General features: G+C 60.9%; 100 protein-coding genes, 2 tRNA genes, 1 pseudogene and 1 riboswitch (2 of these 104 running past the window's edge). Of the genes and pseudogenes, 47 read left to right on the top strand and 56 right to left on the bottom strand.

The features are described 5' to 3' along the window. The 5 genes from yegD to HMPREF3096_RS17565 form a co-directional block, all read left to right on the top strand. On the top strand, positions 1-1,007 hold the 3' portion of the coding sequence (gene yegD / locus HMPREF3096_RS17550; protein ID WP_016531337.1) for a molecular chaperone. 346 nt of this gene lie to the left of the window's left edge; 1,007 of the gene's 1,353 nt are visible here — the last part of the coding sequence; the start codon falls outside the window, past its left edge; the stop codon is at positions 1,005-1,007. Between the two features lie 289 nt (positions 1,008-1,296). Then, positions 1,297-3,153 (top strand): sensor histidine kinase, encoded by a 1,857-nt coding sequence (locus tag HMPREF3096_RS17555; protein ID WP_038422736.1) that lies wholly within the window; start codon positions 1,297-1,299, stop codon positions 3,151-3,153. A gap of 14 nt (positions 3,154-3,167) precedes the next feature. Continuing rightward, a complete protein-coding gene (locus HMPREF3096_RS17560; protein ID WP_064142788.1) occupies positions 3,168-3,869 on the top strand; it encodes a response regulator transcription factor in 702 nt (233 codons plus the stop codon). A gap of 237 nt (positions 3,870-4,106) precedes the next feature. After that, the gene (locus HMPREF3096_RS30530; protein ID WP_046621842.1) at positions 4,107-4,247 is read left to right on the top strand and encodes a small membrane protein; all 141 of its coding nucleotides are present in this window, start codon (positions 4,107-4,109) and stop codon (positions 4,245-4,247) included. 115 nt (positions 4,248-4,362) lie between these two features. Then, positions 4,363-4,974 carry a helix-turn-helix transcriptional regulator gene (locus tag HMPREF3096_RS17565; protein WP_008804083.1) on the top strand — a complete coding sequence of 204 codons (612 nt, stop codon included), beginning with the start codon at positions 4,363-4,365 and terminating at the stop codon, positions 4,972-4,974. A gap of 274 nt (positions 4,975-5,248) precedes the next feature. Here the strand turns inward: HMPREF3096_RS17565 and HMPREF3096_RS17570 are convergent, their stop codons facing one another. After that, positions 5,249-6,523: a dicarboxylate/amino acid:cation symporter gene (locus HMPREF3096_RS17570; RefSeq protein ID WP_008804082.1), complete on the bottom strand. Its 1,275-nt coding sequence runs from the start codon at positions 6,521-6,523 to the stop codon at positions 5,249-5,251. 300 nt (positions 6,524-6,823) lie between these two features. Here HMPREF3096_RS17570 and HMPREF3096_RS17575 point away from each other — a divergent pair, with 300 nt between their 5' ends. The 8 genes from HMPREF3096_RS17575 (at position 6,824) to yegS (ending at position 20,714) form a co-directional block, all read left to right on the top strand. Then, the gene (locus HMPREF3096_RS17575) at positions 6,824-8,062 is read left to right on the top strand and encodes an MdtA/MuxA family multidrug efflux RND transporter periplasmic adaptor subunit (RefSeq protein ID WP_044649927.1); all 1,239 of its coding nucleotides are present in this window, start codon (positions 6,824-6,826) and stop codon (positions 8,060-8,062) included. After that, positions 8,062-11,184 carry an MdtB/MuxB family multidrug efflux RND transporter permease subunit gene (locus HMPREF3096_RS17580; RefSeq protein ID WP_012541066.1) on the top strand — a complete coding sequence of 1,041 codons (3,123 nt, stop codon included), beginning with the start codon at positions 8,062-8,064 and terminating at the stop codon, positions 11,182-11,184. Before HMPREF3096_RS17575 ends, HMPREF3096_RS17580 begins: the two co-directional genes overlap by 1 nt. Further along, complete coding sequence (gene mdtC, locus HMPREF3096_RS17585) at positions 11,185-14,262, top strand: multidrug efflux RND transporter permease subunit MdtC (RefSeq protein ID WP_012541065.1); 3,078 nt, start codon at positions 11,185-11,187, stop codon at positions 14,260-14,262. A gap of 1 nt (position 14,263) precedes the next feature. Continuing rightward, the gene (locus tag HMPREF3096_RS17590; protein WP_064144557.1) at positions 14,264-15,679 is read left to right on the top strand and encodes an MFS transporter; all 1,416 of its coding nucleotides are present in this window, start codon (positions 14,264-14,266) and stop codon (positions 15,677-15,679) included. Continuing rightward, entirely contained in the window at positions 15,676-17,178 is a 1,503-nt protein-coding gene (baeS, locus tag HMPREF3096_RS17595; protein ID WP_012541063.1) for an envelope stress sensor histidine kinase BaeS, read from the top strand. Before HMPREF3096_RS17590 ends, baeS begins: the two co-directional genes overlap by 4 nt. Then, on the top strand, positions 17,175-17,897 hold the full coding sequence (gene baeR / locus HMPREF3096_RS17600; protein WP_004201558.1) for an envelope stress response regulator BaeR: 723 nt from the start codon (positions 17,175-17,177) through the stop codon (positions 17,895-17,897). Before baeS ends, baeR begins: the two co-directional genes overlap by 4 nt. A 316-nt stretch (positions 17,898-18,213) precedes the next feature. Next, complete coding sequence (yegQ, locus tag HMPREF3096_RS17605; protein ID WP_008804076.1) at positions 18,214-19,575, top strand: prephenate-dependent tRNA uridine(34) hydroxylase TrhP; 1,362 nt, start codon at positions 18,214-18,216, stop codon at positions 19,573-19,575. Between the two features lie 242 nt (positions 19,576-19,817). Beyond that, complete coding sequence (yegS, locus tag HMPREF3096_RS17610; protein WP_008804075.1) at positions 19,818-20,714, top strand: lipid kinase YegS; 897 nt, start codon at positions 19,818-19,820, stop codon at positions 20,712-20,714. 239 nt (positions 20,715-20,953) lie between these two features. Here the strand turns inward: yegS and HMPREF3096_RS17615 are convergent, their stop codons facing one another. The 10 genes from HMPREF3096_RS17615 to dalD all read right to left on the bottom strand — a co-directional run bounded on the left by HMPREF3096_RS17615 (position 20,954) and on the right by dalD (position 32,602). After that, entirely contained in the window at positions 20,954-21,670 is a 717-nt protein-coding gene (locus tag HMPREF3096_RS17615) for an ABC transporter ATP-binding protein (RefSeq protein WP_227538829.1), read from the bottom strand. Positions 21,671-21,737: 67 nt separating this feature from the next. After that, positions 21,738-22,601 carry an ABC transporter ATP-binding protein gene (locus HMPREF3096_RS17620; protein ID WP_064144572.1) on the bottom strand — a complete coding sequence of 288 codons (864 nt, stop codon included), beginning with the start codon at positions 22,599-22,601 and terminating at the stop codon, positions 21,738-21,740. Beyond that, positions 22,573-23,478: an ABC transporter permease gene (locus HMPREF3096_RS17625; protein WP_064144558.1), complete on the bottom strand. Its 906-nt coding sequence runs from the start codon at positions 23,476-23,478 to the stop codon at positions 22,573-22,575. The genes HMPREF3096_RS17620 and HMPREF3096_RS17625 overlap by 29 nt, the downstream gene beginning before the upstream one ends. Continuing rightward, positions 23,475-24,512, bottom strand: a complete 1,038-nt coding sequence (locus HMPREF3096_RS17630) for an ABC transporter permease (RefSeq protein WP_004149062.1) — start codon at positions 24,510-24,512, stop codon at positions 23,475-23,477. The genes HMPREF3096_RS17625 and HMPREF3096_RS17630 overlap by 4 nt, the downstream gene beginning before the upstream one ends. Continuing rightward, positions 24,509-26,131, bottom strand: a complete 1,623-nt coding sequence (locus HMPREF3096_RS17635; RefSeq protein WP_048330991.1) for an ABC transporter substrate-binding protein — start codon at positions 26,129-26,131, stop codon at positions 24,509-24,511. The genes HMPREF3096_RS17630 and HMPREF3096_RS17635 overlap by 4 nt, the downstream gene beginning before the upstream one ends. A gap of 119 nt (positions 26,132-26,250) precedes the next feature. Next, positions 26,251-27,405, bottom strand: a complete 1,155-nt coding sequence (locus HMPREF3096_RS17640) for a mandelate racemase family protein (protein ID WP_008804070.1) — start codon at positions 27,403-27,405, stop codon at positions 26,251-26,253. Positions 27,406-27,702: 297 nt separating this feature from the next. Beyond that, positions 27,703-28,365, bottom strand: coding sequence for an HAD family hydrolase (locus HMPREF3096_RS17645; protein ID WP_064144559.1), 663 nt, complete (start codon positions 28,363-28,365; stop codon positions 27,703-27,705). Between the two features lie 48 nt (positions 28,366-28,413). Continuing rightward, positions 28,414-29,691, bottom strand: a complete 1,278-nt coding sequence (gene dalT / locus HMPREF3096_RS17650) for a D-arabinitol transporter (RefSeq protein WP_008804068.1) — start codon at positions 29,689-29,691, stop codon at positions 28,414-28,416. 70 nt (positions 29,692-29,761) lie between these two features. Continuing rightward, positions 29,762-31,225: a xylulokinase gene (xylB, locus tag HMPREF3096_RS17655; RefSeq protein ID WP_022065384.1), complete on the bottom strand. Its 1,464-nt coding sequence runs from the start codon at positions 31,223-31,225 to the stop codon at positions 29,762-29,764. 9 nt (positions 31,226-31,234) lie between these two features. Then, positions 31,235-32,602: a D-arabinitol 4-dehydrogenase gene (dalD, locus tag HMPREF3096_RS17660; RefSeq protein WP_008804066.1), complete on the bottom strand. Its 1,368-nt coding sequence runs from the start codon at positions 32,600-32,602 to the stop codon at positions 31,235-31,237. A 206-nt stretch (positions 32,603-32,808) separates the two neighbouring features. On the opposite strand from dalD, the gene HMPREF3096_RS17665 reads away from it, so the two are divergent. Further along, positions 32,809-33,750, top strand: coding sequence for a sugar-binding transcriptional regulator (locus tag HMPREF3096_RS17665; RefSeq protein WP_008804065.1), 942 nt, complete (start codon positions 32,809-32,811; stop codon positions 33,748-33,750). Between the two features lie 81 nt (positions 33,751-33,831). On the opposite strand, the gene fbaB is transcribed toward HMPREF3096_RS17665, so the two are convergent. From fbaB to thiM, 3 genes are all read right to left on the bottom strand, one after another. Next, positions 33,832-34,884 carry a class I fructose-bisphosphate aldolase gene (gene fbaB, locus HMPREF3096_RS17670; protein WP_004201578.1) on the bottom strand — a complete coding sequence of 351 codons (1,053 nt, stop codon included), beginning with the start codon at positions 34,882-34,884 and terminating at the stop codon, positions 33,832-33,834. Positions 34,885-35,031: 147 nt separating this feature from the next. Next, on the bottom strand, positions 35,032-35,832 hold the full coding sequence (gene thiD / locus HMPREF3096_RS17675; RefSeq protein WP_008804064.1) for a bifunctional hydroxymethylpyrimidine kinase/phosphomethylpyrimidine kinase: 801 nt from the start codon (positions 35,830-35,832) through the stop codon (positions 35,032-35,034). Further along, positions 35,829-36,602, bottom strand: coding sequence for a hydroxyethylthiazole kinase (gene thiM, locus HMPREF3096_RS17680; RefSeq protein ID WP_064144560.1), 774 nt, complete (start codon positions 36,600-36,602; stop codon positions 35,829-35,831). The genes thiD and thiM overlap by 4 nt, the downstream gene beginning before the upstream one ends. A gap of 34 nt (positions 36,603-36,636) precedes the next feature. Further along, a riboswitch (TPP riboswitch) is annotated at positions 36,637-36,734 on the bottom strand. Positions 36,735-36,918: 184 nt separating this feature from the next. On the opposite strand from thiM, the gene HMPREF3096_RS17685 reads away from it, so the two are divergent. Beyond that, entirely contained in the window at positions 36,919-37,341 is a 423-nt protein-coding gene (locus HMPREF3096_RS17685) for a universal stress protein (protein ID WP_070544535.1), read from the top strand. Here HMPREF3096_RS17685 and HMPREF3096_RS17690 read toward each other — a convergent pair. Continuing rightward, positions 37,338-38,252: a LysR family transcriptional regulator gene (locus HMPREF3096_RS17690; RefSeq protein ID WP_074195595.1), complete on the bottom strand. Its 915-nt coding sequence runs from the start codon at positions 38,250-38,252 to the stop codon at positions 37,338-37,340. The genes HMPREF3096_RS17685 and HMPREF3096_RS17690 overlap by 4 nt on opposite strands. A gap of 120 nt (positions 38,253-38,372) precedes the next feature. Between HMPREF3096_RS17690 and HMPREF3096_RS17695 the strand changes: the two genes are divergently transcribed. Beyond that, positions 38,373-40,184 (top strand): adenine deaminase, encoded by a 1,812-nt coding sequence (locus HMPREF3096_RS17695; RefSeq protein ID WP_070544536.1) that lies wholly within the window; start codon positions 38,373-38,375, stop codon positions 40,182-40,184. A gap of 2 nt (positions 40,185-40,186) precedes the next feature. Beyond that, complete coding sequence (locus HMPREF3096_RS17700) at positions 40,187-41,530, top strand: NCS2 family permease (protein WP_060876443.1); 1,344 nt, start codon at positions 40,187-40,189, stop codon at positions 41,528-41,530. Here HMPREF3096_RS17700 and HMPREF3096_RS17705 read toward each other — a convergent pair. Then, positions 41,520-42,419, bottom strand: coding sequence for a LysR family transcriptional regulator (locus tag HMPREF3096_RS17705; RefSeq protein WP_008804056.1), 900 nt, complete (start codon positions 42,417-42,419; stop codon positions 41,520-41,522). The genes HMPREF3096_RS17700 and HMPREF3096_RS17705 overlap by 11 nt on opposite strands. A gap of 183 nt (positions 42,420-42,602) precedes the next feature. Here HMPREF3096_RS17705 and HMPREF3096_RS17710 point away from each other — a divergent pair, with 183 nt between their 5' ends. Together HMPREF3096_RS17710 and HMPREF3096_RS17715 are read left to right on the top strand one after the other, a co-directional pair. Further along, on the top strand, positions 42,603-42,920 hold the full coding sequence (locus HMPREF3096_RS17710) for an RcnB family protein (RefSeq protein ID WP_064144561.1): 318 nt from the start codon (positions 42,603-42,605) through the stop codon (positions 42,918-42,920). Then, positions 42,895-43,356, top strand: coding sequence for a GNAT family N-acetyltransferase (locus HMPREF3096_RS17715; protein WP_022064805.1), 462 nt, complete (start codon positions 42,895-42,897; stop codon positions 43,354-43,356). The genes HMPREF3096_RS17710 and HMPREF3096_RS17715 overlap by 26 nt, the downstream gene beginning before the upstream one ends. On the opposite strand, the gene apbC is transcribed toward HMPREF3096_RS17715, so the two are convergent. Beyond that, positions 43,353-44,462, bottom strand: coding sequence for an iron-sulfur cluster carrier protein ApbC (apbC, locus tag HMPREF3096_RS17720; RefSeq protein WP_008804054.1), 1,110 nt, complete (start codon positions 44,460-44,462; stop codon positions 43,353-43,355). The two genes, HMPREF3096_RS17715 and apbC, sit on opposite strands and share 4 nt — an antisense overlap. 153 nt (positions 44,463-44,615) lie before the next feature. Between apbC and metG the strand changes: the two genes are divergently transcribed. After that, positions 44,616-46,649: a methionine--tRNA ligase gene (gene metG, locus HMPREF3096_RS17725; protein ID WP_002912753.1), complete on the top strand. Its 2,034-nt coding sequence runs from the start codon at positions 44,616-44,618 to the stop codon at positions 46,647-46,649. A gap of 110 nt (positions 46,650-46,759) precedes the next feature. Here the strand turns inward: metG and HMPREF3096_RS17730 are convergent, their stop codons facing one another. The 3 genes from HMPREF3096_RS17730 to HMPREF3096_RS17740 are packed head-to-tail and all read right to left on the bottom strand — an operon-like array spanning position 46,760 to position 49,679. Next, on the bottom strand, positions 46,760-47,230 hold the full coding sequence (locus HMPREF3096_RS17730; protein WP_008804053.1) for a YehS family protein: 471 nt from the start codon (positions 47,228-47,230) through the stop codon (positions 46,760-46,762). Positions 47,231-47,277: 47 nt separating this feature from the next. After that, complete coding sequence (gene btsR, locus HMPREF3096_RS17735; RefSeq protein ID WP_008804052.1) at positions 47,278-47,997, bottom strand: two-component system response regulator BtsR; 720 nt, start codon at positions 47,995-47,997, stop codon at positions 47,278-47,280. After that, the gene (locus tag HMPREF3096_RS17740; protein WP_002912760.1) at positions 47,991-49,679 is read right to left on the bottom strand and encodes a sensor histidine kinase; all 1,689 of its coding nucleotides are present in this window, start codon (positions 49,677-49,679) and stop codon (positions 47,991-47,993) included. The genes btsR and HMPREF3096_RS17740 overlap by 7 nt, the downstream gene beginning before the upstream one ends. 229 nt (positions 49,680-49,908) lie before the next feature. On the opposite strand from HMPREF3096_RS17740, the gene HMPREF3096_RS29540 reads away from it, so the two are divergent. Then, the gene (locus HMPREF3096_RS29540; protein ID WP_002912762.1) at positions 49,909-50,022 is read left to right on the top strand and encodes a protein YohO; all 114 of its coding nucleotides are present in this window, start codon (positions 49,909-49,911) and stop codon (positions 50,020-50,022) included. Here the strand turns inward: HMPREF3096_RS29540 and HMPREF3096_RS17745 are convergent. From HMPREF3096_RS17745 to bglX, 5 genes are all read right to left on the bottom strand, one after another. Next, the gene (locus tag HMPREF3096_RS17745; protein ID WP_023323023.1) at positions 49,997-50,734 is read right to left on the bottom strand and encodes an ABC transporter permease; all 738 of its coding nucleotides are present in this window, start codon (positions 50,732-50,734) and stop codon (positions 49,997-49,999) included. The two genes, HMPREF3096_RS29540 and HMPREF3096_RS17745, sit on opposite strands and share 26 nt — an antisense overlap. Beyond that, complete coding sequence (locus HMPREF3096_RS17750; RefSeq protein WP_023323024.1) at positions 50,718-51,665, bottom strand: ABC transporter ATP-binding protein; 948 nt, start codon at positions 51,663-51,665, stop codon at positions 50,718-50,720. Before HMPREF3096_RS17750 ends, HMPREF3096_RS17745 begins: the two co-directional genes overlap by 17 nt. After that, complete coding sequence (locus HMPREF3096_RS17755) at positions 51,658-52,815, bottom strand: ABC transporter permease (protein WP_023323025.1); 1,158 nt, start codon at positions 52,813-52,815, stop codon at positions 51,658-51,660. The genes HMPREF3096_RS17750 and HMPREF3096_RS17755 overlap by 8 nt, the downstream gene beginning before the upstream one ends. A gap of 7 nt (positions 52,816-52,822) precedes the next feature. After that, entirely contained in the window at positions 52,823-53,740 is a 918-nt protein-coding gene (locus HMPREF3096_RS17760; protein WP_008804048.1) for a glycine betaine ABC transporter substrate-binding protein OsmF, read from the bottom strand. Positions 53,741-53,876: 136 nt separating this feature from the next. Next, positions 53,877-56,174, bottom strand: a complete 2,298-nt coding sequence (bglX, locus tag HMPREF3096_RS17765; protein ID WP_023340540.1) for a beta-glucosidase BglX — start codon at positions 56,172-56,174, stop codon at positions 53,877-53,879. 194 nt (positions 56,175-56,368) lie between these two features. Between bglX and dld the strand changes: the two genes are divergently transcribed. Next, on the top strand, positions 56,369-58,114 hold the full coding sequence (gene dld / locus HMPREF3096_RS17770) for a D-lactate dehydrogenase (protein ID WP_008804046.1): 1,746 nt from the start codon (positions 56,369-56,371) through the stop codon (positions 58,112-58,114). 85 nt (positions 58,115-58,199) lie between these two features. Beyond that, positions 58,200-58,754, top strand: coding sequence for a GNAT family N-acetyltransferase (locus HMPREF3096_RS17775; protein ID WP_023323028.1), 555 nt, complete (start codon positions 58,200-58,202; stop codon positions 58,752-58,754). 401 nt (positions 58,755-59,155) lie between these two features. Here HMPREF3096_RS17775 and HMPREF3096_RS17780 read toward each other — a convergent pair whose 3' ends face one another. From HMPREF3096_RS17780 to nifL, 4 genes are all read right to left on the bottom strand, one after another. Then, positions 59,156-59,671: a nitrogen fixation protein NifQ gene (locus HMPREF3096_RS17780; protein ID WP_047666777.1), complete on the bottom strand. Its 516-nt coding sequence runs from the start codon at positions 59,669-59,671 to the stop codon at positions 59,156-59,158. After that, positions 59,671-61,077: a nitrogenase cofactor biosynthesis protein NifB gene (nifB, locus tag HMPREF3096_RS17785; protein WP_032730775.1), complete on the bottom strand. Its 1,407-nt coding sequence runs from the start codon at positions 61,075-61,077 to the stop codon at positions 59,671-59,673. The genes HMPREF3096_RS17780 and nifB overlap by 1 nt, the downstream gene beginning before the upstream one ends. A 164-nt stretch (positions 61,078-61,241) precedes the next feature. Next, entirely contained in the window at positions 61,242-62,816 is a 1,575-nt protein-coding gene (gene nifA, locus HMPREF3096_RS17790) for a nif-specific transcriptional activator NifA (protein WP_008804120.1), read from the bottom strand. Continuing rightward, positions 62,813-64,297, bottom strand: a complete 1,485-nt coding sequence (nifL, locus tag HMPREF3096_RS17795) for a nitrogen fixation negative regulator NifL (protein WP_039104111.1) — start codon at positions 64,295-64,297, stop codon at positions 62,813-62,815. Before nifL ends, nifA begins: the two co-directional genes overlap by 4 nt. A gap of 319 nt (positions 64,298-64,616) precedes the next feature. Here nifL and HMPREF3096_RS17800 point away from each other — a divergent pair, with 319 nt between their 5' ends. After that, on the top strand, positions 64,617-65,147 hold the full coding sequence (locus tag HMPREF3096_RS17800) for a flavodoxin (RefSeq protein WP_008804122.1): 531 nt from the start codon (positions 64,617-64,619) through the stop codon (positions 65,145-65,147). A gap of 22 nt (positions 65,148-65,169) precedes the next feature. Here the strand turns inward: HMPREF3096_RS17800 and nifM are convergent, their stop codons facing one another. The 14 genes from nifM to nifH form a co-directional block, all read right to left on the bottom strand. Beyond that, positions 65,170-65,970, bottom strand: a complete 801-nt coding sequence (gene nifM, locus HMPREF3096_RS17805) for a nitrogen fixation protein NifM (protein ID WP_039104108.1) — start codon at positions 65,968-65,970, stop codon at positions 65,170-65,172. Continuing rightward, positions 65,970-66,413, bottom strand: coding sequence for a nitrogen fixation protein NifZ (locus tag HMPREF3096_RS17810; RefSeq protein ID WP_012541106.1), 444 nt, complete (start codon positions 66,411-66,413; stop codon positions 65,970-65,972). The genes nifM and HMPREF3096_RS17810 overlap by 1 nt, the downstream gene beginning before the upstream one ends. Continuing rightward, complete coding sequence (locus tag HMPREF3096_RS17815; RefSeq protein WP_008804125.1) at positions 66,410-66,667, bottom strand: nitrogenase-stabilizing/protective protein NifW; 258 nt, start codon at positions 66,665-66,667, stop codon at positions 66,410-66,412. Before HMPREF3096_RS17815 ends, HMPREF3096_RS17810 begins: the two co-directional genes overlap by 4 nt. Positions 66,668-66,669: 2 nt before the next feature. Beyond that, the gene (gene nifV / locus HMPREF3096_RS17820) at positions 66,670-67,812 is read right to left on the bottom strand and encodes a homocitrate synthase (protein WP_032733504.1); all 1,143 of its coding nucleotides are present in this window, start codon (positions 67,810-67,812) and stop codon (positions 66,670-66,672) included. A 15-nt stretch (positions 67,813-67,827) separates the two neighbouring features. Continuing rightward, positions 67,828-69,030, bottom strand: a complete 1,203-nt coding sequence (gene nifS, locus HMPREF3096_RS17825) for a cysteine desulfurase NifS (RefSeq protein ID WP_012967611.1) — start codon at positions 69,028-69,030, stop codon at positions 67,828-67,830. A gap of 15 nt (positions 69,031-69,045) precedes the next feature. Continuing rightward, positions 69,046-69,885, bottom strand: coding sequence for a Fe-S cluster assembly protein NifU (gene nifU / locus HMPREF3096_RS17830; protein ID WP_023340488.1), 840 nt, complete (start codon positions 69,883-69,885; stop codon positions 69,046-69,048). A gap of 194 nt (positions 69,886-70,079) precedes the next feature. Next, on the bottom strand, positions 70,080-70,550 hold the full coding sequence (locus tag HMPREF3096_RS17835; RefSeq protein WP_008804129.1) for a NifB/NifX family molybdenum-iron cluster-binding protein: 471 nt from the start codon (positions 70,548-70,550) through the stop codon (positions 70,080-70,082). Continuing rightward, positions 70,537-71,922: a nitrogenase iron-molybdenum cofactor biosynthesis protein NifN gene (gene nifN, locus HMPREF3096_RS17840; RefSeq protein ID WP_032735991.1), complete on the bottom strand. Its 1,386-nt coding sequence runs from the start codon at positions 71,920-71,922 to the stop codon at positions 70,537-70,539. Before nifN ends, HMPREF3096_RS17835 begins: the two co-directional genes overlap by 14 nt. 9 nt (positions 71,923-71,931) lie before the next feature. Next, a complete protein-coding gene (gene nifE, locus HMPREF3096_RS17845; RefSeq protein WP_012541110.1) occupies positions 71,932-73,305 on the bottom strand; it encodes a nitrogenase iron-molybdenum cofactor biosynthesis protein NifE in 1,374 nt (457 codons plus the stop codon). 582 nt (positions 73,306-73,887) lie between these two features. Beyond that, the gene (locus HMPREF3096_RS17850; protein ID WP_012967614.1) at positions 73,888-74,550 is read right to left on the bottom strand and encodes a NifB/NifX family molybdenum-iron cluster-binding protein; all 663 of its coding nucleotides are present in this window, start codon (positions 74,548-74,550) and stop codon (positions 73,888-73,890) included. A gap of 10 nt (positions 74,551-74,560) precedes the next feature. Beyond that, a complete protein-coding gene (gene nifT, locus HMPREF3096_RS17855) occupies positions 74,561-74,779 on the bottom strand; it encodes a putative nitrogen fixation protein NifT (RefSeq protein ID WP_004203557.1) in 219 nt (72 codons plus the stop codon). Positions 74,780-74,818: 39 nt separating this feature from the next. Then, positions 74,819-76,381: a nitrogenase molybdenum-iron protein subunit beta gene (gene nifK / locus HMPREF3096_RS17860; RefSeq protein ID WP_008804133.1), complete on the bottom strand. Its 1,563-nt coding sequence runs from the start codon at positions 76,379-76,381 to the stop codon at positions 74,819-74,821. A gap of 55 nt (positions 76,382-76,436) precedes the next feature. Continuing rightward, positions 76,437-77,885, bottom strand: a complete 1,449-nt coding sequence (nifD, locus tag HMPREF3096_RS17865) for a nitrogenase molybdenum-iron protein alpha chain (protein ID WP_012541112.1) — start codon at positions 77,883-77,885, stop codon at positions 76,437-76,439. 16 nt (positions 77,886-77,901) lie between these two features. Next, complete coding sequence (gene nifH, locus HMPREF3096_RS17870; RefSeq protein ID WP_004203553.1) at positions 77,902-78,783, bottom strand: nitrogenase iron protein; 882 nt, start codon at positions 78,781-78,783, stop codon at positions 77,902-77,904. A 403-nt stretch (positions 78,784-79,186) separates the two neighbouring features. Between nifH and nifJ the strand changes: the two genes are divergently transcribed. Continuing rightward, positions 79,187-82,702 carry a pyruvate:ferredoxin (flavodoxin) oxidoreductase gene (gene nifJ / locus HMPREF3096_RS17875; protein WP_064144061.1) on the top strand — a complete coding sequence of 1,172 codons (3,516 nt, stop codon included), beginning with the start codon at positions 79,187-79,189 and terminating at the stop codon, positions 82,700-82,702. Between the two features lie 16 nt (positions 82,703-82,718). Here the strand turns inward: nifJ and HMPREF3096_RS17880 are convergent, their stop codons facing one another. Next, on the bottom strand, positions 82,719-83,027 hold the full coding sequence (locus tag HMPREF3096_RS17880) for an ArsR/SmtB family transcription factor (RefSeq protein WP_008804136.1): 309 nt from the start codon (positions 83,025-83,027) through the stop codon (positions 82,719-82,721). Between the two features lie 240 nt (positions 83,028-83,267). Between HMPREF3096_RS17880 and fusA the strand changes: the two genes are divergently transcribed. Further along, complete coding sequence (gene fusA, locus HMPREF3096_RS17885) at positions 83,268-85,370, top strand: elongation factor G (RefSeq protein WP_023297933.1); 2,103 nt, start codon at positions 83,268-83,270, stop codon at positions 85,368-85,370. 105 nt (positions 85,371-85,475) lie between these two features. Here fusA and sbcB read toward each other — a convergent pair whose 3' ends face one another. Beyond that, a complete protein-coding gene (gene sbcB / locus HMPREF3096_RS17890; protein ID WP_064144062.1) occupies positions 85,476-86,900 on the bottom strand; it encodes an exodeoxyribonuclease I in 1,425 nt (474 codons plus the stop codon). A 180-nt stretch (positions 86,901-87,080) separates the two neighbouring features. Between sbcB and dacD the strand changes: the two genes are divergently transcribed. The 6 genes from dacD to cobT all read left to right on the top strand — a co-directional run bounded on the left by dacD (position 87,081) and on the right by cobT (position 92,689). Then, complete coding sequence (gene dacD / locus HMPREF3096_RS17895) at positions 87,081-88,244, top strand: serine-type D-Ala-D-Ala carboxypeptidase DacD (RefSeq protein ID WP_064144110.1); 1,164 nt, start codon at positions 87,081-87,083, stop codon at positions 88,242-88,244. Positions 88,245-88,419: 175 nt separating this feature from the next. After that, a complete protein-coding gene (sbmC, locus tag HMPREF3096_RS17900; RefSeq protein ID WP_012967620.1) occupies positions 88,420-88,893 on the top strand; it encodes a DNA gyrase inhibitor SbmC in 474 nt (157 codons plus the stop codon). A gap of 98 nt (positions 88,894-88,991) precedes the next feature. Next, positions 88,992-90,050 carry an FUSC family protein gene (locus tag HMPREF3096_RS17905; RefSeq protein WP_004203544.1) on the top strand — a complete coding sequence of 353 codons (1,059 nt, stop codon included), beginning with the start codon at positions 88,992-88,994 and terminating at the stop codon, positions 90,048-90,050. A 167-nt stretch (positions 90,051-90,217) separates the two neighbouring features. Further along, positions 90,218-90,541, top strand: coding sequence for a DUF496 family protein (locus HMPREF3096_RS17910; protein ID WP_002911883.1), 324 nt, complete (start codon positions 90,218-90,220; stop codon positions 90,539-90,541). Between the two features lie 312 nt (positions 90,542-90,853). Beyond that, on the top strand, positions 90,854-91,594 hold the full coding sequence (gene cobS / locus HMPREF3096_RS17915; protein ID WP_008804142.1) for an adenosylcobinamide-GDP ribazoletransferase: 741 nt from the start codon (positions 90,854-90,856) through the stop codon (positions 91,592-91,594). 27 nt (positions 91,595-91,621) lie between these two features. Further along, a complete protein-coding gene (gene cobT / locus HMPREF3096_RS17920) occupies positions 91,622-92,689 on the top strand; it encodes a nicotinate-nucleotide--dimethylbenzimidazole phosphoribosyltransferase (protein ID WP_038421493.1) in 1,068 nt (355 codons plus the stop codon). A 60-nt stretch (positions 92,690-92,749) separates the two neighbouring features. Here cobT and HMPREF3096_RS17925 read toward each other — a convergent pair whose 3' ends face one another. Further along, entirely contained in the window at positions 92,750-93,844 is a 1,095-nt protein-coding gene (locus HMPREF3096_RS17925; protein ID WP_070544537.1) for an adenosylhomocysteinase, read from the bottom strand. 200 nt (positions 93,845-94,044) lie between these two features. Between HMPREF3096_RS17925 and HMPREF3096_RS17930 the strand changes: the two genes are divergently transcribed. Beyond that, positions 94,045-94,776, top strand: a complete 732-nt coding sequence (locus tag HMPREF3096_RS17930) for an HPP family protein (protein WP_023297929.1) — start codon at positions 94,045-94,047, stop codon at positions 94,774-94,776. Positions 94,777-94,797: 21 nt separating this feature from the next. Here HMPREF3096_RS17930 and HMPREF3096_RS17935 read toward each other — a convergent pair whose 3' ends face one another. Continuing rightward, positions 94,798-95,187 carry a tautomerase family protein gene (locus tag HMPREF3096_RS17935; protein WP_064144063.1) on the bottom strand — a complete coding sequence of 130 codons (390 nt, stop codon included), beginning with the start codon at positions 95,185-95,187 and terminating at the stop codon, positions 94,798-94,800. Between the two features lie 115 nt (positions 95,188-95,302). On the opposite strand from HMPREF3096_RS17935, the gene HMPREF3096_RS17940 reads away from it, so the two are divergent. Further along, the gene (locus HMPREF3096_RS17940; RefSeq protein ID WP_064144064.1) at positions 95,303-96,259 is read left to right on the top strand and encodes a LysR family transcriptional regulator; all 957 of its coding nucleotides are present in this window, start codon (positions 95,303-95,305) and stop codon (positions 96,257-96,259) included. On the opposite strand, the gene HMPREF3096_RS17945 is transcribed toward HMPREF3096_RS17940, so the two are convergent. Next, positions 96,219-96,959, bottom strand: a complete 741-nt coding sequence (locus HMPREF3096_RS17945) for a lipoyl protein ligase domain-containing protein (protein ID WP_032733310.1) — start codon at positions 96,957-96,959, stop codon at positions 96,219-96,221. The genes HMPREF3096_RS17940 and HMPREF3096_RS17945 overlap by 41 nt on opposite strands. Before the next feature lie 46 nt (positions 96,960-97,005). Then, positions 97,006-98,325, bottom strand: a complete 1,320-nt coding sequence (shiA, locus tag HMPREF3096_RS17950) for a shikimate transporter (protein ID WP_008804149.1) — start codon at positions 98,323-98,325, stop codon at positions 97,006-97,008. Between the two features lie 306 nt (positions 98,326-98,631). Between shiA and HMPREF3096_RS17955 the strand changes: the two genes are divergently transcribed. Next, on the top strand, positions 98,632-99,129 hold the full coding sequence (locus HMPREF3096_RS17955; protein ID WP_012541125.1) for a putative pterin-binding protein: 498 nt from the start codon (positions 98,632-98,634) through the stop codon (positions 99,127-99,129). A gap of 10 nt (positions 99,130-99,139) precedes the next feature. Next, positions 99,140-101,050 (top strand): putative bifunctional diguanylate cyclase/phosphodiesterase, encoded by a 1,911-nt coding sequence (locus HMPREF3096_RS17960; protein WP_023322938.1) that lies wholly within the window; start codon positions 99,140-99,142, stop codon positions 101,048-101,050. On the opposite strand, the pseudogene HMPREF3096_RS31215 reads toward HMPREF3096_RS17960, so the two are convergent. Further along, a pseudogene (locus HMPREF3096_RS31215) lies at positions 101,047-101,174 on the bottom strand (hypothetical protein). The gene HMPREF3096_RS17960 and the pseudogene HMPREF3096_RS31215 overlap by 4 nt on opposite strands. A gap of 97 nt (positions 101,175-101,271) precedes the next feature. On the opposite strand from HMPREF3096_RS31215, the gene HMPREF3096_RS17965 reads away from it, so the two are divergent. Together HMPREF3096_RS17965 and HMPREF3096_RS17970 are read left to right on the top strand one after the other, a co-directional pair. After that, positions 101,272-101,604, top strand: coding sequence for a TehB family protein (locus HMPREF3096_RS17965; RefSeq protein WP_008804152.1), 333 nt, complete (start codon positions 101,272-101,274; stop codon positions 101,602-101,604). 6 nt (positions 101,605-101,610) lie between these two features. Then, positions 101,611-101,946: a DUF1869 domain-containing protein gene (locus HMPREF3096_RS17970; RefSeq protein WP_016161436.1), complete on the top strand. Its 336-nt coding sequence runs from the start codon at positions 101,611-101,613 to the stop codon at positions 101,944-101,946. A gap of 5 nt (positions 101,947-101,951) precedes the next feature. Here the strand turns inward: HMPREF3096_RS17970 and HMPREF3096_RS17975 are convergent, their stop codons facing one another. Beyond that, positions 101,952-102,866, bottom strand: a complete 915-nt coding sequence (locus tag HMPREF3096_RS17975; protein ID WP_032735983.1) for a LysR substrate-binding domain-containing protein — start codon at positions 102,864-102,866, stop codon at positions 101,952-101,954. Positions 102,867-102,997: 131 nt separating this feature from the next. On the opposite strand from HMPREF3096_RS17975, the gene HMPREF3096_RS17980 reads away from it, so the two are divergent. The 3 genes from HMPREF3096_RS17980 (at position 102,998) to HMPREF3096_RS17990 (ending at position 105,764) form a co-directional block, all read left to right on the top strand. Beyond that, a complete protein-coding gene (locus HMPREF3096_RS17980; protein WP_012541129.1) occupies positions 102,998-103,573 on the top strand; it encodes a hypothetical protein in 576 nt (191 codons plus the stop codon). 176 nt (positions 103,574-103,749) lie between these two features. Next, positions 103,750-104,586 (top strand): alpha/beta fold hydrolase, encoded by an 837-nt coding sequence (locus HMPREF3096_RS17985; protein ID WP_008804155.1) that lies wholly within the window; start codon positions 103,750-103,752, stop codon positions 104,584-104,586. A gap of 206 nt (positions 104,587-104,792) precedes the next feature. Then, positions 104,793-105,764: a sensor domain-containing diguanylate cyclase gene (locus HMPREF3096_RS17990; RefSeq protein WP_048293502.1), complete on the top strand. Its 972-nt coding sequence runs from the start codon at positions 104,793-104,795 to the stop codon at positions 105,762-105,764. Here HMPREF3096_RS17990 and HMPREF3096_RS17995 read toward each other — a convergent pair. After that, entirely contained in the window at positions 105,761-106,861 is a 1,101-nt protein-coding gene (locus HMPREF3096_RS17995; protein WP_022065756.1) for an AarF/UbiB family protein, read from the bottom strand. The two genes, HMPREF3096_RS17990 and HMPREF3096_RS17995, sit on opposite strands and share 4 nt — an antisense overlap. A 528-nt stretch (positions 106,862-107,389) precedes the next feature. On the opposite strand from HMPREF3096_RS17995, the gene HMPREF3096_RS18000 reads away from it, so the two are divergent. Together HMPREF3096_RS18000 and HMPREF3096_RS18005 are read left to right on the top strand one after the other, a co-directional pair. Beyond that, positions 107,390-107,647, top strand: a complete 258-nt coding sequence (locus HMPREF3096_RS18000; protein ID WP_012541132.1) for an AbrB/MazE/SpoVT family DNA-binding domain-containing protein — start codon at positions 107,390-107,392, stop codon at positions 107,645-107,647. Beyond that, positions 107,648-107,980 carry a type II toxin-antitoxin system PemK/MazF family toxin gene (locus HMPREF3096_RS18005; protein WP_070544538.1) on the top strand — a complete coding sequence of 111 codons (333 nt, stop codon included), beginning with the start codon at positions 107,648-107,650 and terminating at the stop codon, positions 107,978-107,980. Positions 107,981-108,033: 53 nt separating this feature from the next. Here HMPREF3096_RS18005 and HMPREF3096_RS18010 read toward each other — a convergent pair. Beyond that, positions 108,034-108,109: transfer RNA gene (locus HMPREF3096_RS18010), tRNA-Asn, on the bottom strand. 5 nt (positions 108,110-108,114) lie between these two features. Here HMPREF3096_RS18010 and HMPREF3096_RS31920 point away from each other — a divergent pair. From HMPREF3096_RS31920 to HMPREF3096_RS18020, 3 genes are all read left to right on the top strand, one after another. Next, positions 108,115-108,294, top strand: a complete 180-nt coding sequence (locus HMPREF3096_RS31920) for a DUF5951 family protein (protein WP_219995231.1) — start codon at positions 108,115-108,117, stop codon at positions 108,292-108,294. Positions 108,295-108,302: 8 nt separating this feature from the next. Continuing rightward, positions 108,303-109,739: an EmmdR/YeeO family multidrug/toxin efflux MATE transporter gene (locus HMPREF3096_RS18015; protein WP_016161429.1), complete on the top strand. Its 1,437-nt coding sequence runs from the start codon at positions 108,303-108,305 to the stop codon at positions 109,737-109,739. Positions 109,740-109,867: 128 nt separating this feature from the next. After that, a tRNA-Asn gene (locus HMPREF3096_RS18020) sits at positions 109,868-109,943 on the top strand. A gap of 170 nt (positions 109,944-110,113) precedes the next feature. Here the strand turns inward: HMPREF3096_RS18020 and HMPREF3096_RS18025 are convergent. Continuing rightward, positions 110,114-111,568: an AMP nucleosidase gene (locus HMPREF3096_RS18025; protein WP_008804170.1), complete on the bottom strand. Its 1,455-nt coding sequence runs from the start codon at positions 111,566-111,568 to the stop codon at positions 110,114-110,116. Between the two features lie 130 nt (positions 111,569-111,698). After that, positions 111,699-111,944, bottom strand: a complete 246-nt coding sequence (gene pmrD, locus HMPREF3096_RS18030) for a signal transduction protein PmrD (protein ID WP_008804171.1) — start codon at positions 111,942-111,944, stop codon at positions 111,699-111,701. Positions 111,945-112,214: 270 nt separating this feature from the next. On the opposite strand from pmrD, the gene HMPREF3096_RS18035 reads away from it, so the two are divergent. Next, positions 112,215-113,837, top strand: a complete 1,623-nt coding sequence (locus HMPREF3096_RS18035) for an alpha/beta hydrolase (RefSeq protein WP_064144065.1) — start codon at positions 112,215-112,217, stop codon at positions 113,835-113,837. On the opposite strand, the gene HMPREF3096_RS18040 is transcribed toward HMPREF3096_RS18035, so the two are convergent. Next, positions 113,748-113,838: the end of a nucleoside recognition domain-containing protein gene (locus tag HMPREF3096_RS18040; protein WP_064144066.1), read on the bottom strand. 842 nt of this gene lie beyond the right edge of the window; 91 of the gene's 933 nt are visible here — the last part of the coding sequence; its start codon lies beyond the right edge, outside the window; its stop codon occupies positions 113,748-113,750. The two genes, HMPREF3096_RS18035 and HMPREF3096_RS18040, sit on opposite strands and share 90 nt — an antisense overlap.

Raw genomic sequence — 113,838 nt, forward strand, 5'->3', positions numbered from 1 at the left:
GCGGGCTGAAGCCGCAGCAGGTGGCCCTGTTTGAAGACCTGGTCTGCGCCATGATGCTGCACATCAAACTGCAGGCCGAAAGCCAGCTGCCCGAGCAGATCGACCAGGCGGTGATTGGCCGACCGATTAACTTCCAGGGCCTCGGCGGCGACGACGCGAACGCCCAGGCGCAGGGGATCCTTGAGCGGGCGGCTCTCCGCGCCGGTTTCCGCGATGTGGTCTTCCAGTTTGAACCGGTTGCCGCCGGGCTCGATTTCGAAGCCACCCTCAATGAAGAAAAACGGGTGCTGGTCGTCGATATCGGCGGTGGGACCACCGACTGTTCCTTGCTATTGATGGGCCCGCAGTGGCGGGAGCGCGCCGACCGCCAGCAGAGCCTGCTCGGCCACAGCGGCTGCCGCATCGGCGGCAACGACCTCGACATTGCCCTGGCCTTCAAATGCCTGATGCCCCTTCTCGGTATGGGCGGCGAAACGGAGAAAGGCACCGCGCTGCCGATCCTCCCGTGGTGGAACGCGGTGGCCATCAACGACGTGCCGGCGCAGAGTGATTTCTACAGCACCGCCAACGGCCGTCTGCTTAACGATCTGCTGCGCAGCGCCCGGGATGCCGACAAGGTGGCTCTGCTGCTGAAGGTCTGGCGCCAGCGTCTCAGCTATCGTCTGGTGCGCAGCGCCGAAGAGAGCAAAATCGCCCTCTCCAGCGCCGCCAGCGTCGAAACCGCGCTGCCGTTTATTCAGGACGAGCTGGCCACCGCCATCGCCCAGCAGGGTCTGGAAGCGGCGCTGGATCAACCGTTGACCCGCATTATGGAACAGGTGCAGCTCGCGCTCGACAGCAGCCAGACCACCCCGGATGTGATCTATCTTACCGGCGGCAGCGCCCGCTCGCCGCTGATCAAAAAGGCGCTGACCGCCCAGCTGCCGGGTATTCCGCTGGCCGGTGGCGATGATTTTGGCTCGGTAACCGCCGGGCTGGCCCGCTGGGCGCAGGTGGTTTTCCGCTAACCCCAGCCCGCCGCCGCCGCGCAGCAGGTCTGTCCTGATCCTGCCGATGCAGATTACGCTGGAATATTCCTGGTCTCCCACGCAAAATGGCCTGTTCGTCCGGACAGGCCTGTCCACTCTTCCCCACTTCCGGGGGCGTATTATCCATACCGTAGCCAGATGTCTGCGGTCTGTATCGTTGGCATGCCGCAAGGGGGCGTGATTGAAAAGGGTGTCTGCGATCTTCGCAGCGGTCCGGCGTTGCCGGCCGCAGTTCCTGGCAGGCTGGCTGCTCAGCTATGGATTACTCTTGCTGCTGGTCGCCCCGCAGGCGCAGGCGGCGACGCGCCAGGTGGGCATTGATATTCCGGTCCAGTGGTACGCGGACGCCAGCGGCCAGATGACGGTCGATCGCTTCGCCGCCCTGCCCACGGACCAGCTCGCCACCACCCGGCAGATCCCCTCCTTTGGTTATTCGCGAAAAACCTGGTGGCTGCACAGCGAGCTGCCGGGAACGTGGTTTGCCGGGGAGCCGCGCTGGCTGCAGCTGGGCCCCTCTTTTGTCGACCATCTGACCATTTACTACCGGCCTCTGGGCAGCGATGCCCCCTGGGAACAGCGCACCTTTGGCGACCGCGACGTCGCCCGCGAGAGCGACCTGCACTACCGGGAAAGCGTGCTGATTATCCCCCCGCCGCCAACCGCCGCCGGCTATGAGGTGGTCTTTCGCCTGCACAGCACCAGCACCCTGATCCTGCTGGCCTCGCTCTCTTCGCCGCAGGAATTTGTACAACGGGCGACCGCCGACACCGCTTTCTGGAGCTTCTATTTCGGCCTGGCCGCCGTCGCCAGCGGCGTGGCGCTGTGGCTGGCGCTGGCCCTGCGCCGGCGTCTGCTGTGGGGCATCTGTCTTTTCTCGCTCAATTATCCGCTGGTGGCCGCCCTGCACGGCTTCCCGGAGTGGTTTTTCGGCCACGCGGCGCTGCCGTTCCAGGACTTCATGATCAGCAGCCTCTCCCTGTTCAGCTATGCTACCGCCCTCTGGCTGCACAGCGAGATTTTTGATTTGAAGAAGAATATGCCGCGGCTTCATCAGCTGCTGATCGCCGCGGTGGTCCTCAACCTGGTGCTGCAGGTCAGTATTCCGCTCGGGTTTTACGGCTTCGCGATGCAGATTGAAGGGGTGATCTTCATCATTATCACCCCGGTGCTGCTGTTCACCTCCTGGTGGCTGTGGCGCAAAAAAGCCATCGACCGTAACACTCTGCTGCTGGGTCTGCTGCCGCCGTTCTACGTCGCCGCCGCGGTGCTGGTGCAGTTGTCTATCCACGGGATAATCCCGTTCCATATGGCGATCTATTCCCTCTGGCAGTATGCGCTGATCGTCCACATCATTACGGTGCTGATCATTGCCATCCTGCGGGTGCGCGCTGAAAACCGCCAGCTGGAGCAGAAGCAGCGCCTGGCGCGTGAGCTGCAGATTGAGCGTGAAGCCAGCTTCCATCAGCGACAGTTTATGGGCATGGTAGCGCACGAATTCCGCACGCCGCTGGCGGTGATCCAGGCAGCGCTGGAAAATCTCCGCCTCTCGGCCGCCTCGGCCAGCCAGGAGGCGCGCTTCGATCGCATCGGGCGCGCCGCCACCCGTCTGGTGCAGCTCACCGATAACTGCCTTGCCGACGCCCGGCTCGCCTCACACGACCTGCACGTCGATCGCCAGCAGACCGCCCTGCTGTCGGTGATCAACATGGCCGCCTCGGTGGTGGCCATCTCCCACGACCATTACCTGAACATCCGCCATCACGGCGCGGTGGAAAGCCCGCAACTGCAGGCCGATGCCGGCCTGCTGTGCATCGCCATCGCCAATCTGCTGGATAACGCGGTGAAGTATTCGCCCCCCGGTGAAATCGCCATCGATATCCGCTCCGAAGCCGGGCATACCGAGCTGCGCATTCGCGACCACGGCCCGGGCCTGCCCGACGGGCAAGCGGAACTGATCTTTGAGCGCTATCGTCGCGGCGAGCACACGTCGCCGGTGCCGGGCGGCACCGGTCTCGGACTGTATGTTGCGCGTCAGATCGTGCAGGCTCATGATGGCAAACTGTGGCTGGCCGAGCATGGCCCGGACGGCTGCACCTTTATTCTCACCCTCCCGACAGTTGCTTAAGAGGAGAACGACGTATGGCTTTACGGCTGGCGATAATTGAAGATAACGCCGATCTGCTGGATGAACTGCTGGCCTGGCTGGGCTATCGCGGCTTCGAGGTGTGGGGCTCGCGCAGCGCCGAAGCCTTCTGGCGACAACTGCATAGCCATCCGGTGGACATCGTGCTGATTGATATCGGCCTTCCCGGGGAAGATGGCTTCAGCGTGCTGAGCTACCTGCATGAGCTGGGGCATTACGGTCTGGTGGTGGTCAGCGCCCGCGGCCAGCAGCAGGATAAACTGCAGGCGCTCAGCCTTGGGGCCGATGCTTACCTGATTAAGCCGGTTAATTTCGCCCACCTTGCGGAGACCCTCACCGCCCTTGGCGCCCGCCTGCAGCAGGATCGACCCGCCCCCCTTCCGTCGGAGGCGCCCGGCACCGCGTCATCCGCCGCCACCGGACTGTGGCGTCTGCATGAGGATAAACTGATTTCTCCCGATGCCCGGACGCTGGAGTTAACCCAGCAGGAGTACCGTCTGGTGGAGCTGTTAATGCGCAATCGCAACGAGGTGTGCAGCAAGCTGGACCTCCATGCCTGCCTGTTTTCCCACGACAGCGAGCCTGACCTGCACCGCATCGACGTGGTGATTAGCCGCCTGCGCCATAAGGCGCGCCAGCAAGGGATCCACCTGCCCGTACGAGCGATCTTTGGCAAAGGACTGGCGTTTATTTCCTGATCGAAAGCGCGATCTGGCCGCTGCGCGGGGTGTGAATAACTCGCAAGTGTTAATTTTTCTCATTTTCTGAGAGAAATGAGAGGAATGAGACTGACGACGCGCTTAAGAACTTTCTTATAGTGCTAGCACATCAGGATGATGTCGTATGATTTTCAGTGGACAGGAAAACATATAACAAAACGTAATAGCCGTTCGCGGTAAATTCTGACACCATGCAGCACAAATAAGGTAAAAACGATGGCCATGCAAACGTGGTTAATATTATTGCTATGCATATTTTTCTTCAGCATCTCTGTATACAGTTTTATTTCCTATCTAAAAGACAGGAGACGGCAGAAGTTTACGTTTAACGATAAGCGTTCGACGCGTCGTAAATAATTCACTTTATAATAATTAAAAACGATTACAGGTACGTTTATAAAATCAACACACCGCATACGCCCGGAGGATTTGTCACAGCATGGCGTTATGTTTTGCATAAGGAAATAACGCCATGAGAAACATTAATGTCACCATCAATACCCGCAACACCTTTGTACGTGAATCGCTGGTCGCCATGGTTAATGATCTCTCCCGGGACGATATGCGGGCCCGTTTCTCCTGGCGCAATAACGACCTGTCAGACGAAGATATTATTATATGCGAAGTGATCCCTGGTGAAATCTATCTGTGCAATACCCTGATTAAAAACAGAAAAAAAGGCAGCTCCCTGATTATCCTCCACAGCTACGACCAGCTGCCGGAAGACGATTTCATGATTAATTGCCTGAAAGGAGTCATTTTTGTCTCGCTGAAAACGGCCAGTATTCCACAGCTGCTGGCGATCATTAAAAGCGAACTACAGCATTGTATGGACCCGTCGGCCACTGACGCCACGAGCCGGGAACTGAGCTGCGCCAGCTGCCCGCATCGTGTCCTGTCGCGGTCGCAGACCGCTGTGGTGCACGGTATTCTTGAAGGGCTGGACATGAGTAAAATCGCCGCCCTGCAGCGGGTCAGTCCCCGCACCGCCGCTTACCATAAGAATAAGATTATGGAAAAATACAGCCTGAATAATAATCACGACTTTTTCCAGTTTATGAATCTGTTACGTGAGCGCTGGTAGGCAAATAGCGAACAGAAGAGAATAAGATATTCCCGTAGTTATATTGTCTGGAATCCGAAAATAGCCGTAGGATGCTAAAAAAGCGCCAGCGCTGCCGAACATAACGTTAAACTCTGACGCTTCCTCGGTATAAAGACGTTACCGCGCGTTTTTATATAAGAAAAAAGACTAGTTACGAGGAAAACTGATACTTCGTCACATTACCCCTGACGTGCCTGTCAGGGGTCTTTTTTTCCGTGCGGAATGGCGCCCTTTGTGAAAGGGCGCGGCAGGATCAGGCTTCCGCTTTCTCGGCTTCCCAGTCCGGCTGTGCTTCCTCGTCGGTCAGCAGACCTTCGTTTTTCGACAGCATGGCGGTGGCAATGCCGTTACCCAACACGTTGATGGCGGAGCGCCCCATGTCGAGGAAATGGTCGATACCCATCAGCAGCAGGATCCCGGCAACCGGAATATTGAAGCTGGGGATCGTGGCCGCCAGCACCACCAGCGCCGAGCGCGGCACCCCGGCGATGCCTTTCGAGGCCAGCATCAGGGTCAGCATCATGACCGTAATCTCGCTAAAGCTCAGCGGTACGTTATAGGCCTGAGCGATAAACATCGCGGCGAAGGAGCAGTAGACCATCGAGCCCACGAGGTTGAACGAGTAGCCAATGGGCAGGACGAACGAGACGATATTGCGCGAGCAGCCAAACTTCACCAGCCGCTCAAGGGTCTTCGGATAGGCCGCTTCGGAGCTGCTGGTGGTAAACGCCACCAGCACCGGGTCCTTCAGCATGTTCAGCAGACGGAAGACCTCTTTTTTCAGCACCATATAGCCAACGGCGATCAGTACCGCGCTGGTCAACAGCACCGCCAGGTAGTAACCGCCGATGAACGAAGCATAGTTGAGCAGGATCCCCAGCCCCTGGGAGGCAATCACCGACGAAATGGCGGCGAAGATAGCCAGCGGCGCAACGTACATCACGTAGCCCGTCACCTTCAGCATAATGTGCGACACCACATTGAGGGCCGCCACCAGCGGGGCATTAAACTTCTCGCCCAGCGACGCGCCGGCGATGCCAAAGAACATCGAGAACACCACAATCTGCAGGATCTCGTTGTTGGCCATCGCCTCGGTGATGCTGGTGGGGATGGTATGCGACAGGAATCCTTTCAGGCTCATGCCGCTGACCGCCAGGCCGGTATCCACCGCCTCTTTCGGCACCGCCAGGTTTAACCCGGCGCCCGGGTGCTGGAAGGTGACGATCACCAGCCCGACGAGAATGGATAATACCGAGGAGGTGATGAACCACACCATCGCCTTCCCGCCTACCCGGCCAATGGTCGCCGTCTCGCCGAGACGCATAATGCCGACCGTCAGGGTGCTGAATACCAACGGCGCGATGACCATTTTGATCAACCGCAGAAACAGATCGGTCAGCAGCGTAATGTTGTCCGCCCAGGCGGAGATGGTGGTCGGCGTCGCGTAGGCATGGATAGCCGCGCCGGAGAGGATCCCCATCAGCATAAAAATGACGATAAAGAGCGTGAGTTTGTTTGCGTTTGCCACAGCAATGACCCCTGATTATTTAACACGTTGATTTTTAAGTGCATATGTTATTATTATGAAAATGCACTGATTTATTCACCGCATAAATCTAATTAAAGCCCTCCCGGATACAACTATTTTTTACTTTTTTAAACTAAAAGTTGATATCACCCCGGAAATCTCCAACGAGACCGCCCGGCGTCGCGGCGGTTATCCAGACATTTCTCAACCTTCTTTTCATAATTCCTCCATTTTTACGGCCCCTTCCCTCACTAAACTAGTATCATTCAGCGAAACGCTTCAGGATGAGACCGTAAACTAATGAAAGGCAGTAACATACGTCGTTGGGGCGCCGCGCTGGCGGTAGTGATTATCGCCGGAGCCGCCTACTGGTTCTGGCACGATCGTGGCACGAGCGGCAGCAGCGCTCCCGCAGCAGGACAAGGCCCGCAGGGGGCGGGCGGCGCGCGTCATGGCCGTTTCGGCGGCGCGCTGGCGCCGGTGCAGGCGGCGACCGCGACCGAACAAGCGGTGCCACGCTATCTCACCGGGCTGGGTACCGTGACGGCGGCCAATACCGTGACCGTGCGCAGCCGGGTCGACGGCCAGCTACTGAGCCTTCACTTCCAGGAGGGACAGCAGGTCAAAGCCGGCGACCTGCTGGCGCAGATCGACCCCAGCCAGTTTAAAGTCGCCCTCGCCCAGGCGCAGGGTCAGCTGGCGAAAGATAACGCCACCCTGGCGAACGCCCGCCGCGATCTCGCCCGTTACCAGCAACTGGTGAAAACCAACCTCGTCTCCCGCCAGGAGCTCGACACCCAGCAGTCGCTGGTGGTGGAATCCGCTGGCACCGTAAAGGCCGATGAAGCCGCCGTCGCCAGCGCCCAGCTGCAGCTCGACTGGACCCGCATCACCGCGCCGATTGACGGCCGCGTCGGCTTAAAGCAGGTGGATATTGGCAACCAGATCTCCAGCGGGGACACCACCGGGATTGTGGTTCTCACCCAGACGCACCCGATTGATGTGGTCTTCACCCTGCCGGAAAACAGCATCGCCACGGTGGTGCAGGCGCAGAAAGCGGGCAAAGCGCTCAGCGTCGAAGCCTGGGATCGCACCAATAAGCAGAAAATCAGCGTCGGCGAGCTGCTGAGTCTCGACAACCAGATCGATGCCACCACCGGGACCATTAAGCTGAAGGCGCGCTTCAGCAATCTGGATGACGCGCTGTTCCCCAACCAGTTCGTTAACGCCCGCCTGCTGGTGGATACCGAAGAGAACGCGGTGGTGATCCCCGCCGCCGCCCTGCAGATGGGCAACGAAGGGCATTTTGTGTGGGTGCTGAACGACGAGAACAAGGTCAGCAAACACAGCGTGACGCCCGGCATCCAGGACAGCCAGAAAGTGGTCATCAGCGCCGGGCTTTCCGCCGGGGATCGCGTAGTCACCGACGGGATTGACCGTCTGACCGAGGGGGCGAAGGTGGAAGTTGTCACCGCCAGCGGCAGCGAGCAGGCGCAGCCCGCTCCGCGCCAGAGCGGTAAACACGGAGCGCGTTCCTGATGCAGGTGTTACCCCCAGGCCGCACCGGCGGCCCGTCCCGGCTGTTTATTATGCGTCCGGTCGCCACCACTTTGCTGATGGTGGCGATCCTGTTAGCCGGGATCATCGGCTACCGCTTCCTGCCGGTCTCCGCTCTGCCGGAAGTCGATTACCCGACCATTCAGGTGGTTACCCTCTATCCGGGCGCCAGCCCGGATGTGGTGACCTCCGCTATCACCGCCCCGCTGGAGCGCCAGTTCGGCCAGATGTCCGGCCTTAAGCAGATGTCGTCGCAAAGCTCTGGCGGCGCCTCGGTAGTCACGCTGCAGTTCCAGCTGACCCTGCCGCTGGACGTCGCCGAGCAGGAAGTGCAGGCGGCCATTAACGCCGCCACCAACCTGCTGCCGAGCGATCTGCCCAACCCGCCGGTGTACAGCAAGGTGAACCCGGCGGATCCGCCGATCATGACCCTCGCCGTCACCTCCTCCGCGATCCCGATGACCCAGGTAGAGGACATGGTGGAGACCCGGGTGGCGCAGAAGATCTCCCAGGTTTCCGGCGTCGGTCTGGTGACCCTCGCCGGCGGCCAGCGCCCGGCGGTGCGGGTGAAGCTTAACGCCCAGGCCATCGCCGCCCTCGGCCTGACCAGCGAAACCGTGCGTACCGCTATCACCAGCGCCAACGTTAACTCGGCGAAAGGCAGCCTCGACGGCCCGGCCCGCGCGGTGACGCTTTCCGCTAACGATCAGATGCAGTCCGCTGAGGATTATCGCCGGCTGATTATCGCTTATCAGAACGGGGCGCCGATCCGTCTCGGCGATGTCGCCAGCGTCGAACAAGGGGCCGAAAACAGCTGGCTCGGGGCGTGGGCCAACCAGCAGCGGGCCATCGTGATGAACGTTCAGCGTCAGCCGGGGGCCAACATCATCGACACCGCCGACAGCATTCGCCAGATGCTGCCGCAGCTCACCGAGAGCCTGCCGAAATCGGTGAAGGTGCAGGTCCTCTCCGACCGGACCACCAACATTCGCGCCTCGGTGCGCGACACCCAGTTTGAGCTGATGCTGGCCATCGCCCTGGTGGTGATGATCATCTATCTGTTCCTGCGCAATGTCCCGGCGACCATTATTCCCGGCGTCGCGGTGCCGCTGTCGCTGGTGGGCACTTTCGCGGTGATGGTGTTCCTCGACTTTTCGATCAATAACCTGACGCTGATGGCCCTGACCATCGCCACCGGCTTTGTGGTGGATGACGCCATCGTGGTGATCGAGAACATCTCGCGCTATATCGAAAAAGGCGAGAAGCCGCTGGCCGCCGCGCTGAAAGGCGCCGGGGAAATCGGCTTCACCATTATCTCCCTCACCTTCTCGCTGATCGCGGTGCTGATCCCGCTGCTGTTTATGGGCGATATCGTCGGCCGTCTGTTCCGCGAATTCGCCGTCACCCTTGCCGTCGCTATTCTTATCTCGGCGGTGGTCTCCCTGACCCTGACGCCGATGATGTGCGCCCGTATGTTAAGCCACGAATCGCTGCGCAAGCAGAACCGTTTCTCCCGGGCCAGCGAGCGTTTCTTCGAACGGGTGATCGCCGTCTATGGCCGCTGGCTGAGCCGGGTGCTGAACCATCCGTGGCTGACGCTCGGCGTCGCGCTGAGCACCCTGGCGCTGTCGATAATCCTGTGGGTCTTTATCCCGAAAGGCTTCTTCCCGATCCAGGATAACGGTATTATTCAGGGCACCCTCCAGGCGCCGCAGTCGGTCTCTTTCGCCAGCATGGCCGAGCGCCAGCGGCAGGTGGCCAGCATTATCCTTAAGGATCCGGCCGTGGAGAGCCTGACCTCGTTCGTCGGCGTCGACGGCACCAACCCGGCGCTGAACAGCGCCCGTCTGCAGATCAACCTCAAGCCGCTGGATGAACGCGATGACCGCGTCCAGACGGTGATTAGCCGCCTGCAGCAGGCGGTGGACGGCGTCCCGGGCGTGGCGCTCTACCTGCAGCCGACCCAGGATCTGACCATCGACACCACGGTGAGCCGCACCCAGTACCAGTTCACCCTGCAGGCAAACTCCCTCGAGGCGCTGAGCACCTGGGTGCCGCCGCTGCTCAGCCGCCTGCAGGCCCAGCCGCAGCTGGCCGACGTCAGCAGCGACTGGCAGGACAAAGGCCTGGCCGCCTATATCAAGGTGGATCGCGACAGCGCCAGCCGCCTCGGCATCTCAATGGCCGATGTCGATAACGCGCTGTACAACGCCTTCGGCCAGCGGCTGATCTCCACCATTTACACTCAGGCGAATCAGTATCGCGTGGTGCTCGAGCAGGATACCGAGGCGACGCCGGGCCTGGCGGCGCTGGATAATATCCGCCTGACCAGCAGCGACGGCGGCATCGTGCCGCTGACCGCCATCGCCACGGTGGAGCAGCGCTTTACCCCGCTGTCGGTGAACCACCTCGATCAGTTCCCGGTGACTACCATCTCGTTTAACGTCCCGGACAACTATTCGCTGGGCGAAGCGGTGGACGCGATCCTCGCCGCCGAACAGTCGCTGGATTTCCCGACCGATATCCGCACCCAGTTCCAGGGTAGCTCGCTGGCCTTCCAGTCGGCGCTCGGCAGCACCGTCTGGCTGGTGGTCGCCGCGGTGGTGGCGATGTATATCGTGCTGGGGGTGCTGTATGAAAGCTTTATCCATCCGATCACGATCCTCTCCACCCTGCCCACCGCCGGGGTCGGGGCGCTACTGGCGCTGTGGCTGGCGGGCAGCGAGCTGGATGTGATCGCCATCATCGGCATCATTCTGCTGATCGGCATCGTGAAGAAGAACGCCATCATGATGATCGACTTCGCGCTGGCCGCCGAACGCGAGCAGGGCATGCCGCCGCGGGAAGCGATCTACCAGGCCTGCCTGCTGCGTTTTCGTCCGATCCTGATGACGACCCTCGCCGCCCTGCTCGGCGCCCTGCCGCTGATGCTGAGTACCGGCGTCGGCGCGGAGCTGCGGCGTCCGCTGGGGATCGGCATGGTCGGCGGTCTGATGCTCAGCCAGGTGCTGACCCTGTTCACCACCCCGGTGATCTATCTGCTGTTCGACCGCCTGTCGCTGCACCTGAAGCGCCGCTTCCCGCGTCAGGAAGAGGAGGCGTAAGTGAAGTTTTTCGCCCTCTTCATTTACCGCCCGGTGGCGACGATCCTCATCTCGCTGGCCATCACCCTGTGCGGCATTCTCGGCTTCCGGCTGCTGCCGGTAGCCCCGCTGCCGCAGGTGGACTTCCCGGTGATCATGGTTAGCGCCTCGCTGCCGGGAGCCTCCCCGGAAACCATGGCCTCGTCGGTGGCCACCCCGCTGGAACGCTCCCTGGGACGGATAGCCGGGGTCAATGAGATGACCTCCTCCAGTTCGCTGGGCAGTACGCGCATCATTCTTGAGTTTAACTTCGACCGCGATATCAACGGCGCGGCGCGCGACGTTCAGGCGGCGATCAACGCCGCGCAAAGCCTGCTGCCGAGCGGGATGCCCAGCCGGCCGACCTACCGCAAAGCCAACCCGTCGGATGCGCCAATCATGATCCTGACGCTGACCTCGGACACCTACTCCCAGGGTGAGCTGTATGATTTCGCCTCCACCCAGTTGGCGCAGACCATCGCGCAGATTGACGGCGTGGGTGATGTCGACGTCGGCGGCAGCTCCCTGCCGGCAGTGCGCGTCGACCTCAACCCGCAGGCGCTGTTCAACCAGGGCGTGTCGCTGGACGCGGTGCGCACCGCCATCAGCGACGCTAACGTGCGCAAACCGCAGGGGGCGCTGGAGGACAGCGCGCACCGCTGGCAGGTGCAGACCAACGATGAGCTGAAGACCGCCGCCGACTATCAGCCGCTGATCGTCCACTACCAGAATGGCGCCGCAGTGCGACTGGGGGATGTCGCCACCGTCTCGGATTCGGTGCAGGACGTGCGCAACGCCGGGATGACCAACGCCAAACCGGCGATCCTGCTGATGATCCGCAAACTGCCGGAAGCCAATATTATCCAGACAGTGGACAGCATCCGCGCCCGCCTGCCGGAGCTGCAGCAGACCATTCCGGCGGCTATCGACCTGCAGATCGCCCAGGACCGCTCGCCGACCATCCGTGCTTCGCTGGAGGAGGTGGAGCAGACGCTGGTGATATCGGTGGCGCTGGTGATCCTCGTGGTATTCCTGTTCCTGCGCTCGGGGCGCGCCACGCTGATCCCGGCCGTCGCCGTCCCGGTTTCCTTAATCGGTACCTTCGCCGCGATGTATTTGTGCGGCTTCAGCCTCAATAACCTGTCGCTGATGGCTCTGACCATCGCCACCGGCTTCGTGGTGGATGACGCTATCGTGGTGCTGGAGAATATCTCCCGCCATCTGGAAGCGGGGATGAAACCTCTGCAGGCGGCGCTGCAGGGGAGCCGCGAAGTCGGCTTTACCGTGCTGTCGATGAGCCTGTCGCTGGTGGCGGTGTTTCTGCCGCTGCTGCTGATGGGCGGCCTGCCCGGCCGCCTGCTGCGCGAGTTCGCCGTCACCCTGTCGGTGGCGATCGGCATCTCGCTGGCGGTGTCCCTCACCCTGACGCCGATGATGTGCGGCTGGCTGCTGAAAAGCGGCAAGCCCCACCAGCCGACGCGCAACCGCGGCTTTGGCCGCCTGCTGGTGGCCGTGCAGGGCGGCTATGGGAAATCGTTAAAATGGGTGCTCAGGCACAGCCGGCTGACCGGCCTGGTGGTGCTCGGCACCATCGCCCTCAGCGTCTGGCTCTACATTTCGATCCCGAAAACCTTCTTTCCGGAGCAGGACACCGGGGTGCTGATGGGCGGCATTCAGGCCGACCAGAGCATCTCCTTCCAGGCGATGCGCGGCAAGCTGCAGGACTTTATGAAGATCATTCGTGAAGATCCGGCGGTGGATAACGTCACCGGCTTTACCGGTGGCTCGCGGGTCAACAGCGGGATGATGTTTATCACCCTCAAGCCACGCGACCAGCGCCACGAGACGGCGCAGCAGGTGATCGACCGGCTGCGCAAAAAGCTGGCCAACGAGCCCGGGGCCAACCTGTTCCTGATGGCGGTGCAGGATATTCGCGTCGGCGGCCGGCAGTCGAACGCCAGCTATCAGTACACCCTGCTGTCCGACGACCTGTCGGCGCTGCGCGAGTGGGAGCCGAAGATCCGCAAAGCGCTGGCGGCGCTGCCTGAGCTGGCGGACGTCAACTCGGATCAGCAGGACAATGGCGCCGAAATGGACCTGGTCTATGACCGGGACACGATGTCGCGCCTCGGCATCAGCGTCCAGGACGCCAACAACCTGCTGAACAACGCCTTCGGCCAGCGGCAAATCTCCACCATCTACCAGCCGCTCAACCAGTACAAGGTGGTGATGGAGGTGGATCCGGCCTACACCCAGGACGTCAGCGCCCTCGACAAGATGTTTGTTATCAATAGCGAGGGCAAGCCGATCCCGCTGGCTTATTTCGCCAAATGGCAGCCGGCCAACGCCCCGCTGTCGGTGAACCACCAGGGGCTGTCGGCGGCGTCCACTATCTCCTTTAACCTGCCCACCGGCCGCTCGCTGTCGGAAGCCAGCGACGCCATTAACCGCACGATGACCCAGCTCGGGGTGCCGTCGAGCGTGCGCGGCTCCTTTGCCGGTACCGCTCAGGTCTTTCAGCAGACCATGAACGCGCAGGTGATCCTGATCCTCGCGGCCATCGCCACGGTCTATATCGTGCTGGGGATGCTGTATGAGAGCTATGTGCATCCGTTGACCATCCTCTCGACGCTGCCCTCCGCCGGAGTGGGCGCCCTGCTGGCGCTGGAGATATTCGATGCCCCGTTCAGCCTAATCGCCCTTATCGGGATCATGTTATTAATTGGCATCGTGAAGAAAAACGCCATCATGATGGTCGATTTTGCCCTTGAGGCGCAGCGCACCGGCAATCTGGCGCCGGAAGAGGCGATTTTCCAGGCCTGCCTGCTGCGTTTCCGGCCGATTATGATGACCACCCTGGCGGCGCTGTTCGGCGCCCTGCCGCTGGTGCTCTCCGGGGGCGATGGCTCTGAGCTGCGCCAGCCGCTGGGGATCACCATCGTCGGCGGTCTGGTGATGAGCCAGCTGTTAACGCTCTACACCACGCCGGTGGTCTATCTTTTCTTTGACCGTCTGCGGTTGCGTTTTTCGCGTCACTCCTCTCAACCGGTAAGCGAATAACATGACAGACCTCCCGGCCAGCGTGCGCTGGCAGCTATGGATAGTGGCGTTCGGCTTCTTTATGCAGTCGCTGGACACCACCATCGTTAACACCGCCCTCCCCTCGATGGCCAAAAGCCTCGGGGAGAGCCCGCTGCATATGCATATGATCATCGTCTCCTATGTCCTGACGGTGGCGGTCATGCTCCCGGCCAGCGGCTGGCTGGCCGACCGGGTCGGGGTGCGCAATATCTTCTTCACCGCCATCGTGCTGTTTACCGCCGGGTCGCTGTTTTGCGCCCAGGCCAGCACCCTTGACCAGCTGGTGATGGCGCGGGTGCTGCAGGGGATCGGCGGCGCGATGATGGTGCCGGTTGGTCGCCTGACGGTAATGAAGATCGTCCCACGCGATCAGTACATGGCGGCGATGACTTTCGTCACCCTGCCGGGCCAGGTTGGCCCGCTGCTCGGCCCGGCGCTGGGCGGGGTGCTGGTGGAGTATGCCTCCTGGCACTGGATCTTCCTCATCAATATCCCGGTGGGGATCGTCGGCGCCATCGCCACCCTCTGCCTGATGCCCAACTACACCCTGCAGACCCGGCGCTTCGACCTCTCCGGCTTTCTGCTGCTGGCCGCCGGGATGGCGACCCTGACCCTGGCGCTGGACGGCCAGAAAGGGCTCGGTATATCGTCACGCTGGCTGGCGGGGCTGGTGGCCGTCGGCCTCGCCGCCCTGCTGCTGTACCTGTGGCACGCCCGCGGTAACGCCCGGGCGCTGTTCAGCCTCAACCTGTTTCGTAACCGCACCTTCTCCCTCGGCCTCGGCGGCAGCTTCGCCGGACGCATCGGCAGCGGTATGCTGCCGTTTATGACCCCGGTGTTTCTGCAGATTGGCCTCGGCTTCTCCCCCTTTCACGCCGGGCTGATGATGATCCCGATGGTGCTCGGCAGCATGGGGATGAAGCAGATCGTGGTCCAGGTGGTCAACCGCTTTGGCTACCGCCGCGTACTGGTCGTCAGCACCCTGGGCCTGGCGGCGGTCAGTCTGCTGTTTATGTTTAGCGCCCTGGCCGGCTGGTATTACGCGTTGCCGCTGGTCCTGTTTCTGCAGGGGATGATCAACTCCAGCCGCTTCTCCTCAATGAATACCCTGACGCTGAAAGATCTCCCGGACGATCTGGCCAGCAGCGGCAACAGCCTGCTGTCGATGGTGATGCAGCTGTCGATGAGTATCGGCGTGACCATCGCCGGGCTGCTGCTGGGGCTGTATGGCCAACAGCATATGAGCCTCGACGCCGCCAGCACCCATCAGGTCTTTCTCTATACCTATCTGAGCATGGCGGCGATCATCGCCCTCCCGGCGCTCATCTTTTCCCGGGTACCGGATGACGTCGGCACTAATACTGTCATCCGTCGACGCAACAGGAGTGGATCGTGAAATTTTGGCGCCCGGGCATTACCGGTAAGCTGTTCCTCGCTATTTTCGCCACCTGCATCGTGCTGCTGATCAGCATGCACTGGGCGGTGCGTATCAGTTTCGAACGTGGGTTTATCGACTACATCAAGCGCGGTAATGAGCAGCGGTTAACCATGCTCAGCGACGCGCTGAGTGAGCAGTATGCCCAGCACGGCAGCTGGGCGTTTCTGCGCAACAACGACCGCTTTATCTTCCAGCTGCTGCGCACCTTCGAACGGGATAACGACGACCGTTCGCCGCCGGGACACGGCATGAAGCCGGGTCCGATGGAGGGTCAGGGGCCGGATGGGCCGCCGCCGGATGGGCCGCCCGACGGCCCCAGCGACACCCCGCCGCCGAGGCCGGAAATGCCGCCCCACGGCTGGCGCACCATGTTCTGGGTGGTCGATCAGTCGGGCCGCGTGCTGGTGGGGCCCCGTGAGCGCGTACCGGAGGACGGCACCCAGCGCAGCATTGTGGTCAACGGCGTGGAGGTAGGCAAAGTGATCGCCTCGCCGGTAGAGCGGCTGACGCGCAATACCGATATTAACTTCGACCGGCAGCAAAAGCGCACCAGCTGGCTGATTGTCGCCCTTGCAACCCTGCTTGCCGCGCTGGCCACTTTCCCGCTGGCCCGCGGCCTGCTGGCGCCGGTGAAGCGGCTGGTGGAAGGCACCCATAAGCTGGCGGCGGGCGACTTTTCCACCCGCGTGACGGTGACCGGCGGCGACGAGCTCGGCCGCCTGGCGCAGGATTTCAACCAGCTCGCCAGCACCCTGGAGCGCAACCAGCAGATGCGTCGCGATCTGATGGCCGATATCTCCCATGAGCTGCGTACTCCGCTGGCGGTGCTGCGCGGCGAGCTGGAGGCGATTCAGGACGGAGTCCGGCGCTTCACCCCCGAGTCCATCCCCTCCCTGCAGGCCGAGGTGGCTACCCTCACCAAGCTGGTGGACGACCTCCATCAGCTGTCGATGTCCGATGAGGGGGCGCTGGCCTACCAGAAAACGTCGCTGGATATCATCACCCTGCTGGAGGTGGCCGCGGGCGCTTTTCGCGAGCGCTTCGCCAGCCGGCAGCTGAGCATTCAGGTGTCGCTCCCCGAGCAGGCGATGATCTTCGGCGACCGCGACCGCCTGATGCAGCTCTTCAACAATCTGCTGGAGAACAGCCTGCGCTATACCGACAGCGGCGGCAGCCTGCACATCACCGCCCGTCGCAGCGGCCGAATGCTGGTGATTGACTTCGCCGACAGCGCCCCCGGCGTCAGCGATGAGCAGCTGGCCCGCCTGTGCGAACGCTTTTACCGGGCGGAAGGATCGCGCAATCGCGCCAGCGGCGGCTCCGGCCTCGGACTGGCGATTTGCCTCAATATTGTCGCGGCCCACGGCGGCACCCTGCGTGCCGACCATTCGCCTTTTGGCGGGGTTAGCATTAAAGTTGAGTTACCTCTGGAACATGATTTACCGAGAGACGTATGACTGAATTGCCTGTAGATGAAAACACCCCACGCATTCTTATCGTGGAAGATGAACCGAAGCTCGGCCAGCTGCTGATTGATTATCTGCAAGCCGCCGGCTATGCGCCTACGCTGATTAACCACGGTGACAAGGTCCTGCCCTACGTTCGGCAGACGCCGCCGCACCTGATCCTGCTGGACCTGATGCTGCCCGGCACCGACGGTTTAACGCTGTGCCGGGAAATTCGCCGCTTCTCCGACGTTCCGGTGGTGATGGTGACGGCGAAAATCGAAGAGATCGACCGACTGCTGGGGCTGGAAATTGGCGCCGACGACTATATCTGCAAGCCCTACAGCCCGCGGGAAGTGGTCGCCCGGGTGAAAACCATTCTTCGCCGCTGCAAGCCGCAGCGCGATCTGCAGGCTCTGGACGCCCAGAGCCCGCTGATTGTCGACGAAGGTCGTTTTCAGGCCTCCTGGCGCGACAAGCTGCTGGACCTCACTCCCGCCGAGTTCCGGCTGCTGAAAACCCTCTCCCAGGAGCCGGGCAAGGTCTTCTCCCGCGAACAGTTGCTCAACCATCTGTATGACGATTATCGGGTAGTCACCGACCGCACCATCGACAGCCACATCAAAAACCTGCGGCGCAAGCTGGAGGCGCTGGACGCCGAGCAGTCGTTTATTCGCGCGGTGTATGGCGTTGGCTACCGCTGGGAGGCGGACGCCTGTCGACTGGCGTAGTGAGCCTTTTCCCGGCTCGCGCTGCGTTTAGCCGGGCTACACGTTCACCGCCCTCTGCAATCCGTAGCCCGGGTAAGGCGTTTACGCCGCAACCCGGGGAACTCCAGAGCCTATCCCCCCAGGCGTTATGAGTGCTGTCAGTGTGAGCACTGCCCAGGTTCAAAATGGCAAACAAATTAGCCATACTGAAAGATACCCATCTGATATTTACTCCCCTTCGCCGCGGCGCTACAATGCCCGCCCTTAATGTGGGGACACTCCCCAACTCGCCGCACCAGGTGCGGCGAATCTGACCTGTCATCAGAACGAGAACACCATGTTTAAACCAGAACTCCTCTCCCCGGCGGGAACGCTGAAGAATATGCGTTACGCTTTCGCCTATGGCGCCGATGCCGTTTATGCCGGCCAGCCGCGCTACTCGCTGCGCGTGCGTAACAACGAATTCAATCACGAAAATCTGCAGCTCGGCATCAATGAAGCCCACGCGCTGGGTAAAAAATTCTATGTGGTGGTCAACATCGCCCCGCATAACGCCAAGCTGAAAACGTTTATTCGCGATCTGAAGCCGGTGGTGGAGATGGGGCCGGACGCGCTGATCATGTCCGATCCGGGTTTAATCATGCTGGTGCGGGAACACTTCCCGGAGATGCCGATCCATCTTTCAGTGCAGGCCAACGCTGTCAACTGGGCGACGGTCAAATTCTGGCAGCAGATGGGGCTGACCCGGGTGATCCTGTCGCGTGAACTGTCGCTGGATGAAATCGAAGAGATTCGCCGCCAGGTGCCGGAGATGGAGATCGAGATTTTCGTCCACGGCGCGCTGTGCATGGCCTACTCCGGCCGCTGCCTGCTCTCCGGGTATATCAACAAGCGCGACCCGAACCAGGGGACCTGCACCAACGCCTGCCGCTGGGAATACAACGTGGCGGAAGGCAAAGAGGACGACGTCGGTAACATCGTCCACAAATATGAGCCGATCCCGGTGCAGACCGTGGAGCCCACCCTCGGCATCGGCGCGCCGACCGATAAAGTCTTTATGATTGAGGAAGCCAAACGTCCGGGCGAGTACATGACCGCCTTTGAGGACGAGCACGGCACCTACATCATGAACTCGAAAGATCTGCGGGCTATCGCCCACGTTGAGCGTCTGACCCAGATGGGCGTTCACTCGCTGAAGATCGAAGGCCGCACCAAATCCTTCTACTACTGCGCGCGTACCGCCCAGGTTTACCGCAAGGCCATCGACGATGCCGCCGCAGGCAAACCGTTCGATACCAGCCTGCTGGAGACCCTGGAAGGACTGGCCCATCGCGGGTACACCGAAGGCTTCCTGCGCCGCCATACCCATGACGATTATCAGAACTACGAGTACGGCTACTCCCTCTCCGAGCGCCAGCAGTTTGTCGGCGAATTCACCGGGGAGCGTAACGGCCCGCTGGCGGCCGTGGCGGTCAAAAATAAGTTCAGCGTCGGCGACAGCCTCGAGCTGATGACCCCGCAGGGTAACGTCAACTTCACCCTCGAGCATATGGAAAATGGCAAAGGCGAAGCCATGCCGGTGGCCCCGGGCGATGGTTATACCGTATGGTTGCCTGTGCCGGACGACCTGCCCCTGCAGTATGCGCTGCTGATGCGCAACTTCACTGGTCAGACAACCAGAAATCCGCACGGTAACTAGTTAATTTGCGTTATTTTTTCATGATGTAAGGATATTAGAATCGGATCACATACCGTTTCGATCGAAACAGGTATCATCCATTTCGCTGAAAAACATAACCCATAAATGCTAGTTGTACCAGGAACCACCTCCTTAGCCTGCGTAATCTCCCTTACGCGGGCTTATTTTTTTGCCTCTCCTCCGGTCTTCGCTTGCGTCATGCGGTACACTTTATGCAACATTAAGCAATAAAGGTTCCCTTGATGATGTCTACGTTTCCTGCCAGCTTACTGATCCTTAACGGCAAAGGTGCCAATGAACCGCAGTTACGCGAGGCGGTTAACCTGTTACGCGACGAAGGGATCGATATTCACGTCCGCGTCACCTGGGAAAAGGGCGATGCCGTGCGGTTTATCGATGAAGCCCTGCAGCTGAACGTTGAAACGGTGATCGCCGGCGGCGGCGACGGCACCATTAATGAAGTGGCGACCGCGCTGGTGGAGCGCGGTAGCAAGATGGCGCTGGGGATTTTACCGCTGGGCACGGCCAACGACTTTGCCACCAGCGTCGGCATTCCGCAGGATCTGGCCAGCGCCCTCAAGCTGGCGATCGTCGGCCGCGATGTGCCGATAGATATCGCCCGGGTGAATGATAAAACCGGCTTTATTAATATGGCGACCGGCGGGTTCGGCACCCGAATCACCACCGAAACGCCGGAAAAACTAAAAGCCGCGCTCGGCGGTGTCTCTTATTTAATCCATGGCCTGATGCGTATGGATACCCTGAAGCCGGACCGCTGCGAGATCCGCGGGGAGAACTTTCACTGGCAGGGCGATGCGCTGGTCATTGGCATCGGCAACGGCCGCCAGGCCGGCGGCGGCCAGCAGTTGTGCCCGGAGGCGTTGATTAACGATGGTTTGCTGCATCTGCGCATTTTCACCGGCGAAGAGCTGATCCCTGCCCTGTTCAGCACCCTGGCGAATCCGGAAAACTCGCCGAATATTGTTGACGGTGTCTCCTCATGGTTTGAGATCACCGCCCCCCATGAGATGACGTTTAACCTCGACGGCGAGCCGCTCAGCGGAAAAACCTTCCGCATGGAGCTGTTACCGGCGGCCCTGCGCTGCCGGCTGCCGCCCGACTGCCCGCTGCTACGTTGATCAGGCTTCGCAAAGCAAAGACGGCGCCCGGCTGGTATACAGCAGCCGGGTTCGTTGATTGAGCCTCTGAATGTTAAGGTAAAACGGCACCTGCGGCTGCAGGAAAAACCTGGGCAGGATATCGATCCAAACACCGCACTTACATTAATAGACGATATCTACAACCTCAAACTCACATAATATCAAATAATTACCCATTAAAATGGGCGCATCTGCCGTGAGACAATGCGCCATCAAGCTTAGTACTCCGCCACCTCGCGCGCCATTTCGCGCGTATATTGCCGACTGGCGTTAACCAGCATCTGCGTATAGGCCGTCCGCGCCTCGCCGCTGACCAACGCATCGACCGTCAGGGTTTCGAGGATCTTCCCGTACTGCATCACCGCCACTTTCTGGCATAAGTGGGCAATAACCCCGAGATCGTGGGTGACCATCAGGTAAGTGAGCTTCGCCTCCCGCTGCAATTCCGCCAGCAGGTTAAGGATCTCAGCCTGCACCGACACATCCAGCGCCGACGTCGGCTCATCCAGCAGCAGCACCTGTGGCTCAAGAATCAGCGCTCTGGCTATCGCCACGCGCTGCCGCTGCCCGCCGGAGAGCTGATGCGGATAGCGCTCACGAAAAGCGCGGTTGAGGCCAACTTTATCCAGCAGCGCATTGATCCGCCGGTCGCGGTCATTGAAACGATGGATCTGCAGCGGCTCTTCGAGGATATCGCCAATGGTGTGACGGGGATGCAGCGATCCGTAGGGGTCCTGAAATACCATCTGCACCTGACGGCAGCGCTCGCGGCTAATTTCATGCCCTAAGGGCTGAGCATCGATGGTCAGTTCCCCCTGCCAGTGGGTAAACAGCCCCGCCAGGCACTTGAGCACCGTCGTTTTACCGGAACCGGACTCTCCTACCAGACCGTAGATCTCGCCGGGCTTAACGTGGAAACTGACGTCATACAGCACCTGGTTACGCTTCTCCCCCTAGCCAAACGCGAGGTTGAGATGTTGAACTTCAATCATTATCCGCTCCTTAATCCGTTAACCAGCTGGCCTGACGCTGCAGCACCGGCAGTATCGGGCGACGATGCAGCATATCCGGCAGCGAGTTAATCAATCCCTGAGTGTAGGGGTGACGGGCGTTATCGAGATCTTTAGCGGCGATGGACTCCACTACCCGTCCGGCGTACATCACCAGTACGCGGTCGCAGAAGCTGCGCACCAGGTTGATATCGTGGCTGATAAAAATCAGCCCCAGCCCGCGCGACTGAACCAGGTCATCCAGCAGGCCCAGCACCTGCAGGCGCACCGACACGTCCAGCGCGGAGGTGGGCTCATCGGCAATGATCAGTTCCGGGTCGGTAATCAGCATCATGGCGATCATGATGCGCTGCCCCTGTCCGCCGGATATTTCATGCGGATAAAGCTGATAAACGCGCTCCGGCTGGCGAATACGCACCACCTCCAGCATCTCCAGCGCCCTGGCTTTCGCCTCATCTTTGCGCCCGGGATGATGAGTAAGCCAGGCCTCGGCGATTTGCTTACCCACGCAGACCACCGGATTAAGCGAATATTTCGGGTCCTGCATAATCATAGAGATACGTTTGCCGCGTACGCCGCGCATCTGCGCTTCGCTAAGATGCTGCAGATCGAGGTCGGCAAACTGCATCCGGCTGGCGCTGATGCGGGCCTTTTTCGGATGCAGCTGCAGCAGCGCGCGCCCAACGGTGGACTTACCCGAACCGGACTCGCCGACAATGGCCAGCTTCTCATGCCCCAGCTGGAAGGAGACGCCGCGCACGGCGTGGGTCACCGCGCTACCGTTAACAAAGTCGACGCACAGATCGCGCACGTCGAGCAGCGGTGCATTATTCACTGCGGGGATCGAGGATGTCACGTAGGCCATCTCCTAAGAAGTTGAACGCTAAGCTATTGATCAGAATCGCCAGCCCCGGAATGGTTACGACCCACCAGCACTCCATCATATAAGTGCGCCCGCTGGAGATCATCGCTCCCCACTCCGGCTCTGGCGGCTGCGCGCCGAGGCCGAGAAAGCCGAGGCCGGCCGCGGTCAGAATGATCCCGGCCATATTCATGGTGATACGGATAATGACCGAGGGCAGACACAGCGGCACGATATGGCGCCAGAGGACGCGGGCCGATGAAGCGCCCTGCAGACGCACGGCGGAGATAAAATCGGCCTGGCGCAAAGAGAGCGTTTCGGCGCGCGCCAGACGGGCTATCGGCGGCCAGGCGGTCAGCGTGATGGCGATAACCACGTGCTCCAGCCCCGGTCCTAAAGCGGCGACAAACGCCAGCGCCAGGACCAGACTCGGGAAGGAGATGAAAATATCGGTGACGCGCATCAGCACCATATCGACTTTACCGCCGAAATAGCCAGCGCTGACGCCCAGCAGCAGCCCGAGCGGACCGACAGTCACCGAGACCAGCAGCACGATATAGAGCGTGATGCGGGAGCCGTACACCAGGCGACTAAAGATATCCCGGCCAAACTCATCGGTGCCGAACCAGTGCTGTGCATTCGGCGCGACCAGCGCACTATTCAGGTCCTGTACCAGCGGGTTATAAGGCGCAATCAGCGGCGCGAAAATCGCCACCAGCAGCAGCAGAAAGATAATGCCTCCGCCGATGGCCGTGAGCGGATTGCGCGCCATTTTGCCGATAAACCCGACGGCCCGCGCCGCCGCGCGTTGCAGCCGCTGACGGCCTTCGCCCGCACTGCCCGAAAGCGGCGAATCCAGAGAAACGGTCATGATTTTGTCCTCGGGTCAAAGAATTGATACAGCATGTCGGAGAGCAGGTTGAGCATCACGAAGATCACGCCCACCAGCAGCACGCAGCCCATCACCGCATTCATATCGCCCAGCAGCAGGCTACCGGTAAGGTAGGAGCCGAAACCCGGCCATGAGAAGACGGTTTCAATCAGCACCGCGCCTTCCAGCAGCGCGCCGTAGGCCAGCGCCACTACCGTCAGCAGTTGCACGAGGATGTTACGAAACGCATGGTTCCAGATAACCTGACGCTCGGTCAGCCCTTTCACCCGCGCGGTAATAATGAACTCCTGCGACAGCTGGGCCAGCATAAAGCTGCGGGTCATACGGCTGATATAAGCCAGCGAGTGAAAACCCAGCAGCGAGGCGGGAAGAATCAGATGATTAATGGCGTTCCAGAACACCTGGCCGTTGCCTGCCAGCAGCGCATCAACGGTCATCAGGCCTGTGCGGCGCGGCACCACACCATCCAGCCCGAGATCTACCCTCCCGGCGCCGCCTACCCAGCCAAGCCAGGCATAGAACACCAGCAGTCCCATCATTCCGACCCAGAAGATCGGCGTCGAGTAGCCCGCCAGGCTGATAATGCGTACCACATAATCGGAGACGCTATTGCGCCGCGCCGCCGCCAACACGCCCAGCGGAATACCAAGACCCGCGCCGACAATAATCGCCATCGTTGCCAGCTCCATGGTGGCCGGGAAGACGCGGATAATATCGTCCACCACCGGTTTCCCGGTCAGCAGCGCGTTGCCCAGATCGCCGTGCAACAGGTTGACGAAATAGATGCCAAACTGGGTGGTCAGCGATTTATCAAACCCCAGCTGCTGGTAAACCTGCTGATAGGTGCTCTGGTCAGCATCCGGGCCGACAATCGCCAGCACCGGGTCGATGGGCATGACGCGGCCAATGGTAAAGGTCAGCAGCAGCAGGCCGAACAGCGTAATCACCACCTGCAGCAGCCGTTTGGATAAGCGCCGGCCGCGTGAGCCGGGCGCAAGGATTGCGGTACTCATCCTTTATCTCCTTCGCGGACTTTATATACGTCACGCAGAAAAGTGGTGGCGGAGGGGTGCGGCTGATACTCCCGTACCTCGTTGCGCACGACGACCGAATCAACCATCTGCGAAAGCGGAATTAAAGCCGGAACCAGCTGGTCGTAGCGTGTCTGGATGGCCTGGTAGTCAGCCACCTGTTTTTGCGGATCGCGTTCCAGCAGGGCCTGGTCAATCATCGTATTAAGCTGCGGGTCGTAAAAACCGGTACGCCAGCCCTGGAAGTTGGTCAGGCGCGCCTTATCGCTGTTATCCGGGTTATAGACCAGCGCGCGCAGGCTGGAGTGCGGATGCGGCTCCATTCCGCTGCCGCCGCGTCCCACCAGCAGATCAAATTTACGCTCGCGCATCGCGCCGTAGATCTGGTTACCGGTGCCGGTGATGATTTTGGCGTTAATCCCCGCCTGCATCAGCGTCGACTGCACGGCGATAGCGATGTTAAGAAATGGCTGATCGGAGAGTACCCGCAGCGTGGTATCAAAGCCGTTGGGATATCCCGCTTCCGCCAGCAGCTTTTTCGCCCGCGCCACGTCCAGCTTATAGCCAGGGTCGGGCAGCGTGGATGGCATGCCCGCCTTAATCGGCCGCTGGTGCAGTACGCCGTAGCCCGGCATCAGCGCTTTATTGATACCCTGATAATCAATCAGATAGCGCACCGCCTCGCGCACTTTCGGATTGGCGAAGTGCGCCTCTTTCATGCTCATCGCCACGTAGTACATGGTGCCGCGCTGCACCGCATCGACGGTCAGCTGCGGGTCGCTGCGCAGGGCGTTGATATCGGAAACCGCCATGTTGTTGGCAATATCGAGGTCGCCTTTTTCGATCATCAGGCGCAGAGTTTGCGACTCCTGGAAATGGCGCAGCACCACGCGGCTCATTTTCGCCTCGCCGCGCCAGTAGTCAGGATTGCGCTTCATGCGCAGCACCTCTTTTGCCTGCCAGGTTTCCAGCGTAAACGGCCCGGAACCGGCTTCATGGGTGGTTAGCCAGCGGTTGCCCCAATCGTTATCCTGCTGGTGGCTTTGTACCGTTTTACTGTCCAGCACCCCGAGGTTGCCCAGCGCCGCCAGCGAGTAAATCACCAGCTGCGGATCGTTATCTTTGGGTAATACGATTTGCACCGTGAAGCGGTCCGGCGCGCTGACCTGGCTGTCGATATTTTTCTTACTGAAGCCATAGGATTTCCATACCGAGGCCTGGGCCAGGTTGAGGTGCAGGATGCGCCGCATTGACCACACGACGTCGGCGGCGGTCAGCGGGTTGCCGGAGTGAAACTTGACGTCGTCGCGCAGATGAAAGGTCAGGGTTTTGCCGTCGGGGCTGATATCCCAGGATTTCGCCAGCGCGGGCTTAACGGTGGTGAGCTGCTCAGGGTCAAGCTCCACCAGCGAGTCGTAGAGGTTGACCACGATCCCCACCACTTCGTTACCGGTCATCGCCGCCGGGTCAAGGGTGAGCAGGTTATTCATATTCATGCCGATGATGAGCTGATCGGGCGGGGTTTTCGCCACCGCCTCTCCGCTCCCCATCGACATGGCGAGCGCGAGAATACACGCTGCCAGTAAGGAGGTTTTTTTCATATCTCTGTTTGCCTGTACTGTAGGGTACATGTTGCCGGATGGCGGCATTTTCGCCTTATCCGGTCTACCGGGCCGCAGACCCGATAAGCGCAGCGCCATCGGGCATTTATTTTTTTAAATCAGTCGTGGCTAACGGTATTGGCTTCGATATACGCAAAATTAATGTCTTCGCCGAGGCCCGGACGTTGTGACAAATGCACAAATCCCTGATCATCCATCGGGTCGACAATGCTGTTGAGATAGGCCGCCGGTTCATCGTAGTCGAGGAACGGATGCAGCAGGCCGCGCTCATACCAACGGCAGTTACGGATCGCGCCGACCACCGCCAGGCTTGCCGCGCCGTTGCCGTGGACTTCGCAATCCATGCCGAAAGATTCCGCCAGCGCCGCCACCTTCATGGTCGGGGTAATGCCCCCCACGCCGTTAGCGCCGGCGCGCAGAATGTCGCAGGCTCCGGCTTTCACCCATTCGGCGCGCATGTGGTGCTTGCCGCCGAAGCTCTCCGGCCCGACGATGGGAATCGACAAGTTTTCCGCCAGCCACGCGTAGGAGGACATCGAATCCTCCTCCATCGGCTCTTCAAACCAGGCGAAATTGAGTTTTTCCAGCGCTTTGCCGATCCACAGCGCCTCGGCGCGGCTGTACCAGTGATAGCCATCAATCATCAGGTCAATATCCGGCCCTACCGCTTCGCGCACCGCCGCGCAGGCTTTAATATCCATTTTGGGATTGGGCGCAAAAGAGATTGGCGGCATCCAGGTGTGCAGTTTGATGGCCTTGTAGCCGCGGGCGACCAGCTTTTCGGCAAAGGCGGCATACTCTTCCGGGGTCGACAGGCCGCCCGGTAGATCGTCGCCGCACATGGTGCTACCGTAAGCCGGGACGGTGTCGCGATAGCCGCCAAGCAGCTTGTAGACCGGCATCCTGAGGCTGCGGCCAATCAGGTCCCACAGCGCTTGTTCAACAAACGACAGCGCGCGCTCCGTTAGCTGATGTGCGCTGCCGCGCTGCCAGTGGTTAAGATCCTGCCAGATACGCTCGCGGTTAAACGGGTCCTGCCCCACCAGCACTTTGCGAAAAAAAGTATTCACCACGAACGGGCGCACGACTTCCGGAGGCGCAAACGAAAAACCCTGCGCCCCATCATCAGCGGTGATGGTCAGCATCGCCATTTTGGCCATGCTTTCAGCCCCCGGATGGGAGTGCCCGGCGCTGTCGGAAACCCGACGAGTGGGATACTGGAAAACGGTGACATTCACAGATTCAATTTTCATGCTCAATCCTTATCACGGCCAAATCCGATCGACAGAGGTAAATCGGCAAATCGGTTTTACATTATTGAAAATACGTTTCAATATATAATCTAAGCACAATTACGTAGCAGTGCCTCGGACAAACACCGCTAAGCAAGGCCATAAATTTGGGCATTGGCACAACAAGACGTGACTGTTTTCACAAAAGATGAGCGAAATGTGAGGCGGATCGGCATGGAGAAAAAAGGGCGTGAGCGCAGAAAAGAGAGTGACCGACCGTGTACATCCCGGGATTTTCTGCGCTCACGAAAGCGTAAGTTATGCGACCGCCGCTGGCTCGGCGTTAAGCGCTTCCAGCAGTTCAGGTAAGGTTTGATAGCGGCCGACAGCGGCCTGATAGCGCCCCTGCCGGCTATCTTCGGCAACCACCGCCGTGGGAATACCGGCGGCCTGAGCCGCGCAAAAGCCGGTAAAGCTATCTTCAATCACCAGGCACTGGCTGGCGTTGAGATTGAGCTTGCGCAGCGTCGTCAGGTACACCGCCGGATGTGGCTTTCCACGTTCTTCATCATCTGCGCTGGAAACCACGTCGAAAAAGTGCCAGAGCGAGAGCTTGTTCAGCACAGCGGCAATAACCTGGCGGGATGATGACGTGGCGAGCGCAATTTGATAGCCCGCCTCGCGAAAATAGCGTAACGCCTCATGCACGCCGTGCATCGGCTCGCCTTCGGTGGCGATCAGGCCGGTAATACGCTGCAATATCGCGGCTTCAAGCCGCTGCGGGTCGAGATCAAGCTGAAAATAGCGGCACCAGGTGCCGGCGATTTCGTCGAGGCGTTTGCCTTTGGTGAGGGTTTCACACTCATCCACGCTCGCCGTTGCGCCCCACTGCGCGAGGGCGTCAATCTGCGCCTGGCGCCACAGCGCCTCGGAATCAATAATCACGCCATCCATGTCAAAAATAACCGCCTGCATACTCATTCGTTCACCTCATTAAGGCTGGCATGCGCTTCATGCCAGCCGCATCACCTAAGAGAATTCAACCTGCTCGCGGGCGGTTGCTTCCTTGTGGGAGAACCCCGGCTGCTCCACGCGGATAAAGGCGCAGAGGAAAAAGGCCACCACGTACAATGCGGTGTAGGCAATCACCACCCCGATGGTGCTGAAGAACGGCAGCAACACCACGGCAATCGCCGGCGCGAGAAAGTTCGACATCCCCGCCGACAGGTTATAGACCGAAATCGCCGCGCCTTTGTGCTTCGGCTCCAGCGCCGGGAACACGGCGGCCAGCGGCACGAAGGCGGCGACAAAGATCCCGAGGGCGATGGCGGGGATCAGCGCCATCGCAAAGCTATGGCCAAAGTGCTGAGGGATGTAGTAAAACGCCAGGCTGGAGAGCGCCATCCCGATGCAGCCGAACCAGCGCACCACCTTCATCCAGCCCAGTTTTTCCCCCAGGATCCCCCACAGCACGTTAGAGAAAATGGTGGTGAAGAAGAAGACTGCCCATACCTGGAGCCATTCTGAAGTGGTGAAGCCCAGCTCATCGACAAACATCATCGGCATAATGACCGCAAAACCGAACAGCGAGAGGGTATTGATAATCCTGACCATGCTCGACAGCAGAATATTGCGGTTGGTATAGAGCAGCGTCGCGGCGCGTCCCAGCTCGGAAAATTTCTGGCGAGTGGTGAGATTCTGCATATGCTGCGGCGTTTGAATATGGCGCAGGGAAGCCAGGGCAATCACACCTCCGGTGACGCAGAAGGCCAGCGCCAGCCATAAAGTCCCCAGTTCGCCAATGTGCGGAATGGTGAAGCTCGGAATATAGCTGCCGAACACGCCGATGCCGATGGAATAGACCGCCCAGAACCAACCGATGGCCGAGCTGGCATTGTCGCTTTTGACGTTATGGACAATCGCCACGATAAACGAGTAGAGGAACAGCGGATAGGCGAAGCCGCGGATGCCGTAGAAAATCAGGATCAGCGCATAGTTGGCGTGACCGAGGCCGAAAACGAGGAACAGCACGTGGAACACGCACCACAGTACGAAGCCAATCATCATCGTTTTCAGCGGGGTGATAATTTCCGCCACCACGCCGGAAATCCACGCCGACAGCGCGGCGGCCAGGCCGTAGAGGGTAAAGGCAAAGGAGGCCTCCGCCGGAGAGAAGCCGAGCGCTTTGATATAGTGCGACAGAAAGGCTAATTCAAAACCGTCGCCGGTCATAAATACGGCAATGGCGATGTATCCCCAGAGCAGGTTCAGGGGTAAACCGAGCCACTGTTTATTATTGATAGACATAATGACCTCGTTTTCAGGGTACAGGGTGGCCGCTCCGCGATGTGCAACGAAGCGGCTGTTATGATGAAAATCAGTGCTGCCGATAATTCAGGTCGTTTAAATACAGGTCTTTAAACTGCGCGTAGCGTTGCATCAGGGTGTGGTGGCGAACGGGATCCGCACGCCAGGTCTGCCAGACTTCCGGTTTTTCACACACCGCGGCAATCGGTTTGCCCGCCGCCAGGCAGGCCAGCCGCGCCGCGCCCAGCGCGCCGCCGGTCTCTCCCCCTTTATGGGTCACCACCGGCATAGCGAGAATGTCGGCCAGCAGCTGGGCCCAGAAAGGACTGCGGGCGCCGCCGCCCACCAGCGAGCACTGCGCGATGGGCGTACCGCTCTCTTTCAACGCCTGCAGGCCGTCGTTGATACCGAAGCTCACCCCTTCCAGCACCGCGTAGCCAAGCTGGGCGCGCAGGCTGGCGTGGGTCATGCCCCAGAACATGCCGCGCGCGTCAGGATCGTTATGCGGGGTACGTTCGCCGGAGAGATAGGGCAGGAAGAACGGGGCGTGGGCTTTCTCCTCCTCGCTGAGCTCGGCAATTTCCGCCAGCAGCGCCACCTCCGTGGTGCCGGTCAGGCGGCAGAACCACTGCAAACAGCTGGCGGCGCTCAGCATGACGCTCATCTGGTGCCACAGGTTCGGCAGCACGTGACAAAACGCATGTACCGCCGACTGCGGCGCCGGACGATAGGCGTCGGTCACCACAAACAGCACCCCGGAGGTGCCGAGCGAAATAAACGCATCCCCCGGCGAGACCGCGCCGACGCCAATGGCGCTAACCGCGTTATCCCCCCCGCCCCCGGCCACCACCACCGAGGCGTTCAGCCCCCAGCGCGCCGCCACCTGCGGATCAAGGGTGGCGGAAACCTCGCAGCCTTCGACCAGTGTCGGCATGTGGCTGCGCGACAGGCCGCACTTGTCCAGCAGAGCGTCGGACCAGTCGCGCTTCGCCACGTCCAGCCACAGCGTCCCGGCGGCGTCCGACATGTCGGAGACTTTCTTCCCGGTCATCCGATAGCGCAGATAATCCTTCGGCAGCAGCACCGTTGCGGTGCGCTGAAAGTGTTGCGGCTCATGACGGCGCACCCACAGCAGCTTCGGCGCGGTAAAGCCCGGCATCGCCAGGTTGCCCGCCACCTGATGCAGCTCCGGCGCCATCGCCTCCAGCTCGGCGCACTCTGCGGCGCAGCGGGTGTCGTTCCACAGAATGGCCGGACGGATCGTCTCCCCCTCTTCATCCAGCAACACCGCGCCGTGCATCTGTCCGGAGAGGCCAATCGCCTTGATGGCCGGCCAGTGCTGCGCGCATTTTTCCCGTAGCGTGCTCATCAGGTACTCCGTCGCCTCCCACCATAGCTCCGGCGCTTGTTCTGACCAGTGCGGATGGGGCCGCTGAATGCTCAGCGGCGCGCTATGGCTGGCGATAACCTCATAGTTCTCATCAATGACCAGCGCTTTGACTTCCGATGTGCCGAGATCGATACCCAGATACATAGCCACCTCTTATTTAATCAGCGTGTAAACGGCGGCGACTTTCTCGCGCATCAGCGCCAGAAAATCCGCGTTGTTGGCGAGGTCACCAAACAGGGCTTTATCGCGGGCATAGACAGCCACCGGATCCTGAGCCTCATACATCTCATGCACCGCCTGCGCATCCAGGATGCCGTCCTGGTACTGATAGGGCAGCGTTCCCTTATGCCACTGCTCCATAAAGACGAAGAACAGCGCCGGCAGCATGGCGGTCGCCTCAGGGCGGACGCCGCGCTGATAGCACTCCTGCAGCGTGGGGGCGATCATCGCCGGAATTTTCGAGAAGCCGTCGGCGGCGACGCGCTGGTTGGTGTCCTGGATATAGGGGTTGGTAAAGCGCTTAAGCACCACATCCCGGTAGGTGGGCAGATCAATGCCGTTATCGCCGAGGCAGGGAATGACATCCTCCGTGACGTAGCGGTCGGCAATGGCGTAGATAGCATCGGTCAGCGTGCTTTCATGAATATACTGCTGGCCAATTAAGGTTCCCGCCCAGGCAATGCAGCTGTGCGACGCGTTCAGAATGCGGATTTTCGCCTCTTCATACGGGATAACCGACTCGACCATCTCCACGCCGACCGCTTCCAGGTTCGGGCGGGCATCACGGAAGTGGTTCTCCACCACCCACTGGATAAAGGTCTCCCCCATCACCGGCGCTTTGTCATCAATCCCGGTTTGCGCTTTGATACGGGCCGGCAGATCGGCCGCTGGACGCGGGGTGATGCGGTCCACCATGGTGTTCGGACAGGTGGTATTGGCCGCCATCCAGTCAATCACCGCCTGTTTGCCGGTGAGCTGCAGGAACTCGACCATGCCGTCGTGGAAACGCTCGCCGTTGTGGCGCACGTTGTCGCAGTTGAGCAGGGTCAGCGGCCCGGCGTCGTCGGCCATGCGCTTCTCCAGGATCCGCGCGAGGGTGCCATAAATGGTTTTGCACTCGCCTTGCAGGTCGGCCTGCAGATCGGGGTTACTGGTTTCCAGCTGATGGCGGGTGTTCAGGTAGTACCCCCCTTCCGTCACAGTAAAGGCGATAACTTTGGTCTGCGGGTTCGCCCCTTCGTTAATCAGCGGCTGCAGCCCGGCCTGCCACGGCAGCAATTTCTGGATAGAAGTAATTTCTTCATAGTCGCGCTCCCCTTCCGGGCTGACGGTCTCCAGGACGTAACGTCCTCCCTGCGCCGCCAGCGCCTGCACCACCTGCTCGGCGTCGTTACGAATATTTCCTGCCGCGATGTGCCAGCGCTTATCCCCGGACGCTATCAGACGATGCAGATACCACGCCTGATGCGCGCGATGAAAAGAACCCAGACCGATATGAAGCCATGTGAATTGATTGTTCATGTTCTGTTCTCCTTGAGTTGATGGCGCCACTGTAATTGATCATTTGACCAAAATAAGAGCCACGGATCACAAAAGAACAATTACCCAATTAAATTACAAATGACCAGACAAGAGCAAAAGCTTGCCAGTTATGCCAACCACGGCGAGAATGCGGGTATTCGCCGGGCCAATTGCGAGCCCTGGTCAGCAACTTAGGGCGGGAAACCATGAGTAAAGAAGACGATATCCGGTTGGATCAGAAGGTGCGTGCCGCATGGATGTACTACATCGCCGGTCAGAATCAGAGCGAGATTGCCAGCCAGCTGGGCACCTCCAGACCGGTGGTGCAACGGCTTATCGCCGCGGCGAAAGAAGAAGGGATAGTGTCGATTAATTTGCACCATCCGGTAGCAAACTGCCTCGATTATGCGCAGTTGCTGCAGGAAAAGTATCGATTGATCGAGTGCAATGTGGTCCCCGCCTTTAGCGAAGAAAGCACCCTCGACAGCGTGTCGTTTGGCTGCTATCAGCTGATGGCTCGCTATCTGCAGGATGATAAGGAGAAAATCATCGGCCTGGGCTCGGGCCTGACCCTGAAAAAAGCGCTGCAGCGCATCGATTTTGACAGCCTGAATACCCGCTGCGTGGCGCTGATCAGCGCCATGAACGCCGACGGGCAGTGCAATTATTACGATGACGTGCCCCTGCTGCTGACCCGCAAAATTAAGGCCAAGTACTATCAGTGGCCGGCGCCGCGCTACGCCCAGAGCGCGGAGGAGCATGAGATGTGGTGCACCAACCGCTTATTCCGCAGCGTCTCCGGCGTCGCCCAAGAGGCGGACGTGATTTTTGTCGGCATTGGTCCCCTGGGCACGCAAAGTCCGATCTTTAAAGACGGGTTTATCAATCAGGCGCAAATGGATGAGCTGACCGCGCGCGGCGGCATCGGAGAGATCCTCGGACGGTTTATCGATGCGGAAGGCCACGTGGTAGACAGCGAGATCAACCGCATGATCACCAGCTATGATATCCGTCAGAACCACTGCCCGCGTATTGCCGCGGCCTGTGGAGAATACAAACGACCGGCGATCCTGGCGGCCCTTAAAGGCGGCTGGATCAATGGTCTGGTGACCGATGAACATACCGCCCGCTGGCTGCTGACGCGGTAACGGCGCGGCCTGAAGGCGCATAAAGAACGGTAACCCCGGTGCGCGTCGCGCCACCGGGGATCCCAACGATACTCGTGCTTATCAGGCGATAGTCACTTTCCCGTCAAGGTAGACGTCCTGCACGGCATTGATCAGCTTCACGCCGTCAGCCATCGATTTCTTAAACGCTTTGCGACCAAGGATCAGCCCCATACCGCCGGCGCGTTTATTGATCACCGCTGTGCGCACCGCGTCGGCAAGGTCGGTCTCCCCGCCCGCCGCGCCGCCGGAGTTAATCAGCCCGGCGCGGCCCATATAGCAGTTGGCCAGCTGGTAGCGCACCAGATCGATGGGGTTATCGCTGGTCAGTTTGCTGTACACCCGATCGTCGGTATAGCCGAAGTTAACCGCTTTGTAGCCGCCGTTATTCTCCGCCATTTTTTGCTTAACGATATCGGCGCCGATGGTGGCCGCCAGGTGGTTGGCCTGACCGGTCAGGTCCGCGGAGACATGATAGTCGACGCCATCTTTCTTGAACGCCGAATTGCGCAGATAGGCCCACAGCACGGTGACCAGGCCCAGCTCATGGGCCCGCTCAAAGGCGGCGGAAATCTCTTCTATCTGACGACGCGATTGTTCCGAGCCGAAATAGATCGTCGCTCCCACGGCCACCGCCCCCATATTGAACGCCTGCTCAACGCTGGCGTAGAGGGTCTGGTCGTATTCGGTGGGGTAGCTCAGCGTTTCGTTATGGTTGAGCTTCACCAGGAAAGGGATGCGATGCGCGTAGCGGCGCGACACCGAGGCCAGCACGCCGTAGGTCGACGCCACGCAGTTACAGCCGGCTTCGATCGCCAGCTCGACGATATTTTTCGGATCAAAGTACAGCGGGTTGGCGGCGAAGGAGGCGCCCGCCGAGTGCTCCACGCCCTGGTCAACCGGCAGAATGGAAAGGTAGCCGGTTCCCCCCAGGCGTCCGGTATTGTACAGGGTCTGCATATTGCGTAGCACCGCCGGTGGTCGGTTATTATCCACCATCACCCGATCAACATAATCTGCCCCAGGCAGATACAGCTGGTCGGCCGGAATGGTTATACAACGGTGCTGCAACAGGCTCTCGGCATCTTTGCCCAGCAACTGCGTAATATCAGTCATAGCAATCTCCCGTAAGGCCGGCCGAAGCCGGCATGCATTATCCCAACCCAATTTTTTTGGGCAGGTTAAGCCTGGTACCGACTTAGCCTATTTTCCAGCCGGGGGGCCATTTTTTCAGGAGATTCTGCTGTCCCGTTGCGCTGCCATTTACCACCAGGCGTGGAAATGGTGCACCGGCCCGATGCCGTGGCCCACTTCCAGAGAGTCGGCCTGCGCCAGGGCCGCCGACAGCCAGGCCTTCGCCTCGGCGACGGTGGCCGCCCAGTCCGCATGACGGGGGCGCAGCGCCGCCAGCGCGGCGGAGAGCGTGCAGCCGGTGCCGTGGGTATTTTTGGTCTGCACGCGAGGCGTGGTAAACCGCTGTTCCCCTTCGCGGGTGAAGAGCCAGTCCGGGCTTTCGGCGTCGTCGAGATGGCCGCCCTTCATTAATACCGCGCCGCAGCCCAGCGCCAGCAACGCCCGCCCCTGCTCCAGCATCTCGCGCTCGGTGCGCGCATGGGGGGCATCGAGTAGCGCGGCCGCTTCCGGCAGGTTCGGGGTGATCAATGACACCTGCGGCAACAATCGTTGACGCAGGGTCTCCACCGCCGAGGCCGACAGCAGCGGATCGCCGCTTTTCGCCAGCATGACGGTATCCAGCACCACGTTGGCCACCCGGTAGCGCGCCAGCCGCTCGGCCACGGCTTCCACAATATCGGTCTCCGCCAGCATGCCGATTTTGGTGGTATCGATACGCACATCGCTGAACACCGAGTCGAGCTGCGCGGCCACAAAATCCGGTTCAATGCGATAGACCGACTGCACGCCGCGGGTATTCTGCGCCACCAGGGCGGTGATCACCGAGCAGCCATAGGCCCCCAGCGCGGAGAAGGTTTTCAGATCGGCCTGGATACCGGCCCCACCGCTGGGATCGGTGCCGGCGATGGTCAGGGCGTTGATGCGTTTCATCCCTGCACCTCCTGATACAGCGCGTCGAGAAACGCCGGAATAAAGCTGCCAGGGCCTCCCTGACTGGCGGCGATCTCCCCGGCCTGCTTCATCAGCCCGCAGGCGGCGGCCACGTTTTCCAGCCGGTCTCCCGGCAGCGCCGCGCTCGCCGCCACCACCGCCGACAGCGCGCAGCCGGTGCCCACCACCCGGGTCATCAGCGGATTACCCCCCGCCACGCTGAGCACCCGCTCGCCGTCGGTGACGTAGTCCACCTCGCCAGTGACCGCCACCACGGTTGCCAGCCGACGAGCCAGCGCCTGGGCCGCCGGCAGCGCCGCGGCGGCCGTATCGGTGGTATCCACCCCGCGCCCGCCGGCGCTCATCCCGGCCAGCGCCAGAATTTCAGAGGCATTGCCGCGAATGGCCGCCGGCTGGAGGGCCAGCAGCTCGTGACAAAAGGCCGTGCGCACGGTCAGGGCGCCGACCGCCACCGGATCCAGCGTCCAGGGCTTTCCGGCCTGACGGGCGTGTTCCACCGCGACGCGCATTGCCACGGCGCGATCTTCGGTCAGGGTACCGACGTTAATTAACAGCGCATCGGCGATAGCGGCAAACTGCGCCGCTTCGCGGGGATCGATCACCATCGCCGGCGAGGCGCCGACGGCCAGCAGAACGTTGGCGGTAAAGGTCTGCACCACATCATTGGTCATGCAGTGCACAAGGGGGGAATGGGCGCGCAGCAGATGGCGCAGGTGCGCGACAGGCGCGGGATTCAGCAGCTCAGGCATGGTTTGCTCCCGCCAGACGAGGTAGAAGCAATGACCCTGCGGTCTCTGACTTCCCTACGCTGGCATTATCCAGATCAGGTGGTACGGGTATTTCTCAGCCTTCAACGAAGAAGGGCACCCCGAGTCAAAATAGTGAAATTGTTAAGCGTTGTGGAATTTACCGCAACTCACCGGTTCATACAACAAGCCTTTAGCCCTGCAACGACACCCGCGCGGCCATCATGCTCATCAAGCGACCGGGCGGGATTGCATTCCGCTGCTAGCGGGCGGAAAATGATGACATCATGCGCTATTTAGCCTACCGAGGATATACGCCATGGCCGTTTATCACCATGCGCTGGTACTGATTAACAGCAGTCAGGACGGCGTCCCGCTGCTCGAGCATGCCGCCAGAATGGCAGAAGAGAACGGCATGCGCATCACCATCGCCCACATCAGCACCGACTATCGGGCGCTGAACTATGTTTCCGACAGCCTGCGCGACGATCAGGTTTCACAGGAGGTGATCCAGGCCAAGGCCCTGCTCAACGAGCTGGCCTGCACTGTCTCCCTGCCGGTTGAAACCCTCTCGCTGGTGCCCACCCGCCGGTTTGAAGACGTGGAAACCTGCGTTCGGCAGCGGCAGATCGATTTAATTATTGCCGGGCACCATAACCGGCTGCTGGGCGTCCTCTCCTCACATTCGCTGGAGTACATCAATCACTTAACCGCAGACGTGCTGATCAAGCACCTGCCCTAGCGCAATTCTCCCTGCAGCAGGGAAAAACAGGCTTCGATAAGCGGCGGCAGCGCCTGCGGGCCGCGCATCAGGGCCACCGTACGGGTCAGCGCCGGCTGCTGCAACTGGGCGACCTGGAGCGCCGGGTCCTGCAGATGGGTGGTGTACAGCGCCGGCAGAATCGCCACCGCTAAGCGCGAGCGCACCAGGCCATACAGGGTTTCGATATAGTCCACCTGATAGCGGGTGGTCAGCGTCAGGCGATGGCTCTCCACTAATGCCGCCACCAGCCGTTGAATATTACCCTTCGAGAAGACGGCAATATCCCGCCCCACCAGCTGTTTCCACGGCAAGTGCGCCTGCGCGGCCAGCGGATCGTCACGGTGCAGCACCGCCACAAAGGGATCTTCGCGCAGCGGATAGACCAGCAGTTCAGCAGGCACTGAGCTGTCGATCGCCCCGATGCCGAAATCAATCTCGCCGCGCAGCAGCGCCTGGATAAGCGCATCGTTGGTCTGATCGTGAAATTCAATGCGCAGACGCGGAAAGGCCTGGGCCAGGGTCTGCGGCAGCAATGGGAACAGCAGCGAACTGACCGACGGCACCAGACCGATGCGCACTGTCCCGTCGCCGCCCGCCTCGACGATCTGCTGCATATCGAAAAAGGCCGCCTGCGCTACGCTGAGGATCCGCTGGGCGTGGGGTAAAATCGCCGCCCCCAGTTCAGTCAGGGTGACCGCCGAAGCGGTACGGTTGACCAGCTTGCCGCCGAGCACCGTTTCAATCTGCCGCAGCGCGCTGCTCAGCGCCGGCTGGCTAATCGCCAGCCGACTGGCGGTATCGGTAAAATGGCGCAGCTGGGCCAGAGTGACGAAATACTGAAGCTGTTTAAGAGAGAGCGCGGGCAGACGCTGCCAGGGTTCGTTCATTATCGGGTTCGCTACGGTGGTCCTGCACAATAACCCGAGCTTATCGGGTGATAAATTTATTCATCTGGGCAAACGTTTGCTGTGCCCATAGAGTATCCGCATTATCCTTGTGCCGGAGTGGTTATGTCCAGCAATGCTCAAGTCCGTCGTCGCGCCGTGCAGGCCGCGCGCGGCGAATCCCCGTTTGATCTGCTGCTGGTCGAGGCGCAGATCGTCGATATGGCCACGGGCGAAATTCGCCCCGCTGACGTCGGTATCGTCGGCGAGATGATCGCCAGCGTCCACCCGCGCGGCAGCCGCACCGACGCCCATGAAGTACGTTCCCTGGCCGGTGGCTACCTGTCCCCCGGCCTGATGGACACCCACGTACACCTCGAAAGCTCGCACCTGCCGCCGGAGCGCTACGCGGAAATCGTCCTCACCCAGGGCACCACCGCGGTGTTCTGGGATCCGCATGAGCTGGCCAACGTCCTCGGCGTCGAGGGCGTGCGCTACGCGGTTGACGCCAGCCGCCATCTGCCGCTGCAGGTGATGGTCGCCGCGCCGTCCAGCGTCCCCTCCACGCCAGGTCTCGAAATGTCCGGCGCCGATTTCGCCGGCGCGGAGATGGAGACCATGCTCGGCTGGCCGGAAGTACGCGGTGTGGCGGAAGTGATGGATATGCACGGCGTGCTGCACGGTAGCGAGCGGATGCAGGAGATTGTCCAGGCCGGTCTCAACAGCGGCAAACTGATTGAAGGCCACGCCCGCGGCCTGAGCGGCGCTGACCTGCAGGCCTACCTCGCCGCCGGCGTCACCTCCGATCATGAACTGACCTCGGCGGACGACGCGCTGGAAAAACTGCGCGCCGGTCTGACGATCGAGATCCGCGGCTCGCACCCCTATCTGCTGCCGGATATCGTCGCGGCGTTAAAAACGCTGCCGCACCTCTCCTCGCAAATCACCGTCTGCACCGATGACGTGCCGCCGGATATGCTGCTGGAGAAAGGCGGGATCATCGCCCTGCTTAACCTGCTGATCGAGCACGGTTTACCGGCGGTCGATGCGCTGCGATTCGCCACCCTCAACGCCGCTATTCGCCTGCAGCGCCACGATCTCGGGCTGATTGCCGCCGGGCGGCGCGCGGATCTGGTGGTGTTTGATTCCCTGGAGAAACTGGTGGCCCGTGAAGTCTACGTTGGGGGGGAACGGCTGGCCCATGCTGGCCGCCTGCGGAAGCCGATCGCCCCCGCGCCGGGCGTGACGCCGCCGCGCGATACTTTGCCGATCGCCCCCCTCCGCGCCGATGACTTTGTTCTGCGCGTCCAGGGCATTCGTCACGGCGTCGCCCGCCTGCGTCATATCCGCGGCGCGCGCTTCACCCAGTGGGGCGAAGTGGAAGTGCAGGTTCGTGACGGGAAAGTCCAGTTGCCCGCCGGTTTCAGTCTGATCTGGGTTAAGCACCGCCACGGCCGCCACCAGGCGACACCGCAAATCGCCCTGCTCGAAGGCTGGGGTGAGCTGCGCGGCGCCATCGCCACCAGCTACTCCCACGACTCGCACAATCTGGTGGTGCTCGGGCGCGACGCTGATGATATGGCGCTGGCGGCCAACCAGCTTATCGCCTCCGGCGGCGGGATGGCGCTGGCGCAACAGGGCGAGATCCTTGCCCATGTGGCAATGCCGATTGCCGGCATGCTGTCGGATCTCCCGGCCGCCGAGCTGGCGCGTCAGTTCCGCGAGCTGCGCGATCTGAGCAGCCAAGTCGCCGACTGGGAGCCACCGTACCGGGTGTTCAAGGCCATTGAAGGAACCTGCCTTGCCTGTAACGCCGGGCCGCATTTAACCGATTTGGGTCTGACCGACGGCGGCAGCCGTCAGATAGTCGACCCGTTGATAGCCTGCCGGGAGACCCCGGAGCCAACCGATCACAACAATAATCCTCAGGGAGCCTGAGCATGGCCGATAACACACTTCACTCATCCGCCCGCGCTAACTGGCTGGAGCGCCGCTTTGCGCTGCGCTCGCGCGGCGGTACGCTACGCACCGAATGCCTGGCCGGGATCACCGGCTTTCTCGCCGCCGCCTATTTACTGGTGGTCATCCCGGGGCTGCTGGCGATCGGCGGGATGGACAAAGGCGCCGCCACCACCGGCACCATTCTGGTCTTCGTCGTCGGCTCTCTGCTGATGGCGTTTTATGCCAACCTGCCGTTTATCGTCGGCCCGGGGATTGGCGGCTCGGTGCTGGTGGGAGTGACGCTGGCCGGTAGCGAAGGGATTGGCTGGCAGACTGGCCTCGGGATTGCCTGCTGGTCGGGGATCCTCTTCTTCCTGCTGACCCGCTTTGGCCTGCGCGAAGTGGTCACCCGCTCGGTACCGCAGTCGATCAAGCTTGGGCTCACCGCCTCCATCGGCCTGTTTGTCGCCGTCCTCGGCTTTCGCAATGCCGGGCTGGTGCTGGCCAATGCGAAAACCAACGCGCTGATGCTCGGCGACTTTCTCGCCCCCGGCGCGCTGGTGGCGCTGTGCGGCCTGTTCCTGGCGATAGCCCTGCAGGCGCGTAAGGTTCCGGGCGCGATTTTGTGGGCCATTCTGTGCGCCACGCTGGTGGGCATCCCCTTCGGCGTCACCCATCTGCCGACAAGTTTTATCGACGTTCCCCATTCGCTAACCCCGGTGCTGGGGCAGGTTGACCTGTTGGGGGCGTTAAACATCGCCTTCCTGCCGTTCCTGTTCGTCTTTTTCGCTTCTGAGTTTTTCTCCACCATGGGGACGACGCTGGCGGTGGGCGGCGAGGCGGGGCTGCTGGATGAAGAAGGCAACATGCCGCAGATTAATCGCCCGTTTATGGTCGATTCGATTGCCGCCGCGGTCGGCCCATGGGTGGGGATCCCGGCGGCGACGGCGCTGATTGAGTCTTCGGCGGCAGCGGAAGCCGGCGGCAAAACCGGCCTCACCGCCCTGTCGGCGGCGGTAATGTTCCTTCTGATGCTGCTGTTCACGCCGGTGGCGTTGATGATCCCGAAAGAAGCCACCGCCCCGGCGCTGATCCTGATTGGCCTCAACATGTTCAGCGGCCTGCGCAAAGTGGATCTTGGCAACTTCACCGACGGGCTGCCGGTGCTGATGATGGTGATGATCACCCTTATCGCCAACAGCTTCGGCACCGGGATTGCCGGCGGGCTGCTGTTTTACATTGTGATCAAGGCTATCGCCGGCAAGTGGCGGGAAATCCCGATTGGCCTGTGGGTGCTGGCTGTCCCGCTGGTGTATTACTTCGCGACCTTAGTCAGGCATTAAGCCCTTCACAATGTGATTTCACCTCTTCATATAACAAACGCACCGCGGCAGAGAGCTGTTTGCGGTGCGGACAAATCAGATTCAACGGCACCACATCCCCCTGATAACGCGGCAGCAGGCGCCGCAGGCGCCCCGCCCGCAGATCGTCGCTGACGTCGAGCATCGATTTATAGGCAATGCCCTCCCCGGCCACCGCCAGCCGACGGATCACCTCGGCGTCGTCGCTCATCACCGTGCCGGAGACCTTCTGCTGCTGAACCACACCGTCGAGGCTCAGCGACCAGCGGTCGAACGGACGGCCGCGCAAAATGTAGATCAACGCATTGTGCTGGCTGAGCTCCTCGAGGGTCTGCGGTTCGCCGTGGCGGGCGATCCACTCAGGCGAGGCCACCAGCACCCGACGATTTTCCGGCGCCACCGGCAGCGAGATAAACGAGGCATCGTCGTTATTACCATAGCGAAACGCGACGTCCACCGGATCTTTAAACACGTCGGTCAGCTGGTCGGAAAAGAGTAACCGCAAACGCAGCGCCGGGTGGCGTTGGCGGAAATCACGGAACAGGGTCAGGAGCAGGTTGCGCCCGAGGTCCGACGGCACAGCAATCTGCAACATGCCGCGAACTTCATCGTCCGGGGTCTGGATCTTCTGCAGACCGGCTTCAAGGGTATCGAGCATCTGGGTGGCGTAGGGCAGCCAGGTCTCCCCCTCCGGCGTCAGGCGCAGGCTGCGGGTCGAACGGGCAAACAGGCGAATATTGAGGATCGTCTCCAGACGCTTAATCGCCGCGCTGACCTGCGCCGGCTGTTGTCCGGCTTCGCGCGCCGCGTCGCTAAAACTGCCCAGTGCCGCGGCGCGGACAAATAAGGTCAGATCTTCCAGCCTGAACATGCCGATTCTCCCCTGCTTCAGATTGCTCCCAAAATACGCATCACCGTCGCTGCAACGCAAGCGGCACAAGACTTGTGCCGTGTTTTGCTTACACTTTTTAAAAATCCAGTGCTTGCCATTTCAGCAACGCATCAGGAATGATACGAGGCTGCTAATTTGAGTCCAGGTAATATTGAGGAAATTATGCGTAAAACAAAAATGATGCTTCTGGGCGTACTTCTTGCCACCGCTGGCGCCAGCTGGACGGCTACTGCCGCGGGGATCGATCAGTATGCGCTGAAAGAGTTCACTGCCGATTTCACCCAGTTTCACATCGGCGACACCGTTCCGGCGATGTACCTCACCCCGGAATACAACATCAAACAGTGGCAGCAGCGTAACCTGCCTGCACCGGACGTCGGCAGCCACTGGACCTACATGGGCGGTAACTACGTGCTGATCACCGATACCGAAGGCAAAATTCTCAAAGTGTACGATGGCGAGATCTTCTATCATCGCTGATCCGCGCAACCTCCACGTCCGCCCCGGCGAGCCAGCGGACTCTCCGGCGCTGCGCCAGATCTTCCTGCGGGCGCGCAGTTTATCGTGGACCTGGCTTCCCGCCGCGGCGTGGCGGCTGGAGGATTTCGATGCCGCCACCGCGGATGAACAACTGTGGGTCGCGGAATGCGACGGCCAGCCGGTGGGCTTTGCCGCCGTATGGACCGCCGATAATTTCCTTCACCATCTGTTTGTCGACCCCGACTGGCAGGGCAAACATATCGGCAGCGCGCTGCTGGCGCAGGTCGAACAGAGCTTTACCGCCAGCGGAACGCTGAAATGCCTGATGGAAAATAAAAACGCCCTGCGCTTCTACCAGCGTCATGGCTGGACCATCGAAGCACAGGGCGCGTCGCCCGAGGGCAGATACTGGCTGATGCGCTCGCCGCGGCCTTAAACGGCGCGGAAGGCAATCTCACCCGGGATCACTTCTCCCTGCCAGTACATCTGGGCCGCCACCCGGCCCGCCAGCTGGCGGTAGATGTCGGTAAATTCGCTGTCCGGACGCGCCACCACCGTCGGCGTGCCGTTATCCAGATCTTCCCGCAGCGTAATATGCAGCGGCAGCTGACCCAGCAGCTGGGTGTGGTATTTCTCGGCCAGTTTTTGCGCGCCGCCGGTGCCGAAGATAGGCTCGTGGTGCCCGCAGTTGCTGCAGATATGCATGCTCATGTTTTCCACGATCCCCAGCACCGGCACTTCCACTTTCTCGAACATCACGATGCCTTTTTTGGCGTCGATCAGCGCGATGTCCTGCGGCGTGGTGACCACCACCGCGCCGGTCACCGGAATGTTCTGCGCCAGGGTCAGCTGGATGTCGCCGGTGCCCGGCGGCATATCCAGCACCAGGTAATCAAGATCCGGCCACAGGGTCTCCTGCAGCATCTGCATCAGCGCCTTGCTGGCCATCGGACCACGCCAGACCATGGCGTTGTCGTCGGTCACCAGGTAGCCGATAGAGTTGGTGGCCAGGCCATACTTGATGATCGGCGCCATATGGGTGCCGTCCGGTGAGGTCGGGCGACTGTCTTCGGCGCCCAGCATGGTCGGAATCGACGGACCGTAGATATCGGCATCCAGAATGCCCACCTTCGCCCCTTCCGCCGCCAGGGCCAGCGCCAGGTTTACGGCAGTAGAAGATTTACCGACGCCGCCTTTGCCGGAGCTGATGGCGATAATGTTCTTCACGCCGTTGACTCCGGGCTGGTTTTTCACGCGCTTGAGGGTCGCGATGCTGTGGGTCAGCTTCCAGTCGATGGCCTTCGCGCCGGTGATGCGCAGCAGCTCGGCGCTGCACTGCTCTTTCAGCACTTCGAAGGCGCTGCTCCAGACGAACGGCATCTGCAGCTCAATATGAACGGTATCGTCCAGCCAGGCGACATGGTGCAGCGCCTTGAGGGCGGTGAGATTATGCTTCAGGGTTGGGTGCTGGAAATTGGCCAGCGTCCCGGCGACCATCGCACGTAGGCGCTCAGGGGATTTGGCCTGGGATTGCGAATTCATCCCGACTCCTTTGTTGTTTTGAGATGCTTTCAGTAATCACAGAGTTTATCACAGCTAACGATTATCCATATATGGGCAGCCATTTATGGCGCACCCACAGCCCTTTTGGTAATATCGGAAGCCCTTTTTACAACAGAAGATGTAATGCTCACTATGACTCAAGTCGCGAAGAAAATTCTGGTAACGTGCGCCCTGCCGTACGCCAACGGCTCCATCCACCTCGGCCACATGCTGGAGCACATCCAGGCTGATGTCTGGGTCCGTTACCAGCGAATGCGCGGCCACGAGGTCAACTTCATCTGCGCCGACGACGCCCACGGCACGCCGATCATGCTCAAAGCGCAGCAGCTCGGTATCACTCCGGAGCAGATGATTGGCGAAATGAGTCAGGAGCATCAGACCGATTTTGCCGGCTTCGACATCAGCTATGATAACTATCACTCGACGCACAGCGACGAGAACCGCGAGCTGTCAGAGCTTATCTACACCCGCCTGAAAGAGAACGGTTTTATTAAAAACCGCACCATCTCTCAGCTCTACGATCCGGAAAAAGGCATGTTCCTGCCGGACCGTTTTGTGAAAGGCACCTGTCCGAAGTGCAAATCTCCGGACCAGTATGGCGATAACTGCGAAGTGTGCGGCGCGACCTACAGCCCCACCGAACTTATCGACCCGAAATCGGTGGTCTCCGGCGCTACGCCGGTAATGCGTGACTCCGAGCACTTCTTCTTCGACCTGCCGTCGTTCAGCGAAATGCTGCAGGCGTGGACCCGCAGCGGCGCGCTGCAGGAGCAGGTAGCGAACAAAATGCAGGAGTGGTTCGAATCCGGCCTGCAGCAGTGGGACATCTCCCGCGATGCGCCGTACTTCGGCTTCGAAATTCCCAACGCGCCGGGCAAATATTTCTACGTCTGGCTGGACGCGCCGATCGGCTACATGGGCTCCTTCAAGAACCTGTGCGACAAGCGCGGCGACACCACCAGCTTCGACGAATACTGGAAGAAAGACTCCACGGCCGAGCTGTATCACTTTATCGGCAAGGACATTGTCTACTTCCACAGCCTGTTCTGGCCGGCAATGCTGGAAGGCAGCAACTTCCGTAAGCCGACTAACCTGTTCGTGCACGGCTACGTGACGGTTAACGGCGCGAAGATGTCCAAGTCGCGCGGGACCTTTATCAAGGCCAGCACCTGGTTAAATCATTTCGACGCTGACAGCCTGCGCTACTACTACACCGCCAAGCTCTCTTCGCGCATCGATGACATCGACCTGAACCTGGAAGATTTCGTGCAGCGCGTGAACGCCGACATCGTCAACAAGGTGGTTAACCTCGCCTCGCGCAACGCCGGCTTTATCAGCAAGCGTTTCGACGGCGTGCTGGCCGCTGAGCTGGCCGACCCGGCGCTGTATAAAACCTTCACCGACGCGGCGGAAAGCATCGGCGAAGCATGGGACAGCCGCGAGTTCGGTAAGGCAATCCGCGAAATCATGGCCCTCGCCGACGTGGCTAACCGCTACGTCGATGAGCAGGCGCCGTGGGTGGTGGCGAAACAGGAAGGCCGCGACGCCGACCTGCAGGCCATCTGCACCATGGGTCTGAACATGTTCCGCGTGCTGATGACCTGGCTGAAGCCGGTGCTGCCGCAGCTGGCGGCGCGTGCGGAAGCGTTCCTCAACAGCGAACTCAGCTGGGATGCCATTCAGCAGCCACTGCTGGCGCATAAGGTCAATCCGTTTAAAGCGCTGTATAACCGCATCGAGATGAAACAGGTGGAAGCGCTGGTGGAAGCCTCTAAAGAAGAGGTGAAAGCCACCGCGGCGCCGGTCACCGGTCCGCTGGCGGACGATCCGATTCAGGAGACCATCACCTTTGACGATTTCGCCAAAGTCGATCTGCGCGTGGCGCTGATTGAAAACGCGGAATTCGTCGAGGGCTCCGACAAGCTGCTGCGCCTGACGCTGGATCTCGGCGGCGAAAAACGTAACGTCTTCTCCGGCATCCGCTCCGCTTACCCGGATCCGCAGCCGCTGATTGGCCGCCTGACGGTGATGGTCGCCAACCTGGCGCCGCGGAAAATGCGCTTCGGCATCTCCGAGGGCATGGTGATGGCCGCCGGCCCTGGCGGGAAGGATATCTTCCTGTTAAGCCCTGACGACGGCGCGAAGCCGGGTCAGCAGGTGAAATAACAAAAAAGCCGGAGAGTATCTCCGGCTTTTTTTTGCCCGGCGGCACTACGCTTGCACGGGCCGACGGGTTTTGTCGGCCGGGTAAGGCGAAGCCGCCACCCGGCTAAACATCACGCCTTCGGGTGATGCACCCGGTGGGTCAACCCGCGCAGGAAGTTGCGCATAAACTGATCCCCGCACTCGCGGTAGTTTTTATGCTCCGGGGCGCGCATCATGGCGGTGATTTCCGGCACCGACACCCGGTATTTCTGCTCGCTCATGATCGCCTGGATATCGTCCGTTTTCAGCGAGAAGGCGATCCGCAGCTTTTTCAGCACCGTGTTGTTATTCACCCGACGCTCCAGCGCCAGCTCCGGCGCCGAATCATCTTTGCCGCGCTTGTCATAGATAAGGCCGTTGAGGAAACCCGACAGGATAATATCCGGGCAGCGGACAAAACCCTCTTCATCCTCTTTCGTCATCCAGGTATCGAAGCTGGCGGCGGTGGATTCCATATCGGCAAGCGCAAGAATGCGCACCATATCGTTATTATTGGCTTTCAGGGTGTAGCGCAGGCTACGAAGAATATCATTACTGAGCATGAGTGCCTTTTACTGTCGATGTTGCAATGGGGCGCAGTGTAGCAGTTTTACAGGCCAATCGCTTCTTTCAGGCTTTTTAAATAGCGCCGGCTCACCGGCACCGTTTGCCCGGCGCGCATCAGCAGCTCCGCCTGGCCGTTCTCTTCCAGGCGAATCTCCTTCAGGTGCGCCATATTCACCAGATACTGGCGATGGCAGCGCAGCAGCGGCGTGCGGCTCTCGAGGGTGCGCAGGGTCAGCTCGGTAAAGCCCTCTTTTCCCTCGCGATCGGTCACGTAGATGCCGCTCATCCGGCTGCTGACGAAGGCCACATCCTCCATCTGCAGCAGCCAGATACGGCTGTGGCCGGTACAGGGAATGTATTTCAGCGTCTGCCGGGCGTCATCCAGCAGCGACACGTCCTGCAGGCTGCGCTCCTGACGCAGGCGGGCCAGGGTTTTCTCCAGCCGCACGGCCTCAATCGGCTTGAGCAGATAGTCAAAAGCGTGCTCCTCAAAGGCTTTCACCGCGTACTCATCAAAAGCGGTGAGAAACACGATATAGGGGCGATGCTCCGGGTCGAGCATCCCGACCATCTCCAGACCGCTGATGCGCGGCATCTGGATGTCGAGAAACAGCACGTCAGGGCGCAGCTTATGTACTGCGCCAATCGCCTCCACCGCGTTGCCGCACTCGCCGACGATCTCGATATCGCGCTGAGTCTCCAGCAAAATACGCAGGTTTTCCCGCGCCAGCGGCTCATCATCGACGATCAATACTCTCAGCATGCATTCTCCTCCAGGGGCAGACGTAGGGTGACACGGGTAAAGCGCTCCGGCTCGCAGGTGACGCTGATGCCGCAGTCGGCGCCAAAACGCGCCCGCAGACGCCTGTCCACCAGATTCATCCCCAGCCCGCTGGCCTGGGGGTTGGCCCGGTACAGCCCGGCGTTATCTTCGATATCCAGCTGCAGCCAGCGATCGTCCTGGCTGGCGCGGATGGTAATTTCGCCGACGCCAAGATGTTGCGATGTACCATGCTTAATGGCGTTCTCCACGATCGGCTGCAGGGTGAAAGCGGGCAGCTGGTGATGCGCCAGCCCCTCGGGCACCGCCATCTGGATCTGCAGGTTAGCCTGGAAGCGAGCCTTCTCAATCTGCAGATAGGCGTTAACATGCTCGATCTCATCGGCAAGCGTGACAATTTCCGTCGGCCGTTTCAGGTTCTTACGAAAGAAGGTCGACAGATACTGCACCAGCTGGCCGGCCTGATCGCTGTCGCGGCGGATCACCGCCTTCAGCGTGTTAAGCGCGTTAAACAGGAAGTGCGGGTTGACCTGGGCGTGCAGGAGCTTGATTTCAGATTGCGTCAGCAGCGCCTTCTGCCGCTCGTACTGTCCGGCGAGGATCTGCGCCGACAGCAGCTGGGCAATCCCCTCCCCGAGGGTGCGGTTGATCGAACTGAACAGGCGATTTTTCGCCTCATACAGTTTAATGGTGCCTATCACCCGCTGGTTCTCACCGCGCAGGGGGATCACCAGCGTCGACCCCAGCTTACAGTGCGGATGAATCGAGCAGCGGTAAGGCACCTCGTTGCCATCGGCGTAGACCACCTCCCCGGTCTCAATCGCCCGTTGCGTATACGAGGAGGAGATAGGCTTGCCCGGCAGATGGTGATCGTCGCCGATGCCGGTAAACGCCAGCAGCTTGTCGCGATCGGTGATCGCCACCGCGCCGATATCCAGCTCCTGGATCAGCACCTGGGCCACCTTCATGCTGTTCTCTTCGTTGAATCCCTGACGCAGGATCCCCTCGGTCGAGGCCGCCACCTTCAGCGCCGTGGCGGAAAAGGCGGAGGTGTATTTCTCGAACATCGCCCGTTTATCCAGCAGAATGCGCATAAACAGCGCCGCACCGACGGTATTGGTGACCATCATCGGCGCAGCAATGCTCTGCACCAGATGCAGGGCGTCCTGGAACGGGCGGGCAATCAGCAGAATGATCATCATCTGCACCAGCTCGGCCACGAAGGTGATCGCCCCGGCGGTCAGCGGGCTAAAGACCTTGTCCGGCCGGCCGCGTTTGACCAGCACGCTGTGCACCAGCCCGCCCAGCAGCCCCTCAACGATGGTGGAGACCATGCAGCTTAAGGCGGTCATTCCCCCCAGCGAGTAGCGGTGCAGGCCGCCGGTCAGCCCCACCAGCCCGCCGACCACCGGGCCGCCGAGCAGGCCGCCCATCACGGCGCCGATGGCGCGGGTGTTGGCGATGGAGTCTTCGATATGCAGACCGAAATAGGTCCCCATAATGCAAAAAATGGAGAAGGTGACGTAGCACAGCAGCTTGTGCGGCAGGCGAACGGTGACTTGCATCAGGGGGATAAACAGCCGGGTTTTGCTCATCAACCACGCGATGACCAAAAATACGCACATCTGCTGAAGCAGCAGCAACACCAGATCAAACTCGTACATACCCGCAAACCACACATGCCTGAAAGCGCGTACCATACCCTGCCTGGCGAAAACTTTCTTTGAAGCCCTGCATAAAAATGAAAAATGACGGACAGGATCACACTTTTCCCGGTGCATTTGCTGAGCAAACGCGGCAAAAACCCCGGCGCGGCACGCTAAACCGCAATTAATGTTTCATTAACACCTGCGCTTCACCGTATAATCCCCCTGTTAACATCAGGAGCCTATTATGAAGCCAGCGAAAATCGCGGTCGTCACCCTCTTCTTACTTATGGCCATCGGCGGGATCAGCGGCGTAATGCTGGCCGGCTATTCCTTTATTGTGCGTGGCGGTGTCGGCTGATCCAGCGGGTCAGACGCTCAAACGCGCGGTCGACGATAATCGCCGCCAGCGCCACCAGCAGCGCCCCCTGAACAATATAGGCGGTATTAAAGCCGCTCAGGCCGATGATGATCGGCGTCCCGAGCGTACTGGCCCCCACCGTCGAAGCAATGGTCGCGGTACCAATATTGACGATGACCGAGGTGCGGATCCCCGCCAGTATCACCGGGGCCGCCAGCGGTAGCTCCACCTTATACAAACGCTGCCAGCCGGTCATTCCCATCCCTTCGGCCACCCCTGACACCCCCGACGGTATCGACCTCAGCCCGGCCAGCGTCCCCTGCAACACCGGCAGTATGCCATACAGCGCGAGGGCGATGAGCGCGGGCAGCCAGCCAAATCCCAGCACCGGCACCGCCATCGCCAGCACCGCCACTGGCGGAAAGGTCTGCCCGATAGCGGCGATGGTCTCCACCAGCGGGCGAAACGCGCTGCCGGCGGGCCGGGTGACCGCCACCCCTGCCCCCAGTCCCACAACCGTTGCCGCGAGACTGGACGCCACCACCAGCCAGCCGTGATCGAGGGTTAGCGCCCAGAAGCTCTCCTGCTGATAGACCGGCCGCGGCAGCTCCGGGAACAGCCGACTGAACAGCGGCGCGCTGTAGGGCAGCCCTACCAGCAGGCCGATAAACAGCGCGATAAGCCACCACAGCGGCTCACGAAGCGCCTTCATGGCTCGCCTCCTGGCGCAGCAGATCGGCAAAATGCAGCGTGCCGCAGGGCCTGCCTTCGGCATCGACCACCGGCAGCGCCTCGCAGCGCCGGGCGACAAACTGCGACAGCGCTTCCCGCAGGGTCATGGTGACGGTCAGCCCCTCGCCCGCCAGCCGTTCGCCGGGACGCAAATAGTCCCCCACCTCGCGCAGCGACAGCAGGCGCACGCCCAGCTCGCTGCGGCCAAAAAAGGTCTGCACAAAGCTATTTTTCGGCCGCAGGAGCATCTCCAGCGGCGCCCCCTGCTGGACCACCTCGCCCCCGTCCATCAGCACCAGGTGGTCCGCCAGACGCAGCGCTTCGTCAATATCATGGGTCACCAGCACAATCGTCCGCCCCAGCAGGCGGTGGATGCGCAGCATCTCCTGCTGCAGCGCCTCGCGGGTCACCGGGTCGAGGGCGCCGAAGGGCTCATCCATCAACAGCACCTCCGGATCCGCCGCCAGCGCCCGCGCCACCCCCACCCGCTGCTGCTGGCCGCCGGAGAGCTGATGCGGGTAACGGTCGCGCAGCGTCGCCTCCAGCCCTAACAACGCCATCAGCTCGTCGACCCGGTCGGCGATCCTCGCCCGCGGCCATTTTTGCAGCTGCGGCACAGTGGCGATATTCTGCGCCACCGTCCAGTGCGGAAACAGGCCGATAGACTGGATGGCATAGCCCATCCGCCGTCGCAGGATCAGGACCGGCTGCTGACGGATGTCCTCGCCGGCAAAACGAATAGTGCCACGGTCCGGCTCCAGCAGGCGGTTGATCATCTTCAGCGTCGTCGACTTGCCCGAGCCGGAGGTCCCCACCAGCACCGAGAAGGCGCCTTCGCGCAGCTCCAGGGTCAGGTCCTTCACCGCCGGGTGGCCGGCAAACACTTTGCTGACCCCTTCAAACTCAATCATCGGCCTCTCCTTTTAGCCAGGCGCCCCACAGGGCGAACAGGGCATCCACCACCACCGCCAGGGCAATGGTCGGTACCACGCCCAGCAGCACCAGATCCAGCGCACTGCTCAGCAGCCCCTGAAACACCAGCGCGCCAAAGCCGCCGGCGCCGATCAGCGCGGCCACCACCGCCATGCCGACGGTTTGCACGCTGACCACCCGCAGGCTGCGCAGCAGCACCGGCATCGCCAGCGGAAGCTGCACCTGACGAAAGCGCTGCCCGGCGCTCATGCCCATCGCCGTCGCGCTCTCCAGGGCGTCCTGCGGCACCTGCTGCAGGCCGGTCACCACCCCGCGCACCAGCGGCAGCAGCGCATACAAAGTCAGGGCGATCAGGGCCGGCGCCATGCCGGTCCCGGAGACGCCCAGCTCGCCCAGCGCCGGGAAATAGCGCGCCAGACCGGCAAGTGGTGCAATCAGCAGGCCGAACAGCGCCACCGACGGGATAGTCTGGATCACATTGAGCACGGTGAAGGCCGGCGCCTGCCAGCGCGGACGTCGCCACAGCCATACCCCCAGCGGCAGGCCAATGAGCAGGCCCGGCAGCAGGGTGCCGAACAGCAAAAGCAGATGCTGGCGCAGGGCGTCGTCAAATACCTCCTGACGGTTGGCATACTCCTTCAGCAGAGAGAGCTGATCGAGCGCCCCGGTAGCAAGCAGGATGATGGGCAACAGCCAGACTTGCGCATTAAGCAGCCAGCGCCACAGCGGCCGGACGGTAAGATGACGGATGGCCTCGCTGGCCAGCAGCAGACAAAGCGCCAGCGACAGCCACAGGCCGCTGCCGGGCGAGGTGCGCGCCAGCGGCGAGCCGTGCCGGGAGAGCTCAAGCGCCGCCTGTCCGCTGCCCCAGATAAGCAGCGGGAAGAGCAGTTCGGCCAGCAGCAGGTGAAGAAGCGGCGCGGCCCTGCCTGGCAACCAGCAAAGCAGCATCCCGGCAAGGACTGCCGCCATCTGAACGCCGGCGAGCCAGGGCATCACCTGCCACAGCCCGCGCCCTTCGCCGGAGAGTAAGCGATTCGGCGCGTAAGTAATAAACGGCAGCGCCAGCGTAACCAGCAGCAGACCTGTCAGCAGCAGGCCGACGCGGTGAGTACAGCGAATGGTCACCGGTGGCTTACTTCAGCAGGCCTTTCTGCTGCAGATAATCTGCCGCCACGCGCTTCGCATCCTGGCCTTCCACCGCAATACGGGCGTTCAACTGCTGCAAGGTTTTTTCATCGAGGCTGGCAAAGACCGGCTTCAGCCAGTCGGCGATCTGCGGATAGGCTTTGAGCACTGCCTCACGCACCACCGGCGTCGGGGCATAAATCGGCTGCACGCCCTGCGGATCGCTCAGCGTCTGTAACCCCAGCGCCGCGACCGGGCCGTCAGTGCCGTAGGCCATCGCCGCGTTTACGCCCGAGGTCTGCTGCGCCGCCGCTTTGATGGTCACCGCCGTATCGCCCCCGGCCAGCGACAGCAGTTGGTTCTGGTTGAGGTTGAAACCATACGCTTTTTCAAACGCCGGCAGCGCGTCCGGGCGCTCAATAAACTCCGCCGAGGCCGCCAGCTTAAATTCGCCGCCCTGCTTCAGGTAGCGACTGAGGTCGGCCAGCGAGGTCAGGTGATTTTTCTCCGCCAGGTCCTGGCGCACGGCGATAGTCCAGGTATTGTTGGCCGGCGCCGGGGTGAGCCATACCAGCTGATGTTTCTCCTGATCGAGGCGCTTCACCTTCTCATAGCCCTGTTGGGCATGCTTCCACGCCGGGTCGTTTTCATCTTTGAAGAAGAAGGCGCCATTGCCGGTATATTCCGGATAGATATCCAGCTCGCCGGCGACAATCGCTCCGCGCACCACCGGCGTGGTGCCGAGCTGGATTTTATTAATCGTTTTTACGCCGTGGCTTTCCAGCACCTGCTGGATCATATTGCCCAGCAGCGCGCCTTCGGTATCAATTTTCGAGCCGACCTTCACCGGCTCCGCCGCCTGCAGCGGTAAACTTATCAGGGCGGCCAGCGCCAGCGCACCGGACCATTTCATTGCCATCTTCATCCCGCGTCCCTCAGTTCTTTTGCGCTTCGCTTACAGAAGCTTAAGAGAAAAGCGTAGTCCATTTGCCAGCGATGCGAAAAAGAAAAGGCCGATTAATCGGCCTTTAACGTGTCACGTTGAGCTTAAGGGCTATTCCTTACAACAGTTCAAACTCGCTCTGCTTCACGCGGGCGGAGTCCACGCCGATAAAGACATTGAATTTGCCCGGCTCAGCAACGTATTTCATCTGCTGGTTCCAGAACTTCAGCGCGTCGACGTCAATCGGGAAGCTGACGGTTTGCGTTTCGCCCGGCTTGAGGTTGACCTTTTTAAAGCCGCGCAGCATTTTCACCGGCCGGCTCATGGAGGCAGTGACGTCCTGCAGATACAGCTGAATGACCGTTGCCCCTTCGCGTTTGCCGGTGTTGGTCACCTGCACGCTGGCGGTCACGCTGCCGTCGCGCGGCAGGGTGGCTGACGACATGGTGACATCGGAGACGCTAAAGGTGGTGTAGCTGAGGCCGTAACCAAACGGATACAGCGGGCCGTTGGCTTCATCGAAGTAACGCGAGGTGTACTTGTTCGGTTTCTCCGGATTATACGGCCGGCCGGTATTCAGGTGGCTGTAGTAGGTTGGGATCTGCCCCACCGAGCGCGGGAAAGACATCGGCAGTTTGCCCGACGGGTTATAGTCGCCAAACAGCACGTCGGCGATGGCGTGACCGCCTTCAGTGCCGGCAAACCAGGTCTCCAGCAGCGCATCGGCTTGCTGATCCTCTTTCACCAGCGCCAGCGGACGGCCGTTCATCAGCACCAGCACCAGCGGTTTGCCGGTGGCTTTGAGGGCGGCAATCAGATTGCGCTGGCTCTGCGGCAGGGTGATGTCGGTCCGGCTGGAGGCCTCATGCGCCATGCCCTGCGCTTCGCCCACCACGGCAACCACCACGTCGGATTGCTTCGCCGCCGCGACGGCTTCGTCGATCATTTCCTGCGGCGAGCGCGGGTCAACCTGCACCGCGTTCTCATACAGGTTAAGGAAATCGACGATGCCTTTATCGTCAGTGACGTTCGCCCCTTTGGCGTAAATCACTTTACCGTTATCACCCAGCGCTTCTTTGATGCCGGTCAGGACGGTCACCGACTGGTCGGCCACCCCGGCCGCGGACCAACTGCCCATCATGTCGCGTTTGCTGTCCGCCAGCGTGCCAATCACCGCGATGGTGCCGGATTTTTTCAGCGGCAGCGTATCGAGACGGTTTTTCAGCAGTACCAGGCTTTCGCGGGCCACTTCCCGCGCCTCTTTGCGATGCAGGCGGCTTTCCGCGTTGGTGTCCTGCGGGTCAGAATCTTTTGGTCCCAGGTGGCTGTAAGGATCGTTGAACAGCCCCATGTCATATTTGACGTTGAGCACATGACGGGTGGCGTCATCCAGCTCGGCCATGGTCACCTTGCCAGACTTCACCAGCCCCGGCAGGTACTTGCTGTAATACTCGTCACTCATGCTCATGTTGATGCCGGACTTAAGCGCCACGCGCACCGCGTCTTCCGGGTCGGAGGCCACGCCGTGCTTAATCAACTCTTTGATGGCGCCGTGGTCGGAGACCGTGATGCCTTTAAAGCCCCACTGGTCGCGCAGGACGTCTTTCAGCAGCCAGGAATCAGCAGTCGCCGGGGTGCCGTTCAGCGAGTTCAGGGCCACCATCACCGCGCCGCTGCCGGCATCAAGCCCGGCTTTGTACGGCGGCATATAGTCGTTGAACAGGCGCTGCGGGCTCATGTCGACCGTGTTGTACTCTTTCCCGCCCTCCACCGCGCCGTAGGCGGCGAAGTGCTTGACGCTGGTCATCACCGAATAGCGATCCGCCGGGCTCTTGCCCTGCATCGACTCCACCATCGCCTGGCCCATCATCGTGGTCAGATACGTGTCTTCCCCGAACCCTTCGGAAGCGCGTCCCCAGCGCGGGTCGCGGGAGACGTCGACCATCGGCGCCCAGGTCATGTTCAGGCCGTCATCGGCGGCTTCATAAGCTGACACGCGGCCCACGGTCTTCACGGCGTCAAGGTTAAACGATGAGGCCAGGCCTAGGCTTATCGGGAACACGGTGCGCTGACCGTGCAGCACATCGTAGGCAAAGAACAATGGGATCTTCAGGCGGCTAAGCTGCATCACCTGATCCTGCATCACGCGGATATCCGGCCGGGTGACGGTGTTAAAAATCGCCCCCACCTGACCGTTTTTGATCATTTCGCGGATCGCCTCTTTCGGGTTATCCGGGCCAACGCTTATCAGACGCAGCTGGCCGATTTTCTCGTCTACCGTCATTTTTTTCAGCAGATCGGTGACAAAGGCATCCCGCGCCTGCGGGGTCAGAGGGTGGTTACCAAACAGTTCATCCGCCAGCGCGGGTTGCAGCGCCAGACTCACGGCGACGCCTACAGTGCAGAGCCATTTCATTGTTATCTCGCTTTTTCTCAGACGGGGACTCGGTAAAACATAATAAAAACCGCAGTTTGCCATATATATAAACAACGCGCCCGCAGAATGCTAAGGTTCTTCTCTGATTTTTGCGAAACATTCATGCATCAAATTGTCATACAAAGCGCTATGCTTATCCTCGATATTTCGCGCACCACCACAAGGAGTGGAACATGTCATCTGCACCCACTAATACCCATAAAACGTTTCTGGCGGATCTGGCGCGCCTGGTTGGCCCTTCGCATCTGCTGACCGACCCGGCAAAAACCCAACGCTACCGCAAAGGCTTCCGCTCCGGTCAGGGCGAGGCGCTGGCGGTTGTCTTTCCCGGCACCCTGCTGGAACTCTGGCGCGTGCTTAACGCCTGCGTAGACGCCGATAAAATTATTCTGATGCAGGCGGCCAACACCGGCCTGACCGAAGGTTCGACCCCCAACGGCAATGATTACGATCGCGAGATCGTGATTATCAGCACTCTGCGCCTGGATAAACTGCATCTGCTGGACAAAGGCGAGCAGGTGCTGGCCTGGCCCGGCACTACCCTCTATTCGCTGGAAAAAGCGCTCAAACCGCTGGGTCGCGAGCCGCACTCAGTGATCGGCTCGTCATGCATCGGCGCATCGGTGATCGGCGGGATCTGCAACAACTCCGGCGGTTCGCTGGTGCAGCGCGGGCCCGCCTATACCGAAATGTCGCTGTTCGCGCAGATTGACGCCGACGGCAAGCTGAAGCTGGTCAACCATCTGGGCATTGATCTCGGCAGCACGCCGGAGCAGATCCTCAGCCGCCTCGACGACGAGCGCATCAGCGATAGCGATGTGCTGCACGACGGCCGCCACGCCCACGATCACGACTATGTGACCCGCGTGCGCGATGTCGATGCCGACACCCCGGCGCGCTACAACGCCGACCCGGACCGCCTGTTCGAATCCTCCGGCTGCGCCGGCAAGCTGGCGGTTTTCGCCGCGCGTCTGGATACCTTCCCGGCGGAAAAACGCCAGCAGGTGTTTTACATTGGCACCAACCAGCCGCAGGTATTGACCGAGATCCGCCGCCATATCCTCGCCGAGTTCCAGCATCTGCCGGTGGCCGGGGAATATATGCACCGCGATATTTACGATATCGCCGAGAAGTATGGCAAAGACACCTTCCTGATGATCGACAAGCTCGGCACCGACAAAATGCCGTTCTTCTTCACCATGAAGGGGCGCACCGACGCGATGCTGGAGAAAGTCTCGCTGTTTAAGCCGCACTTTACCGACCGCTTTATGCAGAAGCTCGGCCACGTCTTCCCGGCGCACTTACCGGAGCGGATGAAAACCTGGCGTGATAAATATGAACATCATCTGCTGCTGAAGATGGCCGGGGATGGCATCGAAGAAGCGCAGCGCTGGCTGACGGAATACTTCCAGCAGGCCGAGGGGGATTTCTTCGCCTGTACGCCGGAGGAAGGCAGCAAGGCGTTTCTGCACCGCTTTGCCGCCGCCGGCGCGGCCATCCGCTATCAGGCGGTGCATGCTGATGAAGTCGAAGATATTCTGGCGCTGGATATCGCCCTGCGCCGCAACGATACCGAGTGGTTCGAACATCTGCCGCCGGAGATCGACAGCCAGCTGGTGCATAAGCTCTACTATGGCCACTTTATGTGCCATGTGTTCCATCAGGATTACATCGTCAAGAAAGGAGTCGACGCCCACGCTCTGAAAGAGCAGATGCTGGCGTTGCTGAAAGCGCGCGGCGCCCAGTACCCGGCGGAGCATAACGTGGGTCATCTGTATGAGGCCCCGGAGAGCCTGCAGCAGTTCTATCGCCAGAACGATCCGACCAACAGCATGAACCCGGGGATTGGTAAAACCAGTAAGCAGAAATACTGGGGTGAAGCGGCACCAACGCCGGTCTCCCCGGCGGATCCGCAATAATCAGCGGCAGGACTATTCAGCCTGGCGCTTCTGTATTACGCTGCACGCCGGAGAATGTCTCTCCGGCAGATTCAGGAGCGCCGCCATGCCCGCAGAGGCCCCGTTACTCGACAGTGATTTAGAAATTCGTGAAGCGCTGCCCGACGATGCGCACGCCATCGCCGCGCTGTATGTCTGGCACGTGCTCAATGGCCGCGCTTCCTTTGAAGAGATCCCCCCTACCGTTGACGAAATGCGTAAACGGATCAAAACCGTCCGCGATAACGGGCTGCCCTGGCTGGTGGCGCTGTGGCGCGGCGCCATCGTCGGCTACTGCTACGCCACCTTCTATCGGCCTCGTCCGGCCTATCGCTACACGCTTGAGGAATCGATCTACGTGGAATCCGGGATGGGCGGGCGCGGCATCGGCAGCGCGTTGCTGTCGCGGCTGATCGCCGAATGCGAGAAAGGCCCGTGGCGGCAGATGCTGGCGATCATTGGCGATGGCCATAACAATGTCGGTTCGCTGGCGATCCATAAAAAGTTTGGTTTTACCGTGGCGGGTCAACTGCGCAGCGTGGGCTACAAGATGGGCGACTGGCGAGATACGTTGATTATGCAGCGCGCGCTGGGTGACGGCGACTGGACGCTGCCGGAGTGATATCCGGCGTCAAATCCCCGGCTCGCGGCGTAAACGCCTTAGCCGGGCTACCGTTCAGCGCGGTTCCGGAGAGGCGTCAGCCGCCATCCGGCACAAACACCGGCACTCGGCCTGATTGCCCGGCGGCGCTGCGCTTGCCGGGCCTACGGTGATGGTTAACCTTCTGATATATAAATGGTTATGTAGGCCGGGTAAGCGAAGCGCCACCCGGCAACATGTTGGACACGGAGCCTGATATATTGCCCGGCGGCGCGGCGCTTGCCGGGCCTACGGTGTTGAGTAACTTTTTGATATGTAAATGTCTTTGTAGGCCGGGTAAGCGAAGCGCCACCCGGCAGAAACTCGCGTAAAGGGGTTAAACGCGAGTGTGGTTGGGTCAGCCGCAGGGGGCTGCGGCTTGTTTATAGCGGCGGCGGTTCGAAGCAGAGGCTGCGCTCCAGGCATTCGTCGCAGCTCGGCGATCGGCAGACAATCTCCCCCTGCGACTGCAGGCAGCGCTGGCGGTAAAAGAACTTTTTCCAGCGCATATGGTGAACGTTCTGCACCACCAGCTGTGGAAAGCAGTCGCTCATCAGTCGGCCCAGTTCCGCCCGCGAATCGAGTCCCAGATCCTCCCACAGATGGTTAAACGCCAGCGCCACCTCGGCAACGATCTGCGCCATCGGTTCAGCCCCCGGCGCCATCCACTCCGTCAGCCACTGCCCCAGCTGCCGACGCTCTTCGTCGCGGGTAGCATTCAGCTCGGTCATCAGCCGACGGCGGCTCAGCGTCGCGCTGTCCAGCGGCGTCGCCACCTCGCCCAGCCGCTGCTGCAGCGCCCGCCATGCCGCGGGCGTCAGCCCCATCCGCAGCGGAAAGCAGCCTTTTCCGGCGTGATACAATCGCCACAGGCGGGTCAACCAGTCGACGGGCGCCATCAGGCGACCCCCTGACGCAGACGCGATGCCGCCAGGCTCTGGCGCCGCCGCTGCCACCAGGCAGGCAGCACCTCGGCGACCGAACGCCACGCGCCGTCCACCTGCGGCTCAATGCCCTGTAATTCCAGCTGCTGCCATGGCGTATGGCCGATACGCACGCAGAACACCGCTTTTACGTCGGCGAGCAGCGCCAGCAGCGCCGCCAGTCTGGCCTCGTTCTCCTGTGGATCACACTCCTCTTCGCCGCGGCAATATTTTGGCGTAAAGCGCTCGCCCACCAGCACCATACCGGCGGCCGACAGGCTGTAGATCGAGAAGCGGTCGGCATGGCCAAAATGACAGTCAATGACCTCGCCGTGGCGGGAGGCCACGGCCACCAGACAGGCGTCATCCGCGTCCGACTCCCCCTGCGTGGCGAGGCTGGCATGAAGTTCGGCGCGCTGGTGGAGGATGGGCAGCCAGTCGGGGAGGCTGTCCGGGTCCGGCAGCCGGGTGAACTGCTGGCTGCGATCTTCGCCCAGCATGCCGATGGCGTCGGCACGGCACTGGTGGCAGTGGGTCATCTGCGGCATCACCTCCCCGCACTGGCTGCGGATCGCGGCGAGCATCCCGGCGTCCGGCTCCGGCTGGCCGTTGAGACCAAAGACCGTGCCGTGCTCCGGTCTGGCAATCAGCGGCATAATATTGTGAATAAACGCGCCGCTTTCCCGCAAACGACGGCCGACCTCAGCCATGCCGCCGTCGTTGATCCCCGGGATCAGCACCGAGTTTATCTTGACCAGCACTCCCGCGGCGGTCAGCCTGCGGACTCCTTCAAGCTGGCGGGCAATCAGGATCTCCCCGGCTTCCCGGCCGCGGTAGCGTTCGCCGTCGAGCCACAGCCAGGCATAGATTTGCCCGGCGATATCGGCATCCAGGGTATTGATGGTCACCGTGACGTGATCCACGCCGACCTCCAGCAGGCGATCGACCGCGTCGGGCAGCATCAGCCCGTTGGTTGACAGGCATAATTTGAGGTCCGGAAGCTGGTCGCGGACCAGCTCCAGGGTGCGGAAGGTGCGGGTCATATTGGCCAGCGGATCGCCGGGCCCGGCTATGCCGACCACCGACAGCTGCGGGATGGCCTGGGCCACCTGGCGCACTTTCAACACCGCCTGCTCGGGGGTCAGCAGCGTCGATGACACCCCGGGACGGGATTCATTGCTGCAGTCGAATTTACGGTTGCAGTAGTTGCACTGCAGATTGCAGGCCGGGGCGACCGGAAGATGCATCCGGGCGAAACGGTGGTGCCCGCTGCGGGAGTAGCAGGGGTGCGCGGCGACCTTGTCGGCCACCCGCGGCGCTAACGCGCTGGCGTCCGCCGACTGACAGGCGTTACCGCCGGAAAAAGAAGAGCAGGAAGTCATGGTCGTACCTTCATGGTTGGGCGATACCTTCCTGCTGCAAACGACGTACCAGAGACGAATTTTTTATCTGGCTGAAAAATAAAGCGTTATCCCGCATCCCTGCGGCACAACATTGTCGCGTTCCTGCCGCACTGACGACAATGTCCTGAACCTGACACCGCGGCCTACAGACGCGGCAGGGTGATATCCATGATCTGGATCCGGTAAGCGACCTGGCGCGGCGTCATCCCCAGCAGCCGTGCCGCCTTGGCCTGCACCCAGCCGGCTTTTTCCAGCGCGGCGATCAGTCGCTGACGTTCGTCCAGGCTGTTGTCCAGCCAGCTGTCTTCTGCTGGCCCGCTGGCAGGCAGGGCTTTGGCGGGACGATCCTGGTGAGTGAAGAGGATCACGTCGCGATCGATCAGGCCACTCTCCGACATCACCGCCGATCGTTCGAGGCAGTTCTCCAGTTCGCGAACGTTACCCGGCCAGCTGTACTCCATCAGCAGGCGGATCGCGCCCTCGCTGATCCGCAGCGTGCGCCCCTGATGCTGGCCGATTTTGCGCACCAGGAAGTGCGCCAGCTCGGCGATGTCCTCCTGACGCTCGCGCAGCGGGGGCAGGGCGATGGGCATCACGTTCAGACGATAGTAGAGATCCTCGCGGAAATGGCCCAGCCGGACCTCCTCCTCCAGGTGACGGTTGGTGGCGGCGATGATGCGGACATTCACCCGCAGGGTCTCATCGCCGCCGACCCGCTCCATCTCCCCCTCCTGGAGGATACGCAGCAGCTTGGCCTGGAACGAGGCGCTGCTTTCACCAATCTCATCGAGGAACAGGGTGCCGCCATCCGCCAGCTCAAAACGTCCTTTACGCTGACGCACCGCCCCGGTAAAGGCGCCTTTCTCATGGCCGAACAGTTCGCTTTCCAGCAGGGTGTCCGGCAGCGCCGCGCAGTTAAATTTGACGAAGGCGGCGCCAGCCCGTGGCGAATGGTGATGGATGGCGTTGGCGATCAGCTCTTTCCCGGTGCCGCTTTCGCCGCGTACCAGCACGGTGGTGTCCCAGCGCGAGACCTGACGGATCACCTCCACGATCTGGCGCATCGCCGGGCTCTTGCCGACCATATTGTCAAGGCCCACGCCGCGCGACGACGAGCAGGCCGGCGGCCGTTCCACCTTCGGCGGCTGGCGGCTCGACAGGGCGGGTGAGGCCGGAAGGATCATCAGCCGGATGGTCTGGGCGACGAGGTTGGCGACGGTTTCGAGAAAACGGGTGCAGGCCGGCAGCCGCTCTTCCTGGCGCGCCATCGGCTGGGCCGCCAGCACCCCTATTGGCCGGGCGTTGGGCCCCATCAACGGTACGGCGATAAACGGCAGATCGTAATCGTAGAGGCTCAGGCGGTCGAGAAAACGCTGATCGTCGGCGACCCGGGGCAGCACCAGCGACTGCCCCTGGGCCAGCACGGTCCCCACCAGTCCCTCGCCGGGGCGATAGCGGATCTGCGTGCTGCCGGGGAGGGGCTGCTGGCCGGTTTGCTGCAGCGCTTCGATACTGAGGATCTCCTGCTCGCTGTCGTACAGGCAAATCATCCCGTGCTGCATAAAGGCATCGTTGTGCAATACGCTGAGCACCTCCTGCAGCGTTTTGCTGGCCTCGGTGGCCCGGCTCAGCACCACGCTTATCCGCTGCATGGCGGTGAATTGCTGAGAGAGGTCGAAGCGTCTGACGGTGGTGTCCGGGTCGGATTCAGGGATCATGCTTCACCTCCGGTCAGGGTGTTAAACAGCGGGAAACGCAGGGTCAGGCAGGTGCCGCCCTGCGGTCGGGAAGCCAGCTCAATGGCCCCGCGATGATGCGCCACCAGGGTCTGGATCAGCCGCAGCTCCATGCCTTTGCCCGGCGAGTTCAGCGCGTCGGGGGAGTGGGCGTAGCGCACCTGCAACAGCGGTACGTTATCAGTCAGGTACAGCGACAGCCAGCCGTCGTTCTCCTCGGCATAGAGCTGCATCGCCAGCGGCACGGAGGGCAATTCGGCGGCGAGGGCCAGGGTGCGGTCGAGCCACAGGCTTAAGCACGCCAGCAGCGGGGTGCGCTGGCCAAAGCCGATCAGATGCGGTGAGGCCATGTCGACCTGCAGCCCGTCGGGATCGAAGCGGGTACGGTAGAGGGCGCACAGATCGTCGAAAAAGGGCTGCAGCGGCCAGACGGCGGGGTTTTCGAGTTCCAGCGATGGGCGACAGCGCTGGAGCCGCGCCATCGCCTCTTCCCCTTCACGCCAGGCGGCCTCCAGCGCCACATTCCCGCTTCCCTCGCCGTTCAGCCGACGTGCTGCCGCCAGCATATTAATCGGGCAGTTCAGCTGGATCAGCGCGGCGTCCAGCGACTCGCGGATCGCCGCCAGCAGCTTGCCGGCGGTCATTTGCTGCTTCAGCCGGTCAAGGCGCCCTTGCTCCTGCTGCTGACGCTGCTGGGTACAGTCGGCGATCACCACCAGGGTCCGCGCCAGCGCGCTGTCGATAAAGTAGCGGCTGGCCTCTTCACTGACGCCGGGCAACGGCCAGCAGGTCACCGACAGCCAGCGCGCGGCCCCGCGGAGCGCTACCGGCAGGATCGCCTCCACACCGGGCGTCATCCGGCCAGGGGAGACCTGCAGCTCGGTGAGCAGCTCCCGGCCGCCGCAGTCAGCGCAGAAGGTTTTGTAGGCGAGGTTGTCCATCACCACCCGATCCTGCTCGTCCACCACCACCACGGCGGCGGGGATATTATTCAGCACCGCCTCCATCAGGGTCATATGGTTGCGCAGCCGTTGTTCGAGGGTGTAGCTGACGCTGATATCCCGCTGCATCGCCAGATAATGCTCCAGTTCCCCCTGCGGGCTAAGCACCGGGGTGATGTCAATCTCCACCAGGTACAGGCCGCCGTCCCGACGCTGATTAATCAGCTGACCGCGCCAGGGCTGACGCTGGAGCAGGGTATGCCACATCTCCTGATAGATCGCGCGCGGCGTCTGGCTGCTGGCCAGCAGGCGCGGGTTCTGGTTTAACAATTGCGCCAGCGAATAGCCGGTCTGGCGGCAAAACGCTGGGTTGGCGTAAATGATCCTGGCGCTGGCATCGGTGAGGGATATGGCCACCGAGGCCTGTTCCACCATGGTAAAAAACAGCCCCGGATGTTGTTGAATCAGCGCGCCGGCGATGGCCTCCGGCGCGGCGTTATCGAGCATCATATTCAGGGTCATCGCAAACTCCTGTGTCGCAGTTATGACAAATTGTCCGACACCGTGCGCAAAACGCGGCGGGGTAAGCCGAACCCGGATAACCATGCAAAGTGTGCGCCCTTATCGGAACGACCACGCGAAACATTGATCCGACAGGGGGAAAATTCACGGATTTTTACCTTTCGCCCCGCCGGGTGCGCCTTTGGCGCGCGGCATCGTGATGCGAAGCGATCCTGATGGGGCAGGGATGGGCCGTCGCGGTGCAGGGCAACCTGGCACAGCCTTCGCAATACCTCTGTCGTCATTCCTTTTTTCAACACCATTCCGACAGGAGCGTACTATGGCGAACATTGGCATTTTCTTTGGTACCGATACCGGTAAAACCCGCAAGATCGCGAAAATGATCCACAAGCAGCTGGGGGAGGCCGCCGCCGCCCCGGTCAATATTAACCGCGCCACGCTGGCGGACCTGCTGGCCTACCCGGCCCTGCTGTTGGGGACGCCGACGCTGGGCGACGGCCAGCTGCCGGGCCTTGAGGCCGGGGGCGAGAGCGAGTCGTGGGCCGAGTTTATCCGCAACCTCGGCGACGTTAGCCTGCAGGGGAAAACGGTGGCGCTGTTTGGCCTCGGCGATCAGCGTGGCTATCCGGATAACTTCGCCAGCGGGCTGCGGCCGCTGTACGACGCCCTGCGTGCCCGCGGGGCGACGATGATCGGCAGCTGGCCGAACGAGGGATATGAGTTCAGCGCCTCATCGGCGCTGGAGGGGGATCGCTTTGTCGGACTGGTCCTGGACCAGGATAACCAGTTCGACGAGACCGACGCGCGGCTGGCGACCTGGCTTGAGGAGATTAAACCGCATCTGCTGTAGGCGATGGCGGGTAGCCTGTCGGCTACCCGCACAGCCCCGGCTGGCGCGCTAGCATCTCGGCCAGCCACTGGCGCTGGTGGCGGCGCTGGCTCTGTTGACTGAGGTAATCGCGGGCGCTTTCCAGCGCCTGCTCAGGCGTCATCGGCGCGGCAGGGCGAATGGCCTCACACCAGATCAGATGCCAGCCTAGCTCACTGGCCACCGGCGCGCTCAGCGCATTTTCCGCCAGCGCAAACAGCGCCTCCTCCAGTTGCGGATAGAGCAGCCCCCGGCCGATCCACCCCAGCCGCCCGCCGTCCAGCGCGCTCGGGCAGTGGGAGTGTCGCTGGGCCAGCGGCGCAAACGCCTCGCGGGAGGCTTCGATTTGACCATGAAGCTCCCGTATACGCGAGTAAACCGCCTGGTCGTCGCCATCGACGGTGAGCAGCAGATGGCGGGTCAGACGCTGTTCCGGGCGCATAAACTGCGCCTGATGCCGCAGATACCAGGCCTGCACCGTGGCGGGATCCGGCCGCGGCGCCTGGCTGGCAATCCCGGCGAAGGCGCTTTCCAGCCGGGCGTGGTGCAGGACGATCGCCGCCCGCTCCGCTGGCGTAAATCCTCCTTCATCCAGCCAGGCGCCCAGCGAAGTGGCGAGGCCCTCCAGCAGCGCGGCGGGGATCGCCTCCGGCGCAATCTGGGCGACAATGAGCTGCTCCATCTGGGCCTGGCGCTGCCAGGCCGCCTCGAAGGCCTGCCGGTCGACCGCGTCGATGGCCGCCGGCTCGCAGTTCCAGCGGCTCTGCGCCAGCCGCTGCCGGCCAAATCGTTGCCATGGCTCCATTATTCTTCCTCCTCTGCCAGCGCCAGCGCGCTTACCGGGACCTGGAACCAGCGGCCGCCGAAGTCGACGATATAGCCGTCGCCATGCTCGCCCCGGTCGGTGGCTTCGATGCGCCCCAACTGACCTACGCTGACCACCATCTCGCCCTGCATCGCCAGCGCCGTCTGACAGATTACGCTATCGCCATACTGCAGATTGCCGGCCAGCCAGGGCCGATCGCCGGCAATCAGCTCCTGTTCGCGACAGCCGACCACCCGGTCGCAGTCCGGGAAGTGGATCTGGTAGATGATCTGGTCCTGCAAGAATACTCCCCAGTCGCGGACATAGCCGATGCTGCCCCGGCGCACCAGCAGGGCGCCGGACGGCAGGCCCGCATAGGTGCCATCGTTACGGATGGCGCGCACGACGCGGACCGCTTCGCTAAAGGTAAATCGGGGTCTCATGGCGTGTTCTCCTCGAACTGTTGCTGATAACTCTCCGCCAGCAGTCGGCGCGCCAGCAGCCAGTGCGCGCGCGGGTTATCCTCCAGCTGGTTGAGCAGAGGCACTTCCGCCTTCAGCTTGCGGTGAAAGGTGGCCAGCACCGGCAGGCTGCAGTGCGCCAGGCGCTCGGGCTGATAGGGAACGGCGAAAAACTGAAAGAACGCATCGGCGGAGCGCAGGTCGCCCACGCCGGGGATCTGATAAAACCACTCCATACTCACCCCCTGGCCTGCAGCGTTTCGGCGCCGCAGAGCGCGTGGTAGATTGCCGCCAGCTCATCATCCCGCGGGCTGCGTTTGCCGTTTTCGGCAAAGCGACGGAGCGCTGGCAGCAGCTGGTCAATTTGCGCTGATGTCAGGTGATAACCCATCCGATCGAAGACGCCGTTAACCGCCTGGCGACCGGAGTGTTTGCCCAGCACCAGCCGATAGCCGCGGCCCAGCAGGGCGGGGTCGATCGCCTGATAGCTCTCGCTGTCGCGCAGCAGCGCCGCAACGTGCACGCCGGATTCGTGGGTAAAGACCAGCTCGCCCACCAGCGGCTGCTGGGGGTCCACCGGGCGGCGGGTGGCGAGGGCCACCTGTTCGCACAGCGCCGGCAGGGCGGTGAAACGCACGCCGGTCTTGACCTCCAGGCAGCGCTCTAGTCCGAGCGCCACGGTCTCCAGCGCCGCGTTGCCCGCGCGTTCGCCCAGGCCCAGCACGGTGGTGTTCACGCTGGTGGCCCCGGCGCGCACCGCCGCCAGGGTGTTGGCGGTAGCCAGGCCCAGATCGTTATGGGCGTGCATCTCGAGTTCGCCGGGCCAGACGCGGCGCAGGGCGGCGATCTGCGCCGCGGTAGTGAACGGGTCGAGGATACCGACGGTATCGGCATAGCGCAGACGGGTGGCTCCCGCCTCCCGGGCCAGGCGGGCAATGTCCTGCAGCGTCGCGTCGCTGGCTCGCGAGGCGTCCTCACAGCCAATGCAGACCTTCAGGCCAAGGGTGTGGGCGAGGTGGATCAGGGCCGCCAGCCGCTCCAGCAGCAGCGGTAAGCCTTCGCGCAGTTTGTACTGCCGCAGCTTGTCGGAGGCGGGGATGGAGATATCCACCCAGTCCATGCCCAGGTCGGCGCTCTGGCGAATTTCTCCCGCCTGCATCCGGCACCAGGTCATCAGCGTGGCGCCCGGGAGCTGTCGGCGCACCTGCCGGATACGGGCGCACTCCTCCTCGCCCATCGCCGGGGTGCCGACCTCCATGGCCTCGATCCCCGCCGCGTACAGCGCCTCGGCGATGGCGATCTTTTCGCTGGCCTGAAAGGCCACGCCGGGACTCTGTTCACCATCGCGCAGGGTAGTGTCGTTAATCAGTACGCGTCCCATCATTGTCTCCCCGCCTTAGCCGTAGACCGGCGTGAAGGCGCCATCCTGCAGGTGCGGCTGACCCTGTCGCCAGTAGGGCGACAGGGCGCGCAGCCGGTCGATAACCGACGGCAGGGTGGCGATGACGTAGTCGATCTCTTTTTCCCGGGTATAGCGTGAGAGGGAGAAGCGGATGGTGCCGTGGGCCGCAGTGTAGGGGATATTCATTGCCCGCATGACGTGCGACGGCTCCAGCGAGCCGGAGGTGCAGGCGCTGCCGCTGGAGGCGGCGATCCCGGCCTGATTCATCAGCAGCAGGATTGCCTCGCCCTCGATACACTCGAAGGCCAGATTGAGAGTGCCGGGCACCCGCGGCTGGCTGCCGCCCATCACCGTCACCGCCGGGATAGTGGCCTGGAGATGCTGTTCAAGACGATCGCGCAGCTGGCTAATCTGCGCCATGCCCGGCAGATGAACCTGCGCCAGCTCGCTGGCGGCGCCCATCCCGACAATGCCGCTGATATTTTCCGTACCGGCCCGCCGGCCATGCGCTTGGTGGCCGCCGCGCAGCAGCGGGCGAAAACGCGTTCCCCGCCGCAGCCAGAGGCAGCCCACCCCTTTGGGGCCGTGGAATTTATGCGCCGAGCAGGAGAGCATATCGATCCGCGTCTGGCTGAGCGTCATCGGGATTTTGCCCACCACCTGCACCGCGTCGCAGTGAAACAGCGCGCCCTGCTCATGAGCCAGCTCCGCCAGTTCGGGCACCGGGAACATGACGCCTGTTTCGTTATTGGCCCACATGATGCTGACCAGCGCCACGCGCGGGCTAAGCGCCGCCCGAAATTGCGCCATATCCAGGGCGCCCTGCTGATCCACGGCGATACGGTGGATCAGGTATCCCTGGCGCTCCAGCTGCTCGCACACCGCCAGAGTGGCGGGATGTTCGACCGCGCTGGTGATGATCTCGCGCCGCTCCGGCATCAGGGCCACCGCCGAGGCGATAGCGGTGGTGGTGGCCTCGGTGGCGCAGGAGGTAAAGATGATCTCGCTGGGGTAGTCGGCCCCGAGCAGGGCGGCCACCTGCTGGTGCGCCCGTTCAAGGGCCGCCTGCGCCGGCAGACCAAAATCGTGTATCGACGAAGGGTTGCCGTAAAAGTCGGTTAAAAAGGGCATCATCGCGTCGAGAACCATCGGGTCGAGACGGGTGGTGGCGTTGTTATCGAGATAAACAGGTTTCATCGTATCCCCCTTGGGTTAGTTAACCGCGGCCGGGGCCGCCACCACGTCCATGTAAGTTCCGGTACGCTCCATCAGCTTTTGCTGCAGCCAGGCGAGGGTCATGTCGGTCATCATGCAGCCGCTGCAGCTGCCGGAGAGGCTGACGGTCACCTGACGCGGGGTGACGTTGAGCAACGTCATGTCGCCGCCGTCGGCCTGAATGTGCGGGCGCAGTTCGTTGATGGTATCGACCACGCTTTGCCAGTGCGCATCGTGGGCCGTCTCCACCGGCAGGGGGGCTGGCGGCTGTTGTGCGAGGATCGCCGCCAGCGCCAGCTCAATTTTTTCATGGCAGGCGGTGCAGCCGCCGCCGGCTTTGGTGTAGTTGATCACTTCCTCGAGGGTGGTCAGGCCGTTGTTCACCACGGCCCGGCGAATATGCCCTTCGTCGACGCCGAAGCACTTACAGATCAGCTTGCCCTCCTCATGCTCCTCCTCAAGGCTTTCGCCGCGAAAATGGGCGATGGCCGCACGCAGCGCTTCCTGGCCCATCACCGAGCAGTGCATTTTTTCCGGCGGCAGACCGTCGAGGTAGTCGGCAATCTGCTGGTTGGTGATCTGCCCGGCTTCGGTCAGGGTGTGGCCGATAATCAGCTCCGTCAGCGCGGAAGAGGAGGCGATGGCGCTGCCGCAGCCGAAGGTCTGGAAGCCCGCCTCCTCGATGATCTCGGTCTGCGGATCAACCCGCAGCATCAGGCGCAGCGCATCGCCGCAGCTTAATGAACCCACATCGCCCACCGCGTTGGCGTTGTCGACCACGCGCGCGTTGCGGGGATGAAAAAAATGGTCTTTCACTTTCTCGGAGTAGTTCCACATGCTGTCAGCTCCAGGGATGATGACGAAAACGCCGGGGCGCGGTACACCGCAGACTGGCGGGGGTACTGACCCCCAAGCAATTGCGATACCAACGCATAAAAACCTTATTTGTTAATGACCTGGCGGGTTAAGCGCCCCCGACAGGGCCGACACTGTTGTGGCGTTTTGTGGGCTTTGTCACATAAACGACAGGATCAGGGGAGCGGGTCGGGCTCCTCCCGCCACGCCGGCTCCTCCAGCAGGCGGTTAAAGCGCTGCGGATCGCGTTGCCGCGCGCTGCGGCGCTGCGCTTTTTCATACCAGGAGAGTTGGATCTCCTGCAGCAAGCCGAGGATGGTGGTCTGGTCTGGGACGCGTTCGGCGCGGACGCCCACCTGCAGCAGCTGGCGAAAAACCGCCTCGCCAATCGCCACGCAGAACAGGGTGACGCAATCCTCAAGGGCGTGGATGCGCTCGGCTATCTTCTCGGTCTGGTGACCGCTGGCGACCGGGAACTCCACCACCCGCAGCAGGGTGACCCGGTCGGCTTTGACGCCGTAGACCACCAGCCGCGGCGTGGCGCCGAAATGCTGATCGACGTGGCGGTAATCGGAGCTGGCGAAGGCGACTTTCATCGACCACTCGTCGGCGTGGACCATATCAAACTGACGATTAATGGGCGGCATAAGCGTCTCCTGAAGCCGGCAGGGGGTCGGCGCCCTGGCGAAGCGGCGAGCGGTAGAGGGCGGTGTGGTGATGGCGGTCGCGCAGCAGATTGGCCAGCTCAAACAGCGTATCTCGCATGCCGGCGTACCCCTGGCGGACGCGACGAAACTCACCGAGCCGGTCGAAGAGGGGAAAACCGACGCGGATCAGCGGCAGGGCAAACTGCTCCGCCAGATCGCGGGCGTGAGAGTTAGCCACCAGCAGATCGGCGGGGTGGTGGCTCAGCAGCTGCTGCAGATCCTCAAGATCCCCCGGCACGACTTGCTCGACCGGCAGCTGGCGCAGGCTGGGGTGGCTGGTGGGGGCGACCAGCGGGCCGGGCTGCATCCCCTGGCTGCGGGCGAAATCACACCACGCCGCCAGCAGGTCGCCCTCCGCCGCCATCGCCATGCGCTGGCCCTGAAGCCACATATGGCAGTCGATCATCGCATCCTGCAGCTGGCCGCGCTGGCGCTCAATCCAGGCCGGTACGCGGCGTCCGGACATCTTCGCCAGCTGATGGATAAAGGTATCGCAATGGTCGAGGGTCATCAGATGCGGCAGGGCGATCACGTCGCCGCGGCTGCGTTGGGTCAGGAGCGATGCCGCCCGCTGGAGCGACACGCCAATGGCGAAGCTGCCCAGACTCTGGCCCATCTGGGCAATCTGGCGCAGCGAGGCGCCGCCCTGGGTCAGGGGCGTAAAATCCCCTTCACCGAGGTGGCCATCCATTGACTGCGAGAGGTCCGGCAGGATCACCGGCTGCAGGCCAAAGGCCTCCACGCAGCGGCCCAGCCATTCGATATCCCCTGGCGAACAGAGGTGGCTGACCAGCAGGTTGACCCGCCGGGGCCGCTGCCCCGGACGCGGCGTCGGCGCGACCCACTGCTCGATCACGCTCTCGATCACCGCGCTGTAGCCGTTTTCCATCGAGCCAAAAAAATCCGGGGTATTGACGGTGAGGATCGCCACGCCGTTATGGCGCGGATGCGCCTCACGAAACTGGCGCACCACCCGGGCGATATCGCTGCCCTGCGCTTCCGCCAGACCGGTGCTGAGCAGCACGATGGCCTGCGGGCTGTGGCGCTGGCAGAGGGTGTCGAGCGCGGTGAAGATATTGCCGTCGGCCCCCATGATCGTGGCGGTCGGATCCATGGCCGTCGACTGCAGCGGCACCGGGTCATGGAAATGCTGAATAAAGAAAACTTTGGCGAAGGCGCTGCAGCCCTGGGCGCCGTGGACCAGCGGGATGGCCTGGGCCAGCCCGAGGCTGGCGAGGATCGCCCCGAGCGGTTGCCCGGTTTTAATCGGGCTCACCGCCAGCGGTTTTTCACTGCGGATAATATCTGCCATGGTGTTCTCCTAGCGCCACGGGGCGCGGGTATGCGTTTGCGGCCAGACGGGACTGGCGAGGGTCAGACAGAGCTGGCGGGCGAGGGTGATGATGCCCTGATAGCCGGCGTAGGCGTGCTCGCGCTCCTGATTGATATCGAGAAACGGCAGCCGGGCTTTCCAGGCGGTGTACATATTGCGTCCGCCGGCGATCATCAGGTCGGCCTGATAGCGGTACACCACGTCGAGCAGGGTGCGGGCATTGCCCTCCTCAAGCATCACCGCCTCGTCGCCCATCAGCTCACGGATCCGCTGTTTGTCCTCCTCGGTGGATTTCCGCGTGCCGGTGGCCACCACGGTCATGCCGAGATCCTGCAGGGCCGAGACCACCGACCAGGATTTCACGCCGCCGGTATAGAGCAGCACTTTGCGCCCGCGGAGCTGCTCGCGCCACGGCGCCAGGGCCTGCTCCGCCGCCTGCTCTTCGCGGGCGATTAGCGCGTCGGTGCGGCGGCGCAGGTCGTCATCCCCCAGCAGCGTCGCCAGCTGGCGCAAGGCGTCGGAGGTGGCGCGGATCCCGTAGAAGCTGCCTTCAAACCACGGCGTGCCGTAGCGCAGCTCCAGCCCCCGGGCGACGTTGATCAGCGCGCGCGAGCACACCAGCATATTGGCCTGCGCCCGGTGCAGGGTCTGGATCTCGGCAAAGCGGCCGTCGCCGGAGAGGCTGCCGAGGACGCGGATCCCCAGCTCGTCGAGCAGCGGCTGGACCTGCCAGAACTCGCCGGCGATATTGAATTCGCCAATCAGGCCGATATCGTGGCGCTGGGCCGGGGCAAAGGGCGTGTTGTCTGGCCACGGGGCCGGTTCGCGCTGGCCAATCACCTGCCTGAGCATCACGTCGCCCGCCATTCGGTTGCCAAGATTTTTACTGCCGTAGAAACCGGCGGCGTCAATGGCGATGACCGGGACGCCGGTGGCGGTCTGTGCGGCCTGGCAGACGGCCTCCAGGTCATCCCCCTCCATCGCCGGTACGCAGGTGTTGTAGATAAAGACCGCCGCCGGATGATAGCGGTCGACGATGTGACGGACGGCGTGGAACAGGCGGCGTTCGCCGCGGCCCATAATCACATCCTGTTCGTTAAGATCGGTGGTAAAGCCGAGCCGGTTGAGGGCCGGGCCGGCGCTGACGCTGCCGCGGTTATCCCACGAGCTGCCCGCGCAGCCGATGGGGCCGTGCACCAGGTGCGCGACGTCGGCGATGGGCAGGAGCGTTATCTGCGCGCCGTCGAAGGCGCAGCCGCCGGCGGTAGCGCCGGGCTTAGGGGCGCTGCAGCCGGATTTTTGCTTCTGGTTGTGCTCGCAGGCGGGTTCGTCCAGCAGCGCCAGAATTTCCTTTCCCTTCATAGTGACCTCGTTGACGGTGGGAGACCGGAGAGGTGATGCAATTCGCGCTCCAGGGAGAGGGAGGTTGATTTTTAAGGGAAAAGGGTTGTGGGTTTTGCGACAAAGGCAACAATCGGACAGGGGGAAGGCATGATTTATCGCGCTGATAACTGGATTTACCGCGACAGTATTGCCGCATATTGGCGAATGACGGGAAGGGTCGATAAGGTGGAATATTCCGTTCACCGACCTTCCTCACTATTTCATTGCGCCCTCTGCGGGTGAACGGCATGGGGGGCGTTTCGCCCGCCCCCCATGACCCCCAGCATGGCGCTGAAAATTGCCGCTGCGCGGTCCGCTCCACTCCGGCTTCATCTGGCGGAACGGGCGGACTCGACATCCTTGTCTCGACCGCCCTCTGGCCGCCGTCCTGGCGGCCAGTCCTGGATGCGCGCCTGCGTTCTCGCCAATTTTCCTGATGCGCCCAACCCCCGGCTGTTACTTTTGTCCCTGTCCTGCGGCGCTTGCCTTGCTGAAAGAATGTTCCCTGCGGGGGCAAAAAAAGGCCCGCGGGGTCGGCGGGCAACAAGCAAAACGCAACGATTAAAAAACACGTTCCTCCAGAGGGTTATCCCGGTTGAGGCGCTTCGCCAGCCACGGCGGCAGCCGACCGGCCAACATCGCGCTCACCGCGTCGCACTGCGCCTGAATCGTCGTGCCCGGCGGCGCTTTCATCGGATGGATCTGATGGCGGATCAACCTCGCGGCGGCAGGCCCGCCAATCTCCTGACAAAACAGCAGATGGCAATCCTCCAGCAGCCTGGCGCGCATCTCGCTGGCGTCCGACGCCGCAGAAGAAGACGCATAGCGGCGCAGATCCGCCAGCCAGCCGCCCTGGTCATCGAAGGCATAGATAAAAAACAGCCGGTTCTGGCCAAAATGACCATTGATGGCCAGGCCATCCTGCGAGCAAAAAGCGACCCGCAGCTGCGGCGTTCGCTGAGGGGGGCGGGCGATGCGCAAATGGCCGGGCAGCACCCCCTGCAGGCAGGCGATGACCCGCGCCCAGCGGGCTGGGGACATCACCGCCGTCGCCGAAGGAAAGCTGGCGGCCAGCTGAGGCTGCGTCAGGGTGGTTAACCGTGCCGGGGTCAACGTTTCGCCGCACTCCTGCGCCAGCCAGTCGACGACTTGCACCGGCTGCAGCTCCGGCAGCGTCTGGAACAGCGCCAGCAGACGCCAGAAAAGGGTATCGTTGTCGGACATTTCCAGCTCCTTATAGCAGCGTGCTGCGGGTGGCGCGCAGGCTTATCGGGAAGACGGGTCGCCCCGGCTGCGGATTGACGTAGTAGCGACGTCCCCCTTCGAGGGCAATCGCGCCGCCCCAGCGGTCCGTCTCGTCATGTTCGACCTGGAGCACCCGGGCCTCCAGATCCTGTTTGGCGATATAGGCATACAGCGCCTCGCCGCGCTCACGGAAAATCACGATGGGCATACTCCCTCCTGGCCCCGCCTGCGGCGGGGCGCCTGATGGTTAACGAACGAGGTCGAAGCTGTAATCGGTTTTGCCCAACTGGCTGGTGTCGTGGTCCAGTTTTTCCAACACGGCGTTCACCAGCGTCGTGACGATGTTCATTGCGCCTTCATAGCCCCAGGTGGTCTGGCGGTGCAGATGATGGCGGTCGAACAGCGGAAAGCCCAGACGGATCAGCGGCACTTCGAAGGCTTTGCCCTTTGCCAGGGTATCGCGCTGGATAAACTTGCCGTAGGAGTTACCGATCATAAAGTCCGGCTGACGGGTGAACATCAGCGACCGGAAGTGCCACAGGTCGCAGTTGATGAACACTTCGCTTTCCTGACCGTACGGCGAGGCATCGAGCATTTTCTTCATCGCTTTTTGCCAGCGTTTATTGGCGTTATGACTGAGGATCACCGTCGGCTCGCAGCCCAGCTCCAGCAGGAAGCGCGTCAGCCCCATCACGAAATCCGGATCGCCGTAGAGGCCGAATTTTTTGCCATGCAGCCAGGTGTGGGAATCCAGCATCATGTCGACCAGCCGGCCGCGCTCCAGGGTCAGAGCGTCGGCGATCGGTTTGCCGGTCAGCTGACTGACGGTCATTAGCAGGGCGTCGGTGGCGGCCAGGCCCAGCGGAACGGCCACCTCGGTGGCGGGCTGGTTCCACATCTCCTGAACCACCTTTTTGCTTTTCACCAGCTGCCACGGCTGCAGCAGCAGGGTGTCAATGGCGTCCGGCGCGGTTTTGATCTCCTGCTGGCTGGTGCCGCCGGCGTACATCCGGTAATGGCCGTCGGCGGGGGTGTCGAGCACCTCTGATGGGTCGGAGAGCAGGCTGCACGGGACATCCATCTGCGCCATCATCCGCTTCAGCACGCGGAAGTTGCCGAGATAGGTCTCAAATCCGGTCACCAGATTGAGCTTTTGCTGTTTGCCCGGCTGCCCGGCGTAGTCAGCGGTAAAGGTCTTCGCGAACCCTTCGAACATATTGTCCCAGCCGGTGACATGGCTGCCGATAAAGCTGGGGGTATGGGCGTAAGGAATGGCGATGCTGTCGTCAACAAATCCCTCTTTTTTGGCGTTGGCGATAAACGCCTGCAGATCGTCGCCGATCACCTCGGCCATGCAGGTGGTGGAGACGGCGATAATCTCGGGTTTATACAGCGCGCTGGCATTCTGCAGGCCCAGATTCATGTTGTTGTTGCCGCCGAACACCGCCGCGTCCTCGGTCATGGAGTCGGAGACGCAGGCGACCGGCTCTTTAAAATGGCGGTTAAAGTAGGTGCGAAAATAGGCGACGCAGCCCTGGGAGCCGTGCACGTAGGGCAGGGTGCCGGCGAACCCCAGCGCGCAGAGTACGGCGCCGAGCGGCTGGCAGGCTTTGGCCGGGTCGACGGTCAGCGCCTCGCGCTGGAAGTTCAGCGCTTCATACTCGGCGGTGGTGGTCCAGGCAAAAACCTCCTGCACACGCTGCGCGTCGTGCGCCTCTTCAAGGGTCTTTTTATTCTGGAACAGGGTCTGGTATTCATCCTGTTCAAACAGCGGATAACAGCTGTGAATTTTATCGATCGTTTGGCTCATGGTGTTCTCCTCCCGCGCCACAAATCGGTGGACTGACGGGACAGTGAAGGGGCAATCACGCAGACTTCAGCCACGGGGCAGTCAGTTCGTTCCACGCCGGATTGTTCAGGGTCATATCCATATCGCGGGCAAAGATGGCGAAGCCGTCATAGCCGTGATAGGGGCCGGAATAGTCCCAGGAGTGCATCTGGCGGAACGGCACCCCCATTTTCTGGAAAATATATTTCTCTTTGATCCCGGAGCCGATGAGGTCAGGTTTCAGCGCTTTGACGAAGGCCTCCAGCTCATAGCTGCTGGCATCGTCAAACAGCAGGGTGCCCTCTTTCAGGTCCGGCAGGGTGCGGTCGTAATCATCGTTATGGGCAAACTCGTAGCCGGCGGCGATGATCTCCATCCCGAGATCCTCATAGGCGCCGATGACGTGGCGCGGCCGCAGCCCCCCCATGTACAGCAGCACTTTGCGCCCCTCCAGCCGCGGGCGATATTTGGCGATGATGGCCGCCATTTGCCCCTCATATTTGGCGATCACCGCTTCCGCATTGGCGCGAATGGTGTCATCAAATTGATCGGCGATCTTGCGCAGCGATTCGGCGATTTTGGTCGGGCCGAAGAAGTTATATTCCATCCACGGGATCTGATGTTTCTCCTCCATATGGCGGGCGATATAGTTCATCGAACGGTAGCAGTGGACGAGGTTAAGCTTAACGAATGGGGTGTTCTCCATCTCCACCAGGGTGCCGTCGCCGGACCACTGCGCCACTACGCGCAGCCCCATCTCTTCCAGCAGAATGCGCGAGGCCCAGGCGTCGCCGCCGATGTTGTAATCGCCAATGATGGCAACATCGTACGGGGTGCTGGCAAACGGCTGCCCTTCGCGATTGTTCAGCACCCAGTCGCGCACCACGTCGTTGGCGATATGGTGGCCCAGCGATTGCGATACGCCGCGAAAGCCTTCGCAGCGCACCGGGATCACCGGTTTATCCAGCGCCTTGCTGCTGGCGTTGGCTACGGCGCTGATGTCATCGCCGATCAGGCCCACCGGGCACTCCGACTGGATGGTGATCCCTTTGGTCAGCGGGAACAGCAGCTCCATCTCTTCGATCAGTTTGGTCAGCTTTTTATCGCCGCCGAAAACAATATCGCGCTCCTGAAAATCAGAGGTGAAGTTCAGGGTGCCGAAGCTGTCGACACCGCTGACGCCGGTATAGTAGTTGCGCCGTCCGGCGCGCGAGTACTGGCCGCAGCCGATGGGGCCGTGCGAGATATGGGCCATGTCTTTGATTGGCCCAAACACCACCCCTTTCGAGCCCGCATAGGCGCAGCCACGCACGGTCATCACCCCGGGCTGCGATTTACGGTTCGAGATAATGCACTTGCCGACGCTCTCCATCTGCGGATCGCTGATCATCATGTGCTTTCTGCGCTCTTTGCGCGCGGTTTCGGGAAACACCTCCAGGACTTCCTGGATGAGCGCAAGGTTACGTTCGCCTGTTGCGTTGGTCATGGTGAGGATCCTGTGCTCAGGCCGCGTTTTCTTCAGCGGCGGTTTTACCAATGATGCTGGTGTCTTCTTCTTCCATGATGCCGAACTCCATCAGCAGCGATTCCAGCTCGTCCATGGTGCACGGCGTTGGCACCACTTTTTTGGTGTTATTGACGATCTTCTGCGCCAGTTGACGATATTCATTCGCCTGCTGACAGGTCGGGTCGTACTCGATCACCGTCATCCGGCGGATCTCCGCGCGCTGCACAATGTTGTCGCGGGGAACGAAGTGGATCATCTGCGTGCCAAGCTTCTCCGCCAGGGCGATGATCAGTTCGTCTTCCCGGTCGGTTTTGCGCGAGTTACAGATCAGGCCGCCGAGGCGCACCTTGCCAGATTTGGCGTACTTCACGATCCCCTTGGAGATATTGTTGGCGGCATACATCGCCATCATCTCGCCGGAGCAGACGATGTAGATCTCCTGGGCTTTGTTTTCGCGGATCGGCATAGCGAAGCCGCCGCAGACCACGTCGCCGAGGACGTCATAGAAGACGAAATCCAAATCTTCTTCATAGGCGCCTTCTTCCTCGAGGAAGTTGATGGCGGTGATCACCCCGCGTCCGGCGCAGCCGACGCCTGGCTCCGGGCCGCCGGATTCGGCGCAACGGACATCGCCATAGCCGATTTGCAGAACGTCTTCGAGCTCCAGATCCTCGACTGAGCCCACTTCCGCCGCCATCTCCATGATGGTGTTCTGGGCTTTAGCGTGGAGGATCAAACGGGTGGAGTCCGCTTTCGGATCGCAGCCGACGATCATCACTTTCTTACCCATCTCGGCGAGGGCCGCGACGAGATTCTGGGTGGTGGTGGATTTACCGATACCGCCTTTACCGTAGATAGCGCATTGACGCATGGTCATGGTGACTTCTCCTGTTGTTGAGTGTTTGCCAGCAGAGAAGTGCAGGGAACGTACCAGCTGCGAATTTTTGCTTAGTCATTTGATAAATAAGTGTTTTTTGTAAAACAGCCGTGCCGGGAGGCTGAGCAAACGGCACAATAACGCTACCAAATGTGCGAAACAGAACAATTTCCCGCCACGGGCCCGGCGCGGCGCTTTGTCACCTGTTCAACAGCTTGTCGCGCACAGTGTCTTATTCCCCGCAATCCCGCCGGACGGGCCTGCGCGTTTCTTCCCTTAACCTGTTGAATTGATGAGTGACAGGCGGCAATTCGCGAGCTGGCACAGGCTGTGCTTGGAGAGGTGACAGGGTTTGCCGCGGGCTGCCGCGGTAAAGAGAACGCTCACCTTTGAGGATTGAACGATGTCCGGAAACATGAAAACAATGGATGGCAACACGGCGGCGGCCTGGATCTCCTACGCCTTTACCGACGTGGCGGCCATCTACCCCATCACCCCCTCCACGCCGATGGCGGAAAATGTCGATGAATGGGCCGCTAAGGGGAAAAAGAATCTGTTTGGCCAGCCGGTGCGCCTGATGGAAATGCAATCCGAAGCCGGTGCCGCCGGGGCGGTGCACGGCGCGCTGCAGGCGGGAGCGCTCACCACCACCTACACCGCGTCGCAGGGGCTGCTGCTGATGATCCCCAATTTGTACAAAATTGCCGGTGAACTGCTGCCGGGTGTTTTTCACGTCAGCGCGCGGGCGCTGGCGACCAATTCGCTGAATATTTTTGGCGACCATCAGGACGTGATGGCGGTACGCCAGACCGGCTGCGCCATGCTGGTGGAGAATAACGTTCAGCAGGTGATGGACCTGTCGGCGGTGGCGCACCTGGCGGCGATCGCCGGGCGGATCCCGTTTATCAACTTTTTCGACGGCTTTCGCACCTCGCACGAAATACAGAAGATTGAGGTGCTGGCGTATGAGCAACTGGCGACGCTGCTGGACCGCCCGGCGCTGGAGCGCTTTCGTCGGCAGGCGCTGCACCCGGATCATCCGGTGATCCGCGGCACCGCGCAAAATCCGGATATCTACTTCCAGGAGCGGGAGGCGGGTAACCGCTTCTACCTCGCGCTGCCCGATCTGGTGGAAAGCTATATGGCGAAGATCACCGCGCTGACCGGGCGGGAATATCACCTGTTTAATTACCACGGCGCGCCGGATGCCGAGCGGGTGATTATCGCCATGGGCTCAGTGTGCGACACCGTCCAGGAGGTGGTGGAGACGCTGAATGCGGCGGGGGAGAAGGTGGGGCTGCTCAGCGTCCATCTCTATCGGCCGTTCTCGCTGGCGCACTTTTTCGCGCAACTGCCCGGCAGCGTGCAGCGTATTGCCGTCCTTGACCGCACCAAAGAGCCGGGGGCGCAGGCGGAACCGCTGTGCCTCGACGTCAAGAACGCCTTCTATCAACGCGACGATGCGCCGCTGATCGTCGGCGGCCGCTACGCGCTCGGCGGTAAGGACGTGCTGCCCAACGATATCGCCGCGGTGTTTGACAACCTCAGGCAGCCGCTGCCGAAGGACGGTTTTACCATGGGTATTGTCGATGATGTCACTTTTACCTCGCTGCCCGCCCGGCAGGAACCGCTGGCGGTCTCCCATGCCGGGATCACCGCCTGTAAATTCTGGGGCATGGGCTCGGACGGCACCGTCGGGGCAAACAAAAGCGCCATCAAGATCATCGGCGATAACACGCCACTCTACGCCCAGGCCTACTTTTCCTACGACTCGAAAAAGTCCGGGGGGATCACCGTTTCGCACCTGCGCTTTGGCGATCGGCCGATCACCTCGCCCTACCTGATCCACCGGGCCGATTTTATCGCCTGCTCTCAGCAATCCTATGTCGACCGCTACGACCTGCTGGAGGGGCTGAAGCCGGGAGGCACCTTTCTGCTCAACTGCAGCTGGTCCGAGGCAGAGCTGGAGCAGCACCTGCCGGTCAGCGTCCGGCGCTATCTGGCGCAGGAAAAGATCGACTTTTATACCCTTAATGCGGTGGACATTGCCCGCGAGCTGGGCCTCGGTGGGCGCTTTAACATGCTGATGCAGGCGGCGTTCTTTAAGCTGACGGCGATTATCGAGCCGCAAACGGCGGCGGACTATCTCAAGCAGGCGGTGGAGAAAAGCTATGGCAGCAAAGGGGCGAGCGTCATTGAGATGAACCGGCGGGCTATCGAGCTGGGGATGGCGGCGCTGCACCGGGTGACGGTACCCGCCCACTGGGCGACCCTCGAGGCGCCGGCACCGCAGGCGAGCGCCCTGATGCCGGACTTCATCCGCGATATCCTGCAGCCCATGAACCGCCAGCGTGGCGACCTGTTGCCGGTGAGCGCCTTCGCCGGAATGGAAGACGGCACCTTTCCCTCCGGCACCGCCGCCTGGGAGAAGCGCGGCATCGCGCTGGAGGTGCCGGTCTGGCAGCCTGACGGCTGTACCCAGTGTAACCAGTGCGCCTTTGTCTGCCCGCATGCGGCGATCCGCCCGGCGTTACTGAACGCTGAAGAGCAGGACACGGCTCCCGCCGGGCTGCTGAGTAAACCCGCCCAGGGGGCCAAAGACTATCACTATCATCTGGCTATCTCGCCGCTGGACTGCTCCGGCTGCGGCAACTGCGTGGAGAGCTGCCCGTCGCGCGGCAAGGCGCTGCAGATGGTCTCCCTCGACAGCCAGCGTGCGATGGCTCCGGTCTGGGATTACGCCCTGGGACTGGCGCCAAAAGATAACCCGTTTCGCAAAACGACGGTCAAAGGCAGCCAGTTCGAAACGCCGCTGCTGGAGTTTTCCGGCGCCTGCGCGGGCTGTGGAGAAACGCCCTATGCCCGGCTTATCACCCAGCTGTTTGGCGACCGGATGCTGATCGCCAACGCCACCGGCTGCTCTTCGATCTGGGGCGCCAGCGCGCCTTCGATGCCCTATACCACCAACCATCGCGGCCACGGGCCGGCCTGGGCAAACTCGCTGTTTGAGGATAACGCCGAGTTCGGTCTCGGCATGATGCTTGGCGGCCAGGCGATCCGCCAACAGATCGCCGAGGAGCTGACCGCCGCGCTGGCGCTGCCGGTCAGCGACGCGCTTCACGCCGCGATGCGGCAGTGGCTGGCGCAGCAGGATGAGGGGGAGGGGACCCGCGAGCGCGCGGACCGCCTCAGTGCGTTGCTGGCGGCGGAAAAAGAGGGCGTCCCGCTGCTGGAGCAGCTCTGGCAGAACCGCGACTATTTCGTCCGGCGTTCGCAGTGGATCTTCGGCGGCGACGGCTGGGCCTACGATATCGGCTTTGGCGGCCTCGATCATGTGCTGGCCAGTGGGGAAGACGTCAATATTCTGGTGTTTGATACCGAGGTCTACTCCAACACCGGCGGCCAGTCGTCCAAATCGACCCCGGTGGCGGCGATCGCCAAATTTGCCGCTCAGGGGAAACGCACGCGTAAAAAAGATCTCGGCATGATGGCGATGAGCTACGGCAATGTTTACGTTGCCCAGATCGCCATGGGCGCCGATAAAGATCAGACCCTGCGGGCCATCGCCGAGGCCGAGGCCTGGCCGGGACCGTCGCTGGTGATCGCCTATGCCGCCTGTATCAACCACGGCCTGAAAGCCGGGATGCGCTGCAGTCAGCGCGAGGCGAAGCGGGCGGTGGAGGCGGGATACTGGCACCTGTGGCGCTATCATCCGCAGCGGGAAGCCGAGGGCAAAACGCCGTTTATACTGGACTCCGAAGAGCCGGAAGAGAGTTTCCGCGACTTTTTGCTCGGCGAGGTGCGCTATGCCGCGCTGCATAAAACCACGCCGGATCTGGCGGACGCGCTGTTCCGGCAAACGGAGGACGATGCCCGGGCCCGTTTCAGGCAGTATCAGCGGCTGGCGGGAGAGGAGTAGGCTGTCGGTTAGCGATTCACGGCTGCTGCATCACGTTCAGCAGCGTATCCAGCAGGCCGGGAAAACGGGCGTCCAGATCTTCCCGGCGCAGCGAAATCATGTTCTCCCGTCCCTGAGGCCGTTGCCAGATCACACCGCTGTCGCGCAGGACGCGCCAGTGGTGGGTCATGGTGGACTTGGCCACCTCTTCCTGGCGCAGAGCGTTGCAGCTCAGCTCGCTGCCGTCGGCCAGCGTGCGGATGATCTCCAGTCGCAGTGGGTTACCGAGCGCGGAAAGGACATTTTCCAGGCGAATTTGTTCTCGTTCGGGGTGATTGGCGATCATAATAATCCTGTGTCGGCGGTGGCGCGGCGCATGGCAGCCGCAGCCCATATCGGCGGCTGGCGGCTACTATACCCAAACTCCGGTTCTGATGCCACGCGCGCCGCCGCAACCTGACCAATCATAATAATAGCAAAAATAGTTCGAATATACTCGTACAGTTGTACTATGATAGGCGGCAGTTAAATGAACTGCGGATCATTCCGACCGCAGACTGACAGTCAAAACGACTAAGGACGCATCATGCCCCGACCCATCCCCCTCGAACGTTATCGCAACATCGGTATCTCCGCGCATATCGATGCCGGTAAAACCACCACCACCGAGCGCATCCTGTTTTACACCGGGATGAGCCATAAGCTGGGTGAAGTACACGATGGCGCGGCAACCACCGACTGGATGGCCCAGGAGCAGGAGCGCGGGATCACCATTACCTCGGCGGCGGTAAGCTGCTTCTGGCCGGGTATGGACCGCAGCTTCGAGCCGCACCGGATCAATATCATCGACACCCCGGGGCACGTGGATTTCACCATTGAGGTGGAACGTTCCATGCGCGTGCTCGACGGCGCGGTGATGGTGTATGACTCCGTCGGCGGGGTGCAGCCCCAGTCGGAGACCGTCTGGCGCCAGGCGAATAAATACCACGTTCCGCGGCTGGCCTTCGTCAACAAGATGGACCGCCCCGGCGCGGACTTCTTCCGCGTGGTGCAGATGATGATCGACCGTCTGAAGGCTAACCCGGTGCCGATTGTGATCCCCATTGGCGCCGAAGAGCATTTCACCGGCGTTGTCGATCTGGTGAAAATGCGCGCCATCCTGTGGGATGACGCCACCCAGGGCATGACCTTCAGCTATGGCCCCGTTCCTGACGATCTGCTGGCGACGGCACAGCAGTGGCGGGAGAAAATGGTCTCGGCGGCGGCGGAAGCCAGCGACGCGCTGATGGATAAATACCTGGAAACCGGCGAGCTGGACGAGGCGGAGATCGTTGCCGGTCTGCGCCAGCGCACGGTGAAGGGGGAAATCCAGGCGGTGCTCTGCGGGAGCGCCTTTAAAAACAAAGGCGTGCAGCGCATGCTCGATGCGGTGGTGGAGCTGATGCCGTCGCCGCTGGATATTCCGGCGATACAAGGCGTTGATGAGAAAGGCCAGCCGGCGGAACGCCATCCGAGCGACGATGAGCCGCTGTCGGCGCTGGCGTTTAAACTGATGACCGACCCCTACGTCGGCCAGCTGACCTTTATCCGCGTCTACTCCGGGACGCTGAAGAAAGGCGATGCGGTGTGGAACCCGGTGAAGGGCAAGAAAGAGCGCATCGGGCGTATCGTGCTGATGCAGGCCAACGACCGCCATGAAGTTGACGAACTGCACGCCGGGGATATCGCGGCCTGCGTTGGGCTGAAGGATGTGACCACCGGTGATACGCTGTGCGATCCGGATGCGATCATTACCCTCGAACGGATGGAGTTTCCGGAGCCGGTGATTTCGCTGGCCATCGAGCCGAAGACCAAAGCGGATCAGGAGAAAATGGGCATCGCGCTGCAGCGGCTGGCGGCGGAAGATCCCTCGTTCCGTCTGCATACCGATGAAGAGTCTGGCCAGACGATTATCTCCGGCATGGGCGAGCTGCATCTGGAGATCATTGTCGACCGGATGAAGCGCGAGTTTGGCGTCGAGGCCAACATTGGTCGTCCGCAGGTCACCTACCGCGAAACCCTGCGCAAGAAAGTGACGGACGTGGAAGGCAAATTTGTGCGCCAGTCCGGCGGCAAAGGGCAGTACGGGCACGTCGTGCTGACCCTGGAGCCGCTGGAGCCGGGCAGCGGTTTCGTCTTCGAGGACGCCACCAAAGGCGGCGTGGTGCCACGCGAGTACATCCCTTCCGTGGAGAAAGGGTTGCGCGAAGCGATGGGCACCGGCGTGCTGGCGGGTTATCCGGTGGTTGACGTGAAAGCGACCCTGACCTTCGGGTCGTACCACGACGTGGACTCCTCGGAGATGGCGTTCCGCATGGCGGCGATCTTTGGCTTCCGGGAAGGCGCGCGCAAAGCGGATCCGGTGATCCTTGAGCCGGTGATGCACGTCGAGGTGGAGACGCCGGAAGAGTACGCCGGGAATATTATGGGCGATCTCTCTTCCCGTCGCGGGATGGTGCAGGGGATGGAAGAGCGCTTCGGCAGCCAGATCATCCGCGCCGACGTGCCGCTGGCGGAGATGTTTGGTTATTCCACCACGCTGCGCTCGATGTCTCAGGGACGGGCAACCTACAGCATGGAGTTCCACCATTACGCGGAAGCGCCGCGTAATGTGGCGGATGAAATCATCGCCAGCCGCGCGAAAAGCTAAGCAACGTTCCCGGGTGCGACGCGAGGCGTCTTACCCGGGCTACGAGTCCAGCCATCGTTTGTAGCCCGGGTAAGGCGTTAGCCGCAACCCGGGAATTTTAGCCAATCAGACAATATCCTGTGCGTACTGCCACAGCGCCTTCAACTGCGCCAGCTTCTCTTTATCATCCGCATACTGCTGATACAGCATCTGCAGCTCATCGGCATAGGCCTGCAAAAACTCTGGCGTAAACACCTGACGACGGTGCTCTAACCAGCGCTGCTGCTCATGTTCATCGAGCGTGCCGGGGAAGTTGCGCGCCCGATAGTTAAACAGCAGGCGTTCGATACGCTTATCGGCGAAGGTAATATCCAGCGCCGGCAGATTGCGCGGTTCGGTTTCCAGCACGATTTTCATCGCCGCGCGGTCGGCATCGCTAAAGAACCCATTGTAAAGCTGGGCGTCGACGTTTTCGGACGGCACGAACGGCTCGGCTTCGGCATAGACCGCCACCACTTTCTCCCGCACCTGCGGATTCGCCCGCAGCAGCTGGGCATTCTCCAGACAGCGCTGAATGGAGATCCCCAGCCGGTCGGCATCCTGCGGGCGCAGGGTATTGGCCTGAGCCAGCACCGGACATTTATTGAGATGCACCAGCTTGATCGGCGCCGCCGGCAGATCGCCAAGCTCGGCGCGCGGGGTGTAAAGCCGCTCGCGCAAGGCATCGGCATCGAGCTCCAGCAGCGGCGCCATATCGCCCGCCAGATCGACCATAATCACCGCATTGCGGTTTTCCGGATGCCAGGCCAGGGGCGCCACCAGGCTGGTGTTGCCGCGCGCGGCGCCAAACATGCCGGAGACATGCACCAGCGGTTTCATCTGCGGCACGTCGATGAGCGTCGCCAGCTTGCGCTTATTGCGGTGGCTGTAGAGATAATCAAACAGCCGCGGCTGCCGGGTTTTCACCAGCTTCGCCATGGCGATGGTGGCGTACACATCGGCCATCGCGTCATGGGCGTTCTGGTGTTCAATACCGTTGGCGACGGTTAGATGTTCAAGCCGGAAGCTGGGCAAACCCTCGTCATTCTCCGGCCAGGTGATCCCTTCCGGACGCAGGGCATAGCAGGCGCGCATCACGTCGAGCAGATCCCAGCGCGAGTTATCGTGCTGCCAGCTCCAGGCATAAGGGTCATAGAAGTTGCGATAAAAGATATTCCGCGTCACTTCGTCATCAAAGCGCACGTTGTTATAGCCGACGATACAGGTTTGCGGCACCGTGAACAGATCGTGGATGCGGCGGGCAAACGCGGCCTCATTATCCCCTTTGGCCAGCGCTTCCTGCGGGGTGATCCCGGTGATCATCACCGCCTGCGGCTGCGGCAGATAATCGTCAGCGGGCTTGCAGTAAAACACCTCGGGCTCGCCGAGCACGTTCAGCTCCGCGTCGGTGCGGATGGCGGCGAACTGCGCCGGCCGGTCGAGGGAAGGGCTGGTGCCGAAGGTTTCATAATCGTGGAATAAAAATCCGGGCTGGTTGACGCTATCTTGCATAGTCTGTTCATTATCCGTGGTGGCGTGCGACCGGTATGGTAAACGATTTGCCCGGTCATCAGAAGGGTAACGGCAAGCAACTTCCTCTGCTGTGTCATATTTTCTTGCAATTAAACCCTGATATGAAACGCGAAGTTCCGTAAAAAGGACGGCGGATCTGTAAATCTAGAGGATATGCCGTTGAAAGGCCGTTTGTTTATTGCTGTATCTTTGCTCGCTTCGAGCGTTTCCTGCGCATTTGCCGTCGACTTCCCTGCTACGGTCGCGCCACCGGCTATTCAGGCTGGCTCCTGGGTGCTGATGGATTACACCACCGGTCAGGTCCTGACCGCGGGTAACGAACATCAGCAGCGCAATCCTGCCAGTCTGACCAAACTGATGACCGGCTACGTGGTCGACCGCGCCATCGACAGCCATCGTATCACCTTTGACGACATCGTCACCGTGGGTAAAGACGCCTGGGCGAAGGGCAACCCGGTGTTCGACGGGTCATCCCTGATGTTCTTAAAACCAGGGGATCGGGTCAGCGTCCGCGACCTCAGCCGTGGGCTGATTGTCGACTCCGGTAACGACGCCTGCGTCGCGCTGGCCGACTATGTCGCCGGCGGCCAGCCGCAGTTTGTCGCCCTGATGAATCAGTATGTCGAAAAATTGCACCTGCGGGATACCCATTTCGAAACCGTCCACGGCCTCGACGCCCCGGGCCAGCACAGTTCTGCCTATGACCTCGCGGTGCTGTCGCGGGCGATTATTCATGGCGAACCTGACGTCTACCACATGTACAGCCAGAAAAGCCTGACGTGGAACGGGATCACCCAGCAAAACCGTAACGGTCTGCTGTGGGATAAAACCATGAACGTCGATGGCCTGAAAACGGGCCACACCTCTGGCGCCGGGTTCAACCTGATCGCCTCGGCGGTGGATGGCCAGCGCCGGCTGATCGCCGTGGTGATGGGGGCGGACAGTCCGAAAGGCCGCGAGCAGCAGGCCGCGAAACTACTGCACTGGGGGCAGCAGAACTTTGACACCGTGCAGGTGCTGCAGAAAGGCCAGAAGGTCGGCACCGAACGCATCTGGTACGGCGATAAAGAGCAGATTAAGCTCGGCACCGATCAGGATTTCTGGTTAGCGCTGCCGAAGGCGGAAGTGTCGCGGATTAAAGCGAAATATGTGCTGGATAAGAAGGATCTGGAGGCGCCGATCGCCGCCAACCAGCGGGTCGGCGAGATTTCGCTGTATGACAGCGACAAGGTGGTGGGGCACTATCCGCTGGTCACCCTCGAAAGCATCAATAAAGGCGGGGTGTTCTCGCGAATGAGCGATTACCTGCACCACGAGCTGTAACCATGATAACCGCCTCTTTGCAGGCGGTTTTTTTCGTCTGTCGCTCCTGCTGGCGGGGCGCCTGTTTTTTCAGCAGTGTGATGGCGACTCTGTGAATTCGCGCACATACTGAGGGGGGATCTCCTGTTAAATTAACTGTATATTCATACAGTCATTTATCTCCAAAGGAGGCAAGATGAACTACAGCATCACCACCCTCGGCAAGAAAACCATTGCCGGTTTCCATCTGGTCGGGCCCTGGGATCAAACGGTCAAGCAGGGGTTTGAGCAACTGATGATGTGGGTTGAGAACCATCAGGTGCCCGCCCGTGAATGGCTTGCCGTCTACTACGATAACCCGGAGGAAGTGCCGGCGGAAAAACTGCGCTGCGCCACCGTGGTCGCCGTTGACGAGGATTACGTCATTCCCGCCAACAGCGAAGGGGTGATACTGGCGGCGGTTGCCGGCGGGGATTACGCCTGCGCCCGCGCGCGGGTGGTGGATTACGATTTTGCCACCCCGTGGATGCAGTTTTTCGACAGCCTGCTGCAGAGCACAACGTATCGCGTGGCCCCCAGGCCCTGTTTTGAGATCTATCTCAACGACGGCAACCACGACGGCTACTGGGATATCGACATGTATGTCCCCGTTGAGCGCGTCGCGTCGTAGCGGTTTACCCCTGTTCCGGACAAGGATTTTTACATTCCCGGCACGCTCCGGGCGAAAAAGCAGTTACAATTGGCCTTTTCGTTTTGCCGGAGAGGGTTGTGCGCGCTGATAAATCACTCAAGCCATTTGAGATCCGCTTGTATCGCCATTATCGGGTAGTGCATGGCGTGCGGATTGCGCTGGCCTTTGTGCTCACTTTTTTGCTGGTGCGGCTGCTGAACGTGCCTGAGGGGACCTGGCCTCTCATCACCCTGGTGGTGGTGATGGGGCCGATCTCCTTCTGGGGCAACGTCGTGCCGCGGGCGTTTCAGCGCATCGGCGGCACGATCCTCGGCTCGGCGCTGGGGCTGGTGGCGCTGAAGCTTGAGCTCATCTCCCTGCCGCTGATGGTCCTCTGGTGCGCGGCGGCGATGTTCCTCTGCGGCTGGCTGGCGCTGGGCAAGAAACCCTATCAGGCACTGCTGATCGGCATTACCCTGTCGGTGGTGGTCGGGGCGCCGCCCGGCGATATGCATACCGCGCTGTGGCGAAGCGGCGACGTGATCTTCGGCTCGCTGCTGGCGATGCTGTTTACCGGTATCTGGCCGCAGCGGGCGTTCATCCACTGGCGCATCCAGATGGCCAGCTATGTCACCAACTTTAACCGCCTCTACCAGGCCGGCTTCTCGCCAAATCTGGTGGATCGGCCGCGGCTGGAAAAGCATCTCCAGCAGGCGCTGAACGACGTCGTCAAAATGCGCGGGCTGATCACCCCCGCCAGCAAAGAGACGCACATCCAGAAGGCGATCTTCGAGGCTATCCAGACCGTCAGCCGCAACCTCGTCTGCATGCTGGAGCTGCAGATCAACGCCTGGTGGGCCACCCGTCCGGGTCATTTTGTGATGCTCAATGCGCACACCCTGCGAGAGACGCAGCAGATGACCCAGCAGACGCTGTTGGCCATCGCCCACGCCTTGTATGAAGGGAACCCTCAGCCTGTGCGCGCCAACAATGAAAAGCTGAATGAGATCGTTCTCGAACTGCGCCAGCTGATGAAAGAGCAGGGTGACGACAGCCTGGCGGAAACCCCAATTCATGGCTATGTTTGGCTCTCGATTGAACTGGCGCGTCAGCTGGAGCTGCTGTCGCATCTGATCTGCCGCGCGTTGCGCAAATAAGCACCAGATGCACCGGGTAACTGCATGGGTTGTTTCGATTCAGCAGCGTTTAGGGTTATGATAAACGCAAAGGAAAAAACATTGTCATCAGCGACTGCTAGCAGTTATGTTAGCCCTATAACGCAGTCGCTTTACGAATCCGAATCTCAATTATTAGGGGTGTAAAAATGGAAACAACTAAGCCTTCTTTCCAGGACGTACTGGAGTTTGTTCGTCTGTACCGTCGTAAGAACAAACTGCAGCGTGAAATTCAGGACGTTGAGAAAAAGATCCGTGATAACCAGAAGCGTGTTCTGCTGCTGGACAACCTCAGCGACTACATCAAACCGGGCATGAGCGTGGAAGCTATCCAGGGCATCATCGCCAGCATGAAGAGCGATTACGAAGATCGCGTTGATGATTACATCATCAAAAATGCCGAGCTGTCCAAAGAGCGCCGCGACATCTCCAAAAAACTGAAAGTGATGGGCGAAGCCAAAGTCGAAGGCTAATCCCTGCCGGTCCGGCGGCGATCGACGTCGCCGGGCTGTTCTGCTCTACCTCCCCATTCGTCTCTTTTTCTGCAAAACTTTGTCCCGGCAACTGACTCTCCTCACCGACTCTTTGCTATACTGCCCCGCGAAAACGTATTGATATCGGAAAGGTTTCTCTCATCCTGGCCGGGCATCTGACGCAGCGGCGTCAGAGCGATATCTCAACACCTCTCACCTCTCCGACGATCGATTCGCCAGAAGACAAACTCAGGTGCTGACCGGGCGCGACCGAACTCTTCCGCTGCTTTCGCCGACAGGAGTCAACCTCACGTGATTAAGTCATTCTTTGCTGCACTCTCGTTTATCAGCCGCCTGCCGGTCCCGGCGCGGTTATCTCAGGGCCTGGAGATCGAACAGTACCAGCGCAGTATCGTCACCTTTCCGCTGGTCGGTTTACTGCTCGGCGCCATCGCCGGCGCGGTGGCGCTCCTCCTGCAGCCGTGGTGCGGCGTCCCGCTGGCGGCGCTGTTCGGCGTGCTGGCGCTGGCGCTGCTCACCGGCGGATTTCACCTTGACGGGCTGGCTGATACCTGCGACGGCATCTTCTCCGCCCGCACCCGCGATCGGATGCTGGAGATCATGCGCGACAGCCGGCTGGGCACCCACGGCGGGCTGGCGCTGATCTTCGTGCTGGTGGCGAAAGTGCTGGTGGTCGGCGAGCTGCTGCTGCGCGATACCCACCCCATCGCCGCGCTGGCGGCGGCCTGCGCCGTCGGTCGCGGAATGGCGGTGCTGCTGATGTATCGTCATCGCTACGCGCGGGAAAAGGGGCTGGGCAATCTGTTTATTGGCAAAGTTAGCCTGCAGCAGACGCTGGTGACGATGGCGATGGGGGTAGCGCTGGCCACCGTCCTGCTGGGGCTGCAGGGCCTGCGCGCCGCGCTGATCACCCTGGTGCTGATCTGGGGTCTGGGATGGGCGCTGAAGCGAACCCTCGGCGGGCAGACCGGGGATACTCTCGGGGCGGCGATTGAGCTGGGTGAATTACTCTTTTTACTGGCGCTGCTGTAAGGCCTGGCGCCAACGATGAGGAACAGAATGGAAACACTTTCTGCGTTACTGGCTGCCATTCCGCAGCCCGATGTGGCGGGCATGGCGCGCGCTCAGCAGCATATTGATGGCCTGTTAAAGCCGCCCGGTAGCCTTGGACGTCTGGAGACGCTGGCCGTGCAACTGGCTGGTCTGCCGGGGCTGCAGGGGCAGCTGGCGCTGGCGGAGAAGGCGATAGTGGTCATGTGCGCCGACCACGGCGTCTGGCATGAAGGCGTGACGCCTTCGCCGCAGGTGGTGACGGCCATTCATGCCGGCAATATGGTGCGGGGCAACACCGGCGTCTGCGTGCTGGCGGCGCAGGCCGGGGCCAGGGTGCAGGTGGTGGATGTCGGCATCGATGCCGACCCGCTGCCGGGCCTGATTAACCTCAAGGTGGCCCGCGGTAGCGGGAATATCGCCCGGACGGCGGCGATGAGTCGCCAGCAGGCGGAGACGGTGCTGCTGGCCAGCATGCATCTCACCCGCCAGCTCGCCGCCGACGGGGTGAAAGTTTTTGGCGTCGGCGAACTGGGAATGGCCAATACCACCCCGGCCGCAGCGGTGATCAGTGTCCTGACGGGCAGCGATCCTGACGCCGTGGTGGGCTGTGGGGCCAATCTGCCGCTGGCGCAGCGGGGCCATAAGGTGGCGGTGGTGCGCCAGGCGATAGCCCTTAACCAGCCGAACCCGGAGGAGGGGCTGGATGTCCTGGCGAAGGTGGGCGGTTACGATCTGGTGGGCATGACCGGGGTGATCCTCGGGGCGGCCTCCTGTGGCCTGCCGGTGGTGCTGGATGGCTTCCTCTCCTATGCCTCTGCCCTGGCGGCGTGTCGCATGGCCCCGGCGGCGCATCCTTATCTTGTCCCTTCGCACTTGTCGGCGGAGAAAGGGGCGCAGATCGCCCTGGACGCGCTGGGTCTGCGGCCCTATCTCGATATGGACATGCGCCTGGGAGAGGGCAGCGGCGCCGCGCTGGCCATGCACCTGCTGGATGCCGCCAGCGTGATGTACAACCAGATGGGAACGCTGGCGCAGAGCAACATTGTGCTGCCCGATACCGCGCCGTCGTCCTGATGAAAAAGCGCATCGTCTCCACGATGGGGGGACGATGCGCTGCGTTTACAGCGCCTGCTGTCAGACCGCCTGGGGCAGGAGGTAAACCTGCGCCGGGGCGCGCATGCCGTCGGTGACAATATGGCGGATGCCGCTGGCCATCACCGCCAGGGTGACGTCAAAAGCGTTCAGGCTATCGCCGAAGCCCGCGGTCAGGTTGAGCATCGAACCATTGGCCAGCAGATAGATGGTTTTGTCGGCCATGCGGTAGGCGTTGATATACGGCATCACCTCTTCCTGAGGGTACTGGCGCAGGTACTCGCCGTCGATCTCTTCCGCCACGTGGCCGACGTTAAGGATAAAGACTCCCGCTTTCGCGCGCTCCAGCGCCTGGCGATTAACCACGTTTTTCCCGCCTGTCGCCGTGGCCACCACGTCCGCCGAGGCGATAGCCTCCTGCAGATCCACCACGTGCCAGCCGTCGTAGGCCGCCTGCAGACGACGGGCAGGATCGATCTCCGCCACCATCACCTGACCGCCAAAGGCTTTTGCCGCCGCCGCGACGCCCTGGCCGACCAGGCCGTAGCCGATCACCAGCACTTTTTTCTCATGCAGGGTGAGATGAGTGGTCTGGAAGAAGGTGTGCCAGGCGGTGAGACCAACCATATGGCGGTTGTGCAGCCCCTCTTTGACCGGCAGATCGTCCCAGTTAAAGATCGGATAGCCTGGCTGAATATCGCCCAGCCGATTGACGCCCGAGCCAGTGGCTTCCAGACCCGCCACGATGTTACCAAACTCGCCGCGCTGGTGGAGCAGGGTGGTGATATCGGCGCCCATCTCGCACAGGTGAGTGGGCTGCCAGGCAATCGCTTTTTCCCATGACTGCTGCCAGTCGGCGTCGCTCATATTGCGCCACGCACAGGCCTCGGCGCCGCGCTCCACCAGCCAGGCCACCACGTCGTCCTGCACGGTGGTGGGGTTACAGGTGGTTAAGAAGACCTGAGCGCCCTTGTCGAGGATCCCCTGCACCAGCGGGATCATTTTCATGTCGAGGTGCATACAGCAGGCCAGGCGCACGCCGCTGAGGTCGGGCAGGGCGGCGACCTGACGCAGGGTACGCGGCATATTCTGGCTGGCCCATGCCACTTCTTTCACTAAAGAGATTTTATTATTCACTGGGTTATGACCTTCAGTTCGCAAAAGGGGTATCCCCCTGACAGAAAAGGGATTCTATCAGCCCACGCGAGAATTCACAGCCCTGTGCCCTCTGGACGATATTGCCTACGCTATCCCCCTGTGAAATACATGGTTGTTAATGTAAGGTTAAAAAAAGAAAATAAAATATAAGTAATTCCTATGACCTAAGCGATAAAGCGATGTTGAGTGTCATTTCTGCGGGGCTGTTTTCACGGCTGCGGATTTTCCTTGGGCGCCTGAAGCCGCACGCGCTGCCGGTGGCCCGCCGGCATATCGTGCTGGGATCCATTGGCGCCGGCACCGGGCTGGCGGTAACCAGCATGTTCAGCCACTGGCTGCTCGGCGAAGTCAATTTGTGGTTTATTGCCCCCATGGGCGCGTCGGCGGTGCTGTTATTTGGCGTGCCGAGCAGCCCGCTGGCGCAGCCGTGGTCGATTGTCGGCGGTAATGTGCTGTCGGCGCTGATCGGCGTCACGGTGGGCATGCTGGTTCCCGACCCGGCGCTGGCCTGCGGGCTGGCGGCCGCGCTGGCGATCGCCGGGATGTATTTTCTGCGCTGTCTGCATCCCCCCGGCGGTGCGGTGGCCCTGACGGCGATCCTCGGCGGCGCCGGGGTGCACAGCGAAGGCTATCACTTTGTGCTGACGCCGGTGCTGCTCAACTCGCTGATGCTGGCGCTGCTGGCCATCGTGTTTAATAACCTGGTTGGCCGCCGCTATCCGCATTCGCTGGCGGCGGAGGAGGTCAAGCCCCGGGCGGTGCCACTGGGCATCTCGGTCACCCGGGAGGATATTCACGCCGCGCTGCTGGAAGGCCAGTTCCTCGACATTGATGAAGACGATGTCCAGGAACTGCTGGAGAATATCGAGCAGCAGGCGCGCCAGCGCATCGCGATGGCTGCCCGCCGCTAAGGGCGCGCTTCGGGCTGCGGGTTACAGATCGCCGGTAAGATACTGCGCGACCCCGCGGCCAAAGCTCCAGTCACCTTTCTGATTACTGATAATCGACACCATCACATCATCGCCGCTCAGGCCGCAGTGCTCCGCCAGCTCCTCCTGCAACAGGGCGAAGAAGCGTTGCTTCTGCGCCTCGCTGCGCGGGCTGGTATAGACCCGCACCACCACCAGATCCCGCGTGCGGGTCAGTCCGAGGCCGGTATCGTCAATCACCATATGGGGGGCTTTGTTTTCGTGAACAATCTGGTAGCGGTCGCGTTCCGGTACCTCGAAGGCACGCAGCACGGCGCGATGGGCGGCATCCAGCAGGGTTCTGATCTCCTGTTCCGTACGGCCTTCAATCAGGTCAAATGTCAGTAATGGCATGCAGGTGTTCCTTATCGTTAGGGAATAATGACGGGCTGAACAGGATGCTAGCCGATGCCGTCGCGGGCAAAAACCGCTATAGTTGAATACATTGTTTTTACTGGTGAACAATCACATGAGCGAGAGTCGTCCGGAGAGTTACTGGGCCCATCTGTACTGGCTGACGGTGCTGGAAGAGCAAAAAAGCTATACCCGGGCCGCGGAAAAGCTGGGGATCAGCAAGTCGGCTATCAGCCAGAAAATCAGCGAGCTGGAGCGGGTGACTGGCAAAACCCTGGTCCATCGCACTACCCGCAGCGTGAGCCTCAGCGAAGACGGACTGCGGCTGGTGGCGGAACTCAACGAGCCGTTTGGTCAGTTGCGGGATATTTTCACCGGCGCCTGCGATGAGGGCGGGCCGCTGCGGGGAACGCTGCGCCTGACCGCGCCGGTGGCCTTTTCCCGCCAGCAGCTGGTCCCGGCGATCGCGCCGTTTTTGCATCAGCATCCCCAGCTGCATTTGCAGCTGGAGGTGACCGACCGGCTGGTCTCTCTGGCCAGCGAAGGGTTCGATCTTGCCATCCGCCACTGTCGGCGCGAGGCGTTCCCGGACACCCACGTCGCCTGGCCGCTGTGTCACACCGCGACGCTGATCGTCGCGTCCGCCGACTATATTCGCCGCCATGGCCGCCCGGAGACCCCCGACGATCTGCGCCACCACCAGTGCCTGACCTATCCCCGTGGGCCACAGCGCCCGCAGTGGACGTTCGCCTCCCGCCAGGCGCCCGATGAACGGGTGACCATCAATGTGCAGGGGCCCTTCGCCACGAATAACAGCGAGTCGCTACGCGATGCCGTGCTGGCGGGGCTTGGGGTGGCGCTGCTGCCGGATTTCAGCGCCCGGGAGGCCATCGGTCGCGGGCTGGTGCAGGAGCTGCTCCCGGCGTGGCAGCCGGTGGAGGTGTTTGCCGATAAGCTGTACGTCATCCGGCCCTATACCCCGCGCGTGTCGCGCGCGGTGGAAACCTTCAGCCGCTACCTGAAAGCGACCTTCAGCGAGCCGCGTCCAGTTCCCGCGCCAGCGCCTCGCTAAAGCGGGGAAGCAGATGGCGTTCGCCGGGAAGCCGCTGCGCGAGGGTGACGGTTTTGTCGGCGCAATAGACCCGTTCGCTGCCGAGCTGCGCTTCAAAGGCGTTCGCTGCCTGATGCGCCGCGGTAAGATCGGCGTCAATAAGGATCACCGCATGGGCCAGCACCACATGGCCGCGGCCTGCCGTCAGCGGCCGCCAGTACTGGGCGGTACCGACAATCTTGCGCGCCGCCTCGCCCTCCCCGCAGGCGAGGTTATACCGGCCATCGCAAAAGGAACCGTTTACCGCCCGGGCGTGGCTGGCAACGCCGAAGCGCGCGAGGGTACGCTGCAGCACCGCGCACAGCGAGTGATAGATGGGTTCGGCGGCCTCGCCGAGCGACTGCTGCACCGGCCAGGCGAGGCTAAGGTTGATAATTCCCGGCCCCTGAGGCACCAGACCGCCCCCGGAGCGGCGGAGCCATACCGGCCAGCCGCGCGCGGCAAAATGCGCGCTGACCGCCGGCAGATCCGCAAACTGACGATAGCTCCCCGGCACCACAAATCCCTGCGGCGCCTGCCAGAGCTGGGCGACGGCTTCCCCGGCGCAGGCTTTGGCAAACAGCGGCTGTTCCGCCTGGGTGGGGTCCTCGCAAAACTGCAGCGCCAGCGAGGAGGGGGTAAAACGGCGAGGCCAGCAGTCGGCCAGCGATAACAGAGACATGCATTCTCCTTACCGGAGGGCGCGGGTCACGCCCTCCGCTGGTGGGTCAGTGGACGGTCTGTTTTTTCATCAGCAGGGCGGTGAGCGCCGACAGCAGGCATCCCGCGGTCAGATAGAGGGCCACGCTGTGCCATGAACCGCCGGAGAAGGTGACCAGCGCCGCGGCGATAAACGGCGTAAAACCGCCGCCGACCACGCTCGCCACCTGGTAGCCGACGCCGGCGCCGCTGTAGCGATAGCTGGCGCCGAACAGCTCGGTAAACATCGGCTGCTGGACGCAGACCACCATATCATGGGCGATATTGGCCAGCATCAGGGCGAAGAACAGGATCCAGAAAACAGACTGACTCTCCAGCGCCATAAAGAACGGAAAACCGCTCAGCGTGCCGATCAGCGCGCCGGTGATATAGATCCGTCGGCGACCAAAGCGGTCTGCCAGCCAGGCGAAGCAGGGGATAGTCAGGCAACTGAGTCCGCCCACCAGCAGGCCGATGTTGAGAAACAGCTCGCGCGGCAGGCCGAGGTTTTGCGTGGAATAGTTGAGGGCGAAGGCGGTGACGATATACATCGTCAGCAGTTCGCACAGCCGCAGGGCGATAATCAGTAAAAACGCTCCCGGATGGCGAAGCAGGGCTTCCACCACCGGTAGTCGCTTTTTCTCCGGCTGAAGGTTGGCCTGGCTCTGCTGCGCTTCAAATTCCTGCGATTCCGCCATGCCGTTACGGATCCACAGCGCAATAAGGACCAGCACCACGCTGAACAGGAACGGTAAGCGCCAGCCCCAGCTGAGGAACTGCTCGTCGGTGGTCAGGCTGCTGATCAGCGATACCAGCCCGGTGGAGAGCAGCAGGCCGACGCCGTAGCCTACCTGCACCCCGCTGCTGTAAAAGGCTTTTTTCCCCTGCGGGGCGTTCTCCACCGAGAGCAGCGCCGCGCCGCCCCATTCCCCGCCGACGGCAAACCCCTGGACGGCCCGCAGGAACACCAGCAGCGCCGGCGCCCACCAGCCGATCTGGCTGAACGAGGGGAGCAGGCCGATGCAGGCGGTGGCGATACCCATCATCCAGACGGTCATCATCAGCATCCGTTTACGCCCGAGGCGGTCGCCGAAGTGGCCAAAGATAATCCCGCCGAGCGGGCGAAAGAGAAACCCGACGCCGAAGGTGGCAAAGGCGGCAAGCGTCCCCATCGCCGGGCCGATCTGCGGGAAAAACTCGCGGTTAAACACCAGCGCGGCGGTAATGCCATAGAGAAGAAAATCGTACCAGTCGACCACCGCGCCGGCAAAACTGCCCCATGCCGCCCGCCGGGCGCGAAGCAGTGAATCTGGCGCCTCGGCGGGCTGCACGCTTATTGTTGAATCCATACCCTGTCCTGTCTGTCACATAATTTGTCGTTATTGGAATGAGACGCTTTTACTGTTGCGTCAGCGTTGAGACTACCGCGCAGCGGCCGTGGAGGAAAGTAGTTTGCCTGCTAAGCGGGGAGATGGCGCAAAAAAGAAGCGACGGGAAAGGCGGGCTAAATCACACCCTGTACTAAACAATCTGGCAATTTGCCAGCCAGCTTATACTTTTAATTAAATCAACGGATAACAAAGAGGGACACCTTTTAAGAATTGACGTAAATGGTTTACACTTAACATGTCTCCTTCTCTGGAATGGTGAGTTAAATGCGTCTACTTCTTGCAGTGTTATTTTGTTCTGTCATGTTGCCTTCCGCTTACGCTGAAAAACTGCCTGCGCCGACAGGAAAACCTGTACTGACCATTTCCGGAAAAATCGGGAATACGAACGTCGGTGACAAAGCCGTTTTTGACCTCGCGGCGCTGGAAAAACTGGGGATGAAAACGGTGGAAACCACCACCCCCTGGTACACCGGTAAGGTTCGTTTCGATGGCATTCCCCTCAATAAACTCATGGATTTAGTCGGCGCTAAGGGCAAATCCGCGCGCGTGCTGGCGCTTAACGACTACACCACCATTATCCCGATTGATGATTTTTATAAATTCCCGGTCATTATGGCCTTAAAAATGAACGGCGAATATATGCGCGTTCGTGATAAAGGTCCATTATTTATCGTCTACCCTTACGACAGCAGCACTGAATTACAAAACCAGATCTATTATTCCCGATCGGCCTGGCAAGTTTCTAAGATTATTATAGAGTAAGGGTTGGATCTTGAATCGAATACTCACGGCTATTATTTTGTCGTTATTTATTGTTACCGGATATATTACCTATCTGGTGCATGAGCGACAAAGTGAGTTGCAAAAATTTACCCGCTATACAGACTCCTGGTCAATGTCGCAGATGGTGTCGGAATATATGCGACTGGAGTCTCGTCTGGCGGGAATGGCGATCGGGGCCGAAGGGGCGGACCACGATGAGGTGCGCCTGCGCCTGGAGATCATGATGAGCCAGATCGAACTCCTGCAGCAGGGCGATCTGGGTAAATTTATTAATAAAAGCGAACAGCGGAAGGCGGTGGTCGCGACGCTGATTCGTAATCTTCATCTGCTTGATAAACAAGTTGATACCATGACGCCGGAGCAGGTCAAACAGATCCTGCCGGTGTTGAGTGAACTGGATGGCCCCCTGACCTCAATGGCCGCCGCCACCCTGACGCAAGATATTAATATCGTTAATATCACGCATGATAAAATCCAGCATCTTTATTATATCTACTCGGTGATCTCCATTCTGCTGATCGCCATGTGTATTACCCTCGGCCTGTTGATGCTCCGGCAGAATAATAACCTGCGTCGCGCCCATGTGCGCATGAAGACGCTGGCCAACGATCTGCAGGCCTCGAAAGAGAAGTTGCAGGTACAGAACCGCCGACTGCAGTACGATGCCTACCATGATTCGCTGACCGGTATGCCGAATCGTCTCTCTTTCTGGCAGCGGTTGCAGGAGATTGTCAACCAGGTGCGCCCCTATCAGGGGTGCGCGGTGGTGATGCTGTTCGACCTCGACAGCTTTAAGGATGTGAACGATACCCTCGGCCATGATGCTGGCGATAAGCTGCTGCAGGATCTGGCCAGTCGTCTCTCTTTTTTCCGTAAAACCTCCGAGACGCTGTATCGCCTTGGCGGCGATGAGTTCGCGATGCTCTCTTACGATCTGACTGAAGAGATGGCCCTCGAGCGCGCCAATGTTATCCGGGAGAAGATCAGCCAGCCCTATCAGATCTACGATGCGCAGATTAATATCGACGCCTGCATCGGGATCGTTATCTCTGACGGCGAAAGCCGGACCGATTATCTGTACAAGTGTGCTGACCTTGCGCTGTACGAGGCGAAAAAAGAGGGCAGCGGTCATGTGCAAATTTTCCGGCCGGGCATGCTGCAGCGCCTGCAGGAGAATAAATCGTTCGAAGATGACCTGCTGCAGGCGCTGGCCCATGACGAATTTAAAGTCTACTACCAGCCGATCGCCGATACCGTCACGCGTGAAATCTACGGCTATGAAGCGCTGGTTCGCTGGTTCCATCCCGTGCGCGGCGTTGTGCCGCCGACGGTGTTTATTCCCGTCGCGGAGAAAATCGGCCTGATCAATACCCTCGGCGAGTGGGTGCTGAAAACCGCCTGCGCCGAAGCGGCCAGTTGGGCGACGCCGCTAAAAGTCTCGGTCAACGTTTCGCCGATTCAACTGATGAACACGTCGTTGACCGATACCATTATCGGCGTGCTGCAGCAGACCGGCCTCGATCCGCGACGCCTGGATCTGGAGATCACCGAGTCGGACGTGTTCAATGAGAATACCCGTTCGCTGGAAATTCTCAGCCAGCTGCGCGAGCAGGGCATTCAGATTTCCATTGATGACTTTGGTACCGGCTATTCTTCTCTGTCGCGTTTAAGCTACTTCCCGTTCGATAAAATCAAAATTGACCGCTCGTTTGTTATCAATATTCCGGAGCAAAAAGACGATTTGGATATCGTTCGCCTGATTATCAGTATGGGGAAGAGTCTGCATATGCGTATTGTGGCGGAAGGCGTGGAAACCGAAGAGCAATTGACCTCGCTGCAGGCGCTGGGGTGCGACCTGGTCCAGGGGTATTTAATCGGCAAGCCGAGTCCGCTGCGCTAACAAATTTTTAACGCGTTTACTTTTATTCTCCGGGTGATTTCAGGATCCTGAAATCGCCTTTTTTATTTTACCGCGTCACTAATCCCTGAGAGGTATAAAAAGGAGTAGACGGTAAAAGCAGCAACAAAATAATATCCTTAGCGTTTAAAAGGGGTATATGATATGCATCATATAGGCTATTTCTGAACGTCGCATTTGAGACGGTAAAGTGAGGCACCATCATGCAGCGAATCATTATTCCCACCCATTACGTTCACACCCGCAGCACGCCGCTGTGGACCAGGGAGACCGCCCCGGCCTCTATCTGGCGTCGCCATCTGGATGCCGGCACCCGGCAGGGCGTCTATCCTCGTCTCTCGGTGATGCAGGGGGCGATCCGCTATCTCGGCTATGCCGATGAAACCAGCCCCGAGCCTGTTGAAACGCTGACCATTGAAGCCGGGCAGTTTGGCGTTTTTCCGCCGGAGAAATGGCACTGTATTGAGGCGCTCAGCGAGGACACGGTTTTTAATGTCGACTTTTACGTCGATCCGAAAATTCTCATCGAGGGATAACAAGAGATGAACAGCGAAAATAAAGGCTATGCCTTGGCAGTTGAGAATGGCCAGCGTCAGGAAAAACGCGAAAAAATATATCTCAAACCGATGGCGCTTTATATTCCGCAGCACGCGGTGGAGGCGGTAAATAGTCTGCTGGATGACCTGCCAGCTGGCAATGAAGAAGAGGAGTGGGTGTTAACCGTCACCAATAATAATAACGGCGTCTCGGTTGATAAAACCTTTTCCTCGCTGGCGGCGCTGCGCGACCCGCTCACCGCCGCTGATACGGTGAAGGATCTGATCAATATCGTTCGCGGCTACGAGTCCGATGAAGAGACCAACGTTTGCGGCTGGTAAGCCCGCTACTCTTCCGCCGGATGGCGACCGTCACCTAATGCCATCTGGCCGACCAGCCACTCCCGTAGATCGATAATATCCGCGCGCTGCGCCACTGACTCGGTGGTGACCAGGTAGTAGCAGGCGCCCGGTAATGCACAGCTAAACGGCGCGGACAACACCCCGCGCTGCAGCAGATCCCGCGCCAGCAGTTCGCTGGCGATCACCACCCCCTGGCCGGCCACCGCCGCCTGCAGGGCATGGGTCTCATCGCTAAAGGTTAACCCCGCATCAATATTCAGCGTCGACGGCCCATAGCGGCGGCGCCAGTTCTCCCAGTTTGGCGAGTCGGCCGGCACGCGGCGGTTGGCGACGTGAAACAGCGTCACCCGCTGCAGATCTTCAGGCCGGGCGAGGCCCAGGGACGGGCTGGCGACCACGATAAAACGATCTTCATACAGCAGCGTGCAGCACAGGTCCGGCTCCGGCGTTTCACGATAGCGAATCGCGGCGTCCACGGTACCCAGTTGCAGATCCACCCGTTCGACGCTGGTGTGCAGACGCAGGTCGATAGCCGGAAAGCGGGCGGTAAAGTCCGCCAGCCGTGGCACCAGCCAGTGGGTGAGAAAATTGGAGGTGGTGGTGACAGTTAAGGATGGTGGCTGACGGGCATGAGCGATCTGGACGACGGCCTGTTCCAGGGCGCTAAAAGCGCGCTGCGTGGCGGCGTAGAGGATCTCGCCATCGGCAGTCAGACTGACCCCCTGTGCGCTGCGTTCGCAAACCCGGCACTCCAGCACCGACTCCAGCAGTTTAATCTGATGGCTGACTGCCGTCGCGCTGACGCCGAGCGCCCCGGCGGCCTGTTTAAAACTGCGGTGGCGGGCGACGGCATGAAAGGCGCGCAGCGCCCCCAGCGGCGGTAGACGGGGTGTTTTCATGGCTGAGTTTTTCTCATCTATGGCTGAAAACTATGCGTTTGTGTAAGGCAATATAGTGGCGCTAGGCTACGGGCATGTAAAGACAGTGGCATGAATTAAATTCATGCTTCTTCGCCTGTCAGGAGTCAATTATGCACGTTGTAAGCCGCTACACCGCCGCGGACGCGGCGGGGATTATCGAGCCGCGTGGCCGCGCCATCGCCCTGAGCGTGGCTTTTGCCGCCGGAGCCTTGCTGTTAAACATGGTTCCCGTTATCGGAGTGACCGGCACGCTGAGTCTGCTGACGGCACTGAGCGCCGCCTGCGGCGCCGGGTGGGGATCCACACGCGGGCATTCCTGGCTTTATCGCTCGCCCCTGGCGGCGACGCGCTGGGCCTTTCTGCTGTCGGCGGCCGGCTGGCTGCTGGCGCTGGTGGCCTGGTATGGCGGGCAGGACTGGCCCGCCATGCTGCCGGGCGTGGCGTGTGGCGGGGCGGGGGCGGCTGTCGCCTGGCGGATTGCGGCGGGACGGTCGATGCAGTGTGGGCCCAGACTCGGTGGCGCAACGCTGCTGAGCGTGGTCGTTGTCATCGCGGCGACGCTATTGGCCCAACACACTGCCGGGGCCGGGCGCAGCGGCGTGTGCTTCGCCTTCGCCGTGCTGCTGGACCTGTCGCTGCTCGGCGCGCTGATCGTGCGCATCAGGCAGCTGGAGAGTGCGGCGTAACGGAGTCCGGCGGCAAATGAAGCGAGCGGGGTAAGTCACCCGGCGTGGTGACAAATTTCTTCTACACTGTTACAGGCATCACATTCCTGTGCGGTCGGCACTCCTGCCGGCCGCCGTCGGCGTTCAGCCCAGGCACGGGCCTGCAGGCTGGTTATCCTGAAAGAGGAGTCTGTAACATGGCATTTGTCACCACCCAAGACGGCGTCAACATTTACTTCAAAGACTGGGGTCCAAAGGAAGCTCAGCCGATTGTCTTTCATCACGGCTGGCCCCTGAGCGCCGACGACTGGGATAACCAGATGTTGTTTTTCCTTGCCGAAGGTTTTCGGGTCATCGCTATCGACCGTCGGGGTCATGGCCGCTCCGATCAGGTTAGCGAGGGGCACGATATGGACCATTACGCGGCGGACGTTTCGGCGGTGGTGGAACATCTGGATCTGCACAATGCGGTCCACGTCGGGCACTCCACTGGCGGCGGCCAGGTTGCCCGCTACGTCGCCCGCTACGGCCAGCCGCAGGGGCGGGTGGCGAAAGCGGTGTTAATTAGCGCCGTCCCGCCGCTGATGGTGAAAACCGAGCAGAATCCGGGCGGTACGCCGATCGAGGTGTTTGATGGTTTCCGCAAAGCGCTGGCGGCGAACCGCGCCCAGTTCTATCTCGACGTCGCCTCTGGCCCGTTCTATGGCTTCAATCGTGACGGGGCAGAAGTGTCGCAGGGGACGATCCAGAACTGGTGGCGACAGGGAATGATCGGCAGCGCCAAGGCCCATTATGAAGGTATCAAGGCGTTTTCAGAGACTGACCAGACGGAAGACCTTAAGTCGATCACCTTGCCGGTGCTGGTGATGCAGGGGGATGACGACCAGGTGGTTCCCTATAAAAATGCGGCCATTCTGCAGGACAAACTGCTGCCGAACAGCCAGCTAATCATTTATCCTGGCTTCCCGCACGGGATGCACACCTCCCACGCCGATACCATCAACGCCGATCTGCTGGCGTTTATCCGCGCCTGATCTTCCCCCTTTGCCGGGCAGAGTGCCGTTAATGGCATTCCGCCAGCGCCCTGGTCGCCAGTCGCCGGGGCGCGCTGGTTGACGAGCAGGGGAAATCTGCTTAACTCATGGGATACCTGACGACTATTTTCCCCCTGGCAGGATAAAACGCCGGGTTTCTCTGTGGAAACCCGGCAGAATTCTGCGCAAGAGACAAGAGAGAGACAATGAAATTAGCCGGACTTCATCCCGACGAGCAGCGTCGCCTGCAATCGCTACGCTCTTCCGGGCTGTTGAATAGCGGAAAAGAAGAACGCTTCGATCGCCTGACCAGGCTTGCCCGTTCGCTGTATAACCTGCCGGTGGCGTCCATCAGTCTGGTGGGGGAAGATCTCCTGCATATCAAGTCCTGTGCCGGCCTCGATGTGGACACGGTGCCGAGAGATATTTCATTTTGCGCCCATACCATCCTGCAAACCGACCCGCTTATCGTCAACGACATGCAGCAGGACGAGCGCTTTCACGATAACCCGCTGGTCATTGCGGCGCCGTATATCCGCTTTTACGCCGGGTATCCGGTGCAACTGCCGGATGGCGCGACCGTTGGATCGTTCTGTCTGATGGATCACCAGCCGCGTTCATTTTCCGCCCATGAAATGCAGATCTTAAGCGATCTGGCGGCGATCGTGGAGGATGAGTTCAAGGTGCTGGATGCAGCAACCTCTGATGAGCTGACGGGACTGTTTAATCGCCGGGGATTCCTTACCCTGGCGGAGTATGCCCTGCTGACGGCCCAGCGCCGCCATGAGCCGGTAAGCCTCGCCTTTGTCGACCTCGACCGCTTCAAGCACATCAATGATACCTGGGGGCATGAAGAGGGCGACCGCGCGCTGATCGCCATCGCCGATTTGATGAAAGCGGCCTTCCGTGAGTCCGATATCCTCGCCAGGCAGGGTGGGGACGAATTTATCATTCTGTTCGCCAATACCAGCCGCCACGATGCCGCGACAGCGATGGAGACGCTCAGTCACAACGTGGCCCGTTTCAACCAGCAGGCGGCTCACCCCTGGCAGCTGGCATTCTCCTGGGGCTGCGTCGAGTACGATCCCGCCAGCCATCCCAGTCTCAACGCGCTGGTGGCCACCGCTGACCGGCTGATGTACCAGGCGAAGCAGAAGCAGGGTCGCGAGCGTCGCTAACCTGGCGTGGAGGCGTTCTGCAGGTACCGCTGCGCCTGCTGCCGCTTCTGCGCATAGCTGCTGAGCAGCGCCTGCTGTGATTTGCCTTCGTTATCGTAAAACAGACCGCCTTCGTCGGCGATAAAGCGATAATGCTGTTCCAGCTGGCCTATCACCCAGTCGATACGTTGCAGAGTGAGTAAGGTACACGACTGGCCATGCAGATCGTCTTCGATATCCAGCACGTGGGAGCGGAAAGCCTCCACAGCAAATAACCGGCTCAGCGCGGCTGGGTCCGCCAGCGCCGACGCCCAGCGCGCCGTTATCTGCTGAAAATGGGCCTGCACCTGCGGGGCGGCCTGTCGGGCGCGGAGCCAGGCGAGCTTGCGCCGGTAGCTTTCGAGCGCCAGCCGCTTCAGATCGCGATAGTGCGCCAGCTGCTGCTCCGCGCCGGGAACCTGGGTCATCAGCCAGCTAAAAAAGAAGCGGGTCTCAAAGCGCTCGACAAAGTGGAACAGCGGATCGGCCAGACCGTTGCTGTTGAATTCCCTGAGCGGATCGAAGGGATACATGTAGCCAAAATCGAACAGCCACAGCTGCTCCTGATGGTCCACCAGCAGATTTCCACGACAGAGATCCCACTCCATCAGCCCCTGTTCCTCACAGGCTTCCAGGGTCGTAAATAGCTGGGCGATCAGCGGCGGGGTCAACTGGTGAATCAGCTCGCCATCGATCCACGGTGAGAGCAGGATGCCGAGGCGATAATCGGCATACAACGTCGGAACGATGTGGGTGAAGCGCGGGGCGGTGACCGGGTTATCCTTCAGCCGCTGCAACGCCTGCCGGCGCTGCACTTCATTTAAAAACGACAGCTGGCCGTTGAGGTTGGCGACGCCGGCGATGGCGCGTCGTTTTTTTAAATTGTACTCCTTGCCGGCGATGCGCAGCCGGTAAACCTCGCCGGTCAGGCCTGAGCCGTATACCTGCACCACATAAGGGGAATCGGGGCCCAGTGCGGCGAGGGTTTCGGGTGGCAGCGGGCAATGGCTGACGTCGCCGACGATAAGGGGTTCTCCGCTGCGATCGAACGCCTGCTGTTGCTGTTGTCTGAGGTTCATGGTGCCTCCGGGTATAACGTTAGATAGCGTGGATAATCCACGCTATCTCACCCGCAAGCGGCAGTGAATTCATCCTACTGGCGGGGGCTTTTTCAGGCTGAGCTGGGGGGCGTCCACGGAGGATACTCGGGGCGTAGGGAGGCGGCAGGGAAGGGCATCGCGCCTGAGCAAATCTGGCCTTCGCGCTATCGCTGATGTTCCTCCAGCGCAACCCGGATACGGAAGCAGCGCCGCATTTTATTTATCTGATTCGCCATAATCCTTTGAACCCCAGAATTAGTTTTCTATTATCGCCTTCTTACAACGAAATCAGTTCTCGCCTGCACACAATGCTTCCTGACCTACGAGAAGTGCCCGATGTATCAGGATGGTCGCCGTTTTACAGGTCATCACACCGCTGAAAACAGCCGGATCTGTCGTTCGATGGATGACGGTTTATTACGCTAAGGAAATCACATGAGTCTGATGAGTAATTGTGCACAATCCACCCTGGATGTTATATTAAAATATAATATTCGGAGGTCCTCTATGTACAAAACTCGCCTGAAAAAGGTTGGCGGATCCATCATGCTGGCGGTTCCTCCCGCCGTGCTGAAAGCGCTGGAGCTGTCGACAGACAGCGAAGTGGGTATGACTATAGATAATGGCTGCCTGATTATTGAACCGCAGAAACGGCCCCATTATTCGCTTGAGGAACTGTTGGCGCAGTGCGATCCGCACGCCGAAATGAGCGAAGAGGATCGGGAATGGATTGATGCGCCTGCGGTGGGCAAGGAGATTCTGTAAATGGACAGAGGGGAAATCTGGCTTGTTTCACTGGATCCGATTGCTGGCCACGAGCAAAGTGGAAAACGTCCGGTCCTCATTGTATCGAAGGCATCGTTTAACAAGCTGACCCGGCTACCGGTCGTGGTTCCCGTCACCAGCGGCGGAAACTTTGCACGTACAGCAGGCTTCACGGTTTCACTGGAAGAGTCGGGGACCAAAACAACAGGCGTTATTCGCTGCGACCAGCCCAGAACTATCGATATGGCGGCCCGGAACGGCAAGCGTCTGGAACGCATACCTGACGCCGTTGTCAATGAAGTGCTTGCCAGGCTGGACGCGATTCTCAGTTAACGTCAGTGACGCAAAAAAGCAAAAAGCCTGCTCGAAAGCAGGCTTTTTAAATGTGGCTCCTCTGACTGGACTCGAACCAGTGACATACGGATTAACAGTCCGCCGTTCTACCGACTGAACTACAGAGGAATCGTGTGGAGTCGTATCTTAGCGGCGAAAAATCTTTTGTCAAACATCAATTCGCCTGTTCAGGTGCAACTGCCGCTTCCATCAACAATTTGTTGTCATTTCCGACAATTATTCGGGAAAAATACTTTGCAGGATATCCATTTCTCAATCATCATTTGAAATGTTGTTTCAACATCTCTCACTAAGGTCTCTCTTGAACGTCACCTCCGCCGTACGCCAGGCCGTCGAACGGACATCCTGGTTTAAAAAACGTCAGCGTTATCGTGTGCTGTACTGGCGCGAAATCAGCCCTCTCGCTGTCCCCATTCTGCTGGAAAATGCCTGTGTGCTGTTGATGGGGGTATTGAGCACCTTCCTTGTCAGCTGGCTGGGAAAAGAGGCCATGGCCGGGGTGGGGCTGGCCGATAGCTTTAACATGGTGATCATGTCGTTCTTTGCCGCCATCGATCTTGGCACCACGGTGGTGGTGGCTTTTAGCCTTGGCAAGCGCGATCGGCGGCGGGCGAGAGCGGCCGCGCGTCAGTCGCTGGCCATTATGACGCTGTTTTCCATTTTGCTGGCGGGAGTGATCCATGCCTTTGGGCAGGAGATTATTGATTTTGTCGCCGGTGACGCCACTGCGCAGGTCAAGGCCCTGGCCCTGACCTATCTTGAGCTGACGGCGCTGAGCTATCCGGCGGCGGCGATTGCGCTGATCGGTAGCGGTGCACTGCGCGGCGCCGGAACCACCAAAATCCCGCTGCTGATCAATGGCGGGATGAATATCCTCAACATCTTAATCAGCAGCGTGCTCATCTACGGCATCTTCTCCTGGCCGGGGCTGGGGTTTGTCGGCGCCGGTCTTGGGCTGACCATTGCCCGCTATATTGGCGCGATAGCCACTATCTGGGTGCTGATGGTGGGTCTCAATCCGGCGCTGCGGCTGTCGCTGAAGGGCTACTTCAAACCCTTTAACTTCGCCATTATCTGGGAGGTGATGGGGATCGGCATCCCGGCCAGTATCGAATCGGTCCTGTTCAATGGCGGCAAGCTGCTGACCCAAATGTTTGTCGCCGGGATGGGTACCAACGTTATCGCCGGCAACTTTATCGCTTTTTCAGTGGCCTCGCTGATTAACCTGCCGGGCAACGCCCTCGGCTCCGCCTCGACGATCATCACCGGTAAGCGGCTGGGAAAAGGGCAGATTGGTCAGGCTGAATTCCAGGCCTGGCACGTATTTTGGCTGTCGACGATCATTCTGACGCTGATCGCCTGGGGCAGCGCCCCGTTCGCCGGCTTTATCGCCTCGTTCTATACCCATGAAGACGACGTGAAAGAGGTGGTGAAGCAGTTGCTGTGGCTCAACGCCCTGTTTATGCCAATCTGGTCGCTGTCGTGGACCTTACCCTGCGCGTTTAAGGGGGCCCGCGACGTTCGCTATACCATGTGGGTGTCGATGCTGGGCATGTGGGGCTGCCGGGTGGTGGCGGGCTATACGCTGGGTATCGTGCTGGGGATGGGCGTGATAGGCGTGTGGTTGGGGATGGTGCTCGACTGGGCGGTGCGCGGCGTGCTGTTTTACTTCCGCATGGTGAGCGGTCGCTGGCTGTGGAAGTACCCGCGCGTGAAGGCCACGTCGGAGGAAACCTGAGCCGTTTGCGGGGATGAACGCCATTTTTTGCGCAAAGTGAAGAATAATTCGGCAAACGATTCATTTTATTGAAAACAGGCTTTGACAGCGCCGGGCGTCATCGATAATATGCGCCCCGTTCACACGATTCCTCTGTAGTTCAGTCGGTAGAACGGCGGACTGTTAATCCGTATGTCACTGGTTCGAGTCCAGTCAGAGGAGCCACATTTAAGAAGCCTGCTTTCGAGCAGGCTTTTTGCTTTTCTGCGCGCCACGCTTCCCTGTGGACGCACATCCAAAGTTCTCGCCGGGCCGTGTTCGTTTCGCTCATCCCGGCACTGACGATCCCCTGCAGGGAACGCCAGCGTGTTTCCTTTCTATCCCTGTGTCACCGGTTAACGGAACGGCGGTTCGTTGAAGGTGCGTAGCTTACGCGAGTGCATGTGATCCCCCTCGGCGCGCAGCAGGTCGATCGCCCGGATGCCTATCTGCAGATGCTCGGAGATAGCGCCCTCGTAGAAACGGTTGGCCTGGCCCGGTAGCTTGATTTCACCGTGCAGCGGCTTGTCCGAGACGCAGAGTAGCGTGCCGTAAGGCACGCGGAAGCGATAGCCCTGGGCGGCGATGGTCGCGCTCTCCATATCGATAGCCACCGCGCGGCTGAGATTAAAGCGCAGCGCCGAAGCAGAATAGCGCAGCTCCCAGTTACGGTCGTCGGTGGTGACCACCGTTCCGGTACGCAGCCGCTGCTTCACCTCCTCGCCGGGCATCCCGCTCACCTGCTTGGTGGCATCGTACAGCGCACGCTGCACTTCGGCAATGCTGGGGATCGGAATATCTGGCGGCAGTACCGCATCCAGCACATGGTCGTCGCGCAGATAGGCGTGGGCCAGCACATAGTCGCCGATAGCCTGGCTTTCACGCAGGCCGCCGCAGTGGCCAATCATCAGCCAGACATCGGGGCGCAGTACCGCCAGATGGTCACAAATGGTTTTGGCGTTAGCCGGGCCGACGCCAATGTTAATCAGGGTGATCCCTTTGCCGTCGTGGGTGATCAGATGCCAGGCTGGCATCTGGTGCTTCTTCCACGCCAGATCGGAAATGGCCTGTTCCGGCGCTTCCGTTTCCGCGGTGATCCAGATCCCGCCGGCGCAGGAGAGGGCGATATAGGGGCTGTCGGGATCGAGGATCTGGCTGCAGCCCCAGCTGACGAACTCATCCACATAGCGGGTATAGTTGGTGAACAGCACGTAGGGCTGGAAGTGTTCCGCCGGCGTGCCGGTGTAGTGACGCAGACGCGCCAGCGAAAAATCGACGCGGCGGGCATCAAAGTGCGACAGCGGATAGAACTCGGTAGGGTGGAACAGGCCATCCGCGGTCTCATCGCCAATCTGTGACAGCTCGGTGGTGGGAAAATAGCGCGTCAGACCAGCGCTCATCGAGCGGTCGAGGGTCAGGGTGGAGCCATCTATCACATAAGGATAGGGGATCTCATGCTGCGACAGCTCGACGCTGATATGCGCGCCATAGTCCTGATACAGCAGGGTCAGCTGTTCCAGCAAATAGTGGCGGAACAGTTTCGGATTCGTAATGGTGGTGGTATAGCAACCGGCATGGGTGAAACGTCCCCAGGCGCGCGTTTTGAGGGCTTTATGATCGGCGCCGTCCCAGGAGACCGACAGCTGCGGGTAGACAAAAAGGCCTTCCGCACGGGCTTCGGTATCAGGGAGCGTATTATGGTCGATATAGTCGCCGATGGCCTTGCGTAACGCCGTGACCGAGGCTTCATAGCGCGCTTCCAGCTCGGCAAGCGCTTGTTCCGGGGTCAGACTGGCGGCCTTGTGATTCATTATTCGCTCCTTGTTTCAGGTCTGCTGACATTCCCGATAGTATGTCACAGCGTGAAAAGGACGAAGGGGAATTTATATATTGGATGCGAAGATACTGAGACTATAACTGGCTAAGGGCCGGACGTGCTCTTTATCCGCCGAGTTTGGCCCAGCGCTCACTGCTATAATGAGTGGCTTTGAGGATCTTCAACGTCTGCGCCGGGTTATTATTCAGACAATAACGAGCATTGGCCAGCGGAGTGAGTTTATCGCCTTCCTGCAGGTGGAGGCGACAAGCTTCAATTTCCGCAATCATCTCCAGCGCACCGCTCTGCAGCACGACACAGCAGGAGCTGGTCATTGAATTTTTTCGTACTTTTTTTACCCACCACTCCATCTATATCTTCCTGTCCTGATCGCGTCCCTGCCGATAATTCATGTTTCCTCAAGGTCTGACAATAAGATTATCCCCTTGGTTTATACAGTGTTTAAAAATACGCGACCGAACGTTGATCTCATCGGTAGGCTTTTTTTCACCGAACATGAATGATCTGCCGGGTTTAATTTGCCGGAACCGATGACTATGCTGAGAAGCAGACAGTGAAAATAGCCTGTCAGGAATAGGGCAGATGAGTTCGGCTACGCGAAAAATATAAGAGGGAGCGTCATGAAGCATGTTTTACGCCACTGGCGAACGTCGGGCGCCGTGATTGGCTCACTGCTAAAAAAAGGGATCATTGCGGTACTGGTGCTGCTGGTGGTCTTTCTCGCCGGGCGGATCTATGAGTCCCAGCGTGGCCCGGCCCTGCATCGCTGGCATACCTGGAGCGCCAACGAGATGTCGGCCGAAGAGATCGACCAGGCGACCTTTGCCCAGTATCTGGCGCGGGAGAAGACGATTTTCGCCGATCTCCAGCACGAGGTCACAGAGGCTTTGCCGGAGGAAGATAAAACCCCGGTCAACCGCTTTTATCGTCACAGCCGGGTCTGGCCGGGGCAGTTTAAGCAGGACTGGAATCGTTCTTTTGTGCTGTTGCCGCAGGGCAAGCCGCGCGGCAGCGTGGTGCTGCTCCATGGCCTGACTGATTCGCCCTACAGCGTGCGCTATCTGGCGCAACTCTGGCAGCAGCGGGGTTATGTGGCGGTGGTGCCGCGTTTGCCGGGACACGGCACCGCGCCGGGGGCGTTAACGGCGGTGGACTGGGAGACCTGGCTGGCGGCGACGCGTCTGGCAGTGCGCGAAGCGACGCGCCTGGCCGGGGCGGACGTGCCGCTGCATCTGGTCGGTTACTCTAACGGCGGCGCGCTGGCGCTCAAGTATGCTCTTGATAGCCTGGAAGACAATCACTTGCGCCAGCCGCAGCAGATTATCCTGCTGTCGCCGATGATCGGTGTGACCGCGTTTGCCCGTTTCGCTGGCCTCGCCGGGCTGCCGTCCATCTTCCCGGCGTTCGCCCGCGCGGCCTGGCTGAACGTGGCGCCTGAGTTTAATCCCTTCAAGTACAACTCCTTTCCGGTCAAGGCGGCAAGACAGTCCTGGTTATTGAGCCAGGCGCTGCAGCAGCAGATTATCCGCGCGTCCCGTCAGGGCGAGCTGAAAGCGCTGCCGCCGGTCCTGACCTTTCAGTCGGTGATGGATTCCACGGTCAGCACCCGCGCGGTGGTGGAGTCCCTGTATCGCTACCTGCCGGATAACGGCAGCGAGCTGGTGGTGTTCGATATTAACCAGGCGGCGGATCTCCGGGTCCTGTTCCGTCCCGCGCTCTATGCGGCAGTCAATACGCTGCTGCCCCCGGCGCCGCGGGCCTATACCACCACGGTGGTGACCAACGCGACGGCGCACACGCTGCAGACCATCGCCCGTACCACGCTGGCGCAGGAGCGGGATGAGCATCGTTATCCGTTGCATCTCGCCTGGCCGGCGGATATGTACTCTCTGTCGCATGTGGCGGTGCCGTTTCCCCTGAGCGACTCGCTGTATGGTCGCGAGCCGGACGAGAAGAACCGCTACGGCATCAGCCTGGGCACTATTTCACTGCGAGGGGAAACCGGAACGCTGAGCGTGGGGCTGGAGACGTTAATGCGCGTCACCTCCAATCCTTTCTTTCCGTGGATGCTGGCGCGCGTCGATGAGCACATCACCTGCGGCGAACAGGCGGCGGTGGCGGCCTGCCTGAAAGCGCAGGCCAGAGCAGAGGCGTTAAAACAGGATCAGGTGCAGAACGGTACGCAGCAGGATGCCGACGATCGCCGCGGGAACGACAAAGCGGAACAGGCGGACAAACCGTGAG

This window comes from Klebsiella sp. HMSC25G12 (genome assembly GCF_001807705.1).
GTDB classification, from domain to species: Bacteria; Pseudomonadota; Gammaproteobacteria; order Enterobacterales; family Enterobacteriaceae; genus Klebsiella; species Klebsiella variicola.

What these genes read in the sequence shown, in the direction of transcription:
- HMPREF3096_RS17560 (WP_064142788.1), top strand. Translation starts at nt 3,168, where the DNA reads ATGGCTTTACGGCTGGCGATAATTGAAGATAACGCCGATCTGCTGGAT.
- HMPREF3096_RS30530 (WP_046621842.1), top strand. Translation starts at nt 4,107, where the DNA reads ATGGCCATGCAAACGTGGTTAATATTATTGCTATGCATATTTTTCTTC.
- HMPREF3096_RS17565 (WP_008804083.1), top strand. Translation starts at nt 4,363, where the DNA reads ATGAGAAACATTAATGTCACCATCAATACCCGCAACACCTTTGTACGT.
- HMPREF3096_RS17575 (WP_044649927.1), top strand. Translation starts at nt 6,824, where the DNA reads ATGAAAGGCAGTAACATACGTCGTTGGGGCGCCGCGCTGGCGGTAGTG.
- HMPREF3096_RS17580 (WP_012541066.1), top strand. Translation starts at nt 8,062, where the DNA reads ATGCAGGTGTTACCCCCAGGCCGCACCGGCGGCCCGTCCCGGCTGTTT.
- HMPREF3096_RS17590 (WP_064144557.1), top strand. Translation starts at nt 14,264, where the DNA reads ATGACAGACCTCCCGGCCAGCGTGCGCTGGCAGCTATGGATAGTGGCG.
- baeR (WP_004201558.1), top strand. Translation starts at nt 17,175, where the DNA reads ATGACTGAATTGCCTGTAGATGAAAACACCCCACGCATTCTTATCGTG.
- yegQ (WP_008804076.1), top strand. Translation starts at nt 18,214, where the DNA reads ATGTTTAAACCAGAACTCCTCTCCCCGGCGGGAACGCTGAAGAATATG.
- yegS (WP_008804075.1), top strand. Translation starts at nt 19,818, where the DNA reads ATGATGTCTACGTTTCCTGCCAGCTTACTGATCCTTAACGGCAAAGGT.
- HMPREF3096_RS17625 (WP_064144558.1), bottom strand. Translation starts at nt 23,478, where the DNA reads ATGACCGTTTCTCTGGATTCGCCGCTTTCGGGCAGTGCGGGCGAAGGC.
- HMPREF3096_RS17630 (WP_004149062.1), bottom strand. Translation starts at nt 24,512, where the DNA reads ATGAGTACCGCAATCCTTGCGCCCGGCTCACGCGGCCGGCGCTTATCC.
- HMPREF3096_RS17635 (WP_048330991.1), bottom strand. Translation starts at nt 26,131, where the DNA reads ATGAAAAAAACCTCCTTACTGGCAGCGTGTATTCTCGCGCTCGCCATG.
- HMPREF3096_RS17640 (WP_008804070.1), bottom strand. Translation starts at nt 27,405, where the DNA reads ATGAAAATTGAATCTGTGAATGTCACCGTTTTCCAGTATCCCACTCGT.
- HMPREF3096_RS17645 (WP_064144559.1), bottom strand. Translation starts at nt 28,365, where the DNA reads ATGAGTATGCAGGCGGTTATTTTTGACATGGATGGCGTGATTATTGAT.
- dalT (WP_008804068.1), bottom strand. Translation starts at nt 29,691, where the DNA reads ATGTCTATCAATAATAAACAGTGGCTCGGTTTACCCCTGAACCTGCTC.
- xylB (WP_022065384.1), bottom strand. Translation starts at nt 31,225, where the DNA reads ATGTATCTGGGTATCGATCTCGGCACATCGGAAGTCAAAGCGCTGGTC.
- dalD (WP_008804066.1), bottom strand. Translation starts at nt 32,602, where the DNA reads ATGAACAATCAATTCACATGGCTTCATATCGGTCTGGGTTCTTTTCAT.
- HMPREF3096_RS17665 (WP_008804065.1), top strand. Translation starts at nt 32,809, where the DNA reads ATGAGTAAAGAAGACGATATCCGGTTGGATCAGAAGGTGCGTGCCGCA.
- fbaB (WP_004201578.1), bottom strand. Translation starts at nt 34,884, where the DNA reads ATGACTGATATTACGCAGTTGCTGGGCAAAGATGCCGAGAGCCTGTTG.
- thiD (WP_008804064.1), bottom strand. Translation starts at nt 35,832, where the DNA reads ATGAAACGCATCAACGCCCTGACCATCGCCGGCACCGATCCCAGCGGT.
- thiM (WP_064144560.1), bottom strand. Translation starts at nt 36,602, where the DNA reads ATGCCTGAGCTGCTGAATCCCGCGCCTGTCGCGCACCTGCGCCATCTG.
- HMPREF3096_RS17685 (WP_070544535.1), top strand. Translation starts at nt 36,919, where the DNA reads ATGGCCGTTTATCACCATGCGCTGGTACTGATTAACAGCAGTCAGGAC.
- HMPREF3096_RS17695 (WP_070544536.1), top strand. Translation starts at nt 38,373, where the DNA reads ATGTCCAGCAATGCTCAAGTCCGTCGTCGCGCCGTGCAGGCCGCGCGC.
- HMPREF3096_RS17700 (WP_060876443.1), top strand. Translation starts at nt 40,187, where the DNA reads ATGGCCGATAACACACTTCACTCATCCGCCCGCGCTAACTGGCTGGAG.
- HMPREF3096_RS17705 (WP_008804056.1), bottom strand. Translation starts at nt 42,419, where the DNA reads ATGTTCAGGCTGGAAGATCTGACCTTATTTGTCCGCGCCGCGGCACTG.
- HMPREF3096_RS17710 (WP_064144561.1), top strand. Translation starts at nt 42,603, where the DNA reads ATGCGTAAAACAAAAATGATGCTTCTGGGCGTACTTCTTGCCACCGCT.
- HMPREF3096_RS17715 (WP_022064805.1), top strand. Translation starts at nt 42,895, where the DNA reads ATGGCGAGATCTTCTATCATCGCTGATCCGCGCAACCTCCACGTCCGC.
- apbC (WP_008804054.1), bottom strand. Translation starts at nt 44,462, where the DNA reads ATGAATTCGCAATCCCAGGCCAAATCCCCTGAGCGCCTACGTGCGATG.
- metG (WP_002912753.1), top strand. Translation starts at nt 44,616, where the DNA reads ATGACTCAAGTCGCGAAGAAAATTCTGGTAACGTGCGCCCTGCCGTAC.
- HMPREF3096_RS17730 (WP_008804053.1), bottom strand. Translation starts at nt 47,230, where the DNA reads ATGCTCAGTAATGATATTCTTCGTAGCCTGCGCTACACCCTGAAAGCC.
- btsR (WP_008804052.1), bottom strand. Translation starts at nt 47,997, where the DNA reads ATGCTGAGAGTATTGATCGTCGATGATGAGCCGCTGGCGCGGGAAAAC.
- HMPREF3096_RS17740 (WP_002912760.1), bottom strand. Translation starts at nt 49,679, where the DNA reads ATGTACGAGTTTGATCTGGTGTTGCTGCTGCTTCAGCAGATGTGCGTA.
- HMPREF3096_RS29540 (WP_002912762.1), top strand. Translation starts at nt 49,909, where the DNA reads ATGAAGCCAGCGAAAATCGCGGTCGTCACCCTCTTCTTACTTATGGCC.
- HMPREF3096_RS17745 (WP_023323023.1), bottom strand. Translation starts at nt 50,734, where the DNA reads ATGAAGGCGCTTCGTGAGCCGCTGTGGTGGCTTATCGCGCTGTTTATC.
- HMPREF3096_RS17750 (WP_023323024.1), bottom strand. Translation starts at nt 51,665, where the DNA reads ATGATTGAGTTTGAAGGGGTCAGCAAAGTGTTTGCCGGCCACCCGGCG.
- HMPREF3096_RS17760 (WP_008804048.1), bottom strand. Translation starts at nt 53,740, where the DNA reads ATGAAGATGGCAATGAAATGGTCCGGTGCGCTGGCGCTGGCCGCCCTG.
- bglX (WP_023340540.1), bottom strand. Translation starts at nt 56,174, where the DNA reads ATGAAATGGCTCTGCACTGTAGGCGTCGCCGTGAGTCTGGCGCTGCAA.
- dld (WP_008804046.1), top strand. Translation starts at nt 56,369, where the DNA reads ATGTCATCTGCACCCACTAATACCCATAAAACGTTTCTGGCGGATCTG.
- HMPREF3096_RS17775 (WP_023323028.1), top strand. Translation starts at nt 58,200, where the DNA reads ATGCCCGCAGAGGCCCCGTTACTCGACAGTGATTTAGAAATTCGTGAA.
- HMPREF3096_RS17780 (WP_047666777.1), bottom strand. Translation starts at nt 59,671, where the DNA reads ATGGCGCCCGTCGACTGGTTGACCCGCCTGTGGCGATTGTATCACGCC.
- nifB (WP_032730775.1), bottom strand. Translation starts at nt 61,077, where the DNA reads ATGACTTCCTGCTCTTCTTTTTCCGGCGGTAACGCCTGTCAGTCGGCG.
- nifA (WP_008804120.1), bottom strand. Translation starts at nt 62,816, where the DNA reads ATGATCCCTGAATCCGACCCGGACACCACCGTCAGACGCTTCGACCTC.
- nifL (WP_039104111.1), bottom strand. Translation starts at nt 64,297, where the DNA reads ATGACCCTGAATATGATGCTCGATAACGCCGCGCCGGAGGCCATCGCC.
- HMPREF3096_RS17800 (WP_008804122.1), top strand. Translation starts at nt 64,617, where the DNA reads ATGGCGAACATTGGCATTTTCTTTGGTACCGATACCGGTAAAACCCGC.
- nifM (WP_039104108.1), bottom strand. Translation starts at nt 65,970, where the DNA reads ATGGAGCCATGGCAACGATTTGGCCGGCAGCGGCTGGCGCAGAGCCGC.
- HMPREF3096_RS17810 (WP_012541106.1), bottom strand. Translation starts at nt 66,413, where the DNA reads ATGAGACCCCGATTTACCTTTAGCGAAGCGGTCCGCGTCGTGCGCGCC.
- HMPREF3096_RS17815 (WP_008804125.1), bottom strand. Translation starts at nt 66,667, where the DNA reads ATGGAGTGGTTTTATCAGATCCCCGGCGTGGGCGACCTGCGCTCCGCC.
- nifV (WP_032733504.1), bottom strand. Translation starts at nt 67,812, where the DNA reads ATGGGACGCGTACTGATTAACGACACTACCCTGCGCGATGGTGAACAG.
- nifS (WP_012967611.1), bottom strand. Translation starts at nt 69,030, where the DNA reads ATGAAACCTGTTTATCTCGATAACAACGCCACCACCCGTCTCGACCCG.
- nifU (WP_023340488.1), bottom strand. Translation starts at nt 69,885, where the DNA reads ATGTGGAACTACTCCGAGAAAGTGAAAGACCATTTTTTTCATCCCCGC.
- HMPREF3096_RS17835 (WP_008804129.1), bottom strand. Translation starts at nt 70,550, where the DNA reads ATGCCGCCCATTAATCGTCAGTTTGATATGGTCCACGCCGACGAGTGG.
- nifN (WP_032735991.1), bottom strand. Translation starts at nt 71,922, where the DNA reads ATGGCAGATATTATCCGCAGTGAAAAACCGCTGGCGGTGAGCCCGATT.
- nifE (WP_012541110.1), bottom strand. Translation starts at nt 73,305, where the DNA reads ATGAAGGGAAAGGAAATTCTGGCGCTGCTGGACGAACCCGCCTGCGAG.
- HMPREF3096_RS17850 (WP_012967614.1), bottom strand. Translation starts at nt 74,550, where the DNA reads ATGTCCGACAACGATACCCTTTTCTGGCGTCTGCTGGCGCTGTTCCAG.
- nifT (WP_004203557.1), bottom strand. Translation starts at nt 74,779, where the DNA reads ATGCCCATCGTGATTTTCCGTGAGCGCGGCGAGGCGCTGTATGCCTAT.
- nifK (WP_008804133.1), bottom strand. Translation starts at nt 76,381, where the DNA reads ATGAGCCAAACGATCGATAAAATTCACAGCTGTTATCCGCTGTTTGAA.
- nifD (WP_012541112.1), bottom strand. Translation starts at nt 77,885, where the DNA reads ATGACCAACGCAACAGGCGAACGTAACCTTGCGCTCATCCAGGAAGTC.
- nifH (WP_004203553.1), bottom strand. Translation starts at nt 78,783, where the DNA reads ATGACCATGCGTCAATGCGCTATCTACGGTAAAGGCGGTATCGGTAAA.
- nifJ (WP_064144061.1), top strand. Translation starts at nt 79,187, where the DNA reads ATGTCCGGAAACATGAAAACAATGGATGGCAACACGGCGGCGGCCTGG.
- HMPREF3096_RS17880 (WP_008804136.1), bottom strand. Translation starts at nt 83,027, where the DNA reads ATGATCGCCAATCACCCCGAACGAGAACAAATTCGCCTGGAAAATGTC.
- fusA (WP_023297933.1), top strand. Translation starts at nt 83,268, where the DNA reads ATGCCCCGACCCATCCCCCTCGAACGTTATCGCAACATCGGTATCTCC.
- sbcB (WP_064144062.1), bottom strand. Translation starts at nt 86,900, where the DNA reads ATGCAAGATAGCGTCAACCAGCCCGGATTTTTATTCCACGATTATGAA.
- sbmC (WP_012967620.1), top strand. Translation starts at nt 88,420, where the DNA reads ATGAACTACAGCATCACCACCCTCGGCAAGAAAACCATTGCCGGTTTC.
- HMPREF3096_RS17910 (WP_002911883.1), top strand. Translation starts at nt 90,218, where the DNA reads ATGGAAACAACTAAGCCTTCTTTCCAGGACGTACTGGAGTTTGTTCGT.
- cobT (WP_038421493.1), top strand. Translation starts at nt 91,622, where the DNA reads ATGGAAACACTTTCTGCGTTACTGGCTGCCATTCCGCAGCCCGATGTG.
- HMPREF3096_RS17930 (WP_023297929.1), top strand. Translation starts at nt 94,045, where the DNA reads ATGTTGAGTGTCATTTCTGCGGGGCTGTTTTCACGGCTGCGGATTTTC.
- HMPREF3096_RS17935 (WP_064144063.1), bottom strand. Translation starts at nt 95,187, where the DNA reads ATGCCATTACTGACATTTGACCTGATTGAAGGCCGTACGGAACAGGAG.
- HMPREF3096_RS17940 (WP_064144064.1), top strand. Translation starts at nt 95,303, where the DNA reads ATGAGCGAGAGTCGTCCGGAGAGTTACTGGGCCCATCTGTACTGGCTG.
- HMPREF3096_RS17945 (WP_032733310.1), bottom strand. Translation starts at nt 96,959, where the DNA reads ATGTCTCTGTTATCGCTGGCCGACTGCTGGCCTCGCCGTTTTACCCCC.
- shiA (WP_008804149.1), bottom strand. Translation starts at nt 98,325, where the DNA reads ATGGATTCAACAATAAGCGTGCAGCCCGCCGAGGCGCCAGATTCACTG.
- HMPREF3096_RS17955 (WP_012541125.1), top strand. Translation starts at nt 98,632, where the DNA reads ATGCGTCTACTTCTTGCAGTGTTATTTTGTTCTGTCATGTTGCCTTCC.
- HMPREF3096_RS17965 (WP_008804152.1), top strand. Translation starts at nt 101,272, where the DNA reads ATGCAGCGAATCATTATTCCCACCCATTACGTTCACACCCGCAGCACG.
- HMPREF3096_RS17970 (WP_016161436.1), top strand. Translation starts at nt 101,611, where the DNA reads ATGAACAGCGAAAATAAAGGCTATGCCTTGGCAGTTGAGAATGGCCAG.
- HMPREF3096_RS17975 (WP_032735983.1), bottom strand. Translation starts at nt 102,866, where the DNA reads ATGAAAACACCCCGTCTACCGCCGCTGGGGGCGCTGCGCGCCTTTCAT.
- HMPREF3096_RS17980 (WP_012541129.1), top strand. Translation starts at nt 102,998, where the DNA reads ATGCACGTTGTAAGCCGCTACACCGCCGCGGACGCGGCGGGGATTATC.
- HMPREF3096_RS17985 (WP_008804155.1), top strand. Translation starts at nt 103,750, where the DNA reads ATGGCATTTGTCACCACCCAAGACGGCGTCAACATTTACTTCAAAGAC.
- HMPREF3096_RS17990 (WP_048293502.1), top strand. Translation starts at nt 104,793, where the DNA reads ATGAAATTAGCCGGACTTCATCCCGACGAGCAGCGTCGCCTGCAATCG.
- HMPREF3096_RS17995 (WP_022065756.1), bottom strand. Translation starts at nt 106,861, where the DNA reads ATGAACCTCAGACAACAGCAACAGCAGGCGTTCGATCGCAGCGGAGAA.
- HMPREF3096_RS18000 (WP_012541132.1), top strand. Translation starts at nt 107,390, where the DNA reads ATGTACAAAACTCGCCTGAAAAAGGTTGGCGGATCCATCATGCTGGCG.
- HMPREF3096_RS18005 (WP_070544538.1), top strand. Translation starts at nt 107,648, where the DNA reads ATGGACAGAGGGGAAATCTGGCTTGTTTCACTGGATCCGATTGCTGGC.
- HMPREF3096_RS18025 (WP_008804170.1), bottom strand. Translation starts at nt 111,568, where the DNA reads ATGAATCACAAGGCCGCCAGTCTGACCCCGGAACAAGCGCTTGCCGAG.
- pmrD (WP_008804171.1), bottom strand. Translation starts at nt 111,944, where the DNA reads ATGGAGTGGTGGGTAAAAAAAGTACGAAAAAATTCAATGACCAGCTCC.
- HMPREF3096_RS18035 (WP_064144065.1), top strand. Translation starts at nt 112,215, where the DNA reads ATGAAGCATGTTTTACGCCACTGGCGAACGTCGGGCGCCGTGATTGGC.